The 82,572-nt window shown below is 56.1% G+C and carries 77 protein-coding genes, 10 pseudogenes and 1 riboswitch; of the genes and pseudogenes, 27 read left to right on the top strand and 60 right to left on the bottom strand.

Annotated elements, in window-relative coordinates; all coding sequences use genetic code 11:
- Nucleotides 1–329: pseudogene (locus tag AC07U6_RS19210) on the bottom strand (transposase); the annotation flags it as partial.
- Between the two features lie 219 nt (nt 330–548).
- Here AC07U6_RS19210 and AC07U6_RS19205 point away from each other — a divergent pair.
- Entirely contained in the window at nt 549–1,028 is a 480-nt protein-coding gene (locus AC07U6_RS19205; protein ID WP_494764728.1) for an Hcp family type VI secretion system effector, read from the top strand.
- A 215-nt stretch (nt 1,029–1,243) separates the two neighbouring features.
- Here AC07U6_RS19205 and AC07U6_RS19200 read toward each other — a convergent pair whose 3' ends face one another.
- Nucleotides 1,244–1,948, bottom strand: a complete 705-nt coding sequence (locus AC07U6_RS19200; RefSeq protein WP_494764727.1) for a hypothetical protein — start codon at nt 1,946–1,948, stop codon at nt 1,244–1,246.
- Between the two features lie 145 nt (nt 1,949–2,093).
- Between AC07U6_RS19200 and AC07U6_RS19195 the strand changes: the two genes are divergently transcribed.
- The gene (locus tag AC07U6_RS19195; RefSeq protein ID WP_494764726.1) at nt 2,094–3,176 is read left to right on the top strand and encodes an ISNCY family transposase; all 1,083 of its coding nucleotides are present in this window, start codon (nt 2,094–2,096) and stop codon (nt 3,174–3,176) included.
- 131 nt (nt 3,177–3,307) lie between these two features.
- On the opposite strand, the gene leuE is transcribed toward AC07U6_RS19195, so the two are convergent.
- Both leuE and AC07U6_RS19185 read right to left on the bottom strand, forming a co-directional pair.
- Nucleotides 3,308–3,952 carry a leucine efflux protein LeuE gene (gene leuE, locus AC07U6_RS19190; protein ID WP_494764725.1) on the bottom strand — a complete coding sequence of 215 codons (645 nt, stop codon included), beginning with the start codon at nt 3,950–3,952 and terminating at the stop codon, nt 3,308–3,310.
- 510 nt (nt 3,953–4,462) lie between these two features.
- A complete protein-coding gene (locus tag AC07U6_RS19185; protein ID WP_494764724.1) occupies nt 4,463–4,951 on the bottom strand; it encodes an Lrp/AsnC family transcriptional regulator in 489 nt (162 codons plus the stop codon).
- A gap of 132 nt (nt 4,952–5,083) precedes the next feature.
- On the opposite strand from AC07U6_RS19185, the gene AC07U6_RS19180 reads away from it, so the two are divergent.
- Complete coding sequence (locus AC07U6_RS19180; protein WP_494764723.1) at nt 5,084–6,013, top strand: DMT family transporter; 930 nt, start codon at nt 5,084–5,086, stop codon at nt 6,011–6,013.
- A gap of 79 nt (nt 6,014–6,092) precedes the next feature.
- Here AC07U6_RS19180 and AC07U6_RS19175 read toward each other — a convergent pair whose 3' ends face one another.
- Nucleotides 6,093–7,214: an NAD(P)H-dependent flavin oxidoreductase gene (locus AC07U6_RS19175; RefSeq protein WP_494764736.1), complete on the bottom strand. Its 1,122-nt coding sequence runs from the start codon at nt 7,212–7,214 to the stop codon at nt 6,093–6,095.
- Between the two features lie 428 nt (nt 7,215–7,642).
- Here AC07U6_RS19175 and AC07U6_RS19170 point away from each other — a divergent pair, with 428 nt between their 5' ends.
- Complete coding sequence (locus AC07U6_RS19170; RefSeq protein WP_494764722.1) at nt 7,643–7,984, top strand: DoxX family protein; 342 nt, start codon at nt 7,643–7,645, stop codon at nt 7,982–7,984.
- 64 nt (nt 7,985–8,048) lie between these two features.
- Here AC07U6_RS19170 and AC07U6_RS19165 read toward each other — a convergent pair whose 3' ends face one another.
- Nucleotides 8,049–9,251, bottom strand: coding sequence for an MFS transporter (locus AC07U6_RS19165; RefSeq protein ID WP_494764721.1), 1,203 nt, complete (start codon nt 9,249–9,251; stop codon nt 8,049–8,051).
- A gap of 299 nt (nt 9,252–9,550) precedes the next feature.
- Complete coding sequence (locus AC07U6_RS19160) at nt 9,551–10,453, bottom strand: LysR family transcriptional regulator (RefSeq protein ID WP_494764720.1); 903 nt, start codon at nt 10,451–10,453, stop codon at nt 9,551–9,553.
- A gap of 100 nt (nt 10,454–10,553) precedes the next feature.
- On the opposite strand from AC07U6_RS19160, the gene aptA reads away from it, so the two are divergent.
- The 5 genes from aptA (at nt 10,554) to AC07U6_RS19135 (ending at nt 15,355) form a co-directional block, all read left to right on the top strand.
- Nucleotides 10,554–11,885, top strand: a complete 1,332-nt coding sequence (gene aptA, locus AC07U6_RS19155; RefSeq protein WP_494764719.1) for an omega-aminotransferase AptA — start codon at nt 10,554–10,556, stop codon at nt 11,883–11,885.
- Between the two features lie 145 nt (nt 11,886–12,030).
- Nucleotides 12,031–12,312, top strand: a complete 282-nt coding sequence (locus AC07U6_RS19150; protein WP_494764718.1) for a type II toxin-antitoxin system RelE/ParE family toxin — start codon at nt 12,031–12,033, stop codon at nt 12,310–12,312.
- A gap of 149 nt (nt 12,313–12,461) precedes the next feature.
- Nucleotides 12,462–13,520: a YeiH family protein gene (locus AC07U6_RS19145; protein WP_494764717.1), complete on the top strand. Its 1,059-nt coding sequence runs from the start codon at nt 12,462–12,464 to the stop codon at nt 13,518–13,520.
- Nucleotides 13,521–13,634: 114 nt separating this feature from the next.
- Nucleotides 13,635–14,312 carry a type 1 glutamine amidotransferase domain-containing protein gene (locus AC07U6_RS19140; protein ID WP_494764716.1) on the top strand — a complete coding sequence of 226 codons (678 nt, stop codon included), beginning with the start codon at nt 13,635–13,637 and terminating at the stop codon, nt 14,310–14,312.
- 293 nt (nt 14,313–14,605) lie between these two features.
- On the top strand, nt 14,606–15,355 hold the full coding sequence (locus AC07U6_RS19135; RefSeq protein ID WP_494764715.1) for a GMC oxidoreductase: 750 nt from the start codon (nt 14,606–14,608) through the stop codon (nt 15,353–15,355).
- Between the two features lie 52 nt (nt 15,356–15,407).
- On the opposite strand, the gene AC07U6_RS19130 is transcribed toward AC07U6_RS19135, so the two are convergent.
- From AC07U6_RS19130 to AC07U6_RS19100, 7 genes are all read right to left on the bottom strand, one after another.
- The gene (locus tag AC07U6_RS19130; RefSeq protein ID WP_494764714.1) at nt 15,408–17,483 is read right to left on the bottom strand and encodes an FAD-binding protein; all 2,076 of its coding nucleotides are present in this window, start codon (nt 17,481–17,483) and stop codon (nt 15,408–15,410) included.
- Nucleotides 17,484–17,510: 27 nt separating this feature from the next.
- Nucleotides 17,511–18,740 (bottom strand): L-fucose:H+ symporter permease, encoded by a 1,230-nt coding sequence (gene fucP / locus AC07U6_RS19125; RefSeq protein WP_494764713.1) that lies wholly within the window; start codon nt 18,738–18,740, stop codon nt 17,511–17,513.
- A gap of 30 nt (nt 18,741–18,770) precedes the next feature.
- The gene (locus AC07U6_RS19120) at nt 18,771–20,135 is read right to left on the bottom strand and encodes a GMC family oxidoreductase (RefSeq protein ID WP_494764712.1); all 1,365 of its coding nucleotides are present in this window, start codon (nt 20,133–20,135) and stop codon (nt 18,771–18,773) included.
- 6 nt (nt 20,136–20,141) lie between these two features.
- Nucleotides 20,142–20,375, bottom strand: coding sequence for a lycopene cyclase family protein (locus AC07U6_RS19115; RefSeq protein WP_494764711.1), 234 nt, complete (start codon nt 20,373–20,375; stop codon nt 20,142–20,144).
- Between the two features lie 72 nt (nt 20,376–20,447).
- A complete protein-coding gene (locus tag AC07U6_RS19110; RefSeq protein WP_494764710.1) occupies nt 20,448–21,968 on the bottom strand; it encodes an aldehyde dehydrogenase family protein in 1,521 nt (506 codons plus the stop codon).
- Nucleotide 21,969: 1 nt separating this feature from the next.
- Nucleotides 21,970–22,755: an enoyl-CoA hydratase/isomerase family protein gene (locus tag AC07U6_RS19105; protein WP_494764709.1), complete on the bottom strand. Its 786-nt coding sequence runs from the start codon at nt 22,753–22,755 to the stop codon at nt 21,970–21,972.
- Complete coding sequence (locus AC07U6_RS19100; RefSeq protein ID WP_494764708.1) at nt 22,748–24,337, bottom strand: acyl CoA:acetate/3-ketoacid CoA transferase; 1,590 nt, start codon at nt 24,335–24,337, stop codon at nt 22,748–22,750. Before AC07U6_RS19100 ends, AC07U6_RS19105 begins: the two co-directional genes overlap by 8 nt.
- Nucleotides 24,338–24,798: 461 nt before the next feature.
- On the opposite strand from AC07U6_RS19100, the gene AC07U6_RS19095 reads away from it, so the two are divergent.
- The gene (locus tag AC07U6_RS19095; protein ID WP_494764828.1) at nt 24,799–25,827 is read left to right on the top strand and encodes a LacI family DNA-binding transcriptional regulator; all 1,029 of its coding nucleotides are present in this window, start codon (nt 24,799–24,801) and stop codon (nt 25,825–25,827) included.
- A gap of 168 nt (nt 25,828–25,995) precedes the next feature.
- Here the strand turns inward: AC07U6_RS19095 and AC07U6_RS19090 are convergent, their stop codons facing one another.
- Nucleotides 25,996–26,118, bottom strand: a complete 123-nt coding sequence (locus tag AC07U6_RS19090; RefSeq protein ID WP_494764706.1) for a hypothetical protein — start codon at nt 26,116–26,118, stop codon at nt 25,996–25,998.
- Between the two features lie 187 nt (nt 26,119–26,305).
- Between AC07U6_RS19090 and AC07U6_RS19085 the strand changes: the two genes are divergently transcribed.
- Entirely contained in the window at nt 26,306–27,565 is a 1,260-nt protein-coding gene (locus tag AC07U6_RS19085; protein WP_494764705.1) for a DUF1479 domain-containing protein, read from the top strand.
- 61 nt (nt 27,566–27,626) lie between these two features.
- Here the strand turns inward: AC07U6_RS19085 and AC07U6_RS19080 are convergent.
- Nucleotides 27,627–27,910, bottom strand: a pseudogene (locus AC07U6_RS19080) (type II toxin-antitoxin system RelE family toxin).
- A complete protein-coding gene (locus AC07U6_RS19075; protein WP_494764704.1) occupies nt 27,910–28,149 on the bottom strand; it encodes a type II toxin-antitoxin system RelB/DinJ family antitoxin in 240 nt (79 codons plus the stop codon). The pseudogene AC07U6_RS19080 and the gene AC07U6_RS19075 overlap by 1 nt, the downstream one beginning before the upstream one ends.
- A 178-nt stretch (nt 28,150–28,327) precedes the next feature.
- Here AC07U6_RS19075 and AC07U6_RS19070 point away from each other — a divergent pair, with 178 nt between their 5' ends.
- Together AC07U6_RS19070 and AC07U6_RS19065 are read left to right on the top strand one after the other, a co-directional pair.
- Nucleotides 28,328–29,080, top strand: coding sequence for a DeoR family transcriptional regulator (locus tag AC07U6_RS19070; protein ID WP_494764703.1), 753 nt, complete (start codon nt 28,328–28,330; stop codon nt 29,078–29,080).
- 48 nt (nt 29,081–29,128) lie between these two features.
- Nucleotides 29,129–29,566: a GNAT family N-acetyltransferase gene (locus AC07U6_RS19065; RefSeq protein ID WP_494764702.1), complete on the top strand. Its 438-nt coding sequence runs from the start codon at nt 29,129–29,131 to the stop codon at nt 29,564–29,566.
- An 87-nt stretch (nt 29,567–29,653) separates the two neighbouring features.
- On the opposite strand, the gene AC07U6_RS19060 is transcribed toward AC07U6_RS19065, so the two are convergent.
- Complete coding sequence (locus AC07U6_RS19060) at nt 29,654–29,908, bottom strand: cupin domain-containing protein (RefSeq protein WP_494764827.1); 255 nt, start codon at nt 29,906–29,908, stop codon at nt 29,654–29,656.
- Between AC07U6_RS19060 and AC07U6_RS19055 the strand changes: the two genes are divergently transcribed.
- On the top strand, nt 29,898–30,059 hold the full coding sequence (locus AC07U6_RS19055; RefSeq protein ID WP_494764826.1) for an EamA family transporter: 162 nt from the start codon (nt 29,898–29,900) through the stop codon (nt 30,057–30,059). The genes AC07U6_RS19060 and AC07U6_RS19055 overlap by 11 nt on opposite strands.
- A gap of 88 nt (nt 30,060–30,147) precedes the next feature.
- Here the strand turns inward: AC07U6_RS19055 and AC07U6_RS19050 are convergent, their stop codons facing one another.
- From AC07U6_RS19050 to AC07U6_RS19040, 3 genes are all read right to left on the bottom strand, one after another.
- A complete protein-coding gene (locus AC07U6_RS19050) occupies nt 30,148–31,320 on the bottom strand; it encodes a Gfo/Idh/MocA family protein (RefSeq protein WP_494764699.1) in 1,173 nt (390 codons plus the stop codon).
- A 4-nt stretch (nt 31,321–31,324) separates the two neighbouring features.
- Nucleotides 31,325–32,377 (bottom strand): sugar phosphate isomerase/epimerase family protein, encoded by a 1,053-nt coding sequence (locus tag AC07U6_RS19045; protein ID WP_494764698.1) that lies wholly within the window; start codon nt 32,375–32,377, stop codon nt 31,325–31,327.
- A 63-nt stretch (nt 32,378–32,440) separates the two neighbouring features.
- Nucleotides 32,441–33,367, bottom strand: coding sequence for a substrate-binding domain-containing protein (locus tag AC07U6_RS19040; RefSeq protein ID WP_494764697.1), 927 nt, complete (start codon nt 33,365–33,367; stop codon nt 32,441–32,443).
- 378 nt (nt 33,368–33,745) lie between these two features.
- Between AC07U6_RS19040 and AC07U6_RS19035 the strand changes: the two genes are divergently transcribed.
- Nucleotides 33,746–34,456, top strand: coding sequence for a RipA family octameric membrane protein (locus AC07U6_RS19035; RefSeq protein ID WP_494764696.1), 711 nt, complete (start codon nt 33,746–33,748; stop codon nt 34,454–34,456).
- 13 nt (nt 34,457–34,469) lie between these two features.
- Nucleotides 34,470–34,802, top strand: a complete 333-nt coding sequence (locus AC07U6_RS19030; RefSeq protein ID WP_494764695.1) for a hypothetical protein — start codon at nt 34,470–34,472, stop codon at nt 34,800–34,802.
- Here the strand turns inward: AC07U6_RS19030 and AC07U6_RS19025 are convergent.
- The 14 genes and pseudogenes from AC07U6_RS19025 to AC07U6_RS18960 form a co-directional block, all read right to left on the bottom strand.
- Nucleotides 34,799–35,157, bottom strand: a pseudogene (locus AC07U6_RS19025) (hypothetical protein); the annotation flags it as partial. The gene AC07U6_RS19030 and the pseudogene AC07U6_RS19025 overlap by 4 nt on opposite strands.
- Before the next feature lie 95 nt (nt 35,158–35,252).
- A pseudogene (locus tag AC07U6_RS19020) lies at nt 35,253–35,528 on the bottom strand (malto-oligosyltrehalose synthase); the annotation flags it as partial.
- A 4-nt stretch (nt 35,529–35,532) separates the two neighbouring features.
- Nucleotides 35,533–35,769, bottom strand: coding sequence for an alpha-amylase family glycosyl hydrolase (locus AC07U6_RS19015; RefSeq protein ID WP_494764694.1), 237 nt, complete (start codon nt 35,767–35,769; stop codon nt 35,533–35,535).
- Nucleotides 35,766–37,424 (bottom strand): annotated as a pseudogene (gene treZ, locus AC07U6_RS19010) (malto-oligosyltrehalose trehalohydrolase). Before treZ ends, AC07U6_RS19015 begins: the two are co-directional and overlap by 4 nt.
- Nucleotides 37,425–37,696: 272 nt before the next feature.
- Entirely contained in the window at nt 37,697–39,340 is a 1,644-nt protein-coding gene (gene treC, locus AC07U6_RS19005; RefSeq protein WP_494764693.1) for an alpha,alpha-phosphotrehalase, read from the bottom strand.
- 23 nt (nt 39,341–39,363) lie between these two features.
- Nucleotides 39,364–40,782, bottom strand: coding sequence for a PTS trehalose transporter subunit IIBC (gene treB / locus AC07U6_RS19000; RefSeq protein ID WP_494764692.1), 1,419 nt, complete (start codon nt 40,780–40,782; stop codon nt 39,364–39,366).
- A 169-nt stretch (nt 40,783–40,951) separates the two neighbouring features.
- Nucleotides 40,952–41,902, bottom strand: a complete 951-nt coding sequence (treR, locus tag AC07U6_RS18995; RefSeq protein ID WP_494764691.1) for a trehalose operon repressor TreR — start codon at nt 41,900–41,902, stop codon at nt 40,952–40,954.
- Nucleotides 41,903–42,011: 109 nt separating this feature from the next.
- Nucleotides 42,012–42,140, bottom strand: a complete 129-nt coding sequence (locus AC07U6_RS18990) for a hypothetical protein (RefSeq protein WP_494764737.1) — start codon at nt 42,138–42,140, stop codon at nt 42,012–42,014.
- A gap of 93 nt (nt 42,141–42,233) precedes the next feature.
- A pseudogene (gene tssB / locus AC07U6_RS18985) lies at nt 42,234–42,560 on the bottom strand (type VI secretion system contractile sheath small subunit); the annotation flags it as partial.
- Nucleotides 42,561–43,198: 638 nt separating this feature from the next.
- Nucleotides 43,199–43,754, bottom strand: a pseudogene (locus AC07U6_RS18980) (IS3 family transposase); the annotation flags it as partial.
- Nucleotides 43,755–43,957: 203 nt separating this feature from the next.
- Nucleotides 43,958–44,935, bottom strand: coding sequence for a ThiF family adenylyltransferase (locus AC07U6_RS18975; RefSeq protein ID WP_494764690.1), 978 nt, complete (start codon nt 44,933–44,935; stop codon nt 43,958–43,960).
- The gene (locus AC07U6_RS18970) at nt 44,935–45,696 is read right to left on the bottom strand and encodes a thiazole synthase (protein ID WP_494764689.1); all 762 of its coding nucleotides are present in this window, start codon (nt 45,694–45,696) and stop codon (nt 44,935–44,937) included. The genes AC07U6_RS18975 and AC07U6_RS18970 overlap by 1 nt, the downstream gene beginning before the upstream one ends.
- A 1-nt stretch (nt 45,697) precedes the next feature.
- The gene (gene thiS / locus AC07U6_RS18965; protein WP_494764688.1) at nt 45,698–45,895 is read right to left on the bottom strand and encodes a sulfur carrier protein ThiS; all 198 of its coding nucleotides are present in this window, start codon (nt 45,893–45,895) and stop codon (nt 45,698–45,700) included.
- Nucleotides 45,895–46,824, bottom strand: coding sequence for an FAD-dependent oxidoreductase (locus AC07U6_RS18960; protein WP_494764687.1), 930 nt, complete (start codon nt 46,822–46,824; stop codon nt 45,895–45,897). The genes thiS and AC07U6_RS18960 overlap by 1 nt, the downstream gene beginning before the upstream one ends.
- A gap of 141 nt (nt 46,825–46,965) precedes the next feature.
- Nucleotides 46,966–47,086: riboswitch (TPP riboswitch) on the bottom strand.
- Between the two features lie 187 nt (nt 47,087–47,273).
- Between AC07U6_RS18960 and AC07U6_RS18955 the strand changes: the two genes are divergently transcribed.
- Nucleotides 47,274–47,942 (top strand): LLM class flavin-dependent oxidoreductase, encoded by a 669-nt coding sequence (locus AC07U6_RS18955; protein ID WP_494764686.1) that lies wholly within the window; start codon nt 47,274–47,276, stop codon nt 47,940–47,942.
- 193 nt (nt 47,943–48,135) lie between these two features.
- Nucleotides 48,136–49,908, top strand: coding sequence for a sensor domain-containing diguanylate cyclase (locus AC07U6_RS18950; protein ID WP_494764685.1), 1,773 nt, complete (start codon nt 48,136–48,138; stop codon nt 49,906–49,908).
- Between the two features lie 7 nt (nt 49,909–49,915).
- Here AC07U6_RS18950 and AC07U6_RS18945 read toward each other — a convergent pair whose 3' ends face one another.
- Nucleotides 49,916–51,298, bottom strand: a complete 1,383-nt coding sequence (locus tag AC07U6_RS18945; RefSeq protein WP_494764684.1) for an NAD-dependent succinate-semialdehyde dehydrogenase — start codon at nt 51,296–51,298, stop codon at nt 49,916–49,918.
- 142 nt (nt 51,299–51,440) lie between these two features.
- Here AC07U6_RS18945 and ptrR point away from each other — a divergent pair, with 142 nt between their 5' ends.
- The gene (ptrR, locus tag AC07U6_RS18940; RefSeq protein WP_494764683.1) at nt 51,441–52,349 is read left to right on the top strand and encodes a putrescine utilization regulator PtrR; all 909 of its coding nucleotides are present in this window, start codon (nt 51,441–51,443) and stop codon (nt 52,347–52,349) included.
- Here ptrR and hpaC read toward each other — a convergent pair.
- The 10 genes from hpaC to AC07U6_RS18890 all read right to left on the bottom strand — a co-directional run bounded on the left by hpaC (nt 52,300) and on the right by AC07U6_RS18890 (nt 62,771).
- Nucleotides 52,300–52,815 carry a 4-hydroxyphenylacetate 3-monooxygenase, reductase component gene (gene hpaC / locus AC07U6_RS18935; RefSeq protein ID WP_494764682.1) on the bottom strand — a complete coding sequence of 172 codons (516 nt, stop codon included), beginning with the start codon at nt 52,813–52,815 and terminating at the stop codon, nt 52,300–52,302. The two genes, ptrR and hpaC, sit on opposite strands and share 50 nt — an antisense overlap.
- A gap of 12 nt (nt 52,816–52,827) precedes the next feature.
- On the bottom strand, nt 52,828–54,390 hold the full coding sequence (gene hpaB / locus AC07U6_RS18930) for a 4-hydroxyphenylacetate 3-monooxygenase, oxygenase component (RefSeq protein WP_494764681.1): 1,563 nt from the start codon (nt 54,388–54,390) through the stop codon (nt 52,828–52,830).
- Nucleotides 54,391–54,591: 201 nt separating this feature from the next.
- Entirely contained in the window at nt 54,592–55,476 is an 885-nt protein-coding gene (gene hpaA, locus AC07U6_RS18925) for a 4-hydroxyphenylacetate catabolism regulatory protein HpaA (protein ID WP_494764735.1), read from the bottom strand.
- Nucleotides 55,476–56,837 (bottom strand): 4-hydroxyphenylacetate permease, encoded by a 1,362-nt coding sequence (hpaX, locus tag AC07U6_RS18920; protein WP_494764680.1) that lies wholly within the window; start codon nt 56,835–56,837, stop codon nt 55,476–55,478. Before hpaX ends, hpaA begins: the two co-directional genes overlap by 1 nt.
- A 16-nt stretch (nt 56,838–56,853) precedes the next feature.
- Nucleotides 56,854–57,651, bottom strand: a complete 798-nt coding sequence (hpaI, locus tag AC07U6_RS18915) for a 4-hydroxy-2-oxoheptanedioate aldolase (protein WP_494764734.1) — start codon at nt 57,649–57,651, stop codon at nt 56,854–56,856.
- 12 nt (nt 57,652–57,663) lie between these two features.
- Nucleotides 57,664–58,467: a 2-oxo-hept-4-ene-1,7-dioate hydratase gene (hpaH, locus tag AC07U6_RS18910; protein WP_494764679.1), complete on the bottom strand. Its 804-nt coding sequence runs from the start codon at nt 58,465–58,467 to the stop codon at nt 57,664–57,666.
- Nucleotides 58,457–58,867 carry a 5-carboxymethyl-2-hydroxymuconate Delta-isomerase gene (locus AC07U6_RS18905; protein WP_494764678.1) on the bottom strand — a complete coding sequence of 137 codons (411 nt, stop codon included), beginning with the start codon at nt 58,865–58,867 and terminating at the stop codon, nt 58,457–58,459. The genes hpaH and AC07U6_RS18905 overlap by 11 nt, the downstream gene beginning before the upstream one ends.
- A gap of 14 nt (nt 58,868–58,881) precedes the next feature.
- Complete coding sequence (hpaD, locus tag AC07U6_RS18900; protein WP_494764677.1) at nt 58,882–59,955, bottom strand: 3,4-dihydroxyphenylacetate 2,3-dioxygenase; 1,074 nt, start codon at nt 59,953–59,955, stop codon at nt 58,882–58,884.
- Nucleotides 59,956–60,036: 81 nt separating this feature from the next.
- A complete protein-coding gene (gene hpaE, locus AC07U6_RS18895; RefSeq protein ID WP_494764676.1) occupies nt 60,037–61,491 on the bottom strand; it encodes a 5-carboxymethyl-2-hydroxymuconate semialdehyde dehydrogenase in 1,455 nt (484 codons plus the stop codon).
- Complete coding sequence (locus AC07U6_RS18890) at nt 61,488–62,771, bottom strand: fumarylacetoacetate hydrolase family protein (protein WP_494764675.1); 1,284 nt, start codon at nt 62,769–62,771, stop codon at nt 61,488–61,490. The genes hpaE and AC07U6_RS18890 overlap by 4 nt, the downstream gene beginning before the upstream one ends.
- 257 nt (nt 62,772–63,028) lie before the next feature.
- On the opposite strand from AC07U6_RS18890, the gene hpaR reads away from it, so the two are divergent.
- Complete coding sequence (gene hpaR / locus AC07U6_RS18885; protein ID WP_494764674.1) at nt 63,029–63,442, top strand: homoprotocatechuate degradation operon regulator HpaR; 414 nt, start codon at nt 63,029–63,031, stop codon at nt 63,440–63,442.
- 194 nt (nt 63,443–63,636) lie between these two features.
- On the opposite strand, the gene fumA is transcribed toward hpaR, so the two are convergent.
- Entirely contained in the window at nt 63,637–65,280 is a 1,644-nt protein-coding gene (fumA, locus tag AC07U6_RS18880; RefSeq protein WP_494764673.1) for a class I fumarate hydratase FumA, read from the bottom strand.
- A 175-nt stretch (nt 65,281–65,455) separates the two neighbouring features.
- Nucleotides 65,456–66,502 (bottom strand): annotated as a pseudogene (locus tag AC07U6_RS18875) (DASS family sodium-coupled anion symporter); the annotation flags it as partial.
- Between AC07U6_RS18875 and AC07U6_RS18870 the strand changes: the two are divergent.
- Nucleotides 66,479–67,984, top strand: a pseudogene (locus tag AC07U6_RS18870) (FAD-dependent oxidoreductase); the annotation flags it as partial. The pseudogenes AC07U6_RS18875 and AC07U6_RS18870 overlap by 24 nt on opposite strands.
- Nucleotides 67,985–68,008: 24 nt before the next feature.
- Nucleotides 68,009–68,677 (top strand): helix-turn-helix transcriptional regulator, encoded by a 669-nt coding sequence (locus AC07U6_RS18865; RefSeq protein ID WP_494764733.1) that lies wholly within the window; start codon nt 68,009–68,011, stop codon nt 68,675–68,677.
- A 33-nt stretch (nt 68,678–68,710) separates the two neighbouring features.
- On the opposite strand, the gene AC07U6_RS18860 is transcribed toward AC07U6_RS18865, so the two are convergent.
- The 4 genes from AC07U6_RS18860 to bhsA form a co-directional block, all read right to left on the bottom strand.
- Nucleotides 68,711–70,198, bottom strand: a complete 1,488-nt coding sequence (locus AC07U6_RS18860) for an aldehyde dehydrogenase family protein (RefSeq protein ID WP_494764672.1) — start codon at nt 70,196–70,198, stop codon at nt 68,711–68,713.
- Between the two features lie 165 nt (nt 70,199–70,363).
- Nucleotides 70,364–70,600: a hypothetical protein gene (locus tag AC07U6_RS18855; RefSeq protein ID WP_494764671.1), complete on the bottom strand. Its 237-nt coding sequence runs from the start codon at nt 70,598–70,600 to the stop codon at nt 70,364–70,366.
- Between the two features lie 217 nt (nt 70,601–70,817).
- Nucleotides 70,818–71,078: a hypothetical protein gene (locus AC07U6_RS18850; protein WP_494764670.1), complete on the bottom strand. Its 261-nt coding sequence runs from the start codon at nt 71,076–71,078 to the stop codon at nt 70,818–70,820.
- Between the two features lie 33 nt (nt 71,079–71,111).
- A complete protein-coding gene (gene bhsA, locus AC07U6_RS18845) occupies nt 71,112–71,369 on the bottom strand; it encodes a multiple stress resistance protein BhsA (protein WP_494764669.1) in 258 nt (85 codons plus the stop codon).
- Between the two features lie 281 nt (nt 71,370–71,650).
- Here bhsA and AC07U6_RS18840 point away from each other — a divergent pair, with 281 nt between their 5' ends.
- Nucleotides 71,651–72,298 (top strand): TetR/AcrR family transcriptional regulator, encoded by a 648-nt coding sequence (locus AC07U6_RS18840; RefSeq protein ID WP_494764668.1) that lies wholly within the window; start codon nt 71,651–71,653, stop codon nt 72,296–72,298.
- Here the strand turns inward: AC07U6_RS18840 and AC07U6_RS18835 are convergent.
- The 6 genes and pseudogenes from AC07U6_RS18835 to AC07U6_RS18810 form a co-directional block, all read right to left on the bottom strand.
- On the bottom strand, nt 72,295–72,894 hold the full coding sequence (locus AC07U6_RS18835) for an LLM class flavin-dependent oxidoreductase (RefSeq protein WP_494764667.1): 600 nt from the start codon (nt 72,892–72,894) through the stop codon (nt 72,295–72,297). The two genes, AC07U6_RS18840 and AC07U6_RS18835, sit on opposite strands and share 4 nt — an antisense overlap.
- A 390-nt stretch (nt 72,895–73,284) precedes the next feature.
- The gene (locus tag AC07U6_RS18830; RefSeq protein ID WP_494764666.1) at nt 73,285–74,754 is read right to left on the bottom strand and encodes a catalase; all 1,470 of its coding nucleotides are present in this window, start codon (nt 74,752–74,754) and stop codon (nt 73,285–73,287) included.
- Between the two features lie 203 nt (nt 74,755–74,957).
- Nucleotides 74,958–75,148: pseudogene (locus AC07U6_RS18825) on the bottom strand (type II toxin-antitoxin system RelE/ParE family toxin); the annotation flags it as partial.
- A gap of 257 nt (nt 75,149–75,405) precedes the next feature.
- Entirely contained in the window at nt 75,406–76,218 is an 813-nt protein-coding gene (locus AC07U6_RS18820) for a MetQ/NlpA family ABC transporter substrate-binding protein (RefSeq protein ID WP_494764665.1), read from the bottom strand.
- Nucleotides 76,219–76,236: 18 nt separating this feature from the next.
- Nucleotides 76,237–76,905 (bottom strand): methionine ABC transporter permease, encoded by a 669-nt coding sequence (locus AC07U6_RS18815; RefSeq protein WP_494764664.1) that lies wholly within the window; start codon nt 76,903–76,905, stop codon nt 76,237–76,239.
- Entirely contained in the window at nt 76,898–77,923 is a 1,026-nt protein-coding gene (locus tag AC07U6_RS18810) for a methionine ABC transporter ATP-binding protein (RefSeq protein WP_494764663.1), read from the bottom strand. The genes AC07U6_RS18815 and AC07U6_RS18810 overlap by 8 nt, the downstream gene beginning before the upstream one ends.
- A 171-nt stretch (nt 77,924–78,094) precedes the next feature.
- Here AC07U6_RS18810 and AC07U6_RS18805 point away from each other — a divergent pair, with 171 nt between their 5' ends.
- The 3 genes from AC07U6_RS18805 to msrA all read left to right on the top strand — a co-directional run bounded on the left by AC07U6_RS18805 (nt 78,095) and on the right by msrA (nt 80,105).
- On the top strand, nt 78,095–79,048 hold the full coding sequence (locus AC07U6_RS18805) for an FGGY family carbohydrate kinase (RefSeq protein ID WP_494764662.1): 954 nt from the start codon (nt 78,095–78,097) through the stop codon (nt 79,046–79,048).
- A 211-nt stretch (nt 79,049–79,259) separates the two neighbouring features.
- Nucleotides 79,260–79,505 (top strand): helix-turn-helix domain-containing protein, encoded by a 246-nt coding sequence (locus tag AC07U6_RS18800; RefSeq protein ID WP_494764661.1) that lies wholly within the window; start codon nt 79,260–79,262, stop codon nt 79,503–79,505.
- A gap of 63 nt (nt 79,506–79,568) precedes the next feature.
- Nucleotides 79,569–80,105, top strand: coding sequence for a peptide-methionine (S)-S-oxide reductase MsrA (gene msrA / locus AC07U6_RS18795; RefSeq protein WP_494764660.1), 537 nt, complete (start codon nt 79,569–79,571; stop codon nt 80,103–80,105).
- A 272-nt stretch (nt 80,106–80,377) separates the two neighbouring features.
- Here msrA and AC07U6_RS18790 read toward each other — a convergent pair whose 3' ends face one another.
- Nucleotides 80,378–81,337 carry an MFS transporter gene (locus AC07U6_RS18790; protein ID WP_494764825.1) on the bottom strand — a complete coding sequence of 320 codons (960 nt, stop codon included), beginning with the start codon at nt 81,335–81,337 and terminating at the stop codon, nt 80,378–80,380.
- 62 nt (nt 81,338–81,399) lie between these two features.
- Here AC07U6_RS18790 and AC07U6_RS18785 point away from each other — a divergent pair, with 62 nt between their 5' ends.
- Nucleotides 81,400–81,684, top strand: coding sequence for an SDR family NAD(P)-dependent oxidoreductase (locus tag AC07U6_RS18785; RefSeq protein ID WP_494764657.1), 285 nt, complete (start codon nt 81,400–81,402; stop codon nt 81,682–81,684).
- Between the two features lie 220 nt (nt 81,685–81,904).
- Here AC07U6_RS18785 and AC07U6_RS18780 read toward each other — a convergent pair.
- Nucleotides 81,905–82,572, bottom strand: a 668-nt coding sequence (locus AC07U6_RS18780) for an IS3 family transposase (RefSeq protein ID WP_494764824.1), incomplete at its 5' end; no start/stop codon positions are given.

The raw sequence follows: 82,572 nt of genomic DNA, 5'->3' as shown, positions 1-82,572 counted from the left end.
GCGTATGCTCATCGTAAACTGCGTGGTCAGATAGCTGACGAGCTCACGCTTTATCGCTGGTTTTAAAGCTTTTTTTCAATGACGTCTTTCAGCGCCCGGCATTCCAGACTCAGATCGGCAAACATCTGCTTCAGACGACGATTCTCGTCTTCGAGATCTTTGATCTTTTTGATGTCAGTAGCTTCCATCCCGCCATATTTCGCCTTCCAGTTGTAATAGCTGGCTTCGGAAATAGCGGCCTCGCGGCAGACATCTTTGACGGTTCGTCCGGCTTCGACGGACTTGAGAACGGCGATAATCTGGTGTTCGGTGAATCGTATCTTACGCATAGCGATCTCCTCAGGGGACATAGTCAGTATGTCGGAAGATCTCTAAAAGTGAATGGGCCGTTTTAGCGGGATACTTACATAATCATCAAGCCGATCGTATTATCCTATCCCCCCCCTCAATCCTTATGGTGATGTGGTGTGCTCCCTTTCAGATAGCGGGGTAGGTTAGGATGGATGTGTTGAAAAAATAGGTTTAATTATTTTAAATGGAGTTACAGTATGGCAAATTTAATTTATCTAACACTAAATGGTGAAAAGCAAGGATTAATATCTTCTGGTTGCTCAACAATTGAGTCTATTGGTAACAGATTTCAACGTGGGCATGAAGACCAAATCCAAGTGTTATCATTGAATCATATTATGACGAGAGAACAACATGTAAGTCATCATCCTTTAGCTTTTACTAAGCCAATTGATAAATCATCACCATTATTAGGTGTTTCTATATCTAGTAATGAGTTGCTTAAAGCAGAATTTTCCATATGTAGAACAAATGCATCAGGAGCTATTGAGGTTTTTTTTAGTATTAAACTAACAGATGCAACAATAGTTGATGTTTCATGTGCATATCCAAATTCAATTGAAAATAGTAGCTTGCTTCCGTATGAAAAGGTTTTGTTAAAGTATAAGTCAATCAGTTGGGAACATAAGATAGCCGGTACATCTGGTTATAGTATATGGGATGATAGAGTTTATTGATTTAACAAAGCAGTGCATATTTTATATACATGCACTATTAACACTAGTGTATTTTCCAAATAAATAAGTATGTTATAACGATCCATCCAATTGTTAGTCTTCCCCATATATTTGGGAAGAAAGTAGCAAAAACGCAAGCCATTACTACTATTAGTAGTACGGGTGTATAAGTCCAAAATAAATCTTTAAAAATAATTTTTATTATTTTTCTCATATTAAACACCATTGAAAATTTTATTTAGTGTTTCTATTGTTTCGTTTTCGTTCATTTCTTTTTCTATAGATGGAATCACGGGCGCTAAAATTGGTTTTATTATGAAATATAACATTTCAATTTCTAAGTTATATAGCTCTCTATAGTACACGGGGCTTTCTCGTTTTAGATTATTTGCAGCGACTGCTGCCTCTTCAATGTATCCATATAGTCTGGCTAAAGTTAATGTTACATTGCTAATTATTGCCATTCTCTTTCTTGTTACTTCATTTTTAAATAAAGTCATTACTATCTGATGTTGTATTACGAACACAATTGTTTTTTGAGTTAACTGTACGGATGATATTTTTGATGATAAAGAAGATACTTTCATTGCTATTCGCTCGAGGCTTTTACCATCTTTATTTTTCAATAGTAGTCTTATATATATATTTATCATTAAGGTTATTATGTTTTTGCTTTTTACAACTTGTTTTACTGCTAAAAAAAATCTGTAATCTTCAGTATTTATTTGTTGATTAACATCTTGATACCCATCAAAAAAATATGATGTTCTCCAAGTTAATCTCTTTAGACCTTCTCCTATGGTGTTAACTGTGTCCTCTGCTACTTCACTAATCCCTCTAAATGAATGATCTAGTGATAGGGCCAGGGTTCTGTCTGATTCAGTCTTGATTCTTGAATAGTTTTCAATGTAATCATCCATTTATTAAGTGTCCTTTTTTTATTTTCAATGTAAAATGTAGTGTTTTGATTACTCGTTATTTGTGGCTCATTAGGAATGTCCAGGCTATAGTTTTCAAACCTGTATGTCTAGTCAACGACTCACTTTTCCTGATGAGGAGTTTTCTATGGCTATACATGACGCCGGGATGTTCACCGTGAAAGAAATCAACCGCCTCAAAATCATTCAGGATGTCGTCGACCGGCGTCTGACTACACTAATGGCCGCGCAGCGCCTGGACATTTCCGCTCGCCAGTGCCGACGCCTTCTGTCGCGTCACCGTGAATCTGGCCCGCTTAGTATAACCAACCGTCGTCGCGGAAAACCCAGCAATAACCAGTTGCCTGATAGTCTTGCCCGGTACGTACTCAGTATTATCCGCGAGCGCTATATCGATTTTGGGCAGACGCTGGCGTGTGAGAAACTCGCAGAACTGCACGATGTACACCTGTCCAAAGAAACCGTCCGTTCACTAATGATCAAAGCTGGTCTCTGGGTTCCCCGCAAGCAACGTGCTCCAAAAATTCAGCAGCCGCGATATCGGCGGCCCTGCTGCTGCGAACTGATCCAGATTGATGGTTGCGACCATCACTGGTTTGAGAACCGAGCTCCCGCCTGTACTGCACTGGTCAACGTAGACGATGCGACGAGCCGGTTGATGCAGCTTCGATTTGTGAAATCGGAATCGACCTTCACTTATTTTGAAGCTACCCGGGACTATCTGGAAAAGCATGGCAAAAAAGCCAGCGTCTTCAGAATCAACAATAAAAACGCTACCGATGGCAATGGTTATACCCAGTTTGGCCGAGCGATGCACGAACTTAACATCCAGACTATCTGCACCAATACCAGCTCTGCCAAAGGCCGCGTGGAACGCGCACATTTGACGCTTCAGGATCGCCTTGTAAAGGAACTCCGACTAAACGGGACGTCGCTCCCCTACCCTGCTTATGATCGCCTTCAGGAAATAGACCAGAGCGCTATCGTTGACAATAAGCGCCTCGGGCGCACACTCGAATTTGTTAAGCTGGTGCAAAGCAAACGCGACAATAACCGTTCACAGGCACTCCCTGCCGGTGATGGCCCTTCACGGCGGCGCAGAAAACCAACTGATAAGAAATCTCAACGCTCACTCAACGGTGACAATATGCTGGAAGCCTTGATGGCACTGCAATTACGTTCTGAGAAGATTTTTGGGACAAAGAAATGAACTGAATACTATGACAGACATGCCCGCCGCACCATAGAACTTCAATGCTAAGTTAGCTGTGAGCGAAAAGCCGACGTCCCATCCAGCGAAAGAACGTAAAAAAACCGCTTCACGGCGGTTTAACTGTCCAGTTAGGAAGTTGCGCTTGCGAGTCGTGCTGCAAATCCAATGAAAAACATACCTACAAGCGCGTTTCCGGTGGAAGATAACCTGCGGTTGCCTTTCAGACGGCTGAGCAAGTAAGAGCCGCAGAAAACGAGAAAGCCGAAATAAACGAGAGTAATTGTGAACATTACTGCTGCAAGAATAATAAACGCCATCCAGGAGTGTTCAGCCTGAACATTGATGAACTGGGCGAAGAAAGAGATATAGAACAGCAGCGTCTTTGGATTCAGTAAAGTAACCAGCATTCCGCGTCCAATGATCCACCCGGCATCAGCTAAAGATTTTTTTTCCTCACTCGTTTCGACAGCTGGCTTAAATATAGCGCGTATCGTCTGGACACCGAGATAGAAAAGATAAGCAGCGCCTGCGTATTTTATGGCGTTAAATAAGGCAGGGGTTGAGCTTATGACCGCGGCCAGTCCACACCATGCCAGCAAAACCAGAATAACGTCGCTCAGGAGAATGGAAAATATTGCAGCGAAGCCCCGTTTGATGCCGCTGGTAATGCTAGTTTTAATCACGAACATGGTTTCAGGGCCAGGCACAAGGACTATCAGCGTCGCACCAAACAGGTACGTCCAGAAATTCACGACACCAAAATCAGCAAACATTTTCACTCCCGTTCTCTCGTTTTCAACGAGGCTATTCTAACGTAACCAGCGTTAATGAAAACACATCGCGACTGCTTTCTATGCAACCAATGTCTGCTGTTGGTACAGAGCGGACATTTCAACTTTGCCCTGGTCCGGACATCTGAACTTAGATTCAACAACCATTTAGAAAGCACGTTTATCCGGCAACCCACGGCCCGTATAATCCGAATCTCGGCCATTCGGTCGGTATGGCGGGCGGGCAAAACAGCTTCAATATCTCATCGCATAGCTACGATCGGCTGGAAACCGGCATTTGGTTCGGTTAGTCGTCCACGAGCAACAGGATAATCAGCATAAGCAACCATCGAGCCTCGATCGCAGGGGAAGACGGGATTCACCGACCGGGGCCGGCGGGGTATCCTGCCGTGGTTCCATTTCTCAGCCATAACCCACTGAAACAGGAGACGTAAGCGCTGGCTGCCAACATCAACCCTGAGATCTCTTCCCGTTCTCAGCTGGCCAGACTTTTTAACGCAGCAGATGCTGGGTCGGCAGCGCCGTCGTGTACTTCACCTGGCTCAGCGCAAAGCTGGAACGAATACTCGCCACACTGCGAATTTGCGTCAGGCACTCCTGAATAAACACCTGATATTTCTTCAGGTTTTGCACCACCACGCGCAGCAGATAGTCCGCTTCCCCCGTCATCAGGTAGCATTCCATCACCTCTGGACGGTTGCTCACGGTGTCGGTGAACTCCTCCAGCGACTGTTTATCCTGATGTTTCAGGGTCACGTGGACAAAAACATTCACCTCCAGCCCGAGACTTTCCGGATCTACCAGCATCACCGATCCGCGGATTACGCCCTTTTCGCGCATTTCCGACACCCGTCGCCAGCAGGGTGACACCGAAAGTCCCACCCGCTCAGCCAGTTCGGCATTACTGATATCGGCCTGCTTTTGCAGAATATCGAGGATTTTCAGACTGACTTCATCCAGTTGTGGCTTCTGTTGCGGCATAGTTATCCTGTAATAGTGAATTTAACCGTAAATTTTTTCTTTTACGCAGCAAACCAAGAACAAAATAGCACGGATTTACCTGATAAAGCGGCATAGCATTATCGAAATCATGCTGCTTTATCAGGAAACCCGATGAGCGTTATCACTTCCGAATCCCTTAAACAAAATACGGCCCGTTATGCCGGGCGATCGACTCTGTTATGGCTGCTGTTAATGGTTGTGTTATGGGGATTGAGCTGGCCGGCTACCAAGCTGGCGCTGAACGTGACGCCGCCGCTGTGGCTGGCTGCGATCCGTTTCGGGTCGGCGGGTATCTGCCTGTTTGCCTTTGTGGCGCTGCGCGGCCAGCTCAGACTCCCATCGCGCCAGGATCTGCCAATCGTTGCCTCGGTAGGGATTATGCAGATGATGGTGTTCACCGGGCTGGGGATGATCGCCATGCGCCATACCGACACCAGCCACGCGGTGCTGCTGGCGTACACCACGCCGCTGTGGGGAATACTCACTTCGTGGCTGCTGCTGAAACAGGCACCGTCTAAACTCCAGCTCGTCGCGTTGCTGACCGGAATGGCGGGCATCGGATTGATCTGTTCGCCGTGGGAAATGCAGTGGGATAACCCCGAAGTACTGACGGGCGCCGCGCTGCTGATTATTGGCGCAATATCCTGGTCGCTGGTGATTGTGCACGTGCGCCATCACCGCTGGGCTTCATCGCCGCTGTCGCTGGCCCCATGGCAAATGCTGCTGGCTGCGGTGCCGCTGGCGCTGATCGCCTGGGGCGTAGAAGGCTCACCGGCGACGATTGCATTCAATGCGAACCTGCTCTGGCTACTGCTGTTTATTGGCCCGGTAGCCACGTCACTGTGCTTCGTGATCTCATCCGAGCATGGTCGGCGGGTCAGCGTGTTTACCATGTCCAACGTCACCCTCGGCGTACCGCTGATCGGGGCCGTGGCCGCCGTGATGTTTCTGCAAAACACGCTGTCATCGCTGTATATTGCCGGCCTGCTGCTGATATTCTCCGGCGTGATGTTGACCACGTTTGCCGCAGTGAAAAAGTAAATTATCGCAAAGGCCCTGCCGGGCCTTTGCCTTTAACCGCTTTAAATCCAGCACACCGCCGTTTTTTTCGACGCCGGCATCAGCCCATCGTAAAATTTTCCACGGCCTGCCACTCGCCTACCAGTACGCTGACCAGTTCAGCCGCAGGCAGCTCGCGGGCAAGCGGCGCACCCTGTCCTGCCCACTGCGCACCGTAACCGTGGTCGCCTTTAGCGCTGGCCGCGGCAGCGAGCGCTTTGCCGAGGGCATAGGTCAGCGGATAGTCAGGGATCGTCTGCGCGGGAACATCCTGCATCATGCGGCAAAAGTCATTGATAATGCAGCGCGCAGGCCGCCCGGAAATCGCCGCCGTCATCACCGTACTGGCGGCCTCTTCGCTCTTCATCAGCTGCCGGTAAGCCACATTCGCCGCCGATTCCGGGCAGAGCACAAAGGCGGTTCCCAGCTGTACGCCTGCCACTCCCAGCTTCATCATCGCCGCGATCCCCGCACCGTCCATAATGCCGCCAGCGGCAATCACCGGCAGCCGCGATACCCGACGTATCGCCTGTACCAGCGTAAAGGTGCTGAGTGCCCGATCTTCAGCCTGCGGGTCAAAAATACCCCGGTGGCCCCCGGCCTCAATGCCCTGCGCGACGATAAAATCGACGCCGGCCTCTGCCATCACCCGCGCTTCTGCCGGACTGGTCGCCGTCGCCAGCGTGACGATACCGCAGGATTTCAGCCGCTGAATGAATTCTCCTGAAGGCAGGCCAAAATGGAAACTGACGGCGGCCGGGCGGGTATTCAGCAGGATATCCAGCATCGCGTCATTGCCGCAAAAGCTCTGATAAATCTCCGAGAGTTCTGCCGGAGGGACCGCATCAAAGCGCCTGAAGCGCTCGTCAAACCGCGCAATCCACGCCTTCTCGACGTCAGGATCGCGCTGTGCCGGAGCATGGCAAAAGACATTGACGTTTAACGGACCGCAGGTCAGGGACATCGACTGTCGGATCATCCTATCTGCCTGTTCCGGCGTTGAGGCCCCAATGCCGATCGAGCCCAACGCCCCCGCGTTGCTGACGGCGGCGGCCAGTTCAGGCGTGGAGACACCGGCCATCGGTGCCTGAATCAGGGGATAGCGGAGGTTAAGCATTTTGCAGATCACATTGTCCATTCGATCATCCTTTGCGGCATTGCGGGACGGGCCATAAAAGCGAATGGCAAGAGTATAAGATCGTTTGTGCGGGCTGGCCCTCTCAATATTGCGTTTATGAGTACTAAAAGATGCGTAAAAAAGAAGTGGAAATACATTAAATATGAGGTAATTGTTATTACATCGTTCAATTTAATTACTTTAAAAAAGAAATTAAAACATTATTATCTACGGAAAGAATTTACACTAAGTTAATTACCAGAAACGACTCTCTTTATCTTTTAAAATAACTCTGCGACCAGGAGTTTATGGCGAGGACACTATTAACCGCTTTCGGAGTGGATATCTCATTGAAAACAGCATTAGCCGTTATATTTGAATTATAAAAACCGGAGCTGAATCATGATTGAAAATATCCTCGCGAATATCAATAATCGCCTGAGCAATAAAGACGTCGCCGCCTTACTGTTGAGGATCATCCTGGGGGCTTATTATTGTTTCACGGCTGGCACAAGGTCCATAGCGGTATCCGTTTTATTCTCAATACGATGAGTGAACACGGTGTCCCGGCCTTCGTAGCCTACGGCGTTTACCTGGGCGAAGTGGTGGCACCGATATTGGTTATTCTCGGTATCCTCTGCCGCCCCTCCGCGCTGGCCATCATTGGTACGATGATAGTGGCGTGGCTGCTGGTGGACGTGAATAATACGCTGGCGCTGAGTGAAACCGGCACATGGGCAATAGAGGACCTGGTCTTCTACGTGATGCTGTCCGTTATCTTACTGTTCCTCGGCTGTGGTAAACACTCGGTGATATCTAATCCCAACTGGCGATAAAAAACGGGCAGCCTGCATATCATGAAGGCTGCCCGATTTATTGGTGAACCGACCGAACGCGGGTTTAGGCGTTGTCGATTTTCGGCAGGAACCACGCCAGCAGCCCCGCCAGCGGCAGGAATGAACACAGCCAGTAGACATTCTCAATGCCGGTTTTATCCGCCAGCGCGCCCAGCACCGCCGCAGCAATCCCGCCCAGGCCGAAGTTCAGCCCGTAGAACAACCCCCCGACCAGACCGATACGATTCGGCGCCAGCTCCATGGCGTAAATCAGAATAGCGGCAAACGCACTGGCCATAATCAGGTTGATCAGGATCGTCAGCACCACCGTCCAGTGGAAATCCGCGTACGGCAGCATTAGCGTTAGCGGCAGCGGGCCGAGGATGGAGATCCAGATGATTTTATATCGACCAATGCGGTCACCTAAAATCCCGCCCAGCAGTGCACCCACCGCCGACGCGGCAAGGAACAGGAACAGCATAAACTGGGATGTGGTGATCGAGGCACCAAAATGGTCCATCAGATAGAACGTGTAAAACGAGCGGAAGCTTTCGTTATAGGCATTCTTGGAAAACATCAGCAGGGTCAGCACGATAAGCCCGGTTGCCACCACCGCTGGTGGGTAGGTTTTGGACTTGTGCCCGCTTTTTGCCTTTGCTTTTACCGACTGAATAAAGCTGTGCTTCATGGCATCGTGGCGTCCGGCGGTCCAGATCATCAGCCCGACGGCGAACAGCGCCAGCACTGCAAACCACGCCAGACTTTCCTGCCCACGCTGCACGATAATCAGCGCCGCAAACAGCGGTCCCATCGCACCACCGGCCTGGCCTCCCACCTGGAAGATGCCCTGAGCCAGCCCCTGCCTGCCCCCTGATGCATAGCGCGCCATGCGGGTGGCCTCCGGATGGAAAATAGAGGAACCAATACCGATGCTGGCAGCGGACAGCAGGATCAGATGATAGCTGGGCGCATACGCCAGCCCTATCAGCCCCGCCAGGGTAAACATCATGCCAAGTACGGTGGAATAAGGATAAGGGCGACGGTCGGTAATCGCGCCCACCACCGGCTGCAGGAGCGATCCCGCAATCTGGAAAGTCAGGGTGATAATACCGATCTGCACAAAATCGAGCTGATATTTCTCTCTCAGAATCGGGTAGACGGCGGGAATCAGAGACTGGATAAGATCGTTAAGTAAATGCGTTAACCCCAGAACAAGCAGCACGCTCATCCAGGTTTTTGGCCGCGCAACGGCCGCAGTATTATTCATTTTTATACCAGTGAGATAGTTTTAATACGTTATTGTTCTAACGCAGGAAAATTGAATTTGCCATTAATCAGATGCCATCCTGGCAACCCCTTTTTAGCAGATGTTAAAGATTGGAAACAAGTTAAAAAAGTGACGAATGATGGAGTTTTGAACGAAAAAATTAACTCCGCAAATTCTTAGCAGAAAAAACGCTTAGCCGGGAAAGCAGAATAAGCCGATTACCGGTTGGCAGATACATCAGCCCCGGATTGGCGTCGTACGACATGGCCACCCAGACGTTCGGCGTACAGAGATGCGAGTTACAGATCGAGTGCGTGGAGAAATCGTTCAAGAATGGCATTAGGCCGCCGCCCTTTTCGAGTGACGATGGCAATTTTACTGCTGAAGTTCAGCCGCTGCGGCGCGAGGGCGCGCATCAGTTTTTTTTCCACCCACTGCGCCGCGAAGTGATCGGGCAGGTAGCCGATAAAGCGCCCGGTGAGGATCAGAAACGCGATGCCTTCACGATCCGAAGCGGTGGCCGTGCAGTTCAGCATCTGGTGCAGACCGATGGTTTCTGCCGTCATGCGAAACGCCGGGGCAATCGCATCGTACTGTACCAACAGATCATCGCTGGGATTGCCGTCTCCGCCAAACAGTGGATGTGAACTACTACAGTAAAGCTCTGATTTTTCGTCATAAAGATGGGAATAATCCAGACCCGATATCGGCGAGGTTAGCGGCAGAGCTCCGATATGCAGGCGGCCATCCATTAGCTTCCGCTCGATCTCCGCAGCGGTAGACATGCTGATATTCAGGCGAATTTCCGGGCCGGCTTCCCGCAGCGAATCCAGCGCGTGGGTGATTTTCATCCTTGGCTGGGTGACCAGATTATTGATGATGCCGATGTTAAATTCACCGCGCAGCTGCCGGTGCATCTGGTTAACCTGCTGACGAAAATGTTCGATTGCCGCCATCATGCTGTCGCTGTGGCGCAGAATTTCACGCCCTTCGTCAGTCAGGGCAAATCCCGCACGCCCCCGCTGACACAGCCGCATGCCCAGGCGCTTTTCCAGATCGCTCATATGCAGGCTGATCGCCGATCGCGTAATACCAAGCAGGCTTTCAGCGGCAGAAAAGCTGCCGCACTCGCTAACGGTTTTGAATATTCGCAGCAGCTTGAGGTCAAAGTCTGTAACCTGGGCAAGGGATTTGCTTTTCATTCAGGTAAGTAATTCCATAACTAAAGATGTATTTATATGCATTTAACTTAACTAATACTTGAATGCAAACTCTTCCTACACCCGTCAGGAGGAAAAAATCATGTCTGAAGCCGTTAATACCGCATCACTGAATCTGCAGGCACACTGGATGCCGTTCAGCGCCAACCGTAATTTCCACCGCGATCCGCGCTTTATCGTTGCGGCAAAGGGGCGCTGGCTGACGGATGATAAAGGCCGCCAGATTTTCGACAGCCTCTCCGGGCTGTGGACCTGCGGCGCGGGCCATACCCGCAGCGCGATCCAGGCGGCGGTCAGTAAACAACTCGGCACGCTCGACTACTCGCCGGGCTTCCAGTACGGCCATCCACTGTCGTTCCAGCTGGCGGAAAAAATCGCCCAGCGTATGCCCGGCGATCTGAATCACGTGTTCTTTACCGGTTCCGGTTCTGAATCCGCCGATACCGCCGTGAAAATGGCCCGTGCCTACTGGCGCGCCAAAGACCAGCCGTCGAAAACCAAACTGATTGGCCGCGCGCGCGGCTACCACGGAGTGAATATTGCCGGCACCAGCCTTGGTGGCATTGGCGGCAACCGTAAAATGTTCGGCCAGTTTATGGATGTTGACCACATCCCGCACACCCTGCAAACCGACCTGCCCTTTACGGCAGGCATGGCGGAAACCGGCGGCGTGGAACTGGCTAATGAGATGCTGAAGCTGATTGAACTGCACGATGCCTCTAATATCGCCGCGCTGATCGTGGAGCCGCTTTCCGGCTCCGCCGGGGCGATTATTCCGCCCCGCGGCTATCTGCAGCGCCTGCGCGAGATCTGTACCCAGCACAATATCCTGCTGATCTTTGATGAAGTGATCACCGGCTTTGGCCGCATGGGACGCTGGAGCGGTGCCGAATACTTTGGCGTTACCCCGGATATGCTCAACTTCGCCAAACAGGTCACCAACGGCGCGATCCCGCTGGGCGGCGTGGTGGCCAGCAGCGAGATCTATCACACCTTTATGTCGCAGCCGCTGCCGGAGCACGCGGTGGAGTTTGCCCACGGCTATACCTACTCCGCGCACCCGGTGGCCTGCGCCGCCGGGCTGGCGACGCTGAATTTACTGGAAAACGAACAGCTGATCGCCCAGTCGGCAGAACTGGCACCGCATTTTGAACGTACGCTGCATGCGCTGCGCGCGGCGCCGAACGTGATTGATATCCGTAACTGCGGTCTGGTGGGGGCGATTCAGCTGGCGCCGCGCGACGGTGACGCCGCCATCAGACCGTTTGATGCCGGTATGGCGCTGTGGAAAGCCGGCTTTTACGTACGCTTTGGCGGCGATACGCTGCAGTTTGGCCCGATGTTCAACACCCGACCTGCCGAGCTGGATCGTCTGTTCGATGCCGTGGGCGAAGCCCTGCACCATATTAACTGAGGGAAATGTCATGACTGTTATTCCCCATCTGATCAACGGTGAAATTCGCCAACCCGATGGCCGCACCACCTCCGTTTTTAATCCTGTCACCGGCAAAGTGAACTGACGCTGAAGGAAATTGCAGAACAAAGGAAGTTAAAGCATCGTGTATAAACTCACCCGACGTGCGGCTGAAGATTTCACCGATATCTATGATGATACGTGGTTAAACTTTGGCGAATCTCAGGCAGATAGCTACACGGAAACGCTGGAAGCGTTCTTTCAGACTTCGGCCAGCATGCCTGAAATGGGCCGGGATTATCCGGCGGTACAGAACATCAAGCGCATTGAATTTCAGAAACACAGCATCTTGTATGCCATCCGGGATTCAGACATATTGATCGTACGTATCCTGCACCAGCAGATGAATCACACCAGCCATCTGTAATCCGGCAGCTAAGGCAGGTTACAGCCCCCCGGTCAACTACCCTGAAAACTGTACATTTATCTGATATTCAGATTGGTTATAACGATATAATAAATTGTTTTTTCAAACCGATTAGTCGCATCCTCAGTCCTATACATGAGGAGAGAACCATGACCGATATTCCGTTGGTACAGTATTCACACACGGCAAAACGCTTTTTCCCCGGTATCTTGCTCACGCTTGCCATCGCACTCGGTACCGCCTGGCTGGGTAATCAGACCGTCATGTCGGGCCTTGGCCTGGGGGCGCTGACCCTGGCGATTATCGTGGGCATCGTGCTCGGCAACACAGTTTATCCTCTGCTCCATCCGCAGTGCGATGAGGGCGTACAGTTTGCCAAACAGAAGCTGCTGCGGCTGGGCATTATCCTCTACGGCTTCCGGCTGACCTTTCAGCAGGTTATGGCTGTTGGACTGAGCGGCGTGGTGGTTGATGTGGTGATGCTCAGCAGTACCTTCCTGATTGCCAGCTATATGGGGTCGCGCCTGCTCGGTATCGATCGCCAGACCGCGTGGCTGATCGGTGCGGGCAGCAGCATCTGCGGCGCGGCGGCGGTGCTGGCCACGGCACCGGTGGTGAAAGCGGAATCGTCAAAGGTTGCCGTAGCGGTCGCCACCGTAGTGATTTTTGGTACCGCCGGGATCTTCCTCTATCCGTGGATCTGGCATCACGTTGCCTCGCTTATCCCGGGGATATCGGCAACCCAGTTTGGAGTGTATACCGGGTCAACGATGCATGAAGTTGCCCAAGTGGTGGCCGCGGGCCACGCCGTCAGCCCGGAGAGCGAAAATGCGGCAGTGATCGCCAAAATGCTGCGTGTGATGATGCTCGCGCCATTCCTGCTGGTGCTGAGCGTCTTCATCAGTCGGGGTTCAGCGGAGAGCGGTGCTACGGCACAGCGCATCGTCTTCCCGTGGTTTGCCCTGATGTTCATTGTGGTGGCGCTGTTTAACTCGTTCCACCTGCTGCCGCTGCCGATGGTTGCCGCTATCAACAGCCTGGATAACGTGCTGCTGGCGATGGCGATGGCCGCGCTGGGGCTGAGCACCCGCATCAGCCAGCTGATGAAGGCCGGCACCCGTCCGTTTACCCTGGGACTGTTCCTGTTTATCTGGCTGATTGTCGGCGGCGGCGCGATTAATCTGTTGGTGCATCATGCGCTGGCTTAAGGCGTAAAGCGCATTGAGTGCCACCCACTCACTATTCTCTGCCCGGGCGATCCCCGCCGTGGCGGCTATGCTTAATCAATAACCGCTACTTGCCTCATCACCGGAGAACCCGTAATGAAAATTTTAATGGTACTGACCTCACACGCCGAGCTGGGTAATACCGGTGAGAAAACCGGCTTCTGGCTGGAAGAATTTGCTGCGCCCTATTACGTCTTCAAAGACGCGGGCGCGGAGGTGGTGCTGGCCTCGCCTGCCGGTGGCCAGCCGCCGGTGGACCCGAAAAGCGATCTGCCGGATTTTCAGACGGCAATGACCGATCGCTTTAAGGCCGACAGCGCGGCACGGCAGGCTCTGGCCAGTACCGTGAAGCTGGAGACGATAAATCAGCAGGACTTTGATGCGGTATTTTATCCCGGCGGCCACGGTCCGCTGTGGGATCTGGCCGAATCCGCCGACTCCATTGCGCTGATTGAAGCCTTCGATCGCGCCGCTAAGCCCATCAGCTTTGTCTGCCACGCGCCGGGCGTGCTGCGCCACGTGAAATCCACTGGCGGCGCACCGCGCGTTCAGGGCAAACAGGTTACCGGCTTCAGCAACAGTGAAGAAGCCGCGGTGCAGCTGACCGACGTGGTGCCTTTCCTGATTGAGGATGAATTTATTGCCGCCGGCGCACACTATCAGAAAGGTGCCGACTGGGCACCGTTCGTGGTTGAGGATGACAATCTGATCACCGGCCAGAACCCGGCCAGTTCGGAAGATGTAGCGAAGGCGCTGCTGAAAAAACTGGGCTAAACATTCAAAATAAGCAAGCATTCTCTGCTTGAGACCACGAAACCGGGCCATCAAAAGCCCGGTTTTTTTCATGGCCGGTTATCTGTTTTTCAGATAAGTATCGCGAAACTCTCTGGGCGGCATCCCCACTATTTTAACGGCAAGTTTGATGCGGAAACTGCCGCCCTGAGCCTGACCGCCAGCCACAGCAATATTCAACTTTTGACCGGCAGCAAGGTCATCAGACTGAAAACCGCTGCGGACGGCGGACGCATCGAAGAGGTGGTTTTCAACGCAATAATCAGACCTGTAGCGTGCGCCCTAAACTGGTTATTCTCGCCGCCGGAGCCGTACATTCGGCTGCGCTGCTGCTTAAATCGAAAAACGCCCGCTACCCCAACGGGCTGGCGAATCGCTCTGGCATGGTTGGCCGCAACTTTATGAACCACAACTGCACCGCCGTGCCGGGCTTCAGTCATCGCTACTGCAATCGCTCTGTGTATCAGAAAACCTTCGGCCTGAATGATTTCTATCTTTCCGATGGCGCAGGTGGATACCCGCTGGGCAACATTCAGCTGTTGGGGCGTGTGTCCGGTCAGATCCTCAAGTCATCCCTTCCCGCCGCGCAGGGTTTCGCTTTGAACTACTTCAGCAGGCACAGCATTGATTTTTACGCCATGAGTGAGGATTTGCCCTCCCCGGACAACCGTATCCAGCTGGACGGCGATAAAATAACTCTGCACTGGGAGCGCAATAACCGGGCGGCGCATACCCGACTGGTGAAGAAACTCAGCAACGCACTAAAGAAATGTGGGTTCTATTTTGTGATGAGTAAACCCTTCGATAAACGAACGCCGTCACACCAGTGCGGCACGATCAGAATGGGTACCGATCCCGAACGCGATCCGCTTAACAGTTACTGTCAGGCCTGGGATCATGAGAATCTGTACGTGGTGGACGCCAGCTTTATGCCCAGCTCGGCGGCGGTTAATCCTTCACTGACTATTGCCGTGCAGGCGCTGCGGGTGGCGGGCCACATAATGCAGCATCGTCTTGCCGAATAAGGACTCCGAACGCTACAAAGCAAAACGCCATGTCTGACATGGCGTTTTTTTATTAGCGGTATATTTTCCCCATCAGGAAATCAGGCCAGTTCTTTTCAAAAAAGACTTTACTGAGATCCACCGGATCGTTCACCGGGCGCGAAGCATGATGGAAGCTTTCACCGTCCCACGCAATCAGCAGCTTGCTGTCCGGCACAGCAGTTTTCTCCGATCGGAAGCGCCATTTCTCAATCGGCCCGCTGCGGCCCTCGGGAACTGAATCCCCCAGTTCATCAAGGATAATTCGGGCACCACGGCTGCCGCCGCCGCCTTCGATATACGTGCTCAGCATCGCCATAACTGCAGCAGAAGCCAGTGCGAAATGCCGCCAGAGTATGTTTTCGGTCAGCTGAGTCAGGCTGGTCAACCTCACGCCTTTCGCCAGCACCTCGCTCAGCAGCAACGCAGCACGCTGCTGTTCCGCTGCGGTTTCCTGCGCCGCGACAACAAATCCGGCCTTGTCCGACATGCGGTTGCGGATCTCGCTTTTCAGCGCAACGGGATCGAGGGCGTCCTCCGACCGCGATTTTTCCGCCCACAGAACGATCTCCGCCATTGAATCGGCATAATCGATTTCCCACGCGCACGCACCCTGCAGCTGGCGCTGCTGCACGTCGTGCGCCACCTTTTGCGCCACCCGCACGCCAAACACCTGCCCGGAGTTCAGCGCCGCGCCGCCGGGCCGGGTGACGCCATGGGTTCCGGCCACTTCACCCAGCGCAAAACAACCGGCCAGGCTGGTTTCCCCCCAGATGTCCACCTCAATACCGCCGTTCATATGCTGATTGTTCACCGCAAACTCCAGCGGACTGCGCGTGATATCGCAGCCGTGCATAGCATAAAGCTCTATTGCCAGCGGGTTCATCTGTTTCAGCCGATCGATGGGCAGTTCAGCAGCGCATTCGTTATTGGCGAGGTAGCTGCTGACGTCCGCATCAAGCCGCGCCAGCGAGAACGGCAGATCCCCCGGAACCGGCTGCGGATTGCGGTTGAAATCCATATACACCCGGTGCCCGTTTTTCACCTCTTCGGCAATCGCCATATCCACCAGGCTGGAGCCGTACTCCAGCGTGCGCGTGGCGTGGAACGGCCACTGATAGCCTTTGCGAAAGACGTTCGAGGCCAGCTCCTGCGTGGTGCGATAATACTGCGCGAGGAAGTTGCGCTCGTTGCCCTGCACATCCACTGAATAGATATAGGGGATCACCTGTACGTAAGTCCCCGACAGATTCCACGGAAATGCCGTACGCGGTGTGCCGATGCCAAACTGGCTCTCAATAATATTGGCTAACCTCAGCCCGCCTTCCAGCGCCAGCCCCAGCGAACCGTAACACTTCTTCGGGTAAACGCTGTCGCGATACATATCCCCCGGTCCGCCGGTGGCCAGCACCACCGATGCGGCATTGATAACCCCAAAGCGATAGGGATTGTGAACCGCGCTGCCGGTGCTAACCAGCAAGCCAACACATTGCTCCGCACCGGCGCTGTCCCGCTGCTTGATCAGCTTTAGCGCCGTTGTGGCGGTCAACATCGGTATCGCCAGCCGCTGCGTCTCCTCCAGTAGCACTTTCACCATCAGCCGCGAGGTACGCGGACCGCAGCTGGTGGCGCGACCGGCCTCATCATGATCGGTTTGATAACGCAATATCGAACCGAAGCGGTCTTCCGGCGGCTCAAGCCCCAGATACTGCAACCCCGCCAGAGTGTGTATGGAACCCACGGCCTCTACGTAGGCGATATCTTTATCCATCGCACCGCCTGAACTCAGCGCCGCTGCCAGCTGATGGAAGTTATCGCCATTTTTGCCCGTGGCAGCGGTAAACAGTGTCTGTTTATCCGATCCCGAACAGGCCGAGGTGCCCATATACAGCCCCGAGGTGATCAGCAGGACGTTGACGTTTTTCCGCTTCAGCTCCACGGCCGCGCGCAGGCCGGCGGCCCCGGAGCCGACCACCACGGCATCGTAGTGATAAAACGGAACATTCAGTCCGTTAATCTCCCTGATTTCGCTTTCCCGGACTTTATTAAATGACTTAGGAAAGGATACCTGCGTCAGGCTATCCAGAATATGTTGATCAACAACACCCATATTGTTTTCCAGGCATATTTAAATTAATTAACGCGTACACTTCACGGCATAGAACAGAATGACGACGAAGCTGAACACCGGAATAATAAATGCGGTTGCCATTGAGGAGTAATCGGCAATCATCCCCATCAGATAAGGTGAAATTGCACCGCCGACTAAGGTCATGACCAGATAAGAACCCGCACGCTTAGACTGCGCGCCCAGGTTTTTAACTCCCATGGCAAAGATGCACGGATACATAATCGACAGGAAGAAGAAGATAACCACCAGACCGATAACGGAGATTTTTTCCACGCCGATGACCGCCAGTGAGCACAGCAGGATATTAATAATACTGTAGGTAATTAACATGCTGCGCGGCGCAAAATACTTCATTACCCAGGTACTGATAAAACGACCAATCATAAAAGTCAGCATCGCGCAGGAAAGAAGATAAGAGGCATCCTGCACGCTGGTGCCTTTCCAGTGATCGATGGCGTAGTTAATAAAGAATGAGGCGATCCCCACGTGCGCAGCCATATAAAAGAACTGCGCGGCCAGCGCACCGGTAAAGCTCGGTTTTTTCCAGATGCTCTGTTGCGCTGCGCCCAAACGGCTATCATCACGGGCTTCCTGCACTTCCGGCAGGCGGGTGACGATAAACACCACCATCAGCAGCAGGACCACCGCAGCCAGTACCACGTAGGTGGTCATCACCGGATCGAAGGCATGCCCGGCAATGCGAATGTCCGGCGCGAAGAACAGCGTACCGCCAATAATCGGCCCCATAAACACGCCAAGGCCGTTAAAAGACTGGGCGAAATTCAGGCGGCGCTCGGCGTTATTAGCATCACCCAACACCGACGCATACAGATTGGCCGAAGTTTCCAGGCAGCCTAATCCACAGGCCAGAATAAACAGGGCAAACAGGAAAAAGGCAAAAGTACCCGCCGAGGTGGCTGGCACAAACAGCAGCGCTCCGGCAGCGAACAGTAATAATCCGCAGATCACCCCCAGCTTATAGCCATAGCGCTGCATCACCGCCCCGACCGGAATCGCCACAAGGAAATAGGCACCGTAATAGGCCATTTGCAAATAGCCTGACTGCGCCTTGCTGACGTTTAAAGAATCCTGGAAATGTTTATTTAAAACATCTAACAGGCCATGGGAAAGCCCCCACAGGAAAAACAGCGAGGTGATCATGCCAAATGCCAGCTTTACCGAAACAGTCTTATTATTAAATGCAGGAACAGAAGCGATGTTATTATCAATACTCATACAGACCTCTTTGCAGATGTTTTTTATTGTTTAATGACTGCCCAACCGGCCGAGAATGGTATCCGCTGCCTTTTCGGCAATCATGATGGTCGGAGCGTTGGTATTACTGCTTGGTACACGCGGTATCACGGATGAATCCGCAATACGCAGCCCCTGCAGCCCGAAGACGTTCAGATGCTCATCCACTACCGCATCCGGATCGCCCTCTACACCCAGGCGGCAGGTTCCCACCGGGTGATGATCGGTTTTAGCGTTCTGGCAGGCGTACTCGAAGAGCTCATCATCGGTACGGATCTGCGGCGAAGGCAGACGAATTTCCTTTACGTAGGGCTTGAACGCATCCTGCGACAGAATTTCGCGCACCAGCTTCAGGCCGCGCAGTGACATTTCCCGGTCGTAAGGGTCCGCCCAGTAATTCGGATCGATCAGCGGCGCATCAGCAGGATTGCCGCTGGCCAGCCGCAGCGTGCCCCGCGAGCGTGGGCGCAGGAACGCGGAGTTCAGCGTTACGCCAGAGTTTTTCATCTGCTCAACGCCCGCTTCAATCCCGGAACCCAGACCCAGGTGGAACTGTACATCCGGCGATCGTGCGTTGCTGTCCAGATACCAGAAGCCGCCGGTTTCAAACAGGCTGGAGGCTACCGGCCCCTTCTTCAGCAGCAGATACTGCAAACCGGCCCAGGCGGCGTGATGGATTTTCAGACAGGGGTCGTAGGTGTGGTCGCCGGTACATTCGGCAATGGCGAACAGGTCGAGGTGATCCTGCAGATTGCTGCCCACGCCCGCCAGGTCATGTTTAACCGTAATACTCTGCTCTTCCAGATGCCGGGCCGGGCCGATGCCGGAGAGCATCAGCAGCTTAGGCGAGCCGAAAGCACCGGAGGTAACGATCACTTCCCGCGAGGCGCGCACCTGCTGCGTGCCGCCGCTACCGGTGGCAATTTCCACGCCGGTCGCCCCCTTGCCTTCCAGCAAGATACGCAGGGTGAAGGTATTCAACTTTACGGTCAGATTCGGCCGCGACTGCGCCGGACGTAAATAGGCTACTGAGGTTGAGGAGCGTTTGGCATTAAGCTGGGTAAGCTGGTAATAACCTAATCCCTCCTGATGTTCACCGTTAAAATCCGGATTATAGGGAATATTTAATTCCTGACCGGCCTGGAAAAAAGCTTCGCAAATAGGTAGCGGACTGATCGGATTTGATACGCCAAGCGGACCACGGTAATCATGATATTCATTAACAAAGCGCTGGTTTTTTTCGGACTTTTTAAAATAGGGCAGCACATCTTTATAGGCCCAGTTTTTAACGCCGCAGGCCTGTTCCCATTCGTCATAATCATGTTTCGACCCGCGGGTATAAACCTGGGCATTCACCGATGACCCGCCGCCAATCACTTTCGCCTAGGTAAATCTCAGCACGCGGTTATTCAGATACTTCTGCGGAACGGTGTGCCAGCCCCAGCTGCTGCGGCCCTTGGTCATTTTGGCAAAGCCGGCGGGCATACTGAACAGTGGATGAGAATCCCCCCCGCCAGCTTCCAGCAGCAGCACCTTAATAGTCGGATCTTCGCTGAGCCGGTTCGCCAAAACGCAACCGGCAGATCCTCCGCCGATAATAATATAATCGTATTCCACGTTGACCTCACGTCATGAGACGGCAGCCATCTTATTCGGATGGCCGCATTATTATTTAATTCAAGAATTGAATCAGTTGGCGTTGTTTATCCACCAGTTGGTTCTGGCGCCAATATGTAATTGCACGGTTTTCTGCTCGGTATAATCTTCTACCGCGCTCTTACCTAATTCACGCCCCAGACCGGATTGTTTAAATCCGCCAAACGGTAATTCCGGCGTACCGTCAAGGAAGGTATTGACCCAGACCGTACCGGCATTAATTTTCCGCGCGGCTTCCAGGCATATATCAATATCTTTGCTCCACACGGCGGCGGAAAGTCCGTACAGCGTGTTATTGGCAATATTGATTGCCTCTTGATAATCGGCAAAGGTGAGAATGGCTAATACAGGACCAAATACTTCCTCCTGCGCAATCTGCATCTCCGCCTTCACGCCACCGACCACGGTGGGGGCCATAAACAGTCCCTGCCCGCCCGTTACCCGCTCACCGCCGAGCAGAATTTCAGCGCCGTCTTCACGAGCTGAGCGGATAGCGTCTTCAATCACCGCCATCTGGTTATCATTGATAATGGAACCGACCTTGACCTCGGGATGCAGCGGATCGCCGACCTTCACCCGGCGGGCTTTTTCCACCACCGCGCGGGTAAATTTCTCGGCGATGTCCTGATGTACCAGCACGCGGCTACCGCTATTGCAGCATTCACCGGCGTTGAAATAGGCGCCAAACACCACCGCATCAACCGCCGCGTCAAAATCGCAGTCCGGGAAGATGATTTGCGGATTTTTGCCCCCCAGTTCCAGCGAGACTTTCTTCAGCTTGCGCCCGGATTCTGCTGCGATATGCCTGCCTACCCGAGTGGAACCGGTAAATGAAACCATGTTGACATCGTCGTGATCCACCAGCGGGCTGCCCACGTTAGTGCCCAGGCCGGTTACAATGTTGACGACGCCCGCAGGCACGCCCGCATCGGTGAGGATCTCGCCCAGCATCAGCGTGGTTCCGCTGGTGAACTCACTCGGTTTAATCACTACGGTACAGCCCGCCGCCAGCGCAAACGGCAGCTTCTGGCTAAGTATCCAGATAGGGAAATTCCACGGCGTGATCATCGATACCACACCCACCGGCTGGCGCAGCACCAGGCCCAGCATCTGGTCGCCCAGCGTGTTGTAGCTTTCACCGTGCAGCGTGCGGGTCAGCGAGGCGGCATAGCGCCATAAATCCACGCAGCCGGACACTTCGCCGCGCGCCTGCGCCAGCGGTTTACCGGTCTCAAGACATTCGATAATCGCCATCTCTTCAGTGCGCTGCGCAATGCCGTCGGCAATCTTCAGCAGCAGCTCAGCGCGCTCTTTCGCGGTAAACGACGCCCAGGTTCCCGAATCAAAAGCCCGGCGCGCCGCAGAAATGGCCAGCAGGGCGTCCTCCGCGCTGCCGTCAGCATAGGTTCCGGCGACGATGCCGTGCGCAGGCCCGATGCGATCGACACGCTTGCCGCCAACTGAGTCACGGAACTCCCCGTTAATCAGCATACTGCCGTGATAAGGCCGGTAACCGGACAGAACTGAATGGTCTGCGGTTAAAAAAGTGGTCATCCTATTCTCCCTGGTATTCTGCTTTACGCCGCTCAGAAAAACTCGCCAGTCCTTCTTTCGCATCACGTGTGGTTGCTGCCAGCGCACCGGCAATGGACTCCAGCGCCATCGCCGTATCCGTTCCTGCGCCTGCATCGATAATTTGCCGGGTCAGCTGTACGGAAACTGGTGCCTGCTCGCTGATCTTCTCCGCCAGCGCAATAGCCGTTGCCAGCACGTTGCCCGGCTCGCTGATTTCCTGTACAAGGCCCGTCTCATACGCGCGGTCGGCGTTGATGCGGATACCGGTCAGTGCCATATATTTCACCTGCCCGGGTCCGATAAGCTGTACCAGACGCTGGGTGCCTGACCATCCCGGACAGGTAGCAATCCCCGCTTCCGGCAGGGCGAAAGTGGCCGCCGGATCGGTGACGCGAATATCACAGGTCACCAGCAGCTCCAGTCCGCCGCCAAAGGCGTGGCCGTTGATCGCCGCAATGACCGGTATTCTGAGCGTGGCCCAGCGGTCGAAAACACGATGGCCTTTACGTACCCAGTTGCGCCACATATCCAGCGCTTCCAGCGATGACCAGACTTTGATATCCGCACCCACGCAGAAAGCGCGTTCACCGCCTGCGGTCAGCACCACGGCACGCAGCACAGGATGCTCTTCAATCTCATCCGCAATCCGCGCCAGTTCGCTCAGCATAAAAGGCGTCAGCGCATTGAGCTTTTCAGGGCGGTCCAACGTAACAACGGCAATCGTGCCGCGCGTCTCCAGCGTGACGCCGCCCATATTTTCAGCCACGTGCCACCTCCGGCAGTTCCAGCCCCATTACCGCGTCATAAAACATGCGCGGGTCCATTATTTTCAGGTTATCTGACACCCGCAGCGGGAAATCGGCCTGCTCCAGTACATCCCGGGTCAAATCCATACCGGGCGCGATTTCCGTCACCATCAGCCCCTCTTTCGTCAGCTGCATCACGCAGCGTTCGGTAACATAGATAACGTCCTGTCCGCGCTCCAGCGCCATGCGGCCGCTGAAGGTCACGTGATCGACATCGTTAACCAGCTTGCGCAGCTTGCCTTCCTGCTCAATAACCAGCTCCCCGCCTTCAATTCGCTGCCTGGCCCCGGCTTTAAAGAAGCCGGAGAACACCAGTTTTCGCGCATGGGTCGTGATGTCGACAAAACCGCCGCAGCCAGCGGTCAGGTACGGCTTGCCCGGCAGTTTTGACACGTTCACGTTGCCGAAGCGGTCAATCTGCAGGAATGACAGCATTGCCATATCAAAACCGCCGCCCTGGAAATAGGTGAACTGGGTGGAAGCCGGAACGATGGCGTCCGCGTTGGCCGCACAGCCAAAGGCAAAGCCCAGCAGCGGCATGCCGCCGACCGCACCCTGCTCAATCACCCAGGTCACCTCACCGTTCATTCCCTCTTCCAGCAGAATGCGCGGGACGTTGGCGGAAATACCAAAGCCGAGGTTAACGGTCATGCCTTTTTTCAGCTGCATGGCGGCGCGGCGGGCAATCAGTTTTTCCGTCCCCCACTCAGGCACTTCAAAGCTGCTCTCGGGGTAGAAGATTTCGCCGCTGATCGCCGGATCGTAGGCAATCATGGTGGTCTGCATCTGGTCCGGGGCCACGACGATATGGTCCACCAGGTTACAGGGGACGTGAACGTGATGGGGTTTCAGCGTACCGGCTTTGGTCAGGCGTTTGACCTGAGCAATCACCGTACCGCCGTTGTTTCTCACCGCCAGCGCCTGTTCGACGACACCAAGCACGCCGCCTTCATGCTCAAACGACAGGTTGCCGCGCTCGTCGGCGGTGGTGGCACGGATAATCGCCACGTCAGGCACCAGCGGATAGAAGTGCAGCCAGGTTTGACCGGCGAAATTAACTTTACTGACCAGCGGTTCGGCGGCAGCCAGTTCGTTCATTGCACAGCCCTGGCGATCCGGGTCAACGAAGGTATCAAGGCCGACTTGGGTCAGGACGCCGGGACGTTTAGCCGCCGCATCTTTATGCAGATCGAACAGCACGCCGCTGGGTACGTTGTAGCCGGCAATTTCGTTGTCGATAATCATCCGCCAGATTTCCGGCATCGGTAAGGATGACGGGCCGCTGGGCAGCGAACCGGCAATCACTTTTTTCAGCAACCCGGCCTGGGCAAGATGCTCAATCCCCGGAATACCGTACATGTCTCCCGCAGCGATGGGGTGGATCATGGTCAGATTACGAGGATGTCCTTCATTCCTGTAGCGCTCGCCCAGGGCAGCCAGCACCGCATCCGGGCAGTTCAGACCGCTGGCCGAACTGACGGTGACCGAGGCGTTATCGCCGACCAGCGCAGCGGCGTCGTCAGCAGTGAGTAGTTTTTTCATCGTATTCACTTATTGTTTGATTAAAATCGGCAAAACATACATTTCCCTTCACGAATCCGCGTTACTCCTACTCATCCCCTTCTTCAACCAGAACCAGTCTTTGTTGAGATAAAACAAAATTAATGATGTAAAACATAAACATAATTAACCACCTCTTGCTCTGGCTGGTTTATGCATGCGGCGGAGCCACTTCAAATTCCGTGCTCATTTCGGCATACAAAAACTAAACAAATCTAAAATTGGATCGTTCCAATTTATTTTGGAACGTTCCAAACACTATAGATGGCATCATAAAGAGTCAATCCGTCATAACAGATAAGATCCAAAATATGATCTTCGTCGCAAACTTCTTGTAAGTGCATTCACTTGCAGGACATTAACTGGGGATACCGCAGGGGGAAAGGTGGATTTTGACCAGTACCGCGATTACTCTTAGGGAAATTTTTTCTTGAGGTTACAAAGTGAGACTTCCTACGGGTGACGGTAAAGTGACAATCATGGATATAGCTCGCGCTGCTGGCGTGTCCAAATCTACTGTCTCACTTGTTCTGAACAACAGCGAACTGGTGAAGCCGGAAACGGCGGCAAAGGTCAAACTGGCGGCGGAAAGCCTCGGTTACGTCTATAACCGCAGTGCGGCCAGCCTGCGCCAGGGGACCAGCAACGTTGTAGCGATGGTGGTTAACGACCTCACCAACTCCTTTTTTGTTGAACTGTTGATCGGTGCCGAGCGCCGTCTGCTGGAATCCGGTTTTATCACCCTGCTGTCCCATACCGGGGAAGACATTCCGCTTCAGGAACAGGTGCTTAATTCGATGCGCGAGCAAAAAGCCGCCGGGCTGATCCTCTGTCCGGCCCTCAGTACGCCGCCGGGACTCACCCGAACGCTGAAAAGCTGGAAACTGCCGTTTGTCACCGTGATGCGCCCGTTGGAAGGTGAAGACTCCGATTTTATCGGCTGTGATAATTACGAAGGCATCAAGCTGGCTACTCAGCACCTGATTGACCTCGGTCATCAAAAAATTGCCTTTATTGGCCGCAATCGCATTAATTCCGTCAGCGTTGTTCGCCAGGATGGCTACGAGCACTGCCTGCTGAATAATGGATTTACGATTAATCCGGCGTGGATCGTAGAGAGTAAAATCAGCATGGCGGGCGGCAAAGAAGCGATGAAGCAGCTGCTACAGCTGAGTGACCGCCCGACGGCGGTGGTCTGCTATAACGATCTGATTGCCACCGGCGTACTCAGCGAAATCGGTGAACAGGGCCTGATTGCCGGCAGAGATATTGCCGTGGTCGGTAGCGATGGCGTGGCGAATACCGCCTTTACCAATCCGCCGCTGACCACTGTTGCCCTGCAAAGCCACAAAGTAGGCGAGCTGGCCAGCCAGATACTCCTTAACCGGCTGAAAGATCCCGCCGCTCCCTTTACGCACACTTTGCTGAAGCCCGAGCTGATTATCCGCAAGTCCTGCGGATCGAAAGGCTGAACCTGCCGCTCTCTGCTGCCCGGCGATCGGGCTTCAGGCTTCAGGCAGAGCACAAACGAAGTCGGCTTATTTTGTGCGCCCCTCGACGCCATCATTTTCATGCCGCTGCCCGCTTCGTTCCTCATTGCTAAGCCCGTTGTCATCGGCTCCCTCCATCTGCCACTGTAGTCATGCCGCTAAATAGCCGTAACGTGCCTCCGGGCTGAAATCCTGCCAGATATGGCCACTGTCAGCTGCGGACACCCTGAAGTAGTCGCGGAAAAAGTGCGCACTGTCTCTCAACATACGCATTTCATCTCTCCCACATTTCGCTATCGACCTGAGCAAAGCGGATCGTCCCGTTCCCGGAACGTGAACGATTCGTGAGCCGACTCACGCAAGACTTGTTGCATTTTTGTTGGTTTCGTAGCCATAATTACGAACGAATATAAGAAAACCTTCATTCGAAGCATAACATACCCGAAGCGGAGCTGTCACGATGAGCGATTTCACCTCGACCACCCTACCAGAAGACCATAAGGCCCTTATCCGGCTGATGAAAAAGCAGCTTCGCCGGCAGATTGGTGACGTTGAAGGGCTTTTTGCCCAGGTTAAGCACAAGATTACGACTGAAATCTCTCGCGCGAAGGCAGAAGAGGCCGAACACGGCACTGCCTGGCCGGTGATTAACTGGACGGATATCGCTGAAAAACGCATCACATCAGAGCAACTCTCAGCGATCAAACGGCGCGGCTGCGTGGTGGTGAAGCAAACCTTCCCGCGCGATAAAGCCCTGGCCTGGGATACCTCGATGCTCGACTACCTCGACCGCAACGATTTCGATGCGCAGTACCGCGGACCGGGCGATACATTCTTCGGTAGCCTTGAGGCATCCAGACCGGAGATTTACCCCATTTACTGGTCCACCGCGCAGATGGAAGCGCGGCAAAGCGAGGCAATGGCCGAAACGCAGTCGTTCCTCAATCACCTGTGGAAATTCGAATCTGAAGGAGTGAAGTGGTTTAACCCGGACGTCAGCATCATTTATCCAGACCGAATTCGCCGCCGCCTGCCGGGAACCACCTCGAAAGGGCTGGGTGCACACACCGACTCCGGCGCGCTCGAGCGCTGGCTGCTGCCCGCCTATCAGCAGGTTTTCAGCAAAATATTCAACAATCGATTCGACGAATACGACCCGTGGGACGCGGCGCATCGTACCGAAGTTCATGAATATGACGTTGATAATACAACCAAATGTTCTGTATTCCGCACCTTCCAGGGTTGGACCGCACTGTCGGATATGCAGCAGGGCCAGGGGTTGCTGCACGTGGTGCCGGTACCGGAAGCGATGGCCTACGTGCTGCTGAGGCCGCTGCTGGACGACGTCCCGGAAGATGAACTGTGCGGCGTGGCACCGGGCAAAGTGCTGCCGATCTCGCCACAGTGGCATCCTGACTTGATTGAGGGGCTGAGTTCCATCCCATCACTGCAGGCAGGCGATTCGGTGTGGTGGCACTGTGATGTGATCCACTCGGTGGCACCGGTGACCGATCAGCAGGGCTGGGGCAACGTGATGTATATCCCTGCGGCACCGCTCTGCGAGAAGAATCTGGCCTACGCACACAAAGTGGCACAGGCGCTGGATCGGGGAACGTCGCCGGGCGATTTCCCGCGGGAGGACTACGAACGCGACTGGCAACAGCGCTTTTCTACTGCGGATTTGAACAACATCGGCAAACGCAGCCTCGGGCTGGAATAAGTGACAAAACGGCTGGCCCGGAGGTTTGGGCCAGCCGTGTAAACAAACTTTTATAACCACTTCAGGGGATGCGCTTTTTCGCACCGGCATAAACTGCCGAGCGTCCCCGCTTGCCTACCGCTACAACGAACACCACGACTCTCTCATCGATAACCTGATACACCAGCCTGTAACCAGAAGATTTCAATTTAATCTTGTAGCAGTCAGGCATATCTCTCAGCTTATTAGCCTCGATACGCGGTGACAGGAGTATTTCAGCCAGCTTCTTTTTAGCTCACGGATACTTGAACCCAGCTTGCGCCACTCTTTCAAAGCACGCTCGTCAAAATCCAGGTGCCAGGCCATCAGAGATCGTCCAGCGTTATGCGCACGGGTTCAGGATCTCGCAACCGTTCTCTGACTATTTCGACTAACTCCGCATCTTCATCACTGAGTAAAGATTGCCTGAACGGAAGGCGCTCATTATCCGCAATATATTCAAGCATCAGGCGCAGAGCTTCTGATGGTGTTATACCCATTTTTTCCAGTGCAGCGTATGAGCGGGCTTTAAGTTCGTCATCGATGCGTAGATTAATGCTGCCCATTTATACCTCACAGATTTGTAAATACAAACGTCATTACAAGCAGTATGTCACCTGTTCCCGGCACCTCCCATAAATGAAAGCCGCGGCGATCGGCTAACGCTGCCAGCCACAGGCGTGGTATGGCGTGAAGAATATCTGTTAGACTGAACCGAATTATTCCAGCCTTATCAAAGCCTGAATGAACAGCAGACACGAACATATCATCCAGTTGGTGAACGAAAGAGGCAGCGTCAGCGTCAGCGAACTGGCGCAGCTGACCGGCGTTTCTGAAGTCACCATCCGCCAGGATCTCAACGCGCTGGAACGCGACAATTTTTTAAAGCGCGTCCACGGCTCCGCTGTCGCACCCGACAGCGACGACGTGAATTCACGTATGCAGACACGCTACAAAATCAAGCAGGGGCTGGCGGAATTTGCCGCCTCGCAGATCGGCGACGGTGAAGCCATCTTTATTGAAGGCGGCAGCACCAATGCCCTGCTGGCCCGCGCACTCGCCTCACGCAGCGATCTGACAATTATTACCGTCAGCCATTTTATCGCCCATCTGCTGCGCGATTCGCAGTGTGAGGTGGTCATCCTTGGCGGCCAGTATCAAAAAAGCAGCGAATCCGTGGTCGGCCCCTTAACCCGCTACTGCATCCAGCAGCTTAACTTCCATAAAGCCTTTATCGGCGTGGACGGCTGGCATGCGGACACCGGCTTTACTGGCCGCAATATGATGCGCTGCGACGTGGTGAACGCGGTAATGGCCAAAGGCACCTGGACCATCGCGCTGACGGATTCGTCTAAATTCGGCAGCGTCCACCCCTATCCGATCTCGATTGAGCATACCTTTAGCCAGATTGTTACCGATGATGGATTGTCACCTGACATCCGTAACACGCTGATTAAGCAGAAATATCAACTGGATATTGTCGCACAGCGCCGCTAACACCAGGCAGACTGACGGTCGTTTTCAGCCAAAAGTGGATTTACCGCCATGACAATAACCATCCGTGCAGCAACGTCCGATGATATCGACGGGCTGTTCCACGTGCGCACTTCGGTCCGCGAAAATACGCTGACCTGTGAAGAACTTGAAAAAATGGGTATCACCAAAGCCGCCGTGACCGCCATGATCCAGAATTCACTCTGTGCCTGGGTGGCAGCGGAAAACCAGAAAATCGTCGGATTTTCCATGATTATCCCGGAAGATGCCTGCCTGTTTGCCGCCTTTGTTCTTCCTGAATATGAAAACAGAGGGATTGGTAAACTACTGGTTCAGGTTGCTGAAGATGAGCTGTTCCGGCAGCACCGGGTTATCTGGCTGGAAACCGGTAAAAACACACGCGCCGCAGGATTCTACCGCCATACCGGATGGCGCAACGAATCCGCGGCAGGCGAAGGCGATATCCGCCTGGAAAAACGCAGAGACTGACGATCCCAGGGCGGCCCGCTTAACGCCAGGAAAAACGTCCGGTGACTGCCTTTACATCAGCAGGAAGTTTTACCCCAGGCGGTGCAATTATAGCGGCTTGAGCACCAGCACCGCGTAGCGGCACGTTTGCCCGCTACGGTTGATAAACACGCAGTCGGCAGGATCGCCCAGCGCCAGACAATCGCCCTCGTTCAGCTCAAAGGTTTTTTCCCCCTCCTGAAACACCAACTCACCGCTGATAACCCAAATTAGCTGGCGGCGTGAAAGATAGGAAATGGCCGGCATCGGCACCGATACGCCGGCAGGCAGCTCTACGCTGATCAGATCCGCCGTGTTCCGCATCGGTGCCGCCAGAGCGGTGCTGATTGGCCTTCTCGGCCCGGTGCTGACCATTTTCTTTAGCTGGTGGCTGTTAAAGGAGCCGATCTCGCTGGAGCAGATGCTGGAAACGGTACTGGTGACAGGCGGGCTGCTGGTGGCGATCCGCCGTTAGCGCGCCCGGCGAGGCGCAGGCCTCTTCGAGGTAAACAGCACAGGCCGAATCTCTGACCGCAGCCTTCACGGTCAAAGATCCCAGTGCATCAGCGGTACTTCGGTTTCATCCACACCGTGCCCTGCTCGTGGCTGTCCACCACCGCTTCCACGAACGCCACGCCCTTCAGCCCGTCATCAATCTGTGGCGCCGCCACGCCGGCCAGGCCCGGTTCCAGCCCGGCATCACGCACCCGCAGCGCATCGGCGAATCCGCTATAAAGGTTAGAAAACGCCTCGATATAACCTTCGGGATGGCCCGGCGGCGTGCGGGTGCGGGAACGGGTTAGCGCCTCCAGATCGTCGCGTCCGCGCTTAATAATCTGGCTGTTGCCCTCCAGCGGGGTATAAAGCAGTTCATTCGGCTGCTCCTGCGCCCACATCAGGCTGCCGGTTTCACCAAAAACGCGCAGCCGCAGGGAGTTAGCGCAGCCAATCGCCACCTGGGACGACCACAGCATGCCCCGCGCCCCGCCCTCATAGCGGATCAGCACGTGGGTGTTATCGTCCAGCGCACGCCCCTCAACAAACGTCGCCAGATCGGCCATCACGCTTTCGGCCTTCAGCCCGGTCACATAGCCCGCCAGGTGATAGGCATGGGTACCGATATCGCCAACCGAACCGCCCCGGCCGTTTTTCTTCGGATCGACACGCCAGGCGGCCTGCTGATTGTTTTTCAGCTCCACGCCGGTTGCCATCCACTCCAGCGGATACTCCACCTGCACCGTACGCACCTGACCAATCAGCCCGGCGGCAATACGCTGCCGCGCCTCGGCTATCAGCGGATAGCCCGCGTAGGTATAGGTGACGCCGAGGAAGCCGCCGGTGCGCTGCACCACTTCGGCCAGCAGCTCCGCATCCTCCAGCGTGCTGGTCAGCGGCTTTTCGCAAATCGCATCGATCCCCGCCTCCAGGCAGGCGCGCGCCACGGGATAGTGGGTGAAATTGGGCGTGCAGATAGCAATCACATCCACGCCGTCTTCACGCGCGGATTCAGCCGCAATCATCGCCGTAAAATCGTCATAGGAACGGTCGGCAGCAATAAAGTTTTCCGCCGCAAAGGCATGGCCGCGGGCAGCATTGATATCGAATGCCCCGGCAACCAGCTCATACTGATTATCCAGCCGGGCAGCAAAGCGGTGGATGCCGCCGATGTAGGCACCCTCGCCGCCGCCGACCATCCCCAGGCGAATACGGCGTCCCTTCAGTGGTGTTTTTTTCATGGTGTCAGAACCCCAAAATTTTGCGGTTAAGCGCCGGATCGGCCCAGGATTTACAGAAGTCATCAAAAGATTTATCGGTCACGCGGATGATATGGTCGCGGATAAATTTCACCCCCTCGCGCGCGCCATCTTCGGGATTTTTAAAGCAGCACTCCCACTCCAGCACCGCCCAGCCGTCAAAACCGTAGCCCGTCAGTTTCGAGAAGATCGCGGAAAAGTCGATTTGCCCGTCGCCCGGCGAACGGAAGCGCCCGGCACGGCTGCTCCAGGGCTGATAGCCGCCCCAGGCACCGCTTTTACCGTTGGGGCGGAACTCGGCATCCTTCACATGAAAGGCTTTAATCCGCTCATGGTAGTGATCGATAAACGCCAGATAGTCCATGCCCTGTAATACCAGATGGCTGGGGTCATACATCATATTGCAGCGCGGATGGTTGCCAGTTTTATCCAGAAAACGCTCGAAGGTCAGGCCGTCGTGCAGATCCTCGGTAGCGTGGATCTCGTAGCAGACGTCTACCCCCTGCTCGTCAAAAGCGTTGAGGATCGGCAGCCAGCGCCGCGTCAACTCATCAAAGCCCTCCTCGATGAGTCCTTCCGGCCACTGCGGATAGGGGTAGAGATAGGGCCATAACAGCGTGCCGGAAAACGTTACGTGCTTGCTTAAGCCGAAACGGCGGGAGGCTTTCGCTGCCAGATACAGCTGTTCGGTCGCCCAGCGCTGCCGTTCCTGCGGATTATTGCGCACGGCTTCCGGCGCAAAGCTGTCAGCGGGCAGATTAAAGGCCGGATGCAGCGCCACCAGCTGCCCCTGCAAATGGCTGGCTAAATCGGTGAGCGTCAGCTCGCGTTCGGTAAGGATGCCGAGAATTTCGTCGGCATAGGTCTGGCTTTCCGCCGCGCGAGCCAGATCGATCAGCCGCGTATCCCAGGTGGGGATCTCCACGCCCTTAAACCCCTTCTCAGCCGCCCATGCCGCCATACCGGCCAGCGTATTGTAAGGTGCGCTGTCTCCGGCAAACTGCGCCAGGAATACACCAGGACCTTTAATCGTCTTCATTGTGGCTCCTGTAGAAAAAGGCACCTGCAGGAAACGCAGGTGCAAATAACCCCACTAAAGTCATTACTTCGTCATAAACTGCTGATAGTTCTGCGGCGTAACCTGCTGGAATGGAATGAATTTAATGTCCTCGACCTTGCCGCCTTTCGCAGCTGTCTCAGCCATGTCTACCGCGCCGTAGGCCTGCGATTTCGCATCCTGGAACACGGTAACGGTCAGCAGGCCGGTTTTAATCGCCTGCAACCCGTTCGGGCCACCGTCGGTGCCGCCGACCAGAATGTCCTTACCGGGCTTCAGGCCGTTGCTTTTAATCGCCATTGCCGCACCGATTGCCATCTCATCGGCGTTCGCGGATAAAATGTCGATTTTGTCACCAGCGAGGAGCCAGTTGTTCATCAGGTTCATACCGTCTTCACGCATCCATTTGGCGGTATCTTCCAGCGTGACGTGCATATTCGGGTGTTTGGCAATCACCTCTTTCGCTCCCTGGGTTCTGAAGCGGGTCGCATCGTTGCTCAACAGCCCTTTCATAATTGCCACGTTGACACTTTTACGATCCTTCACCTTCTCGGCCAGATACGCCATTTGCAGCCTGCCCGCCTCCACTTCATCGCTACCGATATAGCTGACGCCGTCACCCATTTTCGAATCCGACGGCATACGATTAAGATAAATCAGCGGAATTTTGGCCTTTCTGGCGGCCTCGCTCATGTTTTTAGTGCCCTGGGTATCCACCGGGTTGACGATAATCACATCCACCTTCCCGTTGATAAAATTCTGTACCTGGCTCAGCTGCTTATCGACCGCACCCTGTGCATCTTCAAACTGTACTTTCATATCGGGATAGGTTTTGCTTTGGTCCAACACGTATCCCCGCAGACGGGACAGGAAGACATCATCCATTTGTGCGATGCTGACGCCCACCTGAACGGCGAAAGCTGCCGGGCTGAGCGTGAGAAGGGTCAGACAGAGTAAGAGTGATTTTTTCATTATTGCCTTCCAATTAATGGGTTAATCGGCGCTAACCGACTACGAAGGATTATTATTAACTGCCGTTATTTAAAAATGGCCCTGGCTGTCAGCAGGACTTCGCACCATTTTTTCCAATAATAAGATCGAAGCAACAAAAATTGCAACGCATGAAAAATGCGCGCATTTCACTGATGAAACGGACATTAAGCGTTTTAAATTCATCATGTTAATATTTTGCTAATTGCCAAAGTGCCGTTATCAGCCGCCAGGCAGAATCGTTTTCTTAGAGAGTAATCACATTAATTCAGGGGAAATGAACCGAGATCGTTACGGGTTCCACAATGCCTGTTCCGTTGCTACCCTATGAACGTTAATTAACTGTTATTGAGGCAAGGGATGAAAGTGGTCACTGAACAGGCTGATGCAGAGTTTATGCAGGCATTTTTTGAAAACGACACGCCCGAAGGCGAATACGATGAGCGGCGAACGGCGAAAATCCAACAGGCACTGGCCACCGCCGTCGGGCAGAAAAACCGCGAATCGACGCTGTTCTGGCAGCACGCCCTCACTTTCCTGGCGCTGTTTGTTTTTCTCTATGCCGCGCTGGGCGCTTCGCTGACGCTGGATCTCTCCGCCGGGAATGCCAGCCACGGCCATAAAAGTATTGAATATGCGCTGGAAGCCATTCCGGTACTGATCGCCTTTTCCGGCTACTTTATCGCCATTCTGTACCTGTTCCACTGTAAAACCAGCGCCCGCCGCACGGAGAGCTGGGATCGGGCCATTCACGCGCTGGAGTCTCAGGGTTCTGGCGGCCTGTTTACCGCCGTTAATACCCGCAGCGCGGGGGCCAGTGACTATTCCAGCCCGGCGATTGCCACCGCGCTGGCACTGTTTATCAGTCTGACCTGGCTGGTGATTTATAACTACCTGACTTTTACCACCAGCGGCGTGATGGGTAGCGTGATCTCGCTGTTTATCAGCACCATGACCTATGTGATCCTTGATATCCAGCTGCTGAAGCCAACGGATAACCACGCGGCACCGGTTGAGCCGGAAAAAGAAGAAAAAACGGAAGAGACAAAGACACCGCCTGAACAGGACTGAATGAGGAGATGTTATGAGAATTTTGATCCCCACCTTTTTACTTGTCGCTGCCGCCTCCGCCAGCGCGGCGAACGAACAGCAAACCGAAGCCACTTATATCAACCACCTGTGCAGCGTGGTGGTGCAAAAGCCGGAAGCATCGGCAGACTATTACCTGCAAAAAATCAAAGAGATGAGCATGCGCGGTGAGTCAGCGTCGGCGCTGAATAAGGACGAGTTCGATCAGGAGATTGCCGAAGAAGTGGTTAACAGCTGGCAGTCGCTGTCGCCGGAGCAGCGCCAGCAGGCAAAATCTACCGATGCCTGCCAGCAGTTGATGGCCAGCGAATTCCAACAGGCCGATTAACGATCGACACGGTGAAACCCAGAGGCCGCGGGCTTTCTACCTGCGGCCAGTTCGTAGTCCCCTTCCTGCGTAATCACCTGCCCTGCTGCTGCGGATCGGCGGTGTTCAGCTCCAGTACCCAACCGCCTTTACCCATCTGCGGGATGCGAAACGGCACGCTACCCTCAAAGGGATTGAACAGCATCAGCACATCACGCCAGATCCCGTCCTGCTGTTGCAGATCGGGCCGCGTCAGGTACAAACCAATCGTCGTGCCCTCATCCCACTGCTCTGACTGCTGCGGACCGCCGCCGGCGTTAAACCACTGGATCACCATGCCATCGCGCCAGTTCTCTCGGCGCTGAACGGCTCCGGTTCTGCCAGCTGCCGTGCCAGCAGGGGGAAGTCCGGCTCGCGGCGGTTGTCCGGGTCCACCAGGCTGAAATTGAGCGCCTCGCTGCCCTGGTAGATATCCGGCGCTTCGGTCAGCGTATAGAGGCGGGCGCAAGCATCCTCTCCGCGCTTGGTATCGTGCGTTGAGGTACCGGAGAGCGCGTCGGGCTGCTGCACCAGGCGAAGATGCATCTCCCTGTGGAAACGCGCCAGCGAAAATGCGCGTTTAACCGGCTCGGCACCGACTTCATTCAGCGCCAGCCCCATGTTCTGGCGGAAGAACAGCGTATCCTCGACCGATCTTGCCATCAGCGGTCCGGTAAGCTGCTGGAAGCGGGTGCGGAACTCGGCGGCATTGTCATAAGCCGCGGCGGAAAGCCAGCCGTTCAAAGCCTTCGCGCCCGCCGAGTGACGGCTCAATTTCATTGAAATCCGTGATGTCATAACCGTGGGTGGAGCCGGAGGTGGCGGTAAAAACCGGCGACGCGTAAAGATGGCTGATGCCGAGTTGTTTCAGGTAAGGAATAAGTTTAACGTCGCGATCGAAGGCCATGCCGTTGCGGAACTGAATACGGTAGGTGGCGAGTGGGATCATTGCGCGGCTCTCTCTGCAAGCCGAACGACCATCGCGTTCTGCCCCAGTCGGGTGGTTTCAGCGGGCCAGGCAAACAGGGTTTTACCCGGCAGATCGGGCAGCGACAGAGCGTGACTTCTGAGATTCAGCGCCAGCGACAGCGTTCCCCCCGCGAAGCGCCAGCGAACGGCTACCCCCCGGTGCCGCCATCAGGATCTCTCCGGTCCCGACAGCGCCACCGGCGATCAGCGGCACGATATGCTGCTGGCGCAGCAGCAGAAGCTGACGCACCAGCGTCAGCCAGGCTTTGCCCTCTTCCCCATGACGTTTTTCCCAGTCGAGCTTCGAACGACGGAATGTCTCCGTTGCGTTAGGGTCCGGCACGTTTTCGCCGTGATATCCGGCGTGGCCATCAAACTCCTTCGCCCGACCTTCCCGCACCGCACGGGCCAGATCGCCATGAAAATCGGTGAAGAACAGGAATGGATGGGTTTCGCCATACTCTTCCCCCATAAACAACAGCGGAATATGTGGCGATAAAAGCAGGGTAGCAAGCAGGATACGGGTTCGGTCGGCACCGGCCAGCGATATCAGACGCTCGCCCTGCGCACGGTTACCGACCTGGTCGTGATTCTGAATAAAATCGACAAACGCTGTCGGCGGCTGCCCGGTACTGTTGACCCCGCGCGACTCTCCGCTCTGAACGGACACTTCGCCCTGATAGGCAAAGCCTTCCGCCAGCGCACGGGCCAGCCATTTTTCCGGCTGCTCAGCAAAATCGCGGTAGTAGGCCTGGGTTTCCCCGGTCGCAAGGACGTGGACGGCATTATGAAAATCATCGTTCCATTCAGCGGTAAACAGCGGCGCGGAGCCGTCTTTAGCGCGTGGATGCAGGAAGGTCACATTGCGGCTGTCTTCCGTGGTGAGGTGAACCGGGCGGTCAGTAATAACGCGGCGGATACGTTCGGCGATTTCCACCAGCACGTGCCTGGCGGAGTCGTCTTTGATTTGGTCGATGGCATCGAATCGCAGCCCGTCCAGGCGGTACTCCGTCAGCCAGTAAAGTGGTGCTTCCACGATATAGCGGCGTACGGCGTCAATTTCACAGGCAATGCCGTTGCCCCACGGTGTGGTGCGCTGCGGATCGAAAAAATCCGGCGACAGCGTCGGCAGATAGTTACCTTCCGGGCCAAAGTGGTTGAGGACAATATTCAGCACCACCGACAGGCCGTATCGTGGGCGGCATCAATAAAGGCTTTAAACTCGTCCGGCGTCCCGTAGGCAGAGTGCGGCGCGTAGAACAAGACGCCGTCATAGCCCCAGCCGCGGTCGCCGCCGAACTGCGCCACCGGCATTACCTCTATCAGCGTGATGCCCAGTTCAGCAAGCCAGGGCAACTTTTCGATGGCCGCGCTGAACGTGCCTTCCGGCGTGAAGGTGCCGATATGCAGTTTATAGATCACGGCTTTTTCCCACGGCACGCCGCGCCATTCCGCGTGCTGCCAGCGATAACTCGCCGGGTCAACCACCCGTGACGGCCCTATAACTCCGTCCCGTTGTGCTCTGGACGCCGGGTCAGGCACCGTGCTGCCGTCACTCAGCACGAAGCGGTATTCAGCACCGGGTTCAACTCTCTCAACCTGGAGCTCAAACCAGCCGTCACCGACCGGGTTCATCGGCCGATCGGCATCAGCAAGGCGCAGAATGACGGGCTGCTGGCCCGTTGCCCACAGACGAAAGCGGACCACGCCAGCGGCGACGTATTCCGCCCCTCAACTGCGCAAAACAGATTTTCCATTCATCCTTTAGCCCCGCTTAACCCGTTAATTCCGTGAGTAACATCAACCCGGGCTGTTAAGGCGGAGGGATAGCGTGAAACGGTATCCGCTTCAGACAGCTTACGAAAAACAAGCTTAGTCGAAGCTAAAGAAAATGTAGGCCGGTCGCGTCAGCCCGCCAGCTGCCAGAGGCACTCATAAGGGCGCAAAAGGCCCGTCGGCGCGGCATCCTCGTAGTTATGCAGCAGTACCTCACCGCGAAACTCCGCCAGCGTTACCGCCTGCTCGTAGCCACTGAGATTCGCCAGCACGCGCAGGGTTTTCCCCCCGGAAGAACGGGTGTAACACCAGATAAACGGATGATCGGGCAGCAGATCCTGGTAATCTCCCTCGGTCAGCAGCGAGACGCTTTTACGCAGCTGAATCAGCCGTTGATAGTGATAAAACACCGAGTTGTGATCGGCCAGCGCCTGCTGCACGTTGATCTCGCCGGCGTTATGCGCCACCGGTATCCACGGCGTACCGGCACTGAATCCGGCCTGCGCATCGGCACTCCACTGCATCGGCGTGCGGCTGTTGTCGCGGGATTTGCGCGCCAGAATGCGCATCAGCTCCTTATCGCTGCGCCCGGCACTCTTCAGCTCGGCGTACATATTCAGGCTTTCCACATCGCGATACTGTCCCAGACGGGTAAAGCCCGGATTGGTCATGCCGATCTCTTCGCCCTGATAGATGTACGGCGTACCCTGCATGCCGTGCAGCACCATCGCCAGCATTTTGGCCGAGGTGACGCGCAGCTCGCCCTCATCGCCAAAGCGCGAAACGATGCGCGGCTGATCGTGATTACACCAGAACAGCGCGTTCCAGGCGTGGCCGTGCATCCCCTGCTGCCACTCGCGGAAAATCTGCTTGAGCAGCACGTAATCCGGCGCGGCGTCGGTCCATTTATTGCCGTTGGGATAATCCACTTTCAAATGGTGGAAGTTAAAGGTCATCGACAGTTCGCTGCCGTCGTTGGCGGCGTAACGGCGGCAGTCTTCCAGACGGGTGGAGGACATCTCGCCCACGGTCATCAGGCCCAGCGGCTGAAACACATCACGGCTGAACTCATGCAGGAAATCGTGAATGCGCGGCCCGTCGGTATAAAAGCGGCGGCCGTCGCCTGCATCATCCGGCAGATAATCCTGCTGCTTGGAGACCAGATTCACCACGTCCAGCCGCAGACCGTCCACACCCTTCTGCGCCCAGAAGCGGCAAACCTGCTTCAGCGCTTCCCGCACCGGCGGATGTTCCCAGTTCAGATCCGCCTGTTCGGTGGCGAACAGATGCAGATAATACTGCCCGCTCGCCTCGTGCCACTGCCAGGCCCCGCCGCCAAACTTGGAGCGCCAGTTATTAGGCGGCCCGCCGTCCCCAGCAGCATCCCGCCAGATATAGAACGGGCGGAACTCGCTGTCGCGATCCTGCGATTTGAGGAACCACTCGTGGTGCGTTGAAGTATGGTTAAACACCATATCCATCACGATGCGAATACCGCGTCGGTGCGCTTCCGCCGTCAGCTGCTCGAACTGTTCCATGGTGCCGTAGGCCGGGTCGATGGCGCAGTAATCGGCCACGTCGTAGCCGTTATCCACCTGCGGCGACAGATAAATCGGCGTCAGCCACAGCGCATCCACGCCCAGCGTTTGCAGATAATCCAGCCGGTTGATAATCCCGCTGATATCGCCCGTACCGCTGCCGGTAGTGTCCTGAAAACTTTTTGGGTAAATCTGGTAGATGGTTCCGTTTTTCCACCACTGCACTTCGTTACTCATTGCCTGTTCCTTATTAAATACCACTACACCGCGGCCAGCGCGTCACGGCGCGCCTTACGCTGGTAAACCAGCACGGTCAAAATAATCGGGATAACAGTTGCTGCCAGCATCGCCAGCGCGTAAACGCTCCAGAACTGCGGCTTGATAGAGAGGATACCCGGCAGGCCCCCCACGCCGATGCCGTTCGCCGTCACGCCTGCCAGGCCGCAAATCAGTGCCGCCACGGCGGAGCCGATCATCGCGCACAGCATCGGGAAGCGGTATTTCAGGTTGATGCCGTACATTGCCGGTTCGGTCACGCCGAGAAACGCAGAGATCGCCGCCGGGACCGAGATTTCACGTTCGTTATGTTTTTTACTGACGATAATCACCCCCACGACCGCAGCACCCTGGGCAATATTCGACAGGGCAATCAGCGGCCAGACCGGCGTGCCGCCGGTGCTCTGCACCATCTGCATATCGATCGCCAGCGTGGTCTGATGCACGCCGGTGATCACCAGCGGCGCATAGAGGAAACCGAACAGAGTTGCACCAATCGGCGCAAGGCTGCCGGTCATCACGCTTTTCACCGCGAACGCCACGCCGTCACCAATCACGCGGCCGAACGGCCCAATCAGCGTATGGGCGAGGAACACCGCAATCAGCAGCGACGTCACCGGCACGATAACCAGATACAGGTACGCCGGCACAATGCGCTTCAGCGCATTTTCCACAAGTGCCAGTGCCATACCGGCCAGCACGGACGGGATCACCTGCGCCTGATAGCCCACTTTTTCAATGGTGAACCAGCCGAAGTTCCACACTTCTGGCAGCTGCTGCCCGAGGTTGTAGGAGTTCATCAGCTGCGGAGACACCAGGGTGATACCCAGCACGATGCCGAGGATCTCGGTGCCGCCCATTTTTCTCACCGTTGACCAGCACACCGCCACCGGCAGGAACATAAACACGGCTTCACCCAGCAGCCACAGGAAGTCATAGATCGACTGCCACATCGGATGCATCTGCGCCAGCGTCTGGCCGTTGCTGAAGGGAATATCACCGATAACGTTGCGGAAGCCGAGGATCAGACCGCCGCTGATCAGCGCGGGCAGCAGCGGGAAGAAGATTTCCGCGAAGTGGGAAATACTGCGCTCAAACAGGCTCATATTCTGCCGGGCGGCGATTTTTGCCTGCTCTTTGCCGACTTCATTCTGGCCGATAGTGGCAATCAGCACCTTGTAGTAGTCGCCGACTTCCGGACCGATCACCACCTGGAACTGCCCGGCGTTGGTGAAGCAGCCTTTGACCATCGGCAACTCTTCCAGCCCCTGCGGCGAAGCCTTCTTCGGATCGCTCAGGACAAAACGCAGGCGGGTTATACAGTGGGTCACGGTGGCGATGTTGTCTCTGCCGCCTACAAGGTCGATCAGCCGATCAACGTCCTGTTGCTTAACTTTACTCATATGAAGTGGCCTTATCTCTGGAAGTGTCTAATGCCGGGTCAGGGGCTGCCTGAAATCGGCGCAAGAATAGCCAGAATCGATGCCGCCTGTCATGGGAACGTTCCCAGTTTTGCAGAAACGATCACAAATTTTCAGGATCGTAAGGGTTTAATCGGACCGAAAGGCGGCGTTAAAGCGCCAGTTTTCCGTGAATAATCGTCTGGTGCAGATCGGTCGATCCCTCAAGCTGTGCCAGCAGTTGGCGGGCAGCGGCATCGCCGGCGGCACCGTATCCCAGCTCCACGGAGAAGGACTCCGGGAACAGAAAATGCAACAGCGGCAGGTTACCAATACTGCACACCAGCACGCCGCTAATCTGCTGTTGCTGAAGGTATTTTTGCGCGCCAAGGGCAATGGTGTCGGAGGCGCACACTACCGCGCGGATATCGTGGGCCAGCAGCTGCGGCAGCAGATCGTAGCCGCTCTGCCAGGTCAGCTCGCCCAGTGCGATATGCGCTGCCAGCCCGTGCTGCTGACAGAATTCTTCATAGGCGCGCGTACGCTTCAGGCCGGTGGTGGTGTCGCGGGGGGAGACGCCGATAAAGCCGATATCGTTAATCTGCCTGTCCAGCAGCGTCTGCATCAGCAGCTGCAACGCCCCGGCGTCGTCATAACACACCGAAGAAAGGCCGGGCATCTCGCGGGCCATCATCACCAGTTTATCGCGCCACGGCAGCAGCAGCTTGGTGGTCAGGCCGGTAAAACCAAACAGGATCACCCCGTCGATATTGCGCTGCTTCAGCACCTGTAAATGCTCTTTGACCCGCTCCACGCTGAACTGGCTTTCCAGCACGATGGCATCATAGCCCTGCTGATAGAACACCGGCAGCATGGCCCGTACTGCCTGATTCTCCGATGGCGAATCCAGACGTGAAACGACAATCGCGATCACCTTATCGCTGAAGCCGCGCATCGCCCGTGCCGATTTAGAGGGGCTGAAGTTATGCTCTTCAATCACCTGTAACACGCGTTCACGGGTTTCGGGCCGAACGTTTTCTTCGTTGTTCAGCACGCGGGATACGGTGGATTTTCCCACCCCGCTGAGGCGGGCAATGTCCTTGATCGTCAGGCGATTTTGCATGGTATGTTCTGTTTAGCGGCGTATGGCGGGCAGTTTACCGCCTTTCCCGGCTAAAAATACAGGGCGGGATAGCGCGCAGATATACCTGACAGGGGAAACGATACGACGCTTACAGCCAGTTCACATCCGGGCGAGCCGGATGTGTCAGCTTGCTGAGTTCATCGCGCAGGGTCGCATAATCCGACAGCGTGCGTGGGTCACTGCCGGTTTTGATGTTACGAGGGGGGATGTCATTCATGACCCGTTGTCCATCAGGCGTATCAGGAACTATTGAAGGTTATCGTTTATGCGGCTTCGCTTTCTGCATATTCGAGACTCTGCAGATACTGTAGCGGGAGACCTGCTCCGGAGTGAAATCCTTCATGCTCCGGAAGGTCAGACTGATGTTGTCTTCGCTGCCGTCTCCGGCCAGCGTGTTTTTAACGGTGAGATTAACTTTCGGAGAATATTCCGCCAGCACAGAATCAAAATTATTTTTGTTCAAGCTAATTTCTTTGCGCTCTGACAGAGGCGCGGCCTCCTGGCCATTACTGAAGTCGCCCGCCACCAGCAATTTCAGGGGGAGCTCCGTTTTCTTGCTCGCTCCACCAGTATGCAAATCGAGTTTCAGGTTAATACGCGCTTTAGGGATTTCGGACTGAAAGGAATAGTTAGACATGGCTTTCCCTGTTCTATGGAGTAATAGAAATGGTCAATGCCAGTGAGAAATAAATAAGAAAAAACTACCCTACCAGAACAACTTTCCGGTTCGCGTCATCCGACGCAAATAAAAATCCCGGAACTAAAAAGTGGGTGCATTCCATCCACCAGCATGCCGACACTGTATTTTTGAGTATTTTCTAAAATGAAAAATTTCGGATAAGACCCAATAGCAGGAGTGTAAGAACGTTCCTTACCCGATCGGAAATGAAAAAATGTAACAAAACTTTATATTCTCAGATATTAACACTCACAAATCATCTTTTTGATTTATAAGAATTTTTTGTATAGCTTCTTCAGGTCTTATGGGATAAGGGTGTGCAGAAAACGATCAATTTAGCTCAGGACGCATATCTGTACGGAATACCACCAATCACGTGAAATACCTGATTTTGTACTTTTATCAAAAAATGAGAAGCAGGACGTGACTGAGAATGTAGAATATTGACGACATTTTCGGGTTATCATCATTTCTTATTATTCACTTAACCGGGGATTATTTGCTTTCGTCAGAAGAAAGCAAATTTCACGACAGTCCTTTACATATGCCTCTATACCAGGAGGTAAGCACGACCCTGAATCGCCACGGATAATCCAGACACTTCTGCACCGTTGATAATATTGCTTTGCATATTCCGTCGGTGGCATCTGATCACTCGAACCATGCCGATACTTACTGTTCTAAAGCATTTCGATGTAATCAAAAATATCGCTGCGTGCTTCTGCCCGTGTTCCGTAGATTTTTTTCTTTAATCCGTTCACGCTTCATTAGCTGGAAAAAGCGTTCTGCAACTGCGTTGTCGTGAAAGTTACCACGACGGCTCATACTGCCCTCCGGTCCGTGTGATTCCAGGAACGCCTGCCACTCATGGCTTGTGTACTGACTACCATGAGCAGAATGAACCGGCACCTGTTTTTGGGGATTACGTCGCCACACAGCCATCAGAAGCGCATTCAGGACAATGTCTTTTGTCATCCGGGGTTGCACTGACCAGCCGATGACCTTGCGTGAGAACAGGTCAACAACTACGGCCAGATACAGCCAGCCTTCGTGGGTTCGGGTGTAACTTATATCCGTTACCCAACGTTCATCCGGTGCTTCCGGATTGGACTGCCGCTGGAGTCTGTTGGGTGTCACGAGACTGGCTTCACCTTTACCGCACTGGCGCTGGCTGCCATAAAGAACGGGCGGCCAAGGCGCAGCTGGTGTTCTGATAAACGGCGTTGCCGGTATCCGGGCGCCTTGCGCGGGCTGGATATCAGCGGCGGTCTGGGTTTCATCCTGAAAATGGCTGAAGCCCGAACCGCCGCTTCATCCTGATAAAAGGGTAAGCCGCCACCCGGGATCGCAGCCTGTCACCTCACCGGAATATAGTCCGCCGCCACCAGCGCCAGATCGCGGTATCCCCGCACTTTCAGCTGCTGTGCCGCACGGCCCGCACGGATGCCGCTGGCGCAGACCAGCACGATGCGCCCCGACGCGGGTGGCTGCCAGGCCGCCAGTTCGGCGAGCAGAATGCGCTGAACCTGCGCGGCCACGCTCTCCGGGGCTTCTTCCAGGCTGCGCAGCTCCACAATGCAGTCTTCCGCCGTCAGCATCTGTGCGTCGAGGAACGGGATGATGGCTTCCGTCGGTTCCGGCGCGCCGTCAAAGCGGAACTGGCCGAAGCGCCAGTTGACGAAATCACAGTTCACCATGCAGCCCAGCGGCGACGGTTTCAGATCGAGCAGCACGCTCAGCGTCATCTGCGCCTGCAGTGCCCCCAGGGTGGCGACCGCCGGCCCCATCACGCCCGCCGTGCTGCAGTTGGCCGCCGAGGACGGCAGCTGCGGGAACAGCGCACGATAGCTCGGCGCCCCGGCGCAGAAGCCGCCGACGTAGCCCTGCCGCCCCAGCACCGAGGCGGAGATCAGCGGCAGATTACGGCTGAAGCAGGCGTCGGAAAGCAGCCAGGTAATGGCGAAGTTATCCGCCGCATCCACCACGATATCCATATCGCGTAGAGCGTGATCCAGGCTGCTGCCGGACAGCCTGATATCAACGGCTTCGACCTCGCATTCCGGGTTCAGCGCATTCAGCGCCCGGCGGGCCGCCACGGCTTTCGGCTGCCCGACGTCCTGCAGGGTAAACAGTGTCTGTCGGTGCAGATTATGTACCTCCACGCGGTCGTCGTCGCAGACGCGCAGGAAGCCCACCCCGGCCCCGGCCAGCTGCGGCAGCAGGGTGGCACCCAGACCGCCTGCGCCAACCACCAGCACCCGCGCCTGCGCCAGCTTTTGCTGCCCCTGCGGGCCGATCTCCGGCAGCATAGTTTGTCGCTGGTAGCGATCCATCAGTTAAACTCCGCCAGGCCGAAGACCGGGGTCGAGGCCGCCGCCATATCGCGGCGCTCCATCGGCCCGGCCAGCAGCGCCTGCTGCCCGGCGTGTATCGCATCGCGGAAGGCACTGGCCATGCGCACCGGGTCCTGCGCTTTCGCCACGGCGGTGTTCAGCAGGATCGCGTCGAAGCCCATCTCCATCGCCTGCGCGGCCTGGCTCGGCGTGCCGATCCCGGCATCTACCACCAGCGGCACACCCTTAAACCATGCACGCATGGTGCGCAGCCCTTCAATATTGCGCAACCCCTGGCCGGAACCGATCGGCGCACCCCAGGGCATCAGCACCTGGCAGCCCGCCTCCAGCAGCTTCTCGCCCAGCACCAGATCTTCCGTGGTGTAAGGAAACACCTGGAATCCCTCTTCGCAGAGGATACGCGCCGCTTCCACCAGCCCGAACGGGTCCGGCTGTAGTGTGTCGGCATGGCCGATCACTTCCAGCTTGATCCAGCGGGTGTTGAACAGCTCACGCGCCATATGCGCCGTGGTCACCGCCTCTTTCACCGTGTGGCAGCCCGCCGTATTGGGCAGCACGCGCTTGTTCAGCCTGGTCAGCAGATCGCGGAATGCTCCCCCTGCTCCACCTTCGCGACGCAGGCTGACGGTAATAATCTCGGTGCCGGAGGCTTCAATCGCCTTGCCCAGCACTTCCGGCGACGGATAGCCCGCCGTACCCAGCAAAAAACGTGATTCAGGTGCGTAATCGTAAAAGTTCATCTCAGCCCCCCTGCATCGGTGACAGCACTTCAATCTTGCTGCCTTCGCTAATTGGCGTCGCGTCATACAGCCCACGCGGGACAAAATCGCCGTTCAGCGCGCAGACCACGCAGCTGCGGTCAATCTGCTGTTCGTTAAGCAGCGCCGTCAGGGTAGCGGCCTGGGTTTCGGTCGCCTGACCGTTCAGTAAAATGTGCATCAGCGCGTCTCCTGCGACAGCTGTTGGATAAGATTTTGCGCCATGATCGGTGCCAGCAGAAAGCCGTGCCGGTACATGCCGTTAACGTGGAAGGTGCCGTCGCGATAGCGGATATCCGGCAGGTTATTCGGGTAAGAGGGGCGCAGGCCGCTGCCGGTTTCAATCACCCGCGCTTCGACCAGCGCCGGGTCGATGGTGTACGCCGCGCTCAGCAGTTCCATCAGCGCGCGGGCGCTGATCGGGCTGGCGTCGTTGCTTTCCACCATGGTGGCACCGAGCATAAAACGCCCTTCGCTGCGCGGCACCAGGTAGCAGGGAAAGCGCGGATGCAGCAGGCGGATCGGTCGTGAAAACTGCACCTCATCGCCTTGCAGGATCAGCATCTCACCGCGCACGGCGCGCAGTTCCGGCAGCAGCGGCGCGGCATGAATACCCCGGCAGTCGATAATTTTGCCCGTTGGTTTACCGTGGCGGATCTCCACGCCCGCGGCCAGCAGCTTCTGCCGCAGCTCCTGCATCGCCTTGCGCGGATCGAGGTGCCCTTCGCTGGGGAAAAACAGCCCGCGAGCAAAGCGCCCGGCCAGGCGATCTTCCACGCTGCCCGGGTCCACCCACTGATGGCCCTGGGTCATTTTGGCAAAGCGATTCAGCTCCATGCTGTCACGCGGCGGCGCGATCACCAGCGTACCCTGACGTTCCACGCCGCTGACGTGCGCCTGCCACCAGTCGGCGGAGCCCTGCCCCAGCCTGACCACCTCTTCCGGTGCGCCTTCGCCCTCGCAGAACGGCGCGAGCATACCGCCCGCGTAGTGCGACGCGGGGCAATGTTCTTCAGAGGTGATGATTTCCAGCTTTTCTCCGGCGTCGGCCAGCGCGGTCGCCACGCACAGCCCGGTCACGCCCGAACCCAGGATCGACCAGTGGCTCACAATGTCGCCTCGGCGGAATGTTCAGGGAGAGTTGTTACGAACGTCATACCGGCCTCTCAGATAACCAAGAAGACCCGCGATAATGAGAAGGGAGAGTATCGGCGTTCGGCGGCTGCGATCTGCCCGATAAGGAGTGCGGCGAAGCGGCATTCCAGGTCTTCCTACGCCAGTATCAACTGGGTCAGGTTCTAAGGGTCGCTGAGCCGCGATAAATCGCAATCAGCCTCTCAGTCTCTTCGGCGAGACTCCCCTGACAGAGACTTTTTTATTGCATCCTGAGCGCAACCGCAAGCGTTTAGGTGGATTTATTTCGACGGCCGTTTTCGCCAGATGAAAATAAAGTGCCGGATTCGGCATTTTGCAAAGTGCGGGGCAGGCAACACAATTGCCCGATGCTGAAGGATTTTTCAGTGCGCCTCTCCCACATCAGGTCTGAACGGATGGACACCATGACAAAACCGGCCATATCGCATATCGCTTTCCTTACTCCCGGGAACTACCCGGATCGCGCCCCGCTACAGGGGCCGGAAGAAACCCTGCAGCTGTTCGAGCTGGGTGAATCGCTGGGCTACAACGGTGCCTGGGTGCGTCAGCGCCATCTGGAGCACGGGATCTCTTCGGCGAGCACGTTTCTTGCCGCCGCCACGCAGCGTACCCGGCATATCGAGCTGGGCACCACAGTGATCCAGATGGGCTATGAAAGCCCGTTTCGGCTGGCGGAAGATTTACTGACGGTGGACGTACTCGCGCGCGGGCGGCTGAACGTTGGCCTCAGCGCCGGCCAGCCGAACCACCTGGAGCTGATTGGCCCGGCGCTGTTCTCAGGCGACTGGCGGCAGGAGAATTTCTCCTACGATCGGGTCCGACGCGTGCGGGACAACCTCAGCGGCCGCTGGCTGGCGGATGAAAACACGCTGATCGCCTCGCCGGGCAACCAGCAGCGCCTGGTTAACGACCCGATCCTGCGCGAAGTGGATGAACTGCGGCTGGAGTTACCCTATGAATTTACCGCCGACCAGTACCGCCAGATTATCAGCGACTTCGCCACACTGATTGCCCCCGAGCTGGGCTGGCACCGCCGTGTAAATCATCAGGAAAACACCGACATGGCTCTCTGAGCCATGATTACCGTCACAATTACGCGTGTAGTGCTAGCAAAACGCGTAGACGCATTGGAATGATGCAATCTCTTCACTATCATTAAAAATTATTTTCATGATGACAGCAGTGAAGATCGACCAGTCAGAGAGAGGAATCATGATAATCTGACAGAGTCAGCAGCCATCAACTCTATTAATGCGAATCCAAACCATGAGTGGGACCTTCAGTAACGATGATGTCAGACGCCTGGCTGCCCTTGAGATGCTCAAATCTGAAGATGCTATCCGCGATGATATTTTGCAAAAATTCACCCTGCTCGCCAGTGATTTGCTGGCGTTTCCGGGCTGTTTTGTCTCGGTTCTGGATAATGAAAATCAGTATATCAAGGCAGCCTGCTGCCTTGATGTGCCGCAAAGTTCGCTGCATGGCGCCTTCTGCCGCCAGGTGGTGCTCAGCGATTCGCTGCTGATCTGTAGCGATACGCAACTTGACCCGCGCTTCAGCCAGAATCCCTTCACGCTCGGCGCACCTTTCATCCGATTCTACGCGGGTATACCCCTGCATACGCGGGAAGGCATTTCGGTGGGGACCCTGTGCATTACTGACACCCGGCCCCACACCTTCGACGAACATAAGTCAACGATGCTGGAGCTGCTGGCGGGCCTGGTCAGCGGCTATCTTGATGCCTGGTATACCGCGGGTTACAAAGATGTGGTCACTCAGTTGCCCAATCGCCAGCGGCTGCTGAAGGATATCGGTCTGCTGCAGCGCGCCTCCAGCTTCGATCCGCTGACCCTGACGCTGATTGACTGCATTGATATGCCGCGGGCCTATGAAATCGCCCGCTCGATGGGGATGGATGCCGTAGAAACGCTGCTGAAAGCCCTGTCCGCGACGGTGCGTTCCCGGTTACATCTCAGCGAAGAGGACGTGCTGTATACCGTCGCCACCGGTCGTTTTGCCCTGTTGAGCCGGAAAAACAGTGCGGTTAACGCCAGGGTGCTGAGCGATCGGCTGGAAAATATTCGCGCGCAGGTGCTGGGTGATATCGCCCTTGATGTGAAAATCTACGTTGGCGAGGTGAGTTTTGTTCCCGCCACCTCCCAGGTCACAGAGGTGCTGCGCCAGGCGGTCAGCGCCCTGCATGAGGCCATCAGCCAGAAGCAGACTGTGATGGCCTACAACGCCGACAGCGACAGCCGCCGAAATCTTAATTTTCAGCTGTTGAACGACCTGGCGCTGGCGCTGCGCGGCAGCCTGGGCCTGTATCTGGTGTATCAGCCACAGCTCTGTCTTCACACCGGTAAACCGGTCGGACTGGAGGCGCTGCTGCGCTGGCAGCATCCGGTTGCCGGCAATATTCCCCCCGCCGAGTTTATCCCGCTGGCGGAACACACCAGCCTGATGGATGAACTGACCGACTGGGTGATTGACCACGCGCTGTTGCAGCTGCGTGCGTGGCGCCAAAAAGGGCTGAATCTGCCGGTATCGGTTAACCTCAGCGTCAGCGATTTCTCCCGCCCGGAGTTTGCCTGCGACCTGGCAGAGAAAACCCGGCGCGCCGGTTTACAGGCCGGCGATCTGACCCTTGAATGCCTGGAAACCCAGCAGGTGCTGGAAAGTACCGAAGCCTGCCGGGGACTGGATCTGCTCAAGCAGCGCGGCTTTCGCATCGCGCTGGACGATTTTGGTTCCGGCTACAACAACATCAATACTCTGCGCCGCATCCCCATTGACGTGATTAAGCTCGACCGTTCGCTGATCCAGCAGCTGAACTGCGATCCAGCCTGCGAAGTGATTGCCCACCATATGATCACCATGCTGAAAGAGCTGAACTACGTGGTGCTGGCCGAAGGTGTGGAAGATCTGCAAACCCTGGCGTCGTTGCAGCATCTGGGCTGCGACGAAATCCAGGGTTTCTTTTATTCCCATCCCTTACCGCCGGACAAGCTGGAGCACTGGTTCAGCCATATGGCGGTGTAATCTCATCTCAGGGCTGTTCAATCCATACGGTCTGCGGGTTGGTAAACTCGCGCAGGCCGAAGTGCGACAGCTCGCGACCGAAACCGCTCTTCTTCACGCCGCCGATCGGCACGCGCGGGTCAGAGAAGCTTGGCGTGTTGATAAACATCCCGCCGGTTTCAATGCGCGATGCCAGGCCCTGTGCAGCGGCCAGATCGCGGCTCCACAGGCTGCCCCCCAGACCAAACTCGGAATCATTGGCCAGCGCCACGGCATGCTCGGCGTTATCCGCCACGATCAGCGAGGCCACCGGGCCAAACAGCTCCTGCTTAAAGCTGGTCATTGCGGGCGTGACGTCACTCAGCACCGTGGGCGCATAGTAGTTACCGTCACCCGGCAGCACGTGGCCGCCCAGCAGCAGGGTGGCGCCCTCTTTCAGCGTGGCCTGCACCTGCGAATCCAGCTCGTCGCGCAGATCGTAACGCGCCATCGGGCCAATCCACACGCCGGCTTCACGCGGGTCGCCAATTTTCATCGCCTTCACCGCGGTGAGGAATTTGTCGCGGAACGTATCAAAGACCGCCTTCTCCACGATGATGCGTTTTGCCGAGATGCACAGCTGGCCGTTATTCATAAAGCGGCCGGCAATCGCGCCTTTCACTGCCGCATCAATATCGGCGTCGGCCAGTACGATAAAGGCATCGGAACCGCCCAGCTCCAGCACGCATTTCTTGATGGCGGCTCCGGCCAGTGCGGCAATCGCCGAACCGGCGCGTACGCTGCCGGTCACGGTCACGGCTTTAATTCGGCGATCGTTAATCGCCTGCGCCACGCCGTCATTGTCGGCGTTAACCACCGCAAACAGCCCTTCCGCCACACCGGCATCGTTCAACACCTGCTGTAACAGCAGCGCACAGCCGATCACGTTCGGAGCCGGTTTCAGCAGATAGCTGTTGCCCGCCAGCAGAATCGGTACCGCGCCGCGCAGCACCTGCCAGATCGGGAAGTTCCACGGCATCACCGACAGCACCGCGCCCAGCGGCAGGTAGTCAACAAAGGCTTTGTTACCTTCAACGGTTGTGGCTTCACGCTGCAGGAAATCAGGACCATGCTGCGCGTACCATTCACACAGCTTCGCGCTTTTCTCCACTTCAGCCAGCCCCTGGTCAATGGGTTTACCCATTTCCGTGGTCATCATCTCCGCCAGCACGCGGCTCTGTTCACGCAGTCCGGCGGCGACAGACAACAGCAGTGCGACACGATCGCTCAATGGGCTGGTCCGCCAGTGCTGGAAAGCACTGTCGGTTTGTGCCAGCGCGGCATCAACGTCGGTCCGGCTGGCGAAAGGATAGCGGGCCATCACGTCACCCGTGGCGGGGTTGCGGGAAACGGCAGAATTTACGTCGGTCATGTTTTGCACCTTCTCGGTCATTCGGTTCGACATTACACCCAGCGGTTCAGGCTGAAATGCGGCATGAAGGAAAGGATAAGCTTGTCACTATTTCTTTAAAAATGAATAATAATGAAAGTTATTTACTCAAATTGAGAAAGTTATGGATCTGACCCAGCTGGATATATTTCGTGCGATTGCCGAAGAGGGCAGCATTACCGCCGCCGCCGACAGGCTGCACCGCGTACCGTCGAACATCTCTACCCGCCTGCGCCAGCTGGAAGATGAGTTGGGCTGCGAGCTGTTTCGCCGGGAAAAACTGCGGCTGCATATTACCGACAGCGGCCGCACGCTGCTCGACTATGCCCGGCGGATTCTGGCACTGGCCGATAAGGCGAAGCTGAGCGTTTCCGGCCAGCATCCCAGCGGCGTCTTTACCCTGGGTGCGATTGAAAGCACTGCCGCCGTGCGCCTGCCACCGCTGATTGCCCGCTACCATCAGCAGTGGCCACAGGTGGAGCTGGATCTCTCCACCGGACCTTCCGGCGATATGATTGACGGGATTTTCTCCGGGCGCTACAGCGCAGCGTTTGTTGACGGGCCGCCGAAGCATCCACAGCTGGAGGGCGTTCCGGCCTTCAGCGAAGAGCTGGTGCTGATCGGCGCGCTGAATCATCCGCCGGTGCCGGATGCCGCCAGCATTTCCGGCTCAACGATTTACGCCTTCCGCGCCAACTGCTCCTACCGGCGTCTGTTTGAAAACTGGTTTGCGCGGGAAAACGCTGTGCCGGGCAAGATTTTTGAAATGGAGTCGTATCACGGCATTCTGGCCTGCGTCAGCGCGGGCGCGGGACTGGCGCTGATCCCGGCCAGTATGCTGGAGAGTATGCCGGGGCGTGACAGCGTTCAGGCCTGGCCGCTGGGTGAGGGAATGGGCAATATCGACATCTGGCTGGTGTGGCGCAAGGGCACACACTCAGCCAATTTGCAGGCAATGGCCGATATGCTTCACCCGCCGGCCGCTAGCCGGCCTCCTGCTGCCCTGCCGTCAGCGCGTGAAAGCGTCGTTTGAAGTAAATCAGGCCGTCACCGGATGCCGCCAGCCAGATATGGCGGATCTCCACCAGGTACATCTGGTGTGTGCCCAGCGTCTGCACCTGAGCAATCTGGCCTTCCAGACTGGCCAGCGCCTCGTTCAGGATCGGCTGGTCAAGGCTGCCCTCTCGCCAGCCCTCCAGCAGAAAGCGGTCCGCCATCGCCAGTTCGGTCATTCCGGCAAAGTGTCGCGCCATCTCCTCCTGTTGGTGGTTGAGCACGTTAATGCACATCCGCTCGTTCTGGCGAAACACCGGATTCATGGCGCTGTTGCTATTAACGCACACCAGCAGCGTGGGCGGCGAATCGGTAATGGAACAGACGGCGGTGGCGGTAATGCCGCAGCGCCCCGCCGGGCCCTGGGTGGTGACAATATTCACCGCCGCAGGCAGGTTTGCCATCGCATCGCGAAAACGCAGGCGATGTTGGTTGTCATCGGACATGGCGGTTTCTCCTTATTTCAGCAGGCTGTCGAGCTGGTTAATATCGTGGTTGTTATGCAGGTGCGGCACCGTCCAGCCGTGGCGGTCGTAGTCGGCCAGGCAGCGGTCAACCAGCGTCATCATGCCGTTCATCGCCCCGGATTTTTGCGCGTGCTGCAGGCACTGCATGCGCACCAGATCCTGGCTGCCCGCGTAGTTCAGCTCGTACAGCTCATGGCGGCCGCCGAATTCGCTGCCCATTGCATCCCACATCAGCTTGAGAATTTTGATACGTTGCTCGTGGTCGATGCCGTTAGAGCCGCGAACGAAGCGCGCCAGATAGCCGTCGATTTCCGGGTTTTGCAGATCGCGCACGCTGGACGGCAGATAGATCAGCCCGCTGGCGACGTTGCACTCAATGATGTTTTTGATTTTGGCCCAGGCAATGGGCGCCATCACCCGATAGGTCTGCATCGCCTGCATATCCGGCAGGTATGCGCCGTTGATCCAGTGGGTGGATTCCGCGCACATGGCATCGCTCAGCGACCAGAACAGGTTACGCCAGGCCACCACTTCGCCCAGCGCCGCCTGCACGCCGCGAAACTCCAGCACCCCGGTGCATTCCAGGCTTTTTTGCAGCAGCGCGGTGATGAAATCCAGCTTCACCGCCAGCCGGACGCAGGCCTGCATCGGATACAGCCGCACGAATCCTCCTTCAAAATACCAGCGGCGGCAGCGGTCAAAATCCCGATAAACAAGTACGTTCTCCCAGGGGATCAGCACCTTGTCCATCACCAGAATGGCATCGTTTTCGTCAAAGCGGCTGGAGAGCGGGTAATCAAAAGGCGAACCGGTTGCCCCGGCGGTCAGCTCGTAGGAGGCGCGGGAAATCAGCTTCACGCCGTCGGCATCCATCGGGGCAACGAACATCAGCGCAAAATCCGGGTTATCGCCCATCACCTGCGCCGATCCAAAACCGATAAAGTTGTAGTGAGTCAGCGCAGAGTTGGTCGCCACCACTTTGGCACCGCTGACGATAATGCCCGCGTCGGTCTCTTTCTCCAGCTTGATGTAGACGTCTTTCACTTCATCGGCGGGCTTGTTGCGGTCGATGGGCGGATTAACGATGGCGTGATTGAAGTACAGGCCGGATTCCTGAATGCGTTTGTACCAGCTGCGGGCATTACCGGCGTACTCCCCATAAAAGTCGGGATTGGCGCCCAGCGCGCTGCCGAATGCCGCTTTATAGTCCGGCGTGCGCCCCATCCAGCCGTAGCTGTAGCGCGACCAGTCGGCGATGGCATCACGCTGCTGGCGGATTTCTTCAACGGAGCGGGCGTAGCGGAAGAAGCGATGGGTATAGCCGCCATTGCCGGTATCGGTATTCCAGCACAGCCGATCGTGGCTTTCCGGCGCGTGCAGCGCATCGTATAAACCGGCAACGGAGGCGGCGGCGTTGCGAAAGGCCGGATGAGAGGTCACATCCTTTACCCGCTTGCCGTAGATATAAATTTCACGCCCGTCGTCCAGGCTCTTCAGGTACTCACTGCCGGTAAAGGGGCGGGTTGTTTCGGCACGATAATCTTCTGGCTTCATAGTAACCTCTTCTGTTTTCAGAGAAACACGGTGGCGGTAAACGCCATCATTTGTTATTGAGATGTTTCATAACCGTTAAGATTTAAGCGTGGTAGCGCAGAAGGAGGAAGAGACGAATCAGGCCATCGCCGGTACTTTTCCGTAATGGCCCCGGTATTATATGAAAACGTGAACGCGCTCGCATAACCGGGGATTTACGGCCTATCGTCGGCGATATTCACTGGGAGAACATCCTTCAAGGCGATGAAAGAAACGTGCAAAATAGGCGGGATCTTTGTATCCGAGCTGCCAGGCAATCTGGTGGACGCTGGCGGTGCTGAACAACAGCATTCGGCGGGCTTCACGCATTACCCGCTCAAAGATCAGACGCTTGGGCGGCAGATTGGCCAGCCGGCGACACAGCTCGTTCAGGCGCGACTCGCTGATCCCCAGCTCCTGCGCATAGTCCGGCACTGTGCAATGCTCGCGATACTTTTCATTGACCATCTGGTTGAAACGCTGAAAAAGCCGCATTTCACCCCGCACACTGACGTTACCGCTGTCGTGCAGGTCCGCCTCGCGCAGTACCAGGGTAAACAGGCTTTGTGCCAGCAGACGAAGCTGGATTTCGCGGCCGCTCAGCTGCCACGTAAATTCGTGCACGATGAGCGGCCAGAGCCTGTCCAGCGCCTCCCGCGTTTGAGGGCGGGAAGCCAGCGACAGGCAGAAGCCGGGAATATCCAGTGACTCGCGGCTGCCGGGCCACAGTGCCTGCATCAGCGGCCAAATCAGCTCCTGGCGCACTGTCAAAACGTGGCCGTCGCTGTCGCTTTCGGTGTTGAAGGCGTGCGGCACCGAGGGCGGCGTCAGTACAAACAGCGGTGCCTGTAGTGAATAATGATGCTCATCCAGCTGCAGCTCCATTTTTCCACTGGTCAGGTAGTGGAGCTGAAAAAAGCGATCGTGCCAGTGCGGGCGCATATCGCGGCCGAAGAACGCCGCCAGCCCGGAAAACGTCGCATAGTGGACATCGTCATCGGCATACTGTTGGTCGTCGTACTGCTGGCTGATATTAATATTTTCCATCATCGTTACTCCGTCCATGATTATTGCTTCACCGCCGCGTTGTTCAGTGAATCCCGCTGGATGGCCGCCTCGCGCTGCATGGGTATCCGCCAGACCACCGCCGCGCCCAGCAGCAGCAGAGCCGCCATCAGCCACAGACCGCTGTTAAAACTGCCGGTTATGTCGCGCAGGATGCCAATAAACAGAGGGCTGCATGCGGAGCCGATATTGCCCACCGCGTTAATAACCGCAATCGCCAGCGCTCTGGCCCGCTGGCCGATGGCCCGATCGGGCGTCGTCCAGAAAATAGCCATCGCGCTGAAGGAACCCATTGAGGCCATCACGATGCCGCCAAGCTGTAGCAGCGGATGTGACGTTGCCGACGCCAGCAGCCAGCCCGCCGCCGCAAACAGGAACGGCAGCAGCGTGTGATACTTACGCTCCTGATGGCGATCCGAGCGGCGACTCCACGCGATCATGGCGAAAATGGTGCACAGCTGCGGCACGGCGGCCAGCAGCCCAATGACGATATTGCTGCTGTGCTGGTTGAAGCTTTGCAGGATTTGGGGAGTCCAGATATTAATCGCGCTCAGCGTGTTGGTCAGGCAGAAATAGGTAAGGGTATACAGCAGCACGACCGGGGCCAGCACCTGTCGCCACAGCGGTCTGCCGCTTTCCGCCTGCGGCTGCATGTTTTGCTGACGATCGCGCTCGAACATTGCCGCCAGCGCGGTTTTCTCCTCACCGGTCAGCCAGCGGGCATTTGCCGGCGCATCATCAAGAAAGAACCAGACCAGAACGCCCAGCAGTACGGACGGGGCCCCTTCCAGCAAAAACATCCATTGCCAGCCGCGTAAATTCAGCAGACCGTCCAGCGCCAGAATGTAACCTGAGACCAGCGATCCCAGCATCATAGTGACCGGCATGGCGATCATAAACAGCGCGTTCGCCCGGGCGCGATAAACCGCCGGGAACCAGTGGGTCAGGTAAACCAGAATGCCGGGAAGGAAGCCCGCTTCGGTAATGCCGACGATCATGCGTAACACATACAGCGAGGTCGGGCCGGTGGCAAACAGCGTGCAGGTTGAAGCGATTCCCCATGCCACCATGATGGTGGCGATCCAGCGCCGCGCGCCGATAATACCCAGCATCATATTGCTGGGTATGCCGCACAGCACGTAGGTGACGTAAAACAGCGTGGCCGCCAGACCAAACATGGTGGAGGTCAGACCGAGGTCCTGGCCCATGGTCAGCCCGGCAAAGCCAATGTTAATCCGGTCAAGAAAGGAGAAAACAAACAGGACGAAAAGAAACACGATCGGACGACGGAACAGTTTACGGATCACGTTCTGTTCAATGGCGGACGGTGATGTCCCCCTTTCTGACTGAATTAACGAGGTCATAGCGCATCTCCGCAGATTAATAACCGCTCTGTTTTTGCCCGCCAGGGCTGACCGGCTCGCGAATAAACTTCGTCGCCAGTGCCTCTGCCGTTCGCGCCAGCAGGGTAGTATCGACCCCAACGGCCACGAACAGCGCCCCCAGCTCCAGGTAGTGGCGGGCGAGGGCCTCGTCAGCCATCAGTATCCCCGGTGCTTTTTCGGCGGCGCGGATGGTTTTTATCGCCCCGGCGATCGTCGCCTGCACCTGCGGATGGCGCGGGTCACCGGCGAAGCCCATATCGGCGCTCAGGTCCGCCGGGCCGATAAACACACCGTCAATGCCGTCAACGGCAAGGATTTCGTTCAGGTTCTCAATACCTTTGCGCGTTTCAATCTGCACCAGCGTGCAGATTTGTTCCCCGGCGTGTTGCAGGTAGTCGGGAACACGGTTCCAGCGAGAGGCACGGGCCAGCGCGCTGCCAACGCCACGGATACCCTGCGGCGGATAGTGGCAGGCGCGCACCGCCGCCCTCGCCTCTTCCGCGCTTTGTATCATCGGGATCAGCAGCGTCTGCGCACCTACATCAAGCAGCTGTTTGATTAGCACCGGATCGTTCCATGCCGGCCGCACTACCGGCTGGCTGTCGTAGGGCGCAATTGCCTGCAGCTGGCTCAGCACCGTTCGCAGATCGTTAGGGGCATGTTCACCGTCAATCAACAGCCAGTGGAATCCCGCTCCGGCCAGCAGCTCGGCGCTGTAAGAATTTGCCAACCCCAACCACAGCCCAATCTGCGGTGTTTTCTGCCGCAGCGCCTGCTTGAAAATGTTGTTTATCATTGTCGTTCCTCAGATAAAACGGCAGCCGATGGCCCCCATCACGCCGTAGTCAACGTGGAAGGTATCGCCCCTGCGCGCAGCCACGGGGCGGGTAAACGAACCGCTCAGGATCACCTGCCCCGCTTCCAGCTTCACCTCGTGCGCGGCCAGCTTGTTAGCCAGCCACGCCACGCCGTTTGCCGGATGGTTAAGCACCCCCGCCGCCACGCCGGACTCTTCAATCACGCCGTTGCGATACATCAGCGCACTGACCCAGCGCAGATCCAGCGCATCCACTCTGACCGCCCGGCCGCCCATCACCACGCCTGCGTTAGCGGCGTTGTCGGAAATGGTGTCGAAAACCTTGCGCGGGCGCTGGCTCTGCGGATCGATCTGATGACAGCGGGCGTCAATAATTTCCAGCGCGGGAATGACGTAATCCGTCGCATTCAGGACGTCAAACAGCGTGCATCCCGGCCCGCTCAGCGGTTTTGCCAGCACAAACGCCAGTTCCACCTCCACGCGCGGCACGATAAAGCGATCCAGCGGAATATCGCTGCCCTCGCTGAAAAACATATCGTCCAGCAGCGCGCCGTAGTCCGGCTCATCAATCTGCGAACTGGCCTGCATTGCTTTCGAGGTCAGGCCGATTTTGTGCCCCTTCAGTTCGCGGCCTTCGGCAATTTTCTTCGCCACCCAGCGGCGCTGAACGGCGTAGGCGTCTTCAATCGTGATATCGGGATGCGCCAGCGACGGCTGGCGGATCTGTTCACGGTTTTTCTCGGCCTGATGGAGTTCGGCTGCCAGCCGATCCAGCGTGGCGTCATTTAGCATGGGGTTTTCCTTTTTCATCCGGTTCAAACAGGGCATGTACGTTGTTCTGTTTGAAATTCAGCTGCGGATGCAGCTCTTCCACCGCCAGCGACAGCGCCAGATAGCGCCCGGCCATCAGCGCCGCAAAATGGCGTTTGATCAGCGCAAACAGCTCCGTCATGACCGGCTGTAGCTGTTCGAGGCTGCGGCCGTGGCCGATTTTCAGCGTCATATGCACAAAGGCGTAATCGCGCTTGCCGTCGGCCATCTGCCAGCAGTCAATCCAGTGCGCCCGGCTGCGAATGCCACCGAGCGGAAACAGCCCGCTGCTGGCCAGATGCTGATTTACCGCCGCAAACAGACGCGGCAATTCGGCCTGCTGGCGGATATTGTCGGTACACTCCACGATAAAATGCGGCATAGCGCCTCCGGTGTTTACAGCGTGTTGCCGAGCTTAAAGCCCTGCTCAACGTCGCCCTTGCGGGTATAGGAAAAACCGTCCGCGCCGATGGTCACCGCCAGCTCGCTGGGGTCGCTGCGCTCGACAACCGGCTGCGGTTTGCCGTCCAGATCGAGCACCAGCGAACCGTCGGTGTACCAGCTCGGGACCACCGGGTTGCCCCACCAGTCGCGGCGCTGGTTGTCGTGCACGTCCCAGCTGACCAGCGGATTGTCCGGGTCACCGGTGTAATAGTCCTGGGTGTAGATTTCGATGCGGTGGCCATCCGGGTCACGCAGATAGAGGTAAAAGGCGTTAGAGACGCCGTGACGGCCCGGCCCGCGTTCGATCAGGTCGGATTTACGCAGCGCGCCCAGCTTGTCGCAGATCGACAGGATGTTGTGTTTCTCATGAGTCGAAAAGGCAATATGGTGCATGCGCGGCCCGGCCCCACCGGTCATTGCCGTATCGTGTACCGTCGGTTTACGTCGCATCCAGGCGGCATACACCACGCCCTTATCGTCACGAATATCCTCCGTTACCCGGAAGCCCAGCCCCTGGATATACTCCACCGCCAGCGGCACATCGGGGGTAATCTGATTAAAGTGGTCCAGCCTGACCAGCGCGCCCGGCGTATAGAGATCGTAGCGCCAGGCAAGGCGGTCTACGTGCTGCACGTCGTAGAAAAACTCACAGGGAAAACCGAGCGGATCTTCAACGCGCACGGAATCGCCGATGCCTTTAACGAAGCCGTTCGCGCGCCGTTCCGTCCGGCATCCCAGCGATTTAAACCACGCTTCCGCCCTGTCCACATCCTGCGGGCTGCGCACCCGATAAGAGAAGGCGGCCACGGCGGCAACCGGCCCTTCCCGCAGCACCAGGTTATGATGGATAAACTCTTCCATCGTGCGCAGATACAGCGTCTGACTGTCCTCTTCCGTCACCTGCAGGCCCAGAATGTCGACATAAAATTCGCGGGCGGCCTGCAAATCTGTCACCTGTATTTCCATATAGGCGCAGCGCAGAATATCCGGCGCGGGCAAGGATGATGTGATGGTTTTGTTGCTCATAATGCGGCTCTCTTGTGATGTGAACTGGCAGCGCGCACCGAACGTAGCTTCGTGCGGCTGCCCTCGTAATTGTTGACCGACCTAGACGCCCCATTTCGGGATCGGATGATCGCCAAACGAAATACAGACGTTCTTCATTTCGGCAAACACCTCAAAGCTGTATTCGCCGCCTTCGCGCCCGGTGCCGGAAGCCTTAACGCCGCCAAACGGCTGGCGCAGATCGCGCACGTTTTGCGTGTTCACAAACACCATGCCGGCTTCGATACTGCGCGCCAGGCGCATCACCTTGCTGACGTCCTGGGTCCAGATGTAGGACGCCAGGCCGTATTCCACGTCGTTAGCCAGCCGCAATCCCTCCTCTTCATCACGGAACGGGATCAGGCAGGCCACCGGACCGAATATCTCCTCCTGTGCCACACGCATGCGGTTATCGACATCCGCCAGCACCGTGGGCCGCAGGAAGTGCCCCTGCTCCAGCCCCGCCGGTTTATCCGGCCCGCCTGCCAGCAGCGTGGCGCCCTCTTCAATTCCCAGACGGATGTAGCCGGAAACTTTTTCCCAGTGCTGCTGGCTAATCAGCGCGCCCACCTGGGTTTTCGGGTCGGTGGGATCGCCCACAATCAACCGCGAGGCCCGTTCGGCGAAGCGGCGGACGAACTCGGGATAGATACTCTGCTGGATGAAAATGCGTGAACCGGCGGTGCAGCGTTCGCCGTTAAGTGAAAATATGGTAAACAGCGCAGCGTCCATCGCCCGCTCAACGTCAGCATCCTCAAATATCAGCACCGGTGATTTGCCACCCAGCTCCATGGAAAACTTCTTCAGCCCGGCATTTTTGATAATGTTTCGTCCGGTCACCGTCCCGCCGGTAAACGACACCGCCCGCACATCGTGATGGCGCACCAGCGCATCTCCCGCCGTGGCCCCAAAGCCCTGCACCACATTCAGTACGCCCGGCGGAATACCCGCTTCCAGCGCCAGCTGACCAAGGCGATCCGCGCTAAGCGGCGACAGTTCAGACATTTTCAGCACCGCGGTGTTGCCCAGCGCCAGGCACGGTGCCACCTTCCAGGTGGCGGTCATAAACGGCACATTCCACGGCGATACCAGCGCACAAACCCCCACCGGCTGCACCAGGGTGTAGTTGAGCATTTTGTCGTCAACCGGATAGCTGCGGCCGTTCATCTGCTGGCAGACCTCGGCGAAAAATTCAAAGTTGTGTGACGCTCGCGGGATCAGCACGTTGCGCGTCTGATGGATAGGCAATCCGGTGTCCGCCGTTTCCAGCGCGGCGATCTCGGGCACATCGCGGTCGATGAGCTCACCGAGACGGCGCATCATCCGCGCGCGCTCTTTCATCGGCGTACTGGCCCACTTCGGGAAGGCGATTTTTGCTGCGGCGACCGCCTCGGCGATCTCCTGCTCTCCGCCGGAGGCTACCTCCGCCAGCACCTCGCCGGTCGCCGGGTTGCTGGTGGTGAAATAGTCGCTGCTGGCAACGTTTCTGCCGTTTATCCAGTGGTTAATCTTGTTCATTTCAGGCTGTCCTCAAACTGTTGTTCACTGACAATGCGGTTGGTCAGACGGCCTACCCCTTCGATCTCCACCACCACCTCATCGCCCGGTCGGACGTCGGCCAGCCCTTTCGGCGTGCCGGTGGCGATCATGTCGCCCGGCTGCAGGGTGAGAAATTCACTGAGATACGCGATCAGATACGGGATATCGAACACCATGTCGCGGGTATTGCCGCTCTGGCGCAGTTCGCCGTTGACGAAGGTTTTCAGCGCAAGGTTATGCGGGTCGGGCAGCGCGGACGGCCGTACGATGGCTTCACGCAGCGGGGTCAGCGTGTCGCGGCTCTTCACCCGCAAATTGGGGCGGTAGTAATTTTCCAGGTAGTCGCGCACCGCGTAGTCGTTGCACAGAGTGTAACCGGCCACGTATTCCAGCGCGGTATCACGACTGACGCGGCGGGCGGTTTTCCCGATCACCACCACCAGTTCCCCTTCGTAATGCATGTACTCCACATCGTCAGGGCGCACGGAAACACTGTGATCGCCGGTCAGGGTGTTCGCCGCTTTGATAAACACCAGCGGCTCTTCCGGGGCTTTAAAATCCAGCTCGCTGGCGTGATCGGCATAGTTCAGTCCGAGGGCGAACAGCGTGGGCTGGCCGGAGAGCTGTTCCACCGGCGGCACACTGTCGCTGAAGCGGTTACTCAGTTCGGGCAGACCGGCCGCTTTGATCGTCACCACATCACCCGCATGGAGGTCAACACGCTGTTGCGGAGTGCCCAGCAGGATCGCGTCGCCGGGCTGCAGGGTGGCAAATTCGCTGAGTGCAGCAATCAGTTCGGCTGCGCCACGCCTGAGATCGGCGGTGTTCCAGTGGTCGCGGACTTCGCCGTTAACCTCGGTGATAATTTGCAGCGCGCTGACGTCGGGCAGATCCACGGTTTCACCGATCGGGCAAAAACCGTCGCGGCACTTTGCCTTAATCGCCGGGCGGTAAAAGCTCTCTTCCGCCAGGCTCACCTCGTTAGCCAGCGCGTAACCCGCAATCACCTCGCGCGCCTTCTCCGCGCTCACTTTGCGCGCCGTTTTGCCAATCACCACGGCCAGTGTTGCGCCGCTGTAGACCTGCTCACCGGCGGGCAGACCGATAGTGTCCCGATGACTACGCCAGGTATTGCGCGGTTTGATAAACCATACCGGATGCCGTGGCGGGTGTTGATAGGGAGCCTGTTGGAACGCTGCTGCCCAGGCTTCAATCTGCGACTGATGATTGAGTGCAGCTGCAAAAACCGTTCTTTTCATCTCTGGTCCTCAATGGCAAGCAATTCGTTAATATATTAATGAAACAAGAATTACTCGCTAAAGAAGCACAGATCAACATCAGTTTTCCAGCTTGTGACGTGATTAACAAAAAAATAACACTTACATAAAAGAGTTAATTTTCATTGAATTGAAAAGTACATAAAGAAAAATGAAAAGTACTCGGCGGAGGAAATTTAGCAGAAAGTGAATTTATGTTACTATTAATGAAATTTTTCATCAGACCGCAGTGGAGCCGTATGCACGAATCTCTGACCATCGCCCTTTTACAGGCGCGGGAAACCGCCATGGGTTATTTTCGCCCGATCCTCAATCGCTATGGGCTGACCGAGCAGCAGTGGCGCATCGTGCGTATTCTGGCTGAAGTCACCACTCTGGATTTCCACGAACTGGCCGAACGGGCCTGCATTCTGCGCCCCAGTCTGACCGGCATTCTGACCCGGCTGGAGCGCGACGGACTGGTATCACGCCTTAAACCGGTGAACGATCAGCGCAAGCTGGTGGCCGCACTGACCCCGGAAGGGCTGGCGCTGTACAATAAAGCCCGGCTGGAAATTGATGAAGGTTACCGTCAGATTGAGCAGCAGTTTGGCAAAGACAGGATGATCCAGCTGCAGCAGCTGCTGGATACGTTTAACCAGCTACAGCCCTGACCAGCGGCGGGCAACGTCGAAAAGCGCTTGCGCTGACTGCGTTCTTTTGCGGCGGCAGCGGCCATGCTGAGGGCGCAGGCGTCACTGCGCGGCGGAGCACTAAAGTAAGCGGATCGGGGTGGCAGTAAAACGCTTTTGAGCGGAGGTGATGCGTCACCCCCTTCTTTCCGACGGGGGTGACTTTTTTTACGCGATTACTTCACGCAGCTGTCGCACTGATTGTGGATCTGCTGAAAGAAGTCGTTACCTTTATCATCGACCAGAATAAAGGCAGGGAAGTTTTCGACTTCAATTTTCCAGATCGCTTCCATGCCCAGCTCAGGGTACTCAACACATTCCAGACTTTTGATGCTCTGCTGCGCCAGCACCGCAGCCGGACCGCCGATACTGCCGAGGTAGAAGCCGCCGTGTTTCTGGCAGGCATCCGTTACCTGCTGACTGCGGTTGCCCTTCGCCAGCATAATCATACTGCCGCCGTTGGCCTGCAGCAGGTCAACGTAAGAGTCCATGCGTCCGGCGGTGGTCGGCCCCAGCGAGCCGGAGGCATAGCCTTCCGGCGTTTTGGCCGGACCCGCATAGTACACCGGGTGATCCTTAATGTACTGCGGCAGCCCTTCGCCGTTATCAATTCGTTCTTTCAGCTTGGCGTGGGCGATATCGCGCCCGACGATAATGGTGCCGCTGAGTGAAAGGCGGGTCGATACCGGATACTCAGACAGCTGGGCGAGGATCTCCTTCATGGGGCGGTTCAGATCCACCTGCACCACATCGCCCTCGCCCTGCTGGCGCAGTTCTTCTGGTATATACTGGCCCGGATTCTGCTCCATCTTCTCAATCCAGATACCGTCGCGGTTGATTTTCGCCTTGATATTACGGTCGGCAGAGCAGGATACCGCCATTGCCACCGGGCAGGATGCGCCGTGGCGCGGCAGGCGGATCACGCGGATATCGTGGGCGAAGTATTTACCGCCAAACTGCGCACCCAGTCCCAGCTGCTGCGCCGCCAGCAGCAGCTCCTGCTCCAGCGCCACATCGCGAAACGCCTGGCCGTGCTCGTTGCCTTCGGTGGGCAGCTGGTCGTAATAGTGGGTCGAGGCCAGCTTCACGGTTTTCAGCGTGCTGTCGGCCGACGTGCCGCCAATCACAAAGGCAATATGGTACGGCGGGCAGGCCGCCGTACCCAGGCTGCGCATTTTCTCGGTGAGGAAGTTTTTCAGTTTACCAGGCGTCAGCAGGGCTTTGGTTTCCTGATAGAGGTAGGTTTTATTGGCCGAACCGCCGCCTTTGGCCATGCACAGGAATTTGTATTCATCGCCGTCAACGCTGTAGAGGTCAATCTGCGCCGGCAGGTTGGTACCGGTGTTGACCTCACTGTACATATCCAGCGCGGCATTCTGCGAATAGCGCAGGTTGTCTTCGGTATAGGTGTTGTACACCCCCTGCGCCAGCGCGGCTTCATCGCCGCCGCCGGTCCACACGCGCTGTCCTTTTTTACCCATAATAATCGCCGTACCGGTGTCCTGACAGGTCGGCAGAATGCCCTTGGCGGCAATTTCGGAGTTGCGCAAAAACTGCAGTGCCACGTAGCGGTCATTCTGGCTGGCTTCCGGATCGGCCAGCATCGCGGCCACCTGGCGCTGGTGCGCCGGGCGCAGCATAAAGGAGGCGTCGTGGAATGCGTGCTGCGCCAGCAGCGTCAGGGCCTGCGGCTCCACTTTTAAAATCGACTGGCCGTCGAATTCACTGACGGAAACGTGATCGCGGGTGAGCAGATAGTATTCGGTATCCTCTTTGGCAAGAGGGAACGGGGTCTGATAATGGAACGGTTTTTTCGACATTTTGCTCTCACTTAATGATAAGTAGCCACGCAACATCGCTGAACCACCGGCAACGTCACTGGCGATATTTCATTATGGTTTTTTTCTCTGGCCGGCCCGGGGAAATGCGGGGCCGGCAGGTTTACGGAGGATGTTATAGGGAGTTGGGGATAATAACCATGACTTCTGTGCCAGATCAGAACATCATCACCATCCACGGATAGCCGATCAGCATCAGCGCGCACAGGAAGAATAGCCCGAAAATGGTTCCCATCCGCCAGTAGTCTTTGGTGGGCAGATAGCCACTACCGTAGTAAATCGGACTGGGTCCGGTACCGTACGGGGTGATAATGCCCATCACGCCGAGTGAGGTACACATCATCAGGCAGAACACCGGCATATTGATCCCCGGAATAGAGGCGGCAATGGTCAGCATCGCGGTGGTATGCGCGGTGGTGCTGGCAAACAGATAGTGCAGCAGATAGAAGGCGATCATCAGTACCACCGCCGAGACCTGCGGATCGTAGCCGTGGAGCAGCAGGCCGCCCTGCTTACCCAGCCAGGCAATAAAGCCCACGCGCGCCAGACCGTCGGCCAGCGCCACCAGCGTGGCAAACCAGGCGAAGGTGTTCCACGCCGGTTTGTTGCTGGTGATATCATGCCAGTTCAGCACCCCGGTCCACAGCATCAGCACCACCACCAGCAGCGCGGCCATCGCCGGTTCAATCCAGGCCGTGGCGAAGATCCACATCAGCAGTGCGGACACCACAAACACCAGCAGCAGGATTTCATTGCGCGACAGTTTGCCAAGCTTTTCCAGTTCGCTGGTGGCCCAGCGCGGCACTTCATCGTTGAATTTTACCTCCGGCGGATAGAGCCAGTAAGCCATCAGCGGCATGGTCAGCAGCAGCAGTACGCCCAGCGGCAGGAAAGCGATAAACCACATGCCCTAGGAGATATCAAAACCGATAACGCTTTTCACCAGCGCCAACAGGTTCGGCGCCAGCGCGGAGAGGAACATCGAGCTGGTGATACAGGCTGCGGTGATCGCCACCCACATCAGATAGGAACCGATCTTACGCGCGCTGGGGTCGCTGGGTTTGGAGCCGTACAGCGGCGGCAGGTTGGCGATAATCGGATAGATGGTGCCACCGCTGCGCGCGGTGTTGGATGGCGTAAACGGGGCCAACAGCAGATCGGCGAAGGTAATGGCATAGCCCAGCGTCAGGCTGCGGCGGCCAAGACCAAAGGCTCCAAGGCCATTCTGCAGATCTATCACGGTGGCCGCATGGTGGAACCGGAGCTGATCGGCGGAAAAACGCCGGTAGCGCCAAGCGCGATTGCCGCCCCCCGTGAAGGCACAACGACCCCACAGGCGCTGACGGCGGAAGAAGTGGAGGTGATGATCACCAAATTCGGCGATGCGGTAAACCGGGCAATTAAAGCCGGGTTTGACGGCGTGGAGCTGCACGGTGCGAATACCTATCTGATCCAGCAGTTCTATTCACCCAACTCCAACCGGCGCGACGATAAATGGGGCGGCAGCCGCGATAATCGCACCCGCTTCCCACAGGAAGTGCTGGAGATCACTCATAAAATGGTGCAGCGCTTCGCCGACTCCACGTTTATTATCGGCTATCGCTTCTCGCCGGAAGAGCTGGAAGTACCGGGCATCCGCTTTGACGATACCCTGTACCTGCTGGAGAAGCTGGCGGCGCGCGGCATAGATTACGTACATTTCTCCGTCGGCCAGCTGCTGCGCCCGTCTATCGTTGACCGCGACGATCCCACACCGCTGATCACCAAATACCTCGCCGCCCGTACGGCGACCCTGGCAAAGGTGCCGGTCATCGGCGTGGGCGGTGTGCTGAATAAAGCTGACGCCGAACTGGCGCTGGAGAAAGGCTTCGATCTGGTGGCGGTGGGTAAAGCCTGCATCGCCTGTCCGGACTGGGCCGATCGCATCATTAAAAACGAGCAGCTTGAGCTGTTTATTAACAGCACCCAGCGGGAAGCGCTGAACATTCCTGAACCGCTGTGGCGATTCTCGCTGGTGGATGCGATGATCCGCGATGTCAGCTCCGGCGGTCGGAAGTACAAAGCCGGGGTGTATCAGGAGAAAGTGGAAGCCGAAGTGCTGAAGCTGAAGATCAACGTCACGCTGGATACCGACCGTATTACCGATATCGCGATGGTGGCGGATGACTCGCTTGATGTGGACTTCACCACCACCTTTGAGAAGCTGCGCACCCGCATGCTGGTAGCCAACAGTCCCTACGTGGATGCCATCACCGGAGCCACCACTCAGAGTGAGGCGCTGAAAAAGGCCGTCTCCCGCGCAATAACCACCTCCAGTAAAGAACACGTGATCGAAGAAGACGGTAACCCGCAGGCGCCGCAGAGCTACGACGTGGTGGTGATCGGCAGCGGCGGTGCTGGTCTGGCGGCGGCGATCCAGGCCAGCGACGCCGGTGCGCACGTGGTCATTATTGAGAAGATGCCAACCATCGGCGGCAACACCATTAAAGCCTCGGTGGGGATGAACGCGGTGGAAACCCACTATCAGCAGTTGAAAGGTATTGAGGACAGCAAAACGCTGTTCTATGACGAAACGCTGAAAGGCGGCAAATTCAAAAACAACCCGGTGCTGCTGAAAGAGTTTGTCGAGCGGGCGCCGGGGGCGATTGAATGGCTGAAGGACAACAACATTGAACTCAGCGACATCAGGGAGCGATTCAGGGAGAAAATCATGAACGCCATACCATTCACAATCCATCCAGATGCCTTTATCCATGACTGCCTGACCAGTATTACCCATTATATCCCCGGCGCTACCGCCGCGTTTTATCTCGTAGACAGCCAGCTGACACCTGAACATCACCTCCTGAGCGGCATCGACCCGCAAATGCATCAGGATTACATAGCGTCGTTCATGCCGATAGATCCGCTGCATCCCCGACGCTTCAATCATCTGCCGGTCACCCTGGCGCGACTGGAAGAGTCGAGCCGCACCACCGATTTCTATCGCCGGTTCATGCAGCCCAACGGTATTAGCGACATGGTCGAAGTCTATATTCGGCAGCGTAAGCGTATAGTCGCTGGCCTGTCGCTGATGCGCGATCGCGCGTTCACCCTGGCGGAGCGCCTGAAAATGCGCGCATCCCTACCGCTACTGGCCCTGGCGACCGAAGAGTTGATTCCCTGTGAACAGCAGTGTCGGCTGACGCCAAAAGAACGGCAAATCGTTGAGATGGTCCGGGAGGGTTCCTGCAATAAGCGCATCGCGCTGCGGCTGGATATTTCGCTGTCCACGGTCAAGACCCATCTGCGGAATATCTTCGCCAAAACCAATGCAAACAGCCGCGCCGAACTGCTCTCCTGTTTGGGGATGGCCTGCGACCGCGATTATCTGCTGTAATACGGGCGATGCGATCATCGCCCGGGGGGAAGATTAATAGCGCATCATCACCGATTTCAGACGCGTATAGTCGTTAATAAATGCACTACCAAACTCGCGCCCGTTACCGGAGCTTTTAATTCCACCAAACGGCAGCGACGGATCGAGGAAGGTATGCATATTGATCCAGACAATGCCGGCCTGGATACGCTCGCTGTAGCGAATGGCCTTATTGAGATTATGCGTCCAGACGCTGGCGGCCAGACCGAACGGCGAGTTATTAATCTGCTGAAGTGCCTTTTCCTCATCGTCATAGGCAAGGAACGAACCGACCGGGCCGAAGGTTTCCTCACGCATCAGCGTAGAGTTTTCACTGTGTACTTTCACCACCGTCGGCAGGAAATAGTAACCGGGACGATCCGGCGAATATCCGCCGTAGAGGATCTCATCGCCATTCTCTTTTGCCCGGGCAACCATCTTCTGAATTTTCTCCAGATGGGCCTTGTTGGCCAGCGGTCCGATCTGGCACTCTTCGTCGAGCGGGGAAGCCACATTCAGCTGAGAAAGCCGCTGGATCAGGACGCTAAGGACTTCGTCCATTTTCTCTGCAGGCAGGTAGAAACGCTCCGCCGACGCGCAGATTTGCCCCTGGTTCACATAGCCCGCCTCCATGATGCCATCGACCATTTCACTCACCGACATATCCGCCAGAAACAGTGCGGCATTTTTACCTCCGAGCTCCAGGGTCGCCGGCTTCGCCAGCGCGCTGGCGGCGTTACCTACCGCACGGCCGGTCGGCACCGAACCGGTAAAGGTTACTTTGGCACAGAACGGGTGTTCGATAAGCAGGGGTCCCAGCAATCCGCCGTTGCCGTTGAGAACATTAATTGTGCCCGGAGGGAAGCCAACGTCTGCGGCCAGCTGTGCCACCCGCAGCATGGTCAGCGGGGTAAATTCACTGGGCTTCAGCACCACGGTACAGCCACAAACCAGTGCCGCCGCCATCTTCCAGATGGCAATCATGATTGAGAAGTTCCAGGGAATAATACCCACCACCACGCCCAGCGGTTCACGCTGAGTGAATCCCCGATATTTTTCTCCGTTGAATGACGGCAGGGAAATCTCGGTCGTTTCGCCGTAAATTTTTCCGGCCCATCCGGCAAAGTAACGTAAAAACGCGACCGCCTGATCCACTTCTAGGCCGCGAGACAGCGCAATGGTTTTCCCGGAACACAGCGTTTCTATCTGCGCCAGCTCTTCCCGATGCTGTTCCATCGCATCGGCAAGTTTCAGTATCAGATTCCCCCGCGCCAGCACCGGCATATCCGCCCAGCTGCCGCGAAAAGCCTGCTGAGCCGCCGCCATGGCCGCTGAAACATCTTCCGCACAGCCGTCGTGAACGCGTGCCACTTCCTGCCCGGTAGCAGGATTAATCACCGGGCGCAGAGCACCTCCCCCCGGCTGGCTCACTCCATTAATAAAATGGCCGTGATCGCGTTGTAAAAATGCGCTCACCGCCGCCAGCTGTTTTACCTGAGTCATACAAAGCCCCTGTTTAAGAGAGTGAATCCGTTCTCGTCAGGTGTCAAATAACCCCATGACCGCTGGATTTACCACACTATCAATCTGCGTCATCTACAGGGTCTTCTGTTTGAGCTTGTGTGCTTTCGTTAATGACCGTGGCCAGATCGGAACGACAAATAACATTTAAGACGGTGAGAGTTGGCGCTGAATAGCTGAGAGTGTGCGGCGGCGAATGATACCGCTGGCCGTGCGGATCAGCAGCCAGTATGGCAGCAGCTTCAGCCGGGTGAAGGTATGCAAACCAAAGGCAGCCTGCGGCTCGCGAGCTTTATCCCCGTGGAAGAGCTTGCCCGGCAGCTCACGCAAAATCATAAAAGCGTTAGAGAGGATCGCCACGCATATCATACGCGGCAATGGCATCAAGGATAAGCTCTGCGCTGGCACGAACTGATGACATTCTTGGAAATTATAGCCCGGTAAAAACGGCGTTCTGCTGTCTGAATATCGACTTTCTTTCTCACTGATATAGCCAAATATACGCATTATCGATTCCTTACAGAGTGGGGTTGAGGATAGTACGTAAAATGCAAAAAAATAAGCGCCGCTTAAAAAGCGGCGCCCGATAAGAAAGTGCATATCAATGATAGCTGATGGTGGTCCCAATCAGGCTATTCGGTTCCGTATACGCTGCGGTACGAATCGCTCTGGCGGGGACGGCGGTGGTCTTGCCCGACAGCTGGGTCGTCAGTGCAACCAGCGTGGTGCTGCCGGTGACAAAACTGGTAGTTGAAGGCTGTTGCACCGTGGTCAGATAACCCTCTGTTTGTGCTGCCAGGCTGGCACCGGAAACCGTGCTCAGGATGACTGCAACAAGGGCGGTTTTGAGAATGTTCATCATGTCCCCTTGATGCCTTTTCCTGTGATAAATGAATTACTGATAGATAACCGCTGTGCCGTGCAGCTTGTTATCGCCGGAGGTAGAAGTGATTCGGAAAGATTTCGCGCCTGCCTGTTCAGCTTTCACCGCCAGTTTCGCTTCCAGTGAAGAAAGATTTGACGCGCCGCCTGCAGAAATCACCCCCATCTGTTGCTGCTGCTGAGGCGCACTGTTAACCAGATCGGCGGCAAAGCCGGTGAAAGAGACGGAAGCCAGAGCGATTGCAACGATGGTCATTTTAATGGTTTTCATAATATTTACTCTCGATTTTGTGCTGTTCGGTTAGTTGGCGTCGTTATTAATTAACGATCAATAATTAAATATTATCTTCCGTCGTGCGCATCGTCAACATCATTTTATTAACGATCGATAATTTAACAGCTAATTCATTGAATTTACTATTTTTATAGTTATCACTTTTTTGCAAAACGGCAGGCGAAATCTGCCATTACGTACCGCTCGACACGAGCTACCAATGTTTTTATACTGATTGATAATTTAATCATTTGTGCGGTAATGCTAAGCGAGGAACCATGACAACGACTGAGCAGGACGCGGCAACACGTAAAGGCCGGGGACGGCCTAAAACCTTTAACCGGGAAGCGGCGCTGGATATCGCGCTGGAACTTTTCTGGCGTCACGGCTATGAAGCCACCTCCCTTGCCGATCTGGTAGCGGCAACCGGCGCAAAAGCGCCAACGCTGTATGCTGAATTTACCAATAAAGAAGGGCTTTTCCGCGCGGCGGTGGATCGCTATACCGAGAAGTTCGCCAGCAAAAGCGCCGCGGCGCTCTCCTGCCCCGACAGCTGTGTTGCCGGCGGCATAGAGAACTACTTCCGCTCAACGGCAACCTGTTTTACCGACAGTGAAAAGCCGGGCGGTTGCTTCTTTATCTGCACGTCAACCGGCCTTTCCGCCAGCTCCGAAGACGTGGCGAAAATGCTGCGCAGGCGGCACGATAACCAGGAACAAAACCTGCTGGAGTTTCTGCTGGACCGTCAGGCCGCCGGGGAACTGGACGCGCGTACCAACGTAGAAGCGATTGCCGCCTGGCTGGGTTGCCTGTTACAGGGGATGTCCGTGCGCGCCCGTGAAGGCGCGACGGAAGCGGAGCTGAACGCGCTGGTGGATACCCTGATGCTACAGTGGCCAGTGCTCAGCAGGCTGGGCGTGGATTAACGCGCCGGGCGCTCCAGCCCTAAATGACCGCGCAGCGTATCGGCCTGGTACGCGGTGCGGAACATGCCCCTTTCCTGCAGCAGCGGCACCACGTCGTTGAAGAAGGCATCCGAGGCTTCAGGTATCCACGGCGGCATCACCACAAAACCATCTACCGCTCGCTGCTGATAGCACTCGGCGATCCGCGCCGCCAGCGACTGGGCGGTTCCCGCCACGATAAAGCCCGAACCCGCCACCCATTTGGTAAACTGCCGCACGGTTATCCCCTGCTCTCTCGCATGGCTCAGCATTAGTGCGAAGCGCTCTTTTCGCGCCAGCTGGCCGACGATATCCGGCATCGGACCATCGAGATCGTGCTGCGCCCAGTCATAGTTCATGGTGTTCGAGAGATGGGTCAGCGTTGCCAGCAGATCGTCCGCCTCCTTCTGCGTGCGCCCAATCACCGGCTGTAAGCCGGGCAGGATCTTCAGGCTGTCGGGCGTTCGGCCATGGGCCACCACCCGCGCTTTGACCGCCGCGTACCAGGCCTGCGCCACAGCCAGATCGGGCTTTTCGGCCGCAAACACCGCATCCGCCGTGCGTGCCGCCAGCTCCATACGGTCCCAATCCCCCGGCCTGAAACGTCACCGGATGCCCCTGCGGCGGGCGCGAAATATTCAGCGGCCCGCGGCTGCTGAACCAGTCGTTATCGATGCCGGCATAACGAATCCGGCTGCCGTCGGCATAAATGCCGTTTTCACGATCGCCGATAATCGACACCACTTCGCCACGCCGGACGCTGAAACTGATATTGTTAAGCGACTGATAATTCTTGAATTTTTTATTTAATCCGCTGATTTTAATCATTACCGCCCCGCTAAAAAATCACTTTGGGGCAGTGTAACGTTGCAAAAAATCGCAGACGAATGCTTAAGAATTATAAGGTTAGTTATTATTCGCTGAAGAAAGCCGCATGGGAAATGGCCCCCCAGGGGAGGCCGTGAGGATTAAGGGCGTTTAGCGCGTTCGGCGGTGACCTGCTGCGCGATACGATCGCCAATACTGCTATCGATATTGCGCCAGTACTCGAAGGCGCGGGACAGCACCGGCTCCTCTACGCCGTTCAGCAGATGTCCGCTGACGTTATCCACCAGCCGCTGGCGGGCGGCATCGTCCATTACCTGATTGATCAACGTATTGGCCTGGCCGTAATCATCATCGTCACGATGCAGGCTGTACGGTGCGTGCACCATCTCACCGCTGGCGTGCCAGGTGGAATCCGTCGGATAACGCTTGCCGTCGGCAACCGGGCCGCCTTTGGAGTTCGGGGTATAAACCGGATCGGATACCGGATTCATCCGCATCGCGCCGTCCTTGCTGTAGCTGTTCACCGACGAATGCGGCGCGTTTACCGGGATCTGCTTGTAGTTCACCCCCAGCCGCGCGCGGTGCGCATCGGCGTAGGCAAACATGCGGCCAATCAGCATTTTGTCCGGGCTGATGCCGATGCCCGGCACCAGATTGTTCGGCTCGAAGGCCGCCTGTTCAATCTGCGCATGATTATCGGTCGGATTTCGGTCGAGCGTCAGTTTTCCGACTCTAATCAGCGGGTAATCCGCATGCGGCCACACTTTGGTCAGGTCGAACGGGTTAAAACGATAATTATCCGCCTCGGCGAACGGCATAATCTGCATATACAGCGTCCAGCTCGGGTACTCTCCACGCTTAATTGCCTGATACAGATCGCGGGTATGATAATCACCGTCCTGCCCGGCCAGCAGATCGGCTTCCTGCTGATGCAGACACTCCACGCCCTGATCGGTTTTGAAGTGGTATTTCACCCAAAACTTCTCGCCCTGCGCGTTCACCCACATATAGGTGTGGCTGGAAAAGCCATCCATATGCCGCCAGCTTTTCGGGATACCACGATCGCCCATCAGCCAGGTGACCTGGTGCGCCGATTCCGGCGACAGGGTCCAGAAATCCCACTGCATATCGTGATCGCGCAGATTGTTATCGGCACGGCGCTTCTGCGAACGGATAAAATGCTGGAACTTCAGCGGATCGCGGATAAAGAACACCGGGGTATTGTTCCCCACCATGTCGTAATTGCCTTCGCTGGTGTAGAACTTGATGGCGAAGCCGCGCGGATCGCGCCAGGTGTCCGGGCTGCCCCGCTCGCCGGCTACCGTGGAAAAGCGCATCACCACCTCGGTTTTTACCCCGGGCTGGAACAGTGCGGCTTTGGTATAGCGGCTGATATCATCCGTCACCTCAAAATGACCAAACGCCCCGCTTCCTTTGGCATGGGGCTGGCGCTCGGGGATACGCTCGCGGTTAAAATTGGCCATCTGTTCAATCAGGTAGTGGTCATGCAGCAGCAGCGGCCCATCCGGGCCAACTGAGAGAGAGTATTCATCGCTGGCAACCGGATTACCGGCATCGTTGGTGGTAGGTTTACGTTTATCATTGCTCATCGCTGTCTCTCCGACATTGTTATGGAGTCCAGCGATTAAGGGTAGACCATACACGCAAATAAGGTGTGCCTTTAGTGTTTAACGACACGAGGCCTGAACAGGCCACAATTGCTGTGACCTGACTTCATTTTAAAGATGAAACGCAACGCGCTTACCGGATGGAAGCTCAACATCCAGACTTAACTTACCGCCCATCGCTTCAATCCAGCATACTGAATACGGAGTTCTTTTATATTCTTATAGCGCGATCCCTTAACCGTATCGGCATAAGGCCGTGAAAATGAGGGGCCAAAAGTTCTCAGACGAATCAGATCGGCTAACACTTTTCCTGTAAACCGAGTTCCTGATCATGTAACCAGCGATCGAATAACGGCCCCAGTATTACCGTCCACATTCCCTTGTTCCTTGTATGTCCTCTTATAAGCTATAGATTATGAATTGCAGTTCAGGAACTGCAATTCATAATTTCAAGGGAAATGCACATAGCCAATACAGACAGTCAGTCGGATGTAGCAAATTTTTATTAAGTAACATCAACTCGAAATTGAAACCAATTAGAAAACACATAGAGAGGTCGGGAGGAAAATCCATTTTACTTCCATAAAAAACCCCGAAACAGAGGACTGTTTCGGGGTTTTACGCTGCGATAAATCAGTTATTAACCGGGATCACCGCGCCTTGGTATTTGGTACGAATCCAGTCCTGGATCTGTTTAGAGTGCAGCACGGTTACCAGCGCTTTGATGTCCGGCTTGTTCTCGTCACCGCGATGCACGGTAATGATGTTGGCATACGGGTTGTTCTCGCCGCTTTCCACCGCAATCGGGTCTTTCACCGGGTCCAGACCGGCGTCAATCGCGTAGTTAGCGTTGATCACCACCGCGTCGCCTTCGTCGTTGTTGTACATCTGCGGCAGCAGCGCACCCTCAACGTTCGGCAGGAACATCAGGTGTTTCGGGTTTTCCACGATGTCGCTGATGCGCGCATTCACCTTGTTCACGCCCGGCTTCAGCTTAATCACGCCCTCTTTCTCGAAGATGGACAGGATACGGCCCTCTTCCGCCACCGCATCACGCATGATCACTTTGCCGTTCTCCGGCAGCTCTTTCAGCGATTTGAACTTCTTCGAGTAGATACCGATAGGCTCAATGTGAATCGCACCGGCACTGACGAAATCATAGGTCTTATCACCGGCGTGATCTTTCAGCACGCTGTTCAGATACGGGATGTGCTGGAAATAGTTGGCATCGATATCGCGGCTGGCCAGCGCGGTGTTCGGCAGAATGTAGTCCTGGAACGGTTTGATTTCCAGATCGATACCCTGCTTCGCCAGAATCGGCTTTGCCTGCTCCAGAATTTCCGCGTGCGGTACGTTAGACGCCCCAACGGTCAGCGTGTCTGCCCATGCGCTCAGGCTCAGGGCACCCAGGGTTGCTGCAGCCAGCAGCGTCAGTGTTTTTTTCATTTTGGATTTTCCTAAAAGTTAACGTTTGTCGAGCCGTGTCGTGAGCACATCACCTAAAAACTGGATGATAAAAACAATCACCAGAATCATTACCGTCGCCACCAGCGTCACATCGCCGTGGTTACGTTGAAAACCTTCCAGATACGCCAGGTTACCGAGGCCACCGGCACCGATCACCCCGGCCATCGCGCTGTAGCTGACCAGTGCAATTAACGTTACGGTGATGCCGGACACCAGCGCCGGTGAGGACTCCGGCAGCAGCACGCGGAAAATCAGCGTACTCAGCTTCGCGCCCATCGAGCGGGAAGCCTCAATCACCCCTTTGTCCACTTCGCGCAGGCCGATCTCAACCAGACGGGCGTAGAACGGAGCCGCGCCGACAATCAGCGCGGGCAACGCGGCGTTAGCACCGAGGATGGTACCAATCAGCGTTTTGGTGAACGGAATAAGCAGCACAATCAAAATAATGAACGGAATGGAGCGGAACACATTCACCAGGATGGAAATCGCACCGTACACCGCGCGGTTCTGGAACAGTCCGCCGCGCGCGGTCAGGAATAGCGCCAGGCCGAGCAGAATCCCCAGCACAAAGGTCGCCAGACCCGAGAGCGCGGTCATATAGAGTGTTTCGCCGGTGGCGGCCCACAGCTGGTCAACTTTCAGGTGCGGAAACAGGGACTCAAACATTTTTCACCACCTCGGTTGAAATTGCATGGGCGTGCAGATCGGCCAGAATGTTCTCCAGCTGGGTGCCGCTGGTCGGAACCTGTAGCCACAGCTCACCAAATGTGCCGTTGGCGGTCTGGGTCATTTTTCCGTGCAGGATATTGAACGGCAGCGCGTACTTCAGCGTCAGTTCACCGACGATAGGCTGGCGGGTGCTCTGGCCGACAAAGGTCAGCTTCAGTACCGCACCCGCCGCCGCGTCCACCAGATCGGCGTTAAACGGCGTATCGGCGCTGCTGTATTCGGTGGTCTGCTTCACAAACTGGCGGGTAATCGGCTGCTGCGGGTGGGTAAACACCGACAGCACTTCGCCCTCTTCCACGATGCGCCCGTCTTCCATCACCGCCACGCGGTGGCAGATCTTGCGCACCACGTGCATTTCATGAGTGATCAGCACGATAGTCAGCTTGAGCTGGCGATTAATATCCAGCAGCAGATCGAGGATCGCGTCGGTGGTTTGCGGGTCGAGCGCCGAGGTGGCTTCGTCACACAGCAGCACGTCCGGGCTATTGGCCAGCGCGCGGGCGATCCCCACGCGCTGCTTCTGTCCGCCACTCAGCTGCGAGGGGTAGACCTGTTCTTTACCGTTCAGCCCGACCAGCTCAATCAGCTCCTGCACCCGGCGCTGGATCGCCGCTTTAGGCGCACCGGCAATTTGCAGCGAGAAAGCAATATTTTCGCTGACGGTGCGCGACCACAGCAGATTGAAATGCTGAAACACCATGCTGATTTTCAGCCGCGCCTGGCGCAGCGCTTCACCGCTGGCCTGAGCAATATCCTGCCCGGCAACAACGACGCTGCCAGAGGTGGGTTTTTCCAGACCGTTCAGCAGGCGGATCAGCGTACTTTTTCCCGCGCCGCTGTAGCCAATAATGCCGTAAATCTGTCCCTGTTCTACCTGCAGATTGACGTTGTCAACGGCGGTAACCGGCCCCGATCGGGCGTGGAATATTTTAGAAACATTGCGTAAAACGATCATCTGTTGCCTGTTTTCTGCCGTCGTATCAGCGAAATATGCTGATTAATTAAACTGATTCTTATTTGTGAATTATCGATAGCACTAATTGCCTGGTGATATTAAGCAGCAGGGAAACTATTGGAAACGACTGAAATGATATGCCTTATAACAAAATAGAATAAATGCTGCATTATGGATTACTTTATTAGCATCGATGTCGGTACCTCAAAAACCAAATCGGTACTGTTTGATGCCCGCTTTAACCAGCTGGAAGTCGCCTCTGTCAGCAACCGCACGCTGACTCCCGCCCCCGGTGACCAGGAGCAGCAGATGGAGGCGCTGTGGCAGAGCGTGGTCAGCACGCTGAAAACGCTCTCCGCATCGCCGCTCCTGGCGGAAGGGTCGCTGCGCGGTATCGGGCTGTCCGGCCAGGGCGAAGGCGCGTGGCTGATCGATAAACAGGGCCAGCCGCTGCGCGATGCGCTGCTGTGGAGCGACACCCGCGCAGCGTCCTCCATTCGCGAACTCTCCGCGCGTGACGGGCTGGAGGAGACGCTTTTTGAGCTTTGCGGCAGCCGCCTGCTGCCCTGCAACAGCAGCCTGCAGCTGCGCTGGCTGCAGAAGCATCAGCCGGAGCGGCTTGAAGATGCACAGTGGTTTTTCTTCGCCAAGGACTGGATTCGTTTTCGCCTGACCGGCCGCGCCAACCTGGAGCTGACCGATGCCGGCACCTCGCTGCTGGATCTGCACCAGGGCACGCTTTCCGATACGGTGTTAACCGCGCTGGATATCGCAAACCTGCGCCCGCTGTTCCCACCGCTGCTGGCCCCGCACGATCTGGCCGGGGAGCTGAGCACCGCAGCCGCCACCGGGCTGCCCGCCGGTACGCCTGTCGCGGCCGGAGCGCTGGACGTTTCCGCCTGCGCGCTCGGCATCGGTGCGGTACACGACGGCGACGTCTTCACCCTGCTGGGCACCACCTGCCGTACAGCACCGGGAACAGGCAGGCGAAATAATCTTTTGCGCCTTCGCGGGCATTATGACGCTCCGCATCCCCGGGATGGCAGGAGAGAAGTGTATCGGCCAGCCGTGCTGGTCAGTAAGTTACTAAAAAAATATACCTTTTTTAACACTTTATTGATATAAATCAATATGTTATAAATTAGCTCCATTTTCTTTGCTTCAATGCACCACAGCCAATAACCAACCGTTATAACCCATTCCTCAATGAACTAAGCAGAAAGCCCGTAATGGCTATCTTTTTACGGTTAATCATTCTATATAGCGGTACTGCTATAAATTCGCTTTATCGCATCACTGCTATAATGTGTACTCACCCACAGCAGGATGAGCGCGAATGAAAGTAAGAACGCCAGCCGACTTTGGCATCGTTATCCGCAGTGTTCGCAGTGCGCAGGGCATCAACCAGCAGCATCTGGCCGAGATCTGTGGCACCACACAGTCGGCTATTTCCCGCCTGGAAAAAACCGGGGTGTGCCATATCGATACCCTGCTTCGCGCCTGCAAAGCATTGCATCTGCAGCTGGAGATATTTCCCCAGGCGGCAAGGCTGAGTGAAAAAAGCGTGGCCGCTGACTTGTAAATGACTTCGGCTGCTCTTATATAGAAAGGCTGATAACGGGGAATTCCCTGAAGGAGTGAAATAATGGCAACTGAATACGCAACTATCGCAGGCGGCTGTTTCTGGTGTACCGAAGCCGTGTTTAAACAGATCGCTGGCGTCGAGTCCATTGAGAGCGGCTATATTGGCGGCCATACGGTGGACCCGACCTATCGTCAGGTCTGCAATGGCGATACCGGCCATGCCGAAGCCATACGTATTGGCTTCGACCCGCAGCAGATCAGCTATGGCGATCTGCTGGATATCAGCTTTGCCACACATGACCCGACCCAGTTAAACCGTCAGGGTAACGATATCGGCACGCAGTATCGTTCTGCCATCTTCCCGACGAACCAGACTCAGGAAGACGAAGCTCGCGCAGCGATTGTCCGTGCGCAGGCCGATCACAGCGATCCTATCGTCACCACTATTGAAGATGACGCGCCATGGTATCCGGCTGAGGATTATCACCAGAATTACTGGGCTGGTGAAGGCCAGGAAAATCGTTACTGCCTGGCCGTGATCCCACCTAAGCTGCAAAAATTGCGCAAGCGATTTGCCGCTAAAACGCTCTCGGGCTGAGTCTCTACTCTGCGCCCGTAGCAGCACCCGTCAGCTTACGGCGGGTGTTACGCCACGACAACAATGCCAACCCCGCCCCCAATAGTGACAATACCCATCACCCAGCCGTACCCCGTTTGCGAACCCGCCAGCTGATAGATCTGCGTTGCGAGAGTTAAACCCAACGCACCACCGAGGTTATGCAACGTCCACGAAATTCCAATTCCCTGAGCGTGCATCTCTTCAGGCAGAGACGCCAGCGCGGCGGCAACGGATGGCCCGAGGATTGCCCCTCAGCCTGCGCCCATCAGGACAAAAGCCAGAATAATCAGCAGCAGTGAGGGCGGAGCGGAAAAATGGCTCTGTAGGGCAGCCGAGAGCGTCAGCATAACAAAGCCCGCAGCCAGTACCGGCCAGGGACCGTAGCGATCGCTGAACTTTCCTGCCAGCGGAGATATCAGTGCCATTACCAACTTCACCGGCAACAGCATCACGCCCAGCTCAGCAGCACTCAGTGAGTAAAGTTCCAGTAGCTTAAACGGCATCAGCAGGAAGGCGGAGCAGTAGAACACCGCCAGCATAACAGAGAGCCCGCACGCGCGGCGGAACAAGATATTATTGAGCACGCTGAGTTGAATCAGGGGATAGTCAGTACGACGTTCATAACGAATAAACAGCAGCAGCGATGCCAGTGAGACAGTCAGCAGCAGCAGAGAGGCCAGGCTGAATGCTCCCCAGCAGCTGGTGTACACGGACAGAAGCAGGAGCGGAACCAGCCCGCCGTTCAGCAGCAACCAGCCCGTATAATCCATGCCGGGATCGTCGGCATTGCGCGTCACGGCTATTTTTCCCCGGCAGCAAAAATAGCTGAACGCCATCAGAGGAACGTTGATCAGAAATACCGCACGCCATCCAAGCAGTTCAACCAGCACGTCCCCCGCAACCGGCCCCAGCGTCAGACCAAATCCGTTAGCGGCAAACAGCAGGCCGAGTGCCCGCCCGCGCTGAGATTCCGCGATCGACTCAACCAGTATCGCCGCCGTCGCGGTATACAGCACGGCGCAGCCGGAGCCGGCTCCCTGAAACAACCGGCTGATGACCAGCATCGGCAGGCTTGCCGCCATGCCGGCGCCCAGAGATGCCAGAGTAAACAGCAGCATGCCACCGTACAGCACTTCGCGCTTTCCATAACGATCGGCCAGCCTCGTGGCCAGAACCATACAGCAGCAGAGTGCAATAACAAACATCGTCATGACTCACTGCACACTATCAAGCCCGGCGGGGAAATGCTGCTGTATAGCTGGCAGGGCACGCGGTGTACTCGGCCAGTAAGTTTGTGCTGAATGCTCTGGCTCACGCCCTGCGTACCGAAGAGAGCGAAAATGGCGTGCGCGTCGCGACAGTGTCACCGGGCCCGACTGACACACCAATGAACCGCAAAAGCCGCGAACGAACCGGTGATTTTGCCGCTATCGATCCCCTGGCCTACAGCGCCCCGGAGTCCGTTGCTGCGGCGGTTCGTCTGGTAGTTGATGCTTCAGAAGACACTCAGATTGCAGACGTGGTTGTCAGACCACGTCGCGATAGTGCTAAACGCTAGTCAACAGAGGAGGACTTGTGAATCTGTTTAACCTCAGCCGGGAACTGAAGCGCCATATTCGCTTTAGCTACTGGAACGAACTGTGCGCTCTCAACTCTTAAAAGCCAGCCGGATATTGCCCCCCTGCTTAGCCACGACAACCTCTCAGTCAGGAGGCAGTTCCGGTTGGTTTAACTCACTTGCGTTTATCTTCTTAGATTTTCTTCCCCGGCAAAACACCTTACCAGAGATCATTAATTGGACTGACGCCGCCGAGATGGCTGTGGCGTCGGGCCCGGTTGTCGAACGCTTCAATGTGATCAAAGATATCAGCCCGGGCCAGATCCCGGGTTTTGTATATTCTTTTCCTGATGCGTTCTTTTTTCAGTGAACTGAAGAACGATTCGGCTACCGCATTATCCCGGCAGTTACCACGCCGGCTCATACTCGGGACCAGATTATTGGCCCGGCAGAACCGTTGCCAGTCGTCGCTGCCGTACTGGCTACCCTGGTCCGAGTATACGATGAGCTCGCCGTCCGGTTTACGATGCCAGACGGCCATCATCAGTGCATCCAGCGCCAGCTCACGTGAGAGTGTCAGTTTCATCGACCAGCCGACTACGTTACGGGCGAAGAGTTCGATAACCACCGCCAGATACAACCAGCCCTGCCAGGTGCGGATATAAGTCATTCCAGTGACCCAGACCTGATTGGCCCGGACGACGGTAAACTGCCGCTGTACGCGATTCGGGGCAACAACAGAAGGCCTGCCAGCGATGAGGCGTGGTGCTTTATCGCTACGCACCGCTTTGATTCCGTCAGTTCTTCGTTCTTTGAGGTTTGAGGTTTGAGGTTTGAGGTTTGAGGTTTGAGGTTTGAGGTTTGAGGTTTGAGGTTTGAGGTTTGAGG

This window comes from Erwinia sp. GW821-FHT03D09, from assembly GCF_059420805.1.
Note: the sequence above shows the minus strand (reverse complement) of the source record. Positions and strands in the feature narration are given on the sequence as shown.

Coding starts and splice junctions, on each gene's coding strand:
- AC07U6_RS18855 (WP_494764671.1), bottom strand. CDS start 70,600: ATGCCATTGCCGCGTATGATATGCGTGGCGATCCTCTCTAACGCTTTT.
- AC07U6_RS19195 (WP_494764726.1), top strand. CDS start 2,094: ATGGCTATACATGACGCCGGGATGTTCACCGTGAAAGAAATCAACCGC.
- treC (WP_494764693.1), bottom strand. CDS start 39,340: ATGAGTAACGAAGTGCAGTGGTGGAAAAACGGAACCATCTACCAGATT.
- AC07U6_RS18800 (WP_494764661.1), top strand. CDS start 79,260: ATGAAAGTAAGAACGCCAGCCGACTTTGGCATCGTTATCCGCAGTGTT.
- AC07U6_RS19045 (WP_494764698.1), bottom strand. CDS start 32,377: ATGAAGACGATTAAAGGTCCTGGTGTATTCCTGGCGCAGTTTGCCGGA.
- AC07U6_RS19070 (WP_494764703.1), top strand. CDS start 28,328: ATGAACAGCAGACACGAACATATCATCCAGTTGGTGAACGAAAGAGGC.
- AC07U6_RS19160 (WP_494764720.1), bottom strand. CDS start 10,453: ATGAAAAGCAAATCCCTTGCCCAGGTTACAGACTTTGACCTCAAGCTG.
- AC07U6_RS18840 (WP_494764668.1), top strand. CDS start 71,651: ATGACAACGACTGAGCAGGACGCGGCAACACGTAAAGGCCGGGGACGG.
- AC07U6_RS18830 (WP_494764666.1), bottom strand. CDS start 74,754: ATGAGCAATGATAAACGTAAACCTACCACCAACGATGCCGGTAATCCG.
- AC07U6_RS19165 (WP_494764721.1), bottom strand. CDS start 9,251: ATGAATAATACTGCGGCCGTTGCGCGGCCAAAAACCTGGATGAGCGTG.
- AC07U6_RS19145 (WP_494764717.1), top strand. CDS start 12,462: ATGACCGATATTCCGTTGGTACAGTATTCACACACGGCAAAACGCTTT.
- thiS (WP_494764688.1), bottom strand. CDS start 45,895: ATGCACATTTTACTGAACGGTCAGGCGACCGAAACCCAGGCCGCTACC.
- AC07U6_RS19060 (WP_494764827.1), bottom strand. CDS start 29,908: ATGCGGAACACGGCGGATCTGATCAGCGTAGAGCTGCCTGCCGGCGTA.
- AC07U6_RS19030 (WP_494764695.1), top strand. CDS start 34,470: ATGAGAATTTTGATCCCCACCTTTTTACTTGTCGCTGCCGCCTCCGCC.
- fumA (WP_494764673.1), bottom strand. CDS start 65,280: ATGTCGAAAAAACCGTTCCATTATCAGACCCCGTTCCCTCTTGCCAAA.
- hpaX (WP_494764680.1), bottom strand. CDS start 56,837: ATGACCTCGTTAATTCAGTCAGAAAGGGGGACATCACCGTCCGCCATT.
- treR (WP_494764691.1), bottom strand. CDS start 41,902: ATGCAAAATCGCCTGACGATCAAGGACATTGCCCGCCTCAGCGGGGTG.
- AC07U6_RS19205 (WP_494764728.1), top strand. CDS start 549: ATGGCAAATTTAATTTATCTAACACTAAATGGTGAAAAGCAAGGATTA.
- AC07U6_RS18905 (WP_494764678.1), bottom strand. CDS start 58,867: ATGCCGCATTTTATCGTGGAGTGTACCGACAATATCCGCCAGCAGGCC.
- AC07U6_RS19040 (WP_494764697.1), bottom strand. CDS start 33,367: ATGAAAAAATCACTCTTACTCTGTCTGACCCTTCTCACGCTCAGCCCG.
- AC07U6_RS18955 (WP_494764686.1), top strand. CDS start 47,274: ATGACAAAACCGGCCATATCGCATATCGCTTTCCTTACTCCCGGGAAC.
- hpaC (WP_494764682.1), bottom strand. CDS start 52,815: ATGTCCGATGACAACCAACATCGCCTGCGTTTTCGCGATGCGATGGCA.
- hpaE (WP_494764676.1), bottom strand. CDS start 61,491: ATGAACAAGATTAACCACTGGATAAACGGCAGAAACGTTGCCAGCAGC.
- AC07U6_RS19180 (WP_494764723.1), top strand. CDS start 5,084: ATGAGCGTTATCACTTCCGAATCCCTTAAACAAAATACGGCCCGTTAT.
- AC07U6_RS19015 (WP_494764694.1), bottom strand. CDS start 35,769: ATGATCCCACTCGCCACCTACCGTATTCAGTTCCGCAACGGCATGGCC.
- treB (WP_494764692.1), bottom strand. CDS start 40,782: ATGAGTAAAGTTAAGCAACAGGACGTTGATCGGCTGATCGACCTTGTA.
- AC07U6_RS18815 (WP_494764664.1), bottom strand. CDS start 76,905: ATGTTTGAGTCCCTGTTTCCGCACCTGAAAGTTGACCAGCTGTGGGCC.
- AC07U6_RS19110 (WP_494764710.1), bottom strand. CDS start 21,968: ATGACCACTTTTTTAACCGCAGACCATTCAGTTCTGTCCGGTTACCGG.
- AC07U6_RS19140 (WP_494764716.1), top strand. CDS start 13,635: ATGAAAATTTTAATGGTACTGACCTCACACGCCGAGCTGGGTAATACC.
- AC07U6_RS19050 (WP_494764699.1), bottom strand. CDS start 31,320: ATGAAAAAAACACCACTGAAGGGACGCCGTATTCGCCTGGGGATGGTC.
- hpaR (WP_494764674.1), top strand. CDS start 63,029: ATGCACGAATCTCTGACCATCGCCCTTTTACAGGCGCGGGAAACCGCC.
- AC07U6_RS18810 (WP_494764663.1), bottom strand. CDS start 77,923: ATGATCGTTTTACGCAATGTTTCTAAAATATTCCACGCCCGATCGGGG.
- aptA (WP_494764719.1), top strand. CDS start 10,554: ATGTCTGAAGCCGTTAATACCGCATCACTGAATCTGCAGGCACACTGG.
- AC07U6_RS19085 (WP_494764705.1), top strand. CDS start 26,306: ATGAGCGATTTCACCTCGACCACCCTACCAGAAGACCATAAGGCCCTT.
- AC07U6_RS18950 (WP_494764685.1), top strand. CDS start 48,136: ATGAGTGGGACCTTCAGTAACGATGATGTCAGACGCCTGGCTGCCCTT.
- AC07U6_RS19185 (WP_494764724.1), bottom strand. CDS start 4,951: ATGCCGCAACAGAAGCCACAACTGGATGAAGTCAGTCTGAAAATCCTC.
- AC07U6_RS18945 (WP_494764684.1), bottom strand. CDS start 51,298: ATGACCGACGTAAATTCTGCCGTTTCCCGCAACCCCGCCACGGGTGAC.
- msrA (WP_494764660.1), top strand. CDS start 79,569: ATGGCAACTGAATACGCAACTATCGCAGGCGGCTGTTTCTGGTGTACC.
- AC07U6_RS18835 (WP_494764667.1), bottom strand. CDS start 72,894: ATGGAGCTGGCGGCACGCACGGCGGATGCGGTGTTTGCGGCCGAAAAG.
- AC07U6_RS18790 (WP_494764825.1), bottom strand. CDS start 81,337: ATGACGATGTTTGTTATTGCACTCTGCTGCTGTATGGTTCTGGCCACG.
- AC07U6_RS18865 (WP_494764733.1), top strand. CDS start 68,009: ATGAACGCCATACCATTCACAATCCATCCAGATGCCTTTATCCATGAC.
- fucP (WP_494764713.1), bottom strand. CDS start 18,740: ATGAGTATTGATAATAACATCGCTTCTGTTCCTGCATTTAATAATAAG.
- AC07U6_RS18820 (WP_494764665.1), bottom strand. CDS start 76,218: ATGAAAAAAACACTGACGCTGCTGGCTGCAGCAACCCTGGGTGCCCTG.
- leuE (WP_494764725.1), bottom strand. CDS start 3,952: ATGTTTGCTGATTTTGGTGTCGTGAATTTCTGGACGTACCTGTTTGGT.
- AC07U6_RS18850 (WP_494764670.1), bottom strand. CDS start 71,078: ATGATGAACATTCTCAAAACCGCCCTTGTTGCAGTCATCCTGAGCACG.
- hpaD (WP_494764677.1), bottom strand. CDS start 59,955: ATGAGCAACAAAACCATCACATCATCCTTGCCCGCGCCGGATATTCTG.
- bhsA (WP_494764669.1), bottom strand. CDS start 71,369: ATGAAAACCATTAAAATGACCATCGTTGCAATCGCTCTGGCTTCCGTC.
- AC07U6_RS19200 (WP_494764727.1), bottom strand. CDS start 1,948: ATGGATGATTACATTGAAAACTATTCAAGAATCAAGACTGAATCAGAC.
- hpaB (WP_494764681.1), bottom strand. CDS start 54,390: ATGAAGCCAGAAGATTATCGTGCCGAAACAACCCGCCCCTTTACCGGC.
- AC07U6_RS19075 (WP_494764704.1), bottom strand. CDS start 28,149: ATGGGCAGCATTAATCTACGCATCGATGACGAACTTAAAGCCCGCTCA.
- AC07U6_RS18805 (WP_494764662.1), top strand. CDS start 78,095: ATGGATTACTTTATTAGCATCGATGTCGGTACCTCAAAAACCAAATCG.
- hpaH (WP_494764679.1), bottom strand. CDS start 58,467: ATGCTAAATGACGCCACGCTGGATCGGCTGGCAGCCGAACTCCATCAG.
- AC07U6_RS19035 (WP_494764696.1), top strand. CDS start 33,746: ATGAAAGTGGTCACTGAACAGGCTGATGCAGAGTTTATGCAGGCATTT.
- AC07U6_RS18970 (WP_494764689.1), bottom strand. CDS start 45,696: ATGAACTTTTACGATTACGCACCTGAATCACGTTTTTTGCTGGGTACG.
- AC07U6_RS18990 (WP_494764737.1), bottom strand. CDS start 42,140: ATGAATGACATCCCCCCTCGTAACATCAAAACCGGCAGTGACCCACGC.
- AC07U6_RS19130 (WP_494764714.1), bottom strand. CDS start 17,483: ATGGGTGTTGTTGATCAACATATTCTGGATAGCCTGACGCAGGTATCC.
- AC07U6_RS19090 (WP_494764706.1), bottom strand. CDS start 26,118: ATGCGTATGTTGAGAGACAGTGCGCACTTTTTCCGCGACTACTTCAGG.
- AC07U6_RS19065 (WP_494764702.1), top strand. CDS start 29,129: ATGACAATAACCATCCGTGCAGCAACGTCCGATGATATCGACGGGCTG.
- ptrR (WP_494764683.1), top strand. CDS start 51,441: ATGGATCTGACCCAGCTGGATATATTTCGTGCGATTGCCGAAGAGGGC.
- AC07U6_RS18890 (WP_494764675.1), bottom strand. CDS start 62,771: ATGAAAAGAACGGTTTTTGCAGCTGCACTCAATCATCAGTCGCAGATT.
- AC07U6_RS18860 (WP_494764672.1), bottom strand. CDS start 70,198: ATGACTCAGGTAAAACAGCTGGCGGCGGTGAGCGCATTTTTACAACGC.
- AC07U6_RS18975 (WP_494764690.1), bottom strand. CDS start 44,935: ATGGATCGCTACCAGCGACAAACTATGCTGCCGGAGATCGGCCCGCAG.
- AC07U6_RS19100 (WP_494764708.1), bottom strand. CDS start 24,337: ATGAAAAAACTACTCACTGCTGACGACGCCGCTGCGCTGGTCGGCGAT.